A 113315-nucleotide genomic window follows, 5' to 3' on the forward strand; every position below is an offset into this window, starting at 1 on the left:
TGCCCGCCATGGCCGAGCGGCCCCAGGCGGCCACGGCTGGCTTGCGCCTGAGCGAAGCCCTGGGCATGGCGCGCTTCTGGTGGTATTTCGCGGCGATCCTGTGCGGTTCGGTGGGGTTGTTCGTGGCGTTGGTGCACATCAATCCCTATGCCCGGCAGGCAGGGCTGGGGGTATCCGCAGCCAACTTGCTGATTGGCCTGATCGGCGTTGGCAACGTCGGCGGTCGCCTGTTCCTCGGCAGCCTGGGCGACCGGATCGGCAGCCGGCGCCTGCTCATCGCCCTGACCTTGGTCCTGGTGCTGTTGAACCTGCTGTGGCTGGTGGCCGATGGCTTCATGGCCCTGGCGTTGTTCGCCCTGTGCTTTGGCGTGGCCAACGGCGGTTGCATTTCGCTCTACCCGGCGGTGGCGGCCGATTGGTTCGGCACCGCCAACCTGGGGGCAATACTCGGCGCCCTGTACATGTCGGTAGGTATCGCGGCATTGCTGGGCGGCAGTCTCGCCGGCTGGTTGTTCGACCTGTACCAGGGCTACGGTGCGGCGATTTGCCTGGGGGCTGGGTGCGCGTTGCTGTCCGTGCTGTTCATCCTGCTGGCTTGCCGTTCGCTGCCTGACCCGCTGTCGCAGGCAGCACCGACGGCAGCCTGAAAACACCAGGAATCGGGGACTGGCGTTTGCATTGGGCGAGGTGATCCCCTAGCCGGTCGACGCTCGATTGCTCGCGATGCGAGTCAAAGGTAGCGCGTGTTTACGGGGTAAACGCAGCGCTTTGAAGCCCATCGCGGGCAAGCCTCGCTCTTACCGTTGCCTTAGCTGATCGGCATTAGTCAGAGCGCCTGCTTCTGGCTCGGGCCGATATGGCTGGCACCCAGCACCGCCGGTAGCAGGCCGGCGCGCAGGTCGTTGCCGCTGGGTTGCTGGTACAGGCTCAGGCCGAACTCCGGCATCACCGCCAGCAGGTAGTCGAAGATATCCCCCTGGATCCGTTCGTAGTCGGCCCACACCGTGGTGCGGGTGAAGCAGTAGATCTCCAGGGGAATGCCCTGGGCCGTGGTCTGCATCTGGCGCACCATGCAGGTCATGTTCGGTTGGATCTCGGGGTGGCTTTTCAGGTAGGCCAGGGCATAGGCGCGGAAGGTGCCGAGGTTGGTCATGCGCCGGCGGTTGGCCGACAGTGCGGCAACGTTGCCCTGGGCCTCGTTCCAACTTTTTAGCTCGGCCTGCTTGCGCCCGATGTAGTCGGTGAGCAGGCGTACCCCGCTCAGCCGCGCCTCTTCGTCGTCATGCAGGAAACGCACGCCGCTGGCGTCGATGAACAGGCTGCGCTTGATCCGCCGACCGCCGGACTGCTGCATGCCGCGCCAGTTGCGGAACGATTCGGACATCAGTCGCCAGGTGGGGATGGAAACGATGGTCTTGTCGAAGTTCTGCACCTTGACCGTGTGCAGGGTGATGTCCACCACGTCGCCATCGGCGCCCACCTGGGGCATCTCGATCCAGTCGCCGACCCGCAGCATGTCGTTGCTGGTCAGTTGCACGCTGGCGACGAAGGACAAGAGGGTGTCCTTGTACACCAACAGGATCACCGCCGACATGGCGCCCAGGCCCGAGAGCAGCAACAGCGGCGAACGGTCGATGAGGGTGGCGACGATGATGATGGCGCCGAACACGTACAGCACCATCTTCGCCAGTTGCACATAACCCTTGATCGAGCGGGTGCGGGCGTGCTCGGTGCGGGCGTAGATGTCCAGCAGGGCATTGAGCAGGGCGCTCAGGGCCAGGAGCTGGAACAGGATGGTGAAGGCCATGGCCAGGTTGCCGAGGAACAGCTGGCTGGCCTGGCTCAACTCCGGCACCAGGTGCAGGCCGAACTGGATCACCACGGACGGAGTCATCTGTGCCAGGCGGTGGAACACCTTGTTCTGGCGCAGGTCGTTGAGCCAGTGCAGGGCCGGTTGCCGCCCCAGCAGCCGCACGCCATGCAGCACCAGGTAGCGGGCCACCCGTCCGAGTACCAGGGCGACTACCAGCAACAGGGCCAGGCCCAGGCCGGCGTGGAGGAGCGGGTGTTGGTCGAGGGCTCCCCAGAGGTCCTGGGTATCGAGCCAGAGCTGTTTGAAGTCCATGGGCTAAAACGATTCTTCTGTGTGGCACAAGGGGGGGATTAGAGCATCTAACCCCGGCAAAGTTACGGCTTGAGAAAAATCGGCTAACAAAAAACCAACTCTTTGCCACCGTTTGCACAAAGAAACTCGGCCTGGGCCTCCGAAACCGTTACCCTATGCAGCTGTTTTTTTGCACATCTTCGAGGTAGCACCCGTGTTTTCCCAATTCGCCCTGCACGAACGCCTGCTCAAAGCCGTGGCCGAGCTTAAATTTGTCGAGCCGACTCCGGTACAGGCCGCGGCTATTCCGCTCGCGCTGCAAGGGCGTGACCTGCGGGTGACGGCACAAACCGGTAGCGGCAAGACCGCGGCCTTCATCCTGCCGATCCTCAATCGCCTGATCGGCCCGGCGAAGATCCGCGTCAGCATCAAGACCCTGATCCTGCTGCCGACCCGGGAGCTGGCCCAGCAGACCCTGAAGGAAGCCGAGCGTTTCTCCCAGTTCACCTTCATCAAGTCCGGCCTGATCACCGGTGGCGAGGATTTCAAGGTCCAGGCCGCCATGCTGCGCAAAGTGCCGGATATCCTCATCGGTACCCCGGGTCGCCTGCTGGAACACCTCAACGCCGGCAACCTGGACCTCAAGGAAGTCGAAGTGCTGGTGCTCGACGAAGCCGACCGCATGCTCGACATGGGCTTTGCCGAAGACGTGCAACGCCTGGTGGATGAGTGCCCGAGCCGCCAGCAGACCATGCTGTTCTCCGCCACCACCGGTGGTTCCGGTCTGCGGGAAATGGTCGCCAAGGTCCTCGACAACCCTGAGCACCTGCAACTCAACAGCGTCAGCCAGCTCAACGAGACCACGCGCCAGCAGATCATCACGGCCGACCACAACCAGCACAAAGAGCAGATCGTCAACTGGCTGCTGGCCAACGAGACCTACCAGAAGGCCATTATCTTCACCAACACCCGGGCCATGGCCGACCGCATCTACGGTCGCCTGGTGGCCCAGGACTACAAGGCGTTCGTCCTCCACGGCGACAAGGACCAGAAGGATCGCAAGCTGGCCATCGACCGCCTGAAGCAGGGCGGGGTGAAGATCCTGGTGGCCACCGATGTCGCTGCCCGCGGCCTGGACGTCGAGGGCCTGGACCTGGTGATCAACTTCGACATGCCGCGCAGTGGCGACGAGTACGTGCACCGCATTGGCCGTACCGGCCGTGCCGGCAACGAAGGCCTGGCCATCTCGCTGATCTGCCATGGCGACTGGAACCTGATGTCGAGCATCGAGCGCTACCTCAAGCAGAGCTTCGAGCGTCGCACCATCAAGGAGGTCAAGGGCACCTACGGCGGTCCGAAGAAGGTCAAGGCCTCGGGCAAGGCCGCTGGTACCAAGAAGAAAAAGACCGATGCCAAGGGCGACAAGAAAAAGTCTCTGGCCAAGTCGCCGACCAAGCGCAAGAGCGCCAACCGGCCAAAGAGCGACGGCCCGGCCCTGGTCAGCCAGGATGGCCTGGCGCCTCTCAAGCGCCGCAAGCCCGCGCCGGCCGCTGAGTAAGGCGCCGGCCTGAGGCCACTGAAAAGCCCGGACCTGGTCCGGGCTTTTTGTTTTCCGGACTTTCAGTGGTCGGCTTTTTTCTCGGCGTCGGCCAGTTCCTTGAGGCGTTGGTCGATCAACTGGCAATCGTCGGGCAGATCCTTGCTGGCGCTGCCCAGGTTCATCTTCTGCAACTCATCGTTGATTTCCTTGGCCTTGGCCGGGTTCTGCTCGGTGATCTTGCTGACCTCCCGGGCCAGTTGCTCGCGCTTGGCGGTGGCTTCGTCCGGGGTACAGGCCCAGGCGGGCAGGGCCAGCAGCAGGCTGCCGGCGAGGATGAGCAGGTTCAGGGTTTTCATGGGCTGCGCCTCATGTGGTGGACAGGGGGACATCCGGTTGAGGCGCCTGCAGCGGGCAAAGTTCAGTTGGATCGGCCTCGGCACGCCAGTTCTGCAAGCTGGGTTCAATTGACGCCTGGGTAGTGGCGAACTAATATCGCGCGCCTTTCCTGGTATCGCTGCTGTCCCGAACGGGCGAATCTTCACGTTCCCCTCAAGCGTTCCGGGTCATGGGCGAGCGCCAAGCGCCTGGATACGTTTCCTTGATCCGAGCCAGTGCACCCAACGAAATCGCTTTCAAGGAAGATCCTTAATGCGCCTGCTGTCGCTGTTGTTCACCTGTGTCTTGCTCGTCGGGTGTGCCTCCCGGCCGGATTACTACATCTCGTCCAAACCCGTGCAGATTCCTGCCGACGCCACCTACTGGATCGACCATTTCGATCTGCAACTGATCGGGGAGAGCCCGCGCTTCTTGCCTGAGGACAAGCTGCGCCAGCAATTGGGCACGGAGTTGATCCAGCAACTGGGCAATGCCAATCGCTACGCGGCGACCAAGGACAGTGCCGATTACCTGCTGGATGTAGAGGCGGTGTACAAGCGCCGGCTCAGTGACTCCCAAGGTGGGCTGGTGTCCAAGATCGTCGACGATAATACGATCCTGGCCAGTGTCGACTTCGGCTACAAAGTCCAGGTCAAGCGTGCCGGTGTCGAAGTGTTGCACTTCGCCCAGCAACGCGATGGGCTCCAGCCTGCCGGCGCAATGGGCCAGTTACGCAATATGAAAACCATGCTTGGGGTGATTACCAACAGCGGTAACTCCGATGTGGAGACCTTCTATGTTCGGGTTCTGCCGCGCTTCATCGTGCGCGATATCAGGGCCATTCCGTCCCGCTGAGGCAAGCCCGCTGGTCATGGGCCTGGCAAAAAAATGACGGGGGAGCACAGGCTCCCCCGTTTGCATTCCGGCACTGGCGGCTGCAGGACCGTGAGCGCATGCCGGGCTGGTATTCCAGGTCATCGGCCCCCGAATCATGAGGCATCCGCCGGACGATGTTTGAACGCGAGCGACCGGCAACCTCCGGTGCGTACTCCGGAAAATGACGTTCTGAGTCGATAGGGAAGTTGGAGCTTTTAAAAAATGGGCAAGGGCGAGGAGGCTGATCTTGAGGTTTGCCATTGGCAGGCCTGGTCATTGGGGCTTGATGCGGTTTTGGTGAACTGCATCGGCTTGAAAGAAGTCGTCGCTATAAAAGATAGATTCCAGGATTCTGGAGAAATTTATAGAGCCTGGATTTTTGATTGAGCCTAGTCGGTAGCAATTTCGGGTTTTATATTTTGAGTTGGCTCATGAACTCTGGCCGATAATAGGGGGGTAATGGACGTGGCAACGAATGATCTGCTTTGTAGAGTGCCGGAGAGTGCTGATTATGCTGTTGATGCGACCGATCTAGATCCTGAGGATATTCCCCAGTCCAGAGTGGATGGTGTAAGGCACTTGTTGTTCTACGCAACTGACGATGCGCAGCGGTTCTTGGCTGCAAGGTTGCTCGCTAGCTGGGGATATCACGAAGGCCTGGTCGAGTTGGAAAGGCATATCGATGAATATGAGAAAGTTGCCGGCACCTTCACTCACCGAATGTATGGCTACGATGATACTGGCCGGCAGGTACTGATGGCGGTCATCAAGTATTTTGCTAACGTTGCGGACAGAGGTGATGCCCAAGGAGCGAGAGCGCAGATCTATGTTCTTATAGAAAAGTTGATCTTGCTGGCGAACCGAATGCCGTTCGAGATATCCAGGCTTTTTGATTTTGTCCGAAGTGAGAGGGCGTTTGAGTATCTACCTCTGCTGGAGCGGCATTTGCAGTCGATCATTGACTATCCAGAAGTGCATGGTTGGAAAATCAAGGAGGTGATTGAACTACTGTTGGATTTTGATGCTGAGTTTGCTCTCGCTCTTTTGCGAAGCAAGGGCAAGGCTCTTGAAGATTTTAATTTCTGACGTTTGATCTGTGTTCTGGGGTAGCTGCCCTGTGTCCACTAGAAGGTCTTGGCAATAGCTACCAAGCCATGTCGCAGTATTGAACCGGGGCAGCCTTGGCTGCCCCGTGTCGTTTCTGCTCTGTCGTGGCTTACAGCGCCTTGACTGGAAAACAGATATCGAACTCCAGATCACCGGTTCGATCGCTCCAGGCGTCCATCGAATACAGCTCGAAGGCTGGCCGCGCGTCGGGCTGCATACCGCTCTTGGGCAGCCAATCGCGGCACAACTCGCTCCAGGTATCGGCGATATCGGGGCCTTTGCCCTGGTAGTGCGTGATTGCATAGAGGCCACCGGGCAGGGTAGTGACGACTGCGGGAGCCCGGCCCTTGAAGTCGAGGGGGACTTCGACGCAGGCGTCGTAGCGGCATTTCTCGGGTGGGGTGACGTAAGGGTCGTCATGACCGATGCCGTAGCGTGCGCGGCCCATGAGCCCGTTCTCGGCCATCCAGGGGATGACGGCCTGCTGCCAGAACAGGCCGATCCCCGGCCCGTAGGCGCCGGTATAGCGCAGGTAGGCGACGCGTACGGGGGGCAGTTCCTTGATGGTGACCTTCATCGTGAGCTCCTTCAGGTGGATGAAGGCATCAGGGTCGTCGAAAGCCGGGATGTGGGTCTGATCAGGATTGCGCAATTGCCGCAGGCGGCGTTCGCGAATGTCGTCCAGGCGGCGGTGCCAACGCTTGGGCTCGGTATCGCGCCAAGTGCTGGGCGAGACCGAGAAGTGCTGCTTGAACGCCCGGGAAAAGGCCTCGCCGGAGCCGAAACCCACTTCCAGGGCAATCTCCAGGATGGAGGCTTCAGGCCGGCTGGCCAGCAGGTGTGCGCCACGGGCCAGGCGCCGGCGCCTCAGGTAAACGCCCAGGGGTTCACCGACCCAGGCGCTGAACAGGCGATGAAAATGATAAGGCGAGAAATGCGCCACCTGCGCCAAGTCACCCAGCTCCAGGGGTTGGTCCAGGTGTTGGTCGATATGCTCCAGCACCCGGTTCATGCGCAGGGTGTATTCGTGGAGACTGTGGTAGGTGGGGGTCATGCCTACAGCTTAGCTGGCGCTTTGGTGGGACCGCTAGCGCGGTCCCACCGTCGATCGTGCCGAGTGTTCAGTCGTCGCAGCAACATCCCGCCCCCTGTTTCGCACCGGGGGTTGGCGCATAGCGGTCATGGTGGCGAACCCAGTTCATGATCGGCCCCTCGTTGCGCCCCTTGGGCGTGAGGTCGAGGAAATTGTACGCCCCTAGCAGCAGGTCCAGGCCCCGGGCATAGGTGGAGTAGGTGTGGAATATCTGTCCCTGCTCGTTGCGATAGAACACGCTCAAGCCGGGCAGCTCCAGCTCGTTACCGCTCACTGGCGCATAGTTGTAGCTGGCTGTGGCGCTGGCCAGCTGTTCGCTGTCGAAGCTGACGCCGAAGTCCTGGTTGAAGTCGTCGCCGGCGCTGGAGAGCCAGTCGAAGCGCCAGCCCATGCGCTGGCCAAAGGCCTGGAACTGCTCGTAGGGCGCATGGGACACCGCCACCAGCGCCACGTCATGGTGGGCCAGGTGCAGGTTGGCCCCATCGAAATGATCGGCCAGGAATGAGCAACCCTTGCAGCCTTCTTCCCAGCCGTCTGCGAACATGAAGTGATAGACCACCAATTGGCTGCGACCGCCGAACAACTCGGCCAGCGTCAGTGCGCCATGGGGCCCGTGGAAGCGGTAGGGCTTGTCGATCCGCACCCAGGGCAGTGCCCGGCGCTCGGCGCTGAGCCGGTCACGTTGGCGGGTGAAGGCCTTTTCGTTGAGCAGGTGCTGCTTGCGTGCTTCCAGCCATTGTTCCCGGCTGACCACGGGATGGTCGCTGATATCCATGACATCGTTCCTCAGGGCGGGGGATGGGTTCTACACACGCTAGTCGTTTGGTGGGCAAGCAGATCGACAAGCTGCCAGGTGGTGCGAATTTCCTGAACGGCTGGCGTAGCCACCGGTCACAACCCAGGCAAGGCATTGCATTCTGGAGGTTGAATCGAAATGACGACTTACAACTGGGATCTGATCGAACGCTTGCTGCACGAAGTGCAGAACGGTGCTGGCCACAGCTTCACCCCACGGCCTTATGCCGAGCAGCATGCGGCGGCCATGGCCGCCGAAGGCGAGTCCACGGGCAACCTGGATGAACTGAAGACTACCGCCACCGAATACGAAAAACTGCTGCTGGACCGGGGGTTCATCCAGAGCAGGCCGGAGCAGGAGGGCGGTAACGGCGAGAACTTCATGCTCACGCCCCGGGGCTCGAGCCTGTTGTGCTTGCTCGACAGCAGCATTCCGGGCAACGAGCATCCACGCCAGGTACTGGACGAACAGGCCGATGCCCTGGACCCACTGACCTTCGACGAGCTGGCGTCCAAGGCCCAGATCGCCTGAGTCAGGGACGGCGGGCGTCCTGCAGGCATTTCAGGTTGGTGAAGTCCTGGCGCACGCCGTCGATCTTCTTCAGCAGGCGCTGGCGTTGCTCGGGACTGCTGCTGGCCATCAGGTCCACCACGAGGCTGCGTGCGGCCTGTTCGGTGTGCTCGTAGGCCTGGCGGTAGTCGGCGGTCCACAGGCTTTCGCGGTCCACCAGCAATTGTTCGATGCGCTGCGGGAAGTCGCTGGCCCGCCGCTGCTGTACTGCAGCGCTGAACAGCGCCTGCCAGTGGGCGCGGTTGGCGAGCCACTGGCGGTTCTGCTCGCCCAGAGAGACGGACCATCGCTCGACACGCAGGCGTTGTTGTGGGTTCAAGGTACCGAGCCAGGCCCTGAGGCGTTTTTCCATGCGCTGGCTACGCTGATCGATCTGCCGTGCCAGGGGCGGCTGGAGGTACTGCTCGCGGTGTTCCTGCAGGTCCTTGGCCAGGGAGCTGTTCATCTGCGCCACTTGCCGCTCATCCAGGCCTTGGAGCAACTCCACGGCCGATGGGGTGATCTGGCGGGCGATCTCGGCGATGGCTTGCTTGGCTTCACGGGTGCGTGCCTGCAGCGCCGCATCATTGACCTGGTTGTCGCGGACCATCGACTGCAGGCGGTCGAGCCAGTCCAGGTAGCCCGGTAGCTGGGTGCTGCAATGCCAGCTCAGGTGCTGCTGCAGGCGCTGGTTGAGCCAGCTCTTCTGCTCGCTGTTCATATCCAGGTAATCGTCAAGGGTCCAGGGAATGATCACGTCCAGGTTGCGGTAGGCCAGGCCCACCCGGCTACAGGCACCCAGCAGCAGGCTGGCGATCAGCAAGGCGATGAAGAGGTAACACCGGCGCGACATATCCAGGTCCTTGGGTGTGCGGGTTGCTGCATCTGAACTCCGATGGCCCCTGGCAGTTCAGCTCTTCTAGTAGAAGCTCCGCTCGGCCTTGAAGGTCAGCAGGCCGTCGCAGCGGCTGTTGTGTCCAGAATAGGCCGGGCAATCGCTACCGTTGAGGCTGGAGTCGCTGTAGATTAGGTTGAGATCGATCCCCAGCCATGGTCGGGAGAACTTGATCGACCAGTCGTTGAAGCTGGAGATGTAGCCGCCCTTGGCCACCGACACGGCATTGTTCAGGCGGTAGGTGCTGTACTTGACGCTGACCCCGATCCCGAACGGTGGGTTGCCGCCCAAGTCGGCGAACAGGGTGCTGTTGCGTCGGTCCGGGTCGTTGCTGAAAGCCGCGCCGAAACGGCTGCCCAGCAGGCTCAGGCCGCCGTAGAGCTGCTGGCTGTCCTGGGTGCGCAATTGCGGATAGTTGTAGTGGATCACTCCCAGTTCATAGCCCAGGTTCTGGTCGAGGGGCTGCTTGAAGCCCAGGTAGGAATCGACCTCCAGGCGGCTCGCGGGGCTCAGGCCCAGGCTTGGCGACCACTGGCCGAAGTACCAGCCGCTGTCGTGGTCCAGGTCGAGGCCGCCATGGAAGGAGCCGCTGGAAGATGGTTTGACCAGGCCCTGGGCCATGCTGCGGCTGGGGCTGGTGCCCAGCTTGAGGTCGAAGTCGCCCAGTTCGCGCTGGAAGATCTGCGCTTGGGCCAGCGGGCACGCCAGGGCCAGGCAGATGGCCAGGAAAGTGGGTTTGCGCATGCAGCACTCCTTGGACTGCGGGGAGTGACAGCCTGGGATGGCTGAAACGATTTATCCAGAGGCTGCAAGGATACCGGTCGTGGCCTGCAGGCTCGTGCCGTTCGTCGATTTTTGCGGGAGCGGGGGAGAAGGTAGCGCCGGCCCCGACGCTTGGAGCAAGCGCCAGGGGACCAGGAAAAGCGGGGGAGTATTACTTCTTGCCGAGGCTGATCTGCTTGGACGGGCTGAAGGTCTGGCCGCTGACGCCCTTGGCGATCTGCTGGATCTGGCCACCGGATTTCAGGAAGGCCGCGACCTGTTCATTGATCGATTCGCTGGTTTCCACCACGGGGACAGGTTTGACTTTGCTGCTGGAGTTTTTTACTCGCATGATTGCCATTTAACCTTTGGGAAAATTAATTTGGCCAGCCATCCTAACAGACTCGCCCGATAATTGTTTGTTTCCCCGGGTGTTAGTGCAGGTCGGAGTTTATTCTTGTTCCTGAAGCAGTATCTCGAATATGTCGCTAAGTCGCTGTTTTAAATAAGACCTGCCCGGCCAGTGGCGGCTGCGGCGCGAGGGAAAATGGCCAAGACGGCGACCCCTGGCCTGACGAATGGGCTGCAGTCTGTCGCCAAAGCCAGGAAAACCGCAGCCTGGCGCGGATTTTCCGCCGCGGTGCCACAGCGGCGCCAACCTGGCCATGGAAAACAGGTAGAATGCCGCCCACGCAATGAGGGTATTGGAAATGGCTTTAGTCGGGCGTTACAACAGTTTGCAAGTGGTTAAACATACCAACTTCGGTTTGTATCTGGATGGCGGTGCGGATGGCGAGATATTGCTGCCCAATCGTTATATCCCCAAGGATATTCCCAGTGAAGATGAAGACTGGCTGAACGTTTTTGTTTACCTGGATAGTGCAGACAAGTTGATTGCAACAACCGAGAAGCCGAAAGTCCAGGTCGGTGAGTTCGCCAGCCTCAAGGTCGTCGAAGTCAACAGCATCGGCGTCTTCCTGGACTGGGGACTGTCCAAGGACCTGCTGTTGCCGTATTCCGAGGAAAAGCGCCAGCTCAATGCCGGTGATTACTGCGTGGTGCATGTCTACCTGGACCGCCACACCCGTCGCATCACCGCTACGGCTCGCCTGGATCGTTACCTGGACAAGACCCCGGCCAACTACCAGGCCGGCCAGGAAGTCGATCTGCTGGTGGTGGAGTCCACCGACATGGGCTTCAAGGCGATCATCAACAACAAGCACTGGGGCCTGATCCACAAGAACGAGGTGTTCAAGTTCCTGCGTTCCGGCATGCAGGAAAAGGGCTTCATCAAGGAGCTGCGTGCCGATGGCAAGATCAGCCTCAGCCTGCAACCTGTGGGGGCCCAGGCCGCCAGCAGCCTGAACGCCAAGATCCTGGCCAAGCTGCGGGAAAACAACGGCACCCTGGAGGTCAGCGACAAGAGCGATCCGGCCCTGATCAGCCGCCTGTTCGGGGTCAGCAAGGGCAATTTCAAGAAGGCCATCGGCGCCCTCTACAAGCAGGGCGAGATCGTCATCCACGCCGATCGTATCGAGCTCAGCTAAGGCTCGTTCCCTTCCACTCCGGGGGCTTTGCGTCCCCGGGGCGGCTCTCAGGCCACTTCGGCGGACGCCGGTGGCGCAAAATCCAGCAAGTCGATGAAGTTCTCCAGCAGTGGCGAGGCATTGAGCCGGTTGTGGCTCATGTACAGGCCGATGCCGGGATTCGGCTTGCGCTCCAGCGCTGTCAACGGGCGGAACACCACCTTGTCCCGCAGGGTGGTATCGGCCACCGATTCCGGTACCAGCGCCACTCCGAAACCACAGGCTACCAAGCCGATCTGGGTATGGACCCGCGCCGCTTCCTGGACCACCCGGGGCTGGAAACCGGCGGCTGCACACAGGCCCATCAACTGGCTGTGGTATCCGCTGCCCAGGGGCTGGGGGGTGAACACGAAAGGCTCGTCGGCAAACTCCTGCAAGCGCACCTCCTGGCTGTTGGCCAGTGGATGCCCGGCAGGCAGGGCCATGAGGATTCGCTCGTCGAGGATCAAGCGTGATTCGATGGAGTCGGCAGGCAAGGGCAACAGGCGCATGAAGGCGATATCCGCCTCGCCCGCCAACAGGGCCTTGGCCTGGCTGGCGGAGGGCATCTCGCGGATGACCAGCCGGACCTTGGGATAGCTTTCGCGAAAACGCCGCAGGCCATGGAGCAGGCCATCGTAGTAGGTCAGGGACAGGGTGCAGATGGTGAGCTGGCCGGCGATACCTGCACCGACCTGGCGCGCTTGCTCGATACCCTGCTCCAGGTCCTTCAGGGTACGGTAGGCGACATCGAGGAATGTCGAGCCGGCCGGGGTCAGCCTGACCTCGCGTCGGTTGCGGATGAAGAGGCCGAAGCCGAGCTTCTGCTCGAGGCGATGGATAGCCTGGCTCAGGGCCGGTTGCGCCATGAACAGGCGGTTGGCGGCCTTGTGAAAGTTCAGTTCCTCGGCGACCGCGATGAACTGCCTGAGCAGGCGGGTCTCGACCATTTCTCGCATTCCCTCGTTGGCATTGAGCGACAGGCCGCCATCATAGAGGCGCCGCCGGCAGGCTCCAACCGGGCCCGGGCTGATAGCTGCGGGGTATCAGTGGCGCATCGATAAAGTATCAAGTCCTCCCGTTGTTTGTTGTTAAGGTGCGGGCGACACAACAGGAGAGGCCAACATGGATTTCAAGGGTAGGACTGCCATCGTCACCGGGGGCGGACGCGGCCTGGGCCTGGACTATGCCCGCGCGTTGGCCGGGCTGGGCGCCCGGGTGGTGATCAGCGACCTGGGCACCGATCGCCTGGGCGCGGGCGCCGATGAGCAGGTGGCCGTCACCGCGGCGCGTATGCTGCAGGCCGAAGGCGGGCAGGTGGTCGCCCATGCCGGCGACCTGGCCGATGAAGCCACGGCCCGGCAGTTGGTGGCCCTGGCCGTCGATACTTTCGCCGGGGTGGACATCATCATCCATAACGCCGGCTGGGTCGGTTACCAGGGCATCGAGGACACCGACCGCGAGTTTCTTTCGCGGGCGCTGGACGTCAACGTGCAGGCGCCGACCTGGTTGTGCAAGCACGCCTGGCCCTATCTCAAGCGTTCTGACGCGGCGCGGGTGGTCCTGACCACCTCGGACCGGGCCATGTATCAGCAGTATGCCCAACCCGGGCTGTTGGCCTATGCGGCCGGCAAGATGGCCCAGTTGGGCATCATGAATGCCCTGGGCATGGAGGGGCGGGAGCACGGGATCCTGGTGAACGCCGTCTCGCCGGTGGCCAAGACCCGGATGTGGGGCGTGACCGAGGCCCCGGTCGAGCTCAAGCCGGAATGGGTGACCCCGGGAGTGCTCTACCTGGCCAGCGCCGCTTGCCGTGATAGTGGCTACGTACTGCGGGCCAGCAATGGCCAGTTCACCGCGACCCGCTTCAGTGAGAACCCCGGGGTCGACTATCCCCGGAGCCTGGCTCGGGTCGCGGCGAGCAGTGTCGAGGATGTCGCCCGCCTGTGGGAGCAAATCAAGGAAGGCTGAGCGGCCTCAGGACAGCGCCGCGCACGAGGGCTGCAGCCGTTGTCGGCTCAACAGCAGGCCCCCGCCAAGCAGCAGGCCGCCACCTGCAACCAGCAGGGCCAGTTGCAGGCTGCCACTGAAGTGGCTGCTCAGCGCCGCCAGGAGTGGGCCGTTCAACTGGCCCACGGCGAAACAGGCGGTGAGCAAGCCGGTGTTGCGCTGGACGGCGTGGGGCGCCAGCTCCCGGGAACGTTGCATCACCAGTTGCATGCAGGCCAGGAACGGCGTGCCGCACAGCAGCACCCCCAGCAACAGCCCCCAGCCGCTGTCCAGCAGGCAGGCGAAGACGCCGATGGCCTGTAGCCACAAAGTCGCGACCAGCCAGTGGCGGGTGCTGTCCGGATAGTGCCGGCGCAGGCTGACCAGCAATACCCCCAGGGCCGCGACCATGCCGAACCCGGGCCAGAACAGATCGGCCTGCCATTGGCCATGGAATTGGGTGCTGGCCATTTGCGCGAGAAAGGTCGCGGGGATGATGTAGCCCATGCCGTACAAACCGTAGACCAGCCCCAGGCGGCCCACGCCAGGCTCGCTCACGGGGTTGGCCTGGCCGGTACCCTGCGGGCCGGTGCCGGCCTGGGGCAGGATCGGCAGGATGACCAGCAGCATCAACAAGGCCACTGCGGCGTACAGCAGCCACAGGTCGGCCGAGTCGTGCCCCAGCAGATTGGAGCCCAGGGCCAGCAGGCCGGTGAGCATGATGCCCAGCCCGGGGCCGGCGAACACCAGTGCTCCCAGCCGCGGGCGCCCGGCAGCCTGGGCCAGGGGCTGGCTCAAGGCGGTGATGATCACCAGAGCCCAGGCGCTGGCCACCCCGGTGCCGAAACGCAGGAGCAAATGCGGCCAGAAGCCCTGGGCCCAGAACGACGCCAGGGTCAGCAGCACGCACAGCCACAACCCTCCCAGCAGGCGCCCGCGCACCTGGGACGGGCCTCGTGCCAGCATCGCATCCAGGGCGCCGATGAGATAACCCAGGTAGTTGGCGGCGGCGATCAGTCCGCCGGCAGTCAGACCGACCTGGCCTTCGCTGATCAGGTGCGGCAACTGCGGGGTCAGGGCGAAGCGGCCAATGCCCATGGCCAGCATCAGGGCAACGAAACTGGCGAGCAGACGGATCAGGGGAGACATGGTCGTTGTTCCAGTGACAGGGAGGATGACCGTCAGGCTAGAGTCGATTGACTTTCGTTAAAAATGAATAATATTGAGCAACTTGTTCAGTTTTGGAGAAGGTCATGGAGTTCAGCCAACTGCGTATCTTCCAGGCCGTAGCCGAAGAAGGCTCCATCACCCGGGCCGCCGAGCGCTTGCACCGGGTGCCGTCGAACCTGTCGACCCGGCTCAAGCAATTGGAGGATCAACTGGGCGTCGAGCTGTTCCTGCGCGAGCGCCAGCGCCTGCAACTGTCGCCGGCGGGCAAGGTGTTGCTGGACTATGCCGCGCGCCTGTTCGCCCTGCACGACGAGGCCCAGGTAGCGGTGCTGGGGGGCCAGCCGGCCGGCGACTTTGTCCTGGGTACCATGTACAGCACGGCGGCCATTCACCTGCCGGGGCTCCTGGCGCGATACCACCGTACCTATCCGGCGGTGAACCTGCATGTGCAATCCGGCCCCACGGGCGAGCTGCTCGAAGGGCTGCTCGCCGGACGCCTGGATGCCGTGCTGGTGGACGGGCCGATGGAGCTGGCGGGGCTGGACGGCGTGCCCTTGTGCAGGGAGAACCTGGTGTTGATCAGCGAGATCGATCATCCGCCGGTGCACACGGCCCTGGATGTCGAGGGGCGGGCGGTATTCACCTTTCGCCAGGGCTGTTCCTATCGCACTCGCCTGGAGTCCTGGTTCGCCCATTACCATGCGGCAATGGGCCGGGCCATGGAGATCGAGTCCTACCAGAGCATGCTGGCCTGCGTGATCGCCGGTTCAGGGATTGCCCTGATGACTCGTTCGATGCTCGATAGCCTGCCCGGGCGCGAAAGCGTGGCGGTGCATCCCCTGGCCGAGCCGTTCGCCCACTGCACCACTTGGTTGATGTGGCGCAAGGGCATGGTGGGGGCCAACCTCAATGCCTGGATCGAACTGCAACAAGGCTCCGCTGGTCCGATAGAGCAGTCGGTGCGTGCCTTGGCATGAGCGGTCCTGGGCGATTGGCCATAATCCAGTAACAGTTCATTGCCATTACAGGGCAGCGCGCGGGAAAACTTAGGACTATTATCTGCTTGAGGCGGCGTATGACAGCCGCTTGGCATGACCCTTGAGGGGGGCACTATGAAAGACAAACTGCAAAGCTGGCTGCACGACCTTGGCGTTGCACTGGGCCTGATCGAGCCACCGCTGCAACCGGTGCCGATTCCTACCGAGGAAGAACTGCGGCGCCGTCGGCAACGTCGTCGCTGATCTCGCTGCGAGAGCGGGGACAGGCCCCGGCTCTCGCCCGCAGCTCCCTGACGCCGGGCCGCAAGCCGGCCCTGCGAATCAATCCTCTTGTCGCCGTGACATCTCCAGCAACCACTCGATCAGTTCCTGAACGCAGCGCAGTTCCTGGAGCGCGCGCTGTTCCTCGCCGGTGGGAACGCACAGGCCGAAGCGATCCTCCAGGCGCCAGAGCAACTCTTCCAGATCATCTCGCTCCAGCCCAAGGTCCCCGAGCTCGCTGTCGTCGTCCAGGCAGATGCGTTCGCCCAGCCAGCAGCGAATGAGCGCATGCACGGCCCGACGGGCTTCGCTGCGGTTCATCGGACCGCCTTGGGCGATGATCGCGGGTCACGGATGCATGGGGCGAAGGTCCCGGCGCCGGGTCTTTTCCAGGATGAACAGGCTCAGTTCGCTGATGGAGTGGATCCAGTACAGGTCATGTTCGGCGTCGAGTCGGATGTCGAACTCGTTTTCCAGGCTGTGCAACAGGGCCTTGAGGTCCAGTGAGTAGGTGTCGCTGGTTTGCGCCTGGCTGGGAGGGGTCCGCCATTTCTGCGCCATTTGGGCTTCGATGGCCTGGCGGATGCTTTGCTGGATGTCGAAACGGTCCATAAACACCTCGGGGCAGGGGGAGAGGTTTTTATTGTTATGACCCCGTCCAAGGGTGATGCGATAGCGCGCACAGATGCTGCCAGCGATCCTTGTACCGTTCTCCTGCAGGAACGATCGTCGCTGAGTCAGAGTACAGCACAGGATTTTTGCCGCAGGGGTGACCATTCGTCCCCTGGGAAATGCCACAAGCCTTGTGCTGCGTTGCCTGGGCGTAAAAAAAAACGGGTGCGGCCACCGACGCCGCACCCGTCGAAGAAAAACTTCAGCTACCGCTCTTCAGCTCAGATCGCGCTGGCCAGCGGGGCCGTGCGCCGCGAAGCCAGGCTGACCACCACGAAGCTCACCAGGCCCGCCATCAGGCTGTAGTAGATCGGAGTGTTGGCATCCAGGCCGTCCTTGAACATGAACACCAGGGCGGTGATGAACCCCAGGCTCATGCTGGCGATGGCTCCGGCGGTGGTGGCGCGCTTCCAGAAGATCGCCCCGATCAGCGGGATCAGCATGCCGCCTACCAGCAGGTTGTAGGCCAGGGTCAGGGCGCTGATCACGTCATTGACCACCAGCGCGATACCCAGCACCACGATGCCGGTGAGCAGGGTGAACAGGCGGTTGATCCCCAGGCTCGATTGCTTGCCGCCACGCAGCCGTGGCAGCAGGTCCTCGGTCAGGGTGGTGGAAGCGGCCAGCAGGCCGGCGCTGGCGGTGGACATCATGGCGGCCAGGGCGGCAGCGATCACCAGGCCACGGATGCCGTCCGGCAACGAAGCCTTGACGATGGCGGCGAAGGCGTTGTTCGCGTTGTCCAGGTCCGGCAGCAGCACGTGGGCGGCCATACCGATCAGGGCGCAGGCCAGGCCGTAGAGCACGCAGTAGAAGCCCGCCAGGGTGCCGGCGTACTGGGCGACTTTCTCGGTCTTGGCGGTGAATACCCGCTGCCAGATGTCCTGGCCGATCAGGATGCCGAAGAAGTAGATCATGAAGTAGGTGATGATGGTGTCCCAGCCGATGGCGGTGAAGCTGAAGCTCGCCGCCGGCAGCTTGGCCACCAGCTCATCCCAGCCACCGACGCGGTAGAGGCAGATGGGCAGCAGCAGGAACATCAGGCCGACGGTCTTGATCACGAACTGGACGATGTCGGTCAGGGTCAGCGACCACATGCCGCCGATCGCCGAGTAGATCACCACAACGCCGCCGCCCAGCAGCACCGAGAGCCAGAACGGCAGGTTGAACAGCACTTGCAGCACGGTCCCGATGGCGAGGATCGAGGTCACGCCGATCATCAGCGCGTAGGCCAGCATGATCACCGCGCTGGCCTGGCGGGCCATGGGGTTGTAGCGCTTTTCCAGGACCTGGGTCACGGTGAAGATCCGCAGCTTGAGCAGCGGCTTGGCCAGGAAGAGGTTCAGGGCGATGATCCCGGCGCCGAGGGCGGCGCACAGCCAGAAGCCGGAGATGCCGTGGACGTAGCCCAGGCGCACGGTGCCGACGGTGGACGCGCCGCCCAGCACGGTGGCGGCCATGGTGCCCATGTACAGGGTCGGTCCCAGGTTGCGTCCGGCCACCAGGTAGTCTTCGTGGGTCTTGGCCTTGCGCATGCCGTAGTAGCCGAGTACCAGCATGCCGGCGGCGTAGATGAGTACGACGAATAGATCTAGAGCCATGATGGCGTGTCTCCGATTATCTTTTTTATGTGAAACAAACAGGTCATGTACCGCGGTGGCTGGCGCGCCACCGCCCGCAGGTCAGGCGACTTGGCGCAGGGGGCTACGCCGGGAACGAGGGGCATGCTGGTGGTCGCACGAATCCTCGGGGCGGGAGGTCTGGGCAGGTTTCGGGCAGGGGCCCGACAGAACGTTGCCGCAGCTGCCGAGCGAAGAGGGGACGAGGGAGGACGACAGGCCGCGCAACGAGCCACTGAGGCGTTTGGGCACAGTAAGTCGGATGCCGGCGGGGATAGGGCGCAGGCGGTCGCGGGCTCCCGCGTTGCGTGCGTGGCCGGGGATCTGTTCGACCCTGTTGATTTCAGTACCGCTAAGGCGTGTTTCTTTGTTGTTGTTATTCATGATCTGCTCCGATCACATTGGCTAAGGGGGTGGCAGCCCTTCCGGCATCGCGGACAAAAACTCGTGGCAGGCCAGCCATAGGCCTTCTTGTTGTTGGCGCAACCCGAGGGTTGTGCGCTCCTGGCTAAAGTGTTGCTCCCCTTGCATGCGCGACATCGTGGCCACGTCATGAATTAACCCGCCGGCATCGGCTTGCAGGCCGGCGCCAACGTTGTTCGCGCTACGTGTCCGTACCACGAAACCATCCCTGGCCCGCCGCCGACCCTGCGATGCCGGTTCGGCATCACGGGACAGCGACGGTTGGGGACGGTGGTGACGCAAGCCGGCATCGGCCGTTGGCTCCGCGAGCCATCCGGCTGCGGCGTCGAGCACGTAATGCCAGTGGCTCATGCCTTGGTTCTCAGCGATGGGTCACGCCGGGCAACACGCAGAGCATTTCGTAGAGCAGGTTGGCCCCCAGCAGCGAAGTGTTGCCGGTGGTGTCGTAGGGCGGCGAGACCTCCACCAGGTCGCAGCCCACCAGGTCCAGACCCTGGCAGCCACGGACGATTTCCATGGCTTGGATGGTGGTCAGGCCGCCGATTTCGGGGGTGCCGGTGCCTGGTGCCCAGGCCGGGTCGATGCCGTCGATGTCGAAGCTCAGGTACACCGGACCGTTGCCGACCTTCTCGCGGACTTCGGCCATCAGCGGGGCCAGGGACTTGTGCCAGCACTCTTCGGCCTGCACCACACGGAAGCCCTGCTTGCGGCTCCAGTTGAAGTCCTCGGCGGTGTAGCCCTGGGCCCGCAGGCCGATCTGCACCACGCGGTCGCAATCCAGCAGGCCTTCTTCCACGGCGCGGCGGAAGGTGGTGCCATGGGCGATCTTCTCGCCGAACATGTGGTCGTTGACGTCCGCGTGGGCGTCGATGTGCACCAGGCCGACCTTGCCGTGTTTCTTGTGGATGGCCCGCAGGATCGGCAGGGTGATGGTGTGGTCGCCGCCCAGGGTCATGGGAGTGACGTTGTGCTCGAGGATGGCGTCGTAGGCTTCCTCGATGATGCGCACGGCGTCCAGCAGGTTGAAGGTGTTGATGGCCACGTCGCCGATATCGGCCACGTTCAGCGAGTCGAACGGCGCGGCGCCTGTGGCCATGTTGTAGGGACGGATCATCACCGATTCGGCGCGGATCTCCCGCGGGCCGAAGCGGGTACCGGAGCGCAGCGAGGTGCCGATGTCCAGGGGAACGCCGACGAATGCGGCATCCAGGCCGGCAGGGGTGGTGACATGGGGAAGACGCATCATGGTGGCGATGCCGCCGAAACGCGGCATTTCGTTGCCGCCCAGTGGTTGGTGGAGAGTCTTGTCCACGGGATAGGCCTCATCGTTGTTCTATTTATGGGGTCGAGGCGCAGCAGGTCCTGCCCATTCGACCGAGTGAGGCCGATTCTGCGAAATGTAGTGCGGGGAAAGAATCGCTACGAGCAAATACTTAGTTCAGATTTTTCTAAACTAATTGCAGCGGGCAGGCTAGACTCTGACGCGCTTTCCAAGGCCCTGCATGGCGCAGGCGCTCGCTCCCGGTTGGTGATGCAGTCGCCGTCATCCGGGTTGCCGGGGCTGATTTGAAGTGCACATGGACGTCATCGCAGTTGCTCGACCGCCCAGCGTCGCGAGCCTGTTCGCCACAGGGAAGGTGTCTTTTTCACCTGCTAGCGGAGCCTGTCATGGCCAACGCTTTACCTGATCTGAAACTATTGCGCATCTTCGTCAGCGTGGTGAGGCATCAGGGGTTCGCCAATGCCCAGCATGAGCTCAATCTGTCGACGTCGGCCATCAGCACCTACATGAGCCAGCTGGAAGCGTCCCTGGGGTTGGTGTTGTGCCACCGGGGGCGGGGCGGGTTCAGCCTGACCAGCAAGGGCGAGTTGTTCCACCAGGAAACCCTGCGCCTGCTGGGTGAGTTGGAGGGCTTCGAACAGTATGCCGCCGCGCTCAAGGGCGAGTTGCGCGGCACCCTGAACCTGGGGGTGATCGACTCCACCGTGAGCGACAAGGCCCTGCCGTTCGCCGAGGCGATTGGCGCCTATAGCCAGGAACACCCGGCGGTACACCTGCACTTGTCGGTGATGAGCCCCCACGAGCTGCAATTGGGGGTGCAGGATAATCGCCTGGACCTGGCCATCGGGGCTTTTTCCACGCGCATGAGCGGCTTGGTGTACATGCCGCTGTACCGCGAGCAGCACTGGCTGTATTGCAGCAACCGCCATCCGCTGTACAGCGAGCGGCGGATCCCCGAGCAGGTGATCACCCAGCAGCGCATGGTGGGGCGCGGTTACTGGAGCCAGGCCGAGTTGGCCCGGCATGGCTTCAAGCACAGCGCGGCGACGGTGGAGAGCATGGAGGCGCAGTTGATCCTGGTGCTCTCCGGCGCCTATATCGGCTACCTGCCGGAGCACTATGCCCAAGCCTGGGCCGACAGGGGCGATCTGCGGGTGCTGCTGCCCGCGACCTTCGGTTACCAGGCGCCGTTTTCCATGATCATGCGCCGTGGCCGTGGCCGGGAGCCCTTGATCCAGACTTTCCGGGACCTGCTCAAGGCCCAGTTGAACCAGGTCTAGCTAGCAGACCGTTAAAAAACTACCTGCGTTGCCATCGCTGCGTTGAAAACAGGCTGGTGCGCCAGCCCGGTCAAAATGCTCATTTACCACGCGTAAACTGCGCTTTTTCGCTTGTTTTCGCCTTGCGCTGGCTGCCTCGCCTACATTTTTCAACAGCCTGCAAGGAGTTTTCATGTCTCGAGCACGTTGCGAGCGATGCCTGCGTCCAGCTGGCCATTGCCTGTGTCCGCTGATTCCACGGTTATCCAGTCGTACCCGGGTATTGGTGTTGCAGCATCCGAGCGAGGTCAATCACGCCCTGAATACCGCGCGGTTGGCGGCACTGGGGCTGAGCAACGCCGAGCTGAGGGTCGGGGAAGTGTTCGAGGACCTGCCGGAGCTGCTCGGGCGTCCCGGATACCGGCCGCACCTGCTGTTTCCGGCGGACGCTGCCCAACCGCTGCGGGCCTACTCGCCAAGCCAGGAGCCAATGTTGCTGGTGGTCCCCGATGGTACCTGGCGCAAGGCGCGCAAGCTGCTGCATCTCAACCCGCTGTTGGCGCAATTGCCCCGGGTCACCCTGGAGGTTACGCCGGCTTCGCGCTATCGCCTGCGCAAGGCCCCCGGTCCCGGTGCCCTGTCGACCCTGGAGGCCATAGTCGAGGCATTGCAGGCCCTAGAGGCACCGGCTTCGTTCGAGCCGCTGCTGCGTCCCTTCGACGCCTTGATCGAAGGCCAGATCGCCGCCATGGGCGCCGAAACCTACCAGCGCAACCACGCCAAGCCCTGATCCCGCTCGGGTTTTTCAGGGCCGGCGCAGGGTCTTCTGGCGCAGGATGTAGATGCTCACCAGCACCGCGCTGGTGAGCATGAAACCGCGGGCCCAGGGCAATGGCACCAGGTAGCAGGACAAGCCGATGCTCAGCCACATCAGGCCGATCGCATAGATCTTGCCCTTGAGCGGAATGCCGTTGCCTTCCAGATAGTCGCGGATCCATGGACCCAGGCGCGGGTGGTCTACCAGCCATCGGTAGAAGCGCGGAGAACTGCGAGCGAAGCAGGCGGCCGCCAGCAGCAGGAAAGGAGTGGTGGGCAGTACCGGGAGGAAGATGCCGAGTACCCCTAGCGCTACGCTCGACCAGCCGATGGCCAGTAGAACGTAACGCAACAGCAGGGGACGCTGGCCTATGGGCTTGGCCATAGGCTCGGACTCAGTGGTGGCGAGGCTTGAGCAGTGCCGGTTTTTCGTCGGGTGCGTTGCACAGCAAGTACAACGCGGTCAGTGCTTCAGGAATCTGCACGATCATGTCGTCCATCAGGTTGGCATCGCTGGCAATGTCGGAGAACTCGGGCTGTTCGTCGAACAGGCCGGAACCCACCATGATCGGCAGGAGCATCTCGCTGACTTCTTCTTCGGCGGTTTCGAACCAGGCCGCTTCACGCAGGAATACGCCTTCCATGAAGCCGATGCACCAGCCGCGCAGGTCGGAGTCGTCCGGGTCGTCGCCCAGGTCGAGATCGCAAGGCAGTTCGAATTCTTCATCCGAGGCCAGTTGGCGCGCGATGTGCGCCTTCAGGGCCAGCAGGGTCGATTCGATGGCTTCGCGCTCGGCGGCATCGCGGTAGTGCGGCTCCTCGGCGAAGAGGGTGTCGATCCATTCACGCTCGGGGACGCTTTCCGAGCAGATCGACAGCGCGGTCAGGTAGCCGTGAGCGGCCACGTAGTCCAGCGCCTCGTCGTGCAGATCATCTGCATCGAGGAAGACTTGCAGGCGGGTTAGTTGCTCAGCGAAGGACATTGACGGCTACCTTGGGGAATAAACGATGCTGAATTCTAGGCTTTCTTGAGCGCCCAGGCCAGCCACGATGCAGCTGCGAGCGGTTCCAAAGGTTACCAGCGGTCCATTGTCGGCGCCCTTTGCGGGGGAGGGCTCGGGTATACTCGCGCGTTTCGTGTGACCCGCCAGGCCGATGGCCAGGCCGGGTCCGCCCGCCCAGGCAGGTGCCGCGGTTCCAAGCACCGGTGCAAGTGGGCGTTGCAACCTGGCGGCGACGCCTTGCCAAGCCCCATCGCACAGGCGGCCGGGCAACGGCGTCCCCCTGGTGATTTCCGTAATTTTTGGAGTTTTTCATGCTCGAACAGGCTCAGCGCGTCCTCAAGGACATCTTTGGCTACGACAGTTTCCGTGGTCGCCAGGGGGCGATCATCGAGCGCGTGGCTAGCGGTGGCGACGCGCTGGTGCTGATGCCCACCGGTGGCGGCAAGTCCCTGTGCTTCCAGGTCCCCGCATTGTTGCGCCCTGGCCTGGCGGTGGTGGTTTCGCCATTGATCGCGCTGATGGAGGACCAGGTCGCCACCCTGGAGGAGCTGGGGGTCGCAGCCGCGGCGCTGAACTCTACCCTGAGCCCCGAGCAGCAGCGTGACCTGGCGGTGCGTATCCGGCGTGGCGAAGTGAAGATGCTCTACCTCGCTCCCGAGCGGTTGGTCCAGCCGCGGATGCTGGCGTTCTTGCAGAGCCTGGATATTGCCCTGTTCGCCATCGACGAAGCCCACTGCGTATCCCAATGGGGGCATGACTTCCGTCCCGAGTACCTGCAACTGGGGCAACTGGCGGAAATGTTCCCCGAGGTGCCGCGAATCGCCCTGACGGCCACCGCCGACAAGCGAACCCGCGAAGAGATCGTCAATCGCCTGCACCTGGAGAACGCCGAGCGCTTCCTGTCCAGTTTCGACCGGCCGAACATCTTTTATCGGATCGTGCCCAAGGAGCAGCCGCGCAAGCAGTTGCAGGCATTTCTCAACGAGCGGCGCAGCGATGCCGGGATCGTCTACTGCCTGTCGCGCAAGAAAGTCGACGAGGTGGCGGCGTTCCTCTGCGAGCAGGGCTTCACCGCCTTGCCCTACCACGCGGGGCTGCCGGCCGAGTTGCGTGCCTATCACCAGAAGCGCTTCCTCAACGAGGAGGGGCTGATCATGGTGGCGACCATCGCCTTCGGCATGGGTATCGACAAACCCAACGTACGTTTCGTCGCCCACCTGGACTTGCCCAAGTCCCTGGAGGCCTACTACCAGGAAACCGGGCGTGCCGGTCGTGACGGCCTGCCGGCCGATGCCTGGATGGCCTATGGGCTGCAGGACGTGCTGATGCTCAAGCAGATGCTGCAGAATTCCGAGGGCGACGAGCGCCACAAACGTCTCGAGCAGCACAAGCTCGACGCGATGCTGGCGCTGTGCGAGGAAACCCGTTGCCGGCGCCAGGCGCTGCTGGCCTATTTCGATGAAGACATGCCGCAGCCCTGCGGTCATTGCGACAACTGTGTCGATGGAGTGCAGACCTGGGATGCCACCGAGCCGGCGCGCCAGGCGTTGTCGGCGATCTACCGCACCGGCCAGCGCTATGGCGTCGGGCACCTGGTGGACGTGCTGTTGGGCAAGGACACGGAAAAGGTCCGCAGCTTCGGTCATCAGCACTTGTCGGTGTTCGGTGTCGGCAAGGCCCGTAGCGAAGGCGAGTGGCGCTCGCTGTTCCGCCAACTGGTGGCTCGCGGGTTGGCTGACATCGACCTGGAAGGCTACGGCGGCTTGCGCTTGAGTGACAGTTGCCGGCCGTTGCTCAAGGGCGAAGTCTCCCTGGAGCTGCGCCGCGATCTCAAGCCGCAAACCGCGGCCAAGAGCACCAGTCAGGCCAGCCAGCTGGTTCGAGGCGAAGAGCGCGAGCAGTGGGAAGCGCTGCGGGCGTTGCGCCGCAAGCTGGCGGAAGAGCACGGCGTACCGCCCTATGTCATCTTCCCTGATTCGACCTTGCTGGAAATGCTCCGCAGCCAGCCTGGGTCCATGGCCGAGATGGCTCGGGTCAGCGGTGTCGGTGCCCGCAAGCTGGAGCGCTATGGTGCGGCGTTCCTTGAGGTGCTGGGCGGAACTGCCGAGGCGCCGAAGGTGGTTGCCGATATTCGTCATGAACTGATCACCCTGGCCCGTGCCGGCATGACTCCGGTGCAGATCGCCGGCCAGTTGCAATGCACCGAAAAGAACGTCTACACCCTGCTCGCCGAAGCGATCGGCAAGCAGCAATTGTCCCTGGAGCAGGCGCTGGATTTGCCCGAGGACTTGCTGGGGGAAATCCAGGACGCGTTCCTCGATGGCGAAGGCGAGCTGCCGCCGGTGGCCGAGGTGATCGAGTTGTTCGCCGGCCGGGTGCCCGAGGGCGTGCTGTACTGCGTGCGTGCGGCGCTGCAATCGGAGTTCGAGATTTAACTTGGGTGCGTCAATGTTGTAACGATTCAGTGCCTTACAGAACTTGCCTACTGGCAAGGGGCATGCTTAGCTGACTAATAATTAGTTTTTCTTTATTTTCAGCCTGATCATGAGTGTTTTATGCCGTTGACCGATGAACACCGTTTTGGCATGCAGCTGGCGCAAATGTCCCGCGGCTGGCGTGCTGAACTGGACCGCCGCCTGGCTGGCCTGGGCCTCTCGCAAGCCCGCTGGCTTGTGCTGCTGCACCTGGCCCGTTTCGAAGAAGCGCCGACCCAGCGCGAGTTGGCGCAAAGCGTCGGTGTGGAAGGGCCGACCCTGGCCCGTTTGCTCGATAGCCTGGAAACCCAGGGCCTGGTCCAGCGGCAATCGGTGATGGAAGATCGCCGGGCGAAGAAGATCGTCCTCTGCCCTTCGGCGCGCCCCCTGATCGATCAGATCGAGACTATCGCCACTGCCTTGCGCCATGAATTGTTCATTGGCGTCGATGAAGAGGACATGCGGGTTTGCATGCGTGTCCACGGACGTATCCTGGCCAACCTGGAAAAGTCCTGAAGCCTGCGACCGGGGTCGCCTGACTCCGGTCTTCATCATCTCCCATCATTGCTGATCCTGCTGGTCGCCACTGCGCCAGCGGGCCGCTGGCGCACGCTTGTCAGAAGGTCTGGCCCAGGTTCAGCGACAGGGCCTTCTGGTTTTCGTCGTTGAAGCCATAGCTGAAATTCAGCGGTCCCAGTGGCGTATCGAAGCCCAGGAAGATACTGGCTGCGTTGATGTAGCCGCTGTCGAAGGCGTTGTCGTTGTTCCAGGCCCGGCCCCGTTCCAGGGAGCCGCCCAGGTACAGCGGGAAATCCAGGGGCAGGTAGGAGCGTGGTGTGAGCCGGCGGAAATACACCGCGCGGGCCAGGCTGATGTTCTGTCCCGACAGGGCGTCTTGGCGAAACCCCGACAACTGTCGCGCACCGCCCAGCAGGAAGCTGGACGTCACCACGTCGGCGGTGTCCAGGGTCCGTCCATAGCGCCCGCCGAGGATGAAGGTGTTGGGGCCGCTGCTCAGGGCCTTGTCCAGCTTGAACTCCCATTGGCGGTAGTGCTTGTCCGAGCCCAGGCCCGGTTCGAACTGGCGCAGAGTCAGGTGAATGTCCTCACCCGAGTGGGGGAAGTAGACGTTGTCCAGGGAGTCGAAGGAGTACTGCAGCTGGTAGTAGCCTTCGTTGAAGTGCAGCTTCGGCAGGTCCTGGTCGCCGATGCGTACATCGGCGTTGCCCCAGGCTTCGCCCACACCGAAGCGCACCTCGCCGCTGTTGCCGATCTGCCGGCCCAGGTTGAGGCCGAAGCCGTAGCGCTCGACGCGATATTCGGCGATGGGGTCGTTGTCCAGGGTGGCCTCGACGTTTTGCGACTGCGCAGTGATGAATGGGGCGACGAAGTAGCGCGAGCCGGCATCCAGGGGTTGGTAGAACTCGCTGTACAGCTCCTGGCGGTCGCCGATCTGCAGTCGCGTCAGCCACTCCGCGCCGAGGCTGTTGATGCCGTTCATGCGGTAGCTGGCGCCGATGTTGAAGGCGCTGTCGCCGCGCAAGTCATCGGACAGGCTCAGGCCCAGGCGCAGGTAATCGGTGCCGCTGCGCTTGCCCCGGGCGCTGATCACCAGGGTATTGTCCTGGCCCTTGTGGATCACCCGGTATTGCACCTGCTCGAAGAAGTCCAGGCCGTAGAGGGTGCCCATGTCGGTTTCCAGGCGGCCCAGGTCCAGGGGCTCGCCGATGTGCTGGCGGATGTAGTAGCGGATGACGTCGTCACTGACCTTGGAATCGTTTTCCACCTTGATCTGGCTGATGATCGGCGTGCGCTGGCTGGGCTGGCGGGCGGCGGTGAGCTGCGCGGGCTGCGGATTTTCCCGGCGCAAGTGGGCCAGGCGGGTGTCGAGGATCCGGGTGGCGCGGTAGCCAGCGTCAATAATCTCCTGGGCGCGGCCGAAATCGGTGACGCCGAATGCCGAGAGTGCCGGCTGGACCAGCACGTCGTCCTTGTGCAGCGCGGCCAGCTGTTCCTCGGAGTTGCGCCGGGTCATCAGGGTGATGGACTGGGTCAGCACGTCGACCACAGTGTTGAGCTGCTTGCGCGAGCGCAGCGGCGTGCCGATATCCACCACGATGGCGATATCCACGCCCATTTCCCGGGCCACGTCCAGCGGGATGTTGTCGGTCATGCCGCCGTCCACCAGCAACCGGCCGTCGAGTTCCACCGGGGCGAATACCGCCGGGATCGACATGCTGGCGCGAATCACCTGGGGCAGGTGGCCCTTGCGGAACACGACTTTTTCACCACTGGCGATATCGGTGGCTACCGCCCGGAACGGGATCGGCAGCTTGTCGAAATCGCGGGTGTCGCTGGCGTGGGCCAGCTTGCTTTCCAGCAACAGGGCGAGGTTCTGGCCCTGGATCACGCCCAGCGGCAGGCCCAGGCTGCCGTCGTCGCGGAAACTGAGCTTCTGCTTGACCAGGAAATCGCGGTCATCCTGCTTGCGCCGAAAGGGCACGTCTTCCCGGGGCGGCGCATCGGACAGGGCCTGCTTCCAGTCGATCTCCAGGGCCAGCTTCTCCAGCTCGTCGATCTGGTAGCCCGAGGCGTAAAGCCCGCCGATCACCGCTCCCATGCTGGTACCGGCGATGGCGTCGATGCGGATGCCTTGTTCTTCCAGGGCCTTGAGCACCCCGACATGGGCCAGGCCGCGGGCGGCGCCACCGGACAGCACCAGGCCGATTTTCGGATGCGCAGGCTCGGCGCATTGGGCGATCACGGGTAGCAGGCAGAGCAACAGGCAAGACAGCAAGCGGCGCATCAGGCTTCTCGGGGCTGGCGATAAAGCCGGCTATTATAGCGACGCCCTCGAACTCAGGACCCGGCCGTACCATGACTGAACGTAAACCCGAAGTGATCATCACCTATTGCACCCAGTGCCAGTGGCTGCTGCGAGCGGCCTGGTTGGCCCAGGAGCTGTTGAGCACCTTCAGCGACGACCTGGCCAAGGTCTCCCTGGAGCCCGCCACCGGCGGTACTTTCCGCATCCAGTGCGATGGCGTGCAGATCTGGGAGCGCAAGGCCGATGGTGGTTTTCCCGAAGCCAAGGTGCTCAAGCAACGGGTCCGCGACTGCATCGATCCCGAGCGTGACCTGGGCCACAACGACCGGTCTCAGTGAGAGCCTGCCTGGGCGGTTTTGCCCTGGCTGCCTGAACCCGCGGACAGGCGGCTGGAGACCACGATCGCGGTGATGATCAAGGCTCCGCCCAGCAGCATGCGCAGGGTCGGGTTCTCGCCGAACAGCACCCAGGCCACGGTGATCCCGTAGACCGGCTCCAGGGCGAAGACCACCGCCGCGGTGCGTGCCTTGATCACCGCCAGGCTGGCGACGAACAGGCTGTGGGCCAGGCCGGTGCAGAAGATACCCAGCAGGCTGATCCACAGCCAGTCCATGGCGCGTACCTCGGGCAGTTCCGGCGCCGCCACCGGCAGCAGGCAAAGGCCCACCACCAGGTTCTGGCACAGCGCCGCCTGTACCGCTGGAATCCGTCCCGAGCCGGCGCGGTTGTTCAGCGACAGCAGGGAGAACAGCAAGCCCGAGGCCACGGACCAGAGCAGGCCGGTGGTGGCCTGGCTGGCGAGGTCGAAGTCCGGAGTAACCAGCACCAGGCCGATGCTCACCAGGGCTACCAGCACGATCTCGTTGATGCGGATCCGCTCGCGGAAGATCAAGCCTTCGAGAATCACCGTGAAGGCCGGGAAGCTGGCAAAACCCAGGGTGGCGATGGCCACGCCGGCGATCTTGACCGAGACGAAGAAACTCACCCAGTGGCCCGCCAGCAACAGGCCGCTGAGCAGCAAGCGCAACCAGTCGCCGGTGGCCAGCCGCTGCCAGGGCGTATTGCTGGCCAGGCGAGCGAAGAACCCCAGGGCGAGCACGGCGAAGGCCGCGCGGCCGAACACGATGACCGCCGGTGAAGCGGCGGCCAGTTTGCCGAACACACCGGTCAGGCCGAACATCAGTGCGCCGATATGCAGGGCGCCAAGGGCGGTACGCGGGGTCATGTCATTCCTTAACGCAAGACGGGCCGTGATGGCCGGGACGATGGGCTCAGTCTACGGGGCCGGCACCGATGTCGTCTGTCGCGAGGCTGCCGGCTTTTGTCGAGCAACTCGCGCGCGCTTCTTGGCGCAACTGGCGGGGCGAGCGGCCGAATTCGCGCAATATCGCCGCCGAGAAAGCGCTCTGGGAGCCATAGCCTACGCGGTCGGCCACCTCGCCGATGGGCATCGACGAGCCACGCAACAGTTCCACGGCCATGTGCAGGCGCCGGCTGCGCACGTAGTCCATGGGCGTGCGCCCGCATTCGGCGATGAAGCGCGCGTGCAGGCGTGTGCCGGACAAACCGGCGATTCGCGCCAGATCGGCCACCTGCAAGGGATGGGCGGCGTGGCGATCGATATGGGCGTTCAGCGCGGCAAAGGGCAGGCGTCGTTCACCAGGGTGGCCAGCGGCCGGATGGTTGAGGCTGGCCAATAGCAGCACCGCCCCTTGCTGGGCGATCAACGGGTCGTCCACCGGGCTGTCCGCCAGCCAGTTGACCAGGCGGCTCTGGTTCGGCGCCAGGACCTGGCGCCGCGGGCTGTCGAGCAAGCGTCGGCTGGCCTCGGCATGTTCTCCCAGGGACTGGCCGAGCCAATGTTCGCCGGGTATGTCCAGCACCAGGCACTGGCTGCCGCCGGGGCTGCCGCAGATATGCCGGGCGCCGGCCGGCACCACCACGAAGCTCTGCTGCCGCACTTGGCTGCCCTGGCCCTCGACCTCGAAGTCGAGTTGGCCCGAAAGGCCGAATACCAGTTGCGCATGCTCGTGGCTGTGGGCGATCAGGTCGTGGCTGTAGTGGCGCAGGGTGAGGATAGATCCCATCGCGGTCTCCTTGGCAGGCCCGCAGTCTACACCGGCCGTCGGGCCTTTCGCGCTGTCATCGCTCTGCCGCATATCTGTCATGGGCCATTAACCGCTTGGGAGCAAGCTCGCAAAAAATCCCGGAGAGCGTCCATGACCCATGCCGAACTCGCCAAACCCAGCCGCAAGCAGCGGGTACGCACCCTGTGGATCTCGGATGTGCACCTGGGCACCCGGGATTGCCAGGCCGAGCACCTGGCGCAGTTTCTCAAGAGCTATCACGCCGACCGCATCTACCTGGTGGGCGACATCATCGATGGCTGGAAGCTGCGGGGCGGGATGTACTGGCCCCAAGCCCACACCAACGTCATCCGTCGCTTGCTGACCATGAGCAAGCGCGGCACCGAGGTGATCTACGTCACCGGCAATCACGACGAATTCCTGCGGCGCTATTCCAAGCTGATCCTGGGCAACATCCAGTTGGTGGACGAGGCGGTGCACGTCACCGCGGATGGCCGCCACCTGCTGGTGATCCACGGCGACCAGTTCGACGTCATTACCCGCTATCACCGCTGGCTGGCGTTCCTGGGCGATTCGGCCTACGAGTTCACCCTGACCCTCAACCGCTGGCTCAACCACTGGCGGGCGCGCTACGGCTATGGCTACTGGTCGTTGTCGGCCTACCTCAAGCACAAGGTCAAGACCGCCGTGAGCTTCATCAGTGATTTCGAGGAAGCCATCGCCCATGAATGCGTCAAGCGCGAGCTGCACGGTGTGGTCTGCGGCCATATCCACCATGCCGAGATCCGCAAGGTGGGCGAGGTGGAATACCTCAACTGCGGGGATTGGGTGGAATCCTGCACGGCGCTGATCGAGCACTGGGATGGCACCATCGAGCTTTATCGCCTGGCCGAAGCCCAGGCCCGCGAGGCCCAGCTCAAGGCCGAGCGCATGAAGCTGGCCGAACCCGCCTGAATCCCGTGGTTCGCGTTTGCCTGAGCCGGGCTGACCGGCTCGGGCAGGCCGTCCTGAAGCTATTCAGCGCATTTACCTGTCGGCGATGAGCCTGGCGCTACCTTTGCAGCAACATCTCCCCTCCGGCAGCGGCCCGGCCTAGAAGGGCACCTTGCCCAGCAGCATGTCGCGGTACATGACGAAGTCGCCCAGCAGGCTGTACAGCGGATGCTGGAAGGTCGCGGGGCGGTTCTTCTCGAAGAAGAAATGCCCGACCCAGGCGAAGCCGTAGCCCGCCACCGGCAAGGCCAGCAGCAACAGCCAGGCACCTTTGCCGATGGCCAGGGCCAGGAGGAAGATCACCAGGGTGGTGCCGATGAAGTGCAGGCGGCGGCAGGTGCTGTTGCTGTGCTCGCTCAGGTAATAGGGGTAGAACTCGGCGAAGCTGTGGAACTGGCGGACGTTTTCCATGGCTGCGGTCTCGGTGCTTGTTGTTATGTGAGCGGGTGTTCTGCAAGGAGCCTACCTGAGTCTAGAGTCCCGGGCCGCAGCGGCCAGTGACAATAGGCGCCACTTTAGTATCCTTGGGAAATTGGCCGTTACCTGCGGCTCATCATATAAGAAGCCCCCATGAGCGAACGAACCACGTCGGCGAGCTGGACCCTGGGAATCGTCAAGGCCCTGGAAATGGATGGCCTGGATTGTCGTGTCCTGTTCGAGCAGCTGGGGCTCGACTATGCCGCCCTGGAAGATCCGGACGCGCGTTTCACCCAGGACTCCATGACCCGGCTGTGGCAGCGGGCGGTGGAGCTGTCCGGCAACCCGGCGATCGGCTTGAACATGGGCAAGGTGGTGCGCCCGGCGTCCTTCAATGTGGCCGGTTATGCCCTGATGTCGAGCCGGACCCTGGCCGAGGGCTTCCAGCGCCTGGTGCGCTACCAGCGGATCATCGCCGAAAGCGCCGACCTGAGCTTTCGCCTGTTGCCTGAAGGTTATGCGTTGATCCTCACGGTGCATGGCGACCACCTGCCGCCGACCCGGCAGAGCGCCGAGGCGTCCCTGGCCTGCGCCCTGGCCCTGTGCGGCTGGCTCACCGGCCGTGACCTGCGGCCACGCAAGGTGATGCTGCAGGGACCGCAACCCGAGGACACCCAGCCCTATAAGGACATGTTCCATGCGCCGCTGATGTTCGCCGCGCCCTTCGATGCGCTGATCTTCGAGCGGGCCGACATGGAGAGCACGTTGCCCACTGCCAACGAGGCCATGGCCCAGCTGCACGACCGGTTTGCCGGCGAGTACCTGGCGCGTTTCTCCGAAAGCCGGGTGACCCACAAGGCGCGCCAGGTGCTATGCCGCCTGTTGCCCCAGGGCGAGCCCAAGCGCGAGCGGGTGGCGCAGATCCTGCACCTGTCCCAGCGCACCTTGCAGCGTCGCCTGCAGGAAGAGGGCACCAGCTTCCAGGCGCTGCTCGACGACACGCGCCGGGAACTGGCCGAGCAGTACCTGGCGCAGCCGAACATGACGTTGCTGGAGATCGCCTATCTGTTGGGGTTCGCCGATCCGAGCAACTTCTTCCGGGCCTTCCGCCGCTGGTTCGACGCCACGCCCGGCGAGTACCGGGCGCGGCTGGCGGAGTTGCCGGCCTCGGTCAATGACGCCAGAACGCCGGAATACACAACACGAACACCGTGATGATCTCCAGGCGCCCCAGGAGCATGCCCAGGGACAGGATCCACTTGGCGGCATCCGGCAGGGTGGAGAAGTTGCCCGCCGGGCCGATGGTTTCCCCAAGGCCCGGGCCCACGCCGGAAACGGTGCTGGCGGCGCCGGTCAGGGCGGTCATCCAGTCCAGGCCCAGTAGCGACAAGGCCAGGGCGATCACGCAGATGGTGATGGCGAAGAAGAACGAAAAAGTCAGGATCGAGCGGACGATTTCCTCGTCCAGGCGATGACCGTTGTACTTCTGCTTGATCACCGCCCGAGGGTGGATCAGCTGGTTGAGGTTGGCCTTGAGCAGGATGTAGGCTACCTGGAAGCGGAAGATCTTGATCCCGCCGGCGGTAGAACCCGAGCAGCCACCGACGAAACCCAGGTAGAAGAACAGCATCAGCGAGAAATTGCCCCACAGGCTGTAGTCGCCCAGGGCGAATCCGGTGGTAGTGACTACCGAGGTCACGTTCAGCGCCACGTGGCGCAGGGCATCGAGCCAATGCAGGTTGGTGGTCCACCAGTACCAGGTGCCCAGTACCAGCCAGGTCACCAGCAGCATGGCCAGCAGCCCTTGGACTTGCTGGTCCTTGAGCAGCGCCCGGCGGTTGCCACGCAGGGTGGCCACGTACAGGGTGAACGGCAGGCTGCCGAGGATCATCACCAGCACGGCCACCCAGTGCACCGCTGGTTGCTTCCAGTGGGCCAGGGATTCGTCCGAGGTGGAGAAGCCGCCGGTGGAGATCGCCGACATGGCGTGGTTGATGGCATCGAACACATTCATCCCGGCCCACCAGAACGCCAGGCTGCCGATGATGGTGATGCCCACGTAGGTGGCGACGATCAGCCGGGCCACCATGTGCGAGCGCGGCATGACCTTCTCCGAGCGGTCCGAGGATTCGGTCTGGAACAGGCGCATGCCACCGATGCGCAGCAGCGGCAGGATCGCCACCGCCATGCCGATGAAGCCGATGCCTCCCAGCCAGTGCAGCAACGAACGCCAGATCAGGATCCCCGGGGACATGTCGTCCAGCCCGCTGAGCACCGTGGAGCCGGTGGCCGTGATGCCGGACATGCTCTCGAAGAACGAGTCGGTGTAGCTGATGTGCTGGGTCAGCAGGAACGGCAAGGCGGCGAAGATGCACACCACCACCCAGCTGGAGACGGTCAGCAGGTACATGTCCCTGGGGCGCAGGTGCACATGCTCGGGCCGCCCCGGGAGCACCAGGGCCAGGCCGGCGATGAAGGTGATCAGGCTGGCCCAGAGGAACGACGGCAAGTCGCCGGTGCGCTCGAAGATCACCAGCGTCGCCATGGGCACGACCATGGCGATGGCCAGGGTGATCAGGAAGATGCCGATGATGAAACCAATGATCCTGAGGGTCGGCAACGCCATGTGTTCAGCTCGGGCTGGAATAGAAAGGCGCTCATTCTACCTGCGAGGCAGGGCATGTAAACCAGGCATCCGGTTAGCGGATACCGCTAGAATAGCCGGACATTTTTTCCAAGGAGGTGGCCGATGGAGGCTCTCGACGCTTTGCTCAACCGTGTTTCCGTGCCACGCCTGGTGGAGCCTGCTCCCAACGCGCAGCAGCGTGAGGCGCTGTTCGCCGCGGCCCTGCGTGCTCCCGATCATGGTCAATTGCGGCCCTGGCGGTTCCTGACGGTGGAGGGCGAGGCGCGCGACAGCCTGGGCGAGCTGCTGGTCGAGGCGGTGCAACTGCAGGGCGGCGAAGTGACCCAGGCGGCGGTGGACAAGGCCCGCGCCATGCCGCTGCGCGCGCCACTGGTGGTCGTGGTGGTCGCCCGCTTGCAAGAGCACTTCAAGGTACCCCGCAGCGAGCAACTGCTGGCTGCGGGCTGTGCGGCCCATGGCATCCTGCTGGCGGCCTACGCCCAGGGCATCGGCGCCGTGTGGCGTACCGGCGAGCTGTCCTACTCGCCCCATGTGGCCAAGGGCCTGGGCTTGGCTGAAGAGGAAGAAGTCATCGCCTTCCTGTATCTGGGGACACCGCTGAACGAGCCGCGGATCGCGCCCAAAGTCGATACCAGCGAGTTCGTCAGCGCCTGGACCGCCAAGGCCTGAGCGGCTCCAGCGATCTCGCGTTACCAGCGGGCAAGTACGTCGTCACCGGCTCTGGTGGCAACGACTTGCCCGTTGTGCATTCAGGCCTGGACCACGGCGCCGGGGACCAGCGGCAGTTCCAGGGTGGCGATGAAACCACCCTGGGCATGGTTGTCCAGGATCAGGCTGCCGCCGTGGCGTTCTGCCGCGCGGCGCGCGATGGCCAGGCCCAGGCCGTGCCCGGCGGCGCTTTGCCCGGGGGCACGGAAGAACGGCTCCCCCAGCTGGGCCAGGTACTCCTCGGGCGCCCCGGGGCCATGGTCGCGCACGCTGATCAGGATTCGTTCGCCCTGGCGCCGGGCCTGGACCTCGATCGGTTGCCCGGCCGGGTTGAAGCGCTGGGCATTGCGCAGCAGGTTGTCCAGGGCCCGTTCGAGCAGGGTGGGCCAGCCACGTATTTGCAGCTGGGGCTGGGCCTCGATCTGTACCAGTTGCTCGGAGCAAGCCAGTTGTGCGTCTTTCTGCAAGGCCAGGAGCAGGGCATTGAGGTCCACCTGCTCGGCACTGGCGTTGTCGGCATCGACCCGGGCCAGGACCAGGATCTCGCTGATCAAGGCTTCCAGGCGATCGCATTCACGGGTCAGTCGTGGCCAGAGCTGTTCGCGCTCCAGGGGCGCGGCCCGTTCCGCCAGCGCCAGGGCGATGCGCAGGCGTGCCAGGGGCGAGCGCAGTTCATGGGATACGTCGTGCAGCAGTTGGCGCTGGCTGCCGATCAGCCCCTGCAGGCGCGAACCCATGCGGTTGAAGTCCCGGGCCAGCACGCCGAATTCGTCACGGCGGTTGGCCAGGCGGGCCAGGCTGTTCTGCTGGTAGGTAGTCTGGCCCAGGTCGTGCACCGCGCCTCGCAGGCGGCTCAGGGGGCGGGTGATCGATAGCGTCACCAGCAGGCTGAACAGGGTCAGCACCACCAGGGCGATGGCCAGGGCGCTGAGGGGCCAGGTGAGGCTGTCGCGATGCCAGGCGTTCAACTCCGGGTGCGGAATGCGGTAGATGAACAGGTAGGTGTCGTCGGTTCGCGGGCTGGTGTATTCGGCTGTCAGGCGGCGCCAGGGCAGGCGTCGGTCATCGTTGTTCTGTCGTGCCTCGAAGGCGGCCGCGCGGCGTGGGAAGGTGCCGCGTACCACCGGGTCGCCGCTTTCGTTGAGCACCTGGACGTCGATGTGATATTGGCGCTTGCGCTGCTGGAGGACTTCCTGGGCAGCGTCTTCGCCTTGTTCCTCGTAGGTCTGCGTCCATTGCTCGGCAAGGTTGTTCAGGCCCGGGTGGCGGCTGAGGATCCAGGCGTCCTGGTTGAGCATGTGGCCCAGCAGGATCGACAGCCCGGCAACCAGGGCAATGGCCAGCCAGAAGCTGGCCAGGACACGCCAGAACAATGAACGCACAAAGACTCCTTGAATGCACGAAGCCCAGTGGCGGGGCCACTGGGCTGGTGGGGACGCTAGCGCATTATTGCGCTTTTTGCGGCTGTTGCGCTTTCCAGGCCTTGAACTGGGCCCATTCGGCGCGGCGTTCTTCCTGTTTCTTGAGGTTGGCGTCGAACTGCTTCTGTTGTTCAGGCTTGAGCAGGGCGCGGATATCGGCCTGGGTCTTCTGGTGCTTGGCGGCCAGTTCGTCCTTCATGGCCTTCTGGTCGGCCGGGGAGAGTTTCTCCAGGTATTTCTCCACGAGCGCCTTGCGTTCGTGCATTTGCTCGCCCATCAGCTTGCCGATCTGCTGGCGCTGTTCGCGGCTCAGGTCCAGCTGGCTCCAGGGGCCTTTGCCACGCATGTGCTCGCTATGCCGTGGGCCATCCATCGGGCCCATGGGGCCGTTGCCTTCGGGCATGGCCATGGCCACGGTCGGCAGGGCGGCGGCGAACATCAGGGCGATCAGGGTCTTGCGCATGGTGTGTCTCCTTGTCTCATTCCCGGTCGGTTCCGGATGAGTTCAGGTTACGCACATCAAGGTCAGCGGCGGTCAGCTGAGGGTAAAGCTTGGGTAAAGACGCGAGGCCGGCCTCCTGACAAAACCGCCTAGGTGACGTTGTTGCTTGTTCCGGGAAGGCGACCCCGTAGCCAGGCGTACGGGCCAGTGGCTAGAGGCTGTAGTAGTAGCCGCGGCTGCGCAGGGCGACGATCCGGGGGCGTCCGTCAGGATGGGGGCCGATCTTCTTGCGCAGGTTGCTCACGTGCATGTCCAGGCTGCGGTCGTACAGGGTCAGCTTGCGACCCAGGGCGATCTGCGCCAGTTCCTGCTTGTCCAGGGGTTCGCCCGGTTGCTTGAGCAATGCTTCGAGCAGGCGGCTTTCGGAAACCGTCAGGCTGATGTCCTGGCCATCGAGGGTGACCACTCCGCGTACCGGGCTGAAGCACAGGTCGCCCAGTTCCAGCTGGCTGGAGGCCGCTACCGGGTGGCTACGGCGCAGCACGGCACGCAGGCGGGCGGTGAGTTCGCGAGGATCGCAGGGCTTGGCCAGGTAGTCGTCGGCGCCCAGCTCCAGGCCGAGGATACGGTCCAGGGGTTCGCCACGGGCCGAGAGCATCAGCACCGGTAGTTCGGGGTGGTCGTTGCGCAGTTGCTTGAGCAGTTCCAGGCCGCTGCCATCGGGCAGCATCACATCCAGCACCACGGCCGCCGGTGTGTGGTCGGCCAGGGCCCGGCGGGCGCTGAGGCCGTCATGGCAGGCGCGAACCTGGAAGCCTTCCTGGCTCAGCCAGCTGCTCAGGAGCTCGCACAGCTCCTGGTCATCATCAATCAGTAACAGGTCGCTCATGAATCACTCAATTTAGCCATTGTCGACGTCTGCGATGCCCGCCACTGGCAAAGATACCGCAGAGCAGGGCGATGAGGGCCACGCCGCCGCCGGTGATGAACCATTGCTGCTGCTCGGTCAAGAGGCGCGGCGTCGGGTTGGCCTGGGCCTCCTTGAGTTGCAGCTTGAGGCGCTGGTTCTCCTGGCGCAAGCGGGCCAGTTGTGGGCTTTCCCGTTCGGCATCGGCACTTTGCAGCTGTTTGCTCAATTCCTCGCGCTGGCGCTCGCTTTCCTTCAAGCGTTGCTGCAGTTCGGTGATCTGGCTACCAGCGCTCAGGGACAGCGGCGTCGAGTACCCGCCTTCCTGGGTTTCCTCGGCGAGGGCCGGGGCCCCGATCGACAACATGACCAACAACAGGCACAACGGACCTTGGCGCATCGAAACTCCTGATTCCAATCGGATGTTGGGCAGGTTGTCGGCCGTCAAACGAGAATAATGAGCGATTGAGAACGCGATGAACCGGGAAGGTTCACCGCGTGGGAGGGGGTTACGGCATGGATTGCTTGAAGGGCTTGACCAGAACGTTGCCATAGACGCCAGCGGTCACGAACGGATCTGCCTCGGCCCAGGCCTGGGCGGCGGCCAGGGAATCGAACTGGGCGACGATCAGGCTGCCGGTGAAGCCCGCAGCGCCCGGATCTTCGCTGTCCACCGCTGGATGCGGGCCGGCCAGCACCACCCGACCCTCGGCCTGGAGCTGCTTCAGGCGCTCCAGGTGCGCCGGGCGCGCGGCCTGGCGTTTTTCCAGGGAGTTGGCGACGTCTGTGGCAATAATTGCGTAAAGCATGTCAGTCCTCGGTTTTCGGAGTGGTGGAGTCGGTGTCATGCAGATGGCGCGACAGGTAGATACCCTGGCCCACCAGGAACAGTACGGTCATGCCCAGGCTGCCGAATACCTTGAAGTCGACCCAGATGCTCTGGAAGGTGAAGGCGACGAACAGGTTGGCCGCGCCACAGAACAGGAAGAACGCGATCCAGGCGATGTTCAAGCGGGTCCAGACTGCGTCCGGCAGGCTCAGGGCATGGCCCATGATGCGCTTGATCAGCAGTTTGTCGCCGATGAAGTGGCTGCCGATGAAGGCCAGGGCGAACAGCCAGTTGACCACCGGGGCTTTCCACTTGAGGAAGGTTTCGCTGTGGAAGGCCAGGGTCAGGCTGCCGAATACCAGGCAGGCGATCAGGGTCAGCCACTGGCTTTTCTCCAGCTTGCGCTGGGAGATGAACAGCGCTCCGTAGACCACCAGGGAACTGATGATCAGCACCGCCGTGGCGCTGTAGATGCCGCCCAGGGTGACTTCGTGACCGGCGAGGTCGACGACGCGAGGGTCGATTTTGTAGACGATGAAGAACAGGAACAGCGGGATGAAGTCGATGAATTGTTTCACAGTGGCAGCCAGAAGCAGGATGTGTCGGCATAATAACAAACATCCCAGGTAGCGAAAGCGCCAGCTGATTCGAGGTTTTACCGTCCCGTGAACATTGATTTGCACTGCCATAGCACGGCCTCCGACGGCGCCCTGGCGCCCGCGGCGGTGGTGGCCCGGGCGTACGAGAAAGGTGTGCGAATCCTGTCCCTGACCGACCACGATACCGTCGAGGGCCTGGCCGAGGCGCGCGCCGCCGCCCGGGAGCTGGGCATGCAGTTGGTCAACGGTGTCGAGCTGTCCTGCACTTGGGGCGGTGCAACCATTCACGTATTGGGGTATGGCTTCGACGTCGAGGCCCCGGCGCTGGTGGAGGCCATTGGCAAGCTGCATGAAGGGCGTTGGCTGCGTGCCGAGGAAATCAGCCGCAAGCTGGCCCTCAAGGGCATGTCGGGGGCCCTGGAGGGCGCCCGGGCGATCCAGCAGGAGCTGGGCGACAGCGGTAATGCCCCGGCTCGCCCGCATTTCGCCGACTATCTAGTGCGTGCGGGTTTCGTCAAGGATCGTGCCGAGGCGTTTCGCAAATGGCTCGGTGCCGGCAAGCTGGGGGACGTCAAGCAGCACTGGCCGACCCTTGAGGAAACCGTCGCCACCCTGCGCGAGGCCGGCGCCTGGGTCAGCCTGGCCCATCCCTGGCACTACGATTTCACCCGCAGCAAGCGTCGCCGGCTGATTGCCGACTATATTCAAGCCGGTGGCCACGCCATCGAGGTGGTCAATGGTCACCAACCAGCGGAGCAAGTGGGCAGCCTGTCCATCCTTGCCCGTGAATTCGGACTGCTGGTCAGCGCCGGCAGTGACTTCCATGGCCCGGGGGCTGGTCCGAGATCGGTGAGTACCGCCCGGTCCCTGAGGACCTGCCGCCACTTTGGTGTCGGTTCAAGCATGAGCCAATTATTGCCGCCTGAGCAGGTAGAGACAGTGAGTCAATTTTTCCAGATCCACCCGGAAAACCCCCAGCCACGCCTGATCAAGCAGGCCGTGGAGATCATTCGTGGCGGCGGTGTGGTGATCTATCCCACGGATTCGTCCTACGCCGTTGCCTGCCAGATGGGCGACAAGGGCGCGATCGAGCGGGTACGGCGCCTGCGCCAGCTGGACGACAAGCACAACTTTGCATTGATCTGTAGCGATCTCTCGCAACTGGGGCTGTTCGCCAAGATCGATACCGGCACTTTCCGCCTGCTCAAGGCCCATGTGCCCGGGCCCTATACCTTCATTCTCAATGCCACCCGTGAAGTGCCGCGCTTGCTGTTGCATCCCAAGCGCCGCACCATCGGCCTGCGGGTGCCGAGCAATCCCATCGCCCTGGCGTTGCTGGCCGAACTGGGCGAGCCGCTGATGAGCGTCAGCCTGATCATGCCCGGCGATACCGAGGCCTTGAGCGACCCGCACGAGATGCGCCAGTTGCTGGAGCACCAGGTGGACTTGATCATCGACGGTGGTTTCGGCAGCACCGAATCCTCCACGGTGATCAGCCTCGCCGACGGCGAGCCGCAAGTGATCCGCGTCGGTTGCGGCGATCCAGCGCCCTTCATGGCCGAGGCCTAGATGTCCGCAGTGGAAACCGTCGACGAGCAGGCCGGCGCCCAGCAGGAGCTGCCATTCGCCATGGTCTACGGCCAGGCGGTCATGGAGATGCCCCTGGACCTGTACATCCCGCCCAATGCCCTGGAGGTCTTCCTCGAAGCCTTCGAGGGCCCGCTGGACTTGCTGCTGTACCTGATTCGCAAGCAGAACATCGACATCCTCGACATCCCGGTGGCGGAGATCACTCGCCAGTACATGGGCTACGTGGAGCTGATGCAGTCGGTGCGTCTGGAGCTGGCGGCCGAGTACCTGGTGATGGCGGCCATGCTGGCCGAGATCAAGTCGCGCATGCTCTTGCCGCGTTCGGCCGAGATCGAGGAAGAAGAACAGGATCCCCGGGCCGAGCTGATCCGCCGCCTGCAGGAATACGAGCGCTTCAAGGCCGCCGCCGAAGGCATCGACGAGTTGAGCCGGGTCGGCCGCGAGGTGCTGGTGCCCAAGCTCGATGCGCCCCAGGCCCAGGTGCGCAAGCTGTTGCCGGACGTGGCGCTGGAAGAGGTGCTGATGTCCATGGCCGAGGTCTTGCGCCGGGGCGACATGTTCGAGAGCCACCAGGTCAGCCGCGAGGCCCTGTCCACCCGGGAGCGCATGAGCGATGTGCTGGAACGCCTCAAGGGCGGCGGTTTCGTACCCTTCGTCGAGCTGTTCCGCGCCGAGGAAGGGCGCCTGGGGGTGGTGGTGACCTTCATGGCGATCCTCGAACTGGTGAAGGAGTCCCTGGTCGAGCTGGTGCAGAACGAGCCCTTTGCGGCCATCCACGTACGGGCGCGAGCCGAATAACGAGCTTAAATCATGAATCTGAACGAACCCCGCGAGCTGGCCTCCCTGCTCGAAGCCTTCCTGTTGGCCTCGGGAAAGCCCCAGTCTCTGGAGCGGCTCTACGAGCTGTTCGAGGAGGCCGAGCGGCCTGACCCGGCGGTCTTCAAGAAGGCCCTGGCGCTATTGGGCAAGTCCTGCGAAGGGCGGGCCTTCGAGCTCAAGGAGGTGGCCTCCGGCTATCGCCTGCAGATCCGCGAGAAGTTCGCTCCCTGGGTCGGTCGTCTCTGGGAAGAGCGGCCCCAGCGCTATTCCCGGGCGTTGCTGGAAACCATGGCGCTGATCGCCTACCGCCAGCCCATCACCCGCGGCGAGATCGAGGATGTGCGTGGCGTGGCGGTCAACAGCAACATCGTCAAGACCCTGATCGAGCGCGAGTGGATTCGAGTGGTGGGGTATCGCGACGTGCCTGGCAAGCCGGCGATGTTCGCCACCACCAAGGCCTTTCTCGATCACTTCAACCTCAAGAGCCTCGACGAGCTGCCGCCGCTGGCCGAGCTGCGCGAGATGGAAGCCGAGCCGGTGCTGGAGTTCGACGATGCGCCGGTGCCCGAGCATCTGCAGCAACTGGCCGACGCCAGCGCCGAGCCCGAGCCGCCCCAGGAGGAAACCAGCTTCCATACCTTGTTGCTGGAGCTTGACTCCATGGAAGAAGGGCTCAAGACCGATTTCGACGATCTGCACCGTGACGATCCCGAGCAGGACGAGCTTCACGAGACGCGGGAGCCGAGTACAACCGCTGCTGGCGAGCCGCCTGAACCTGCCAGCGGTGAGCCGCTGGAGCCTCTGGCGGACTTCCCGGTGGACGAGTCGCCCGAGGCGCCAGGGGACGATGTGCTGGGTGTCGCCGAGGCCCGGGCCAAGCTGCTGGCCGCCGTGGCGGCCCTGGAACCCCAGCTGAGCGAAGAAGAAGCCGAAGCCCGGGCCCTGGCCGAGGCGATCGAACAAGAGCGGCGCCTGCTGGAGGATTGACGCGCGGCCGCCGGCCAGCGGAAAAGCGCCACGATGGCCGATGATCGACTAGTCTGTGATGCGCAACGGCCGCCATCAGCGTATGATTCGCCACCTTTTGGCGAGCCCATCGCCATAGAACCTGTTTCCATGCCTTCAGGCTGCTCGGCCTGAAGCGACACACCGGGAGGTGCCCAGATGAGCGACAAAGACCAGAACGACCAGGAAATCCGTCCAGCCGGCGAGAAGCTGCAGAAAGTCCTCGCCCGCATCGGCGTCGGCTCGCGCCGCGACGTCGAGGCCTGGATCAGCCAGGGCCGGATCAAGGTCAACGGCGTGGAGGCCACCCTGGGCCTGCGCGTCGACCTGCACGATGCCATTTCCATCGATGGCAAGGTGGTCAAGCGCGAAGAGGCCGCCGAGTCGGTGCGCCGCGTGATCATGTACAACAAGCCCGACGGCGAGATCTGCACCCGCGACGACCCGGAAGGCCGCCCGACCGTATTCGACAAGTTGCCGCGCCCGCGCGAAGGCCGCTGGATCAATATCGGCCGCCTGGACATCAACACCACCGGCCTGCTGATGTTCACCACCGACGGCGAACTGGCCAACCGCCTGATGCACCCCTCTTTCGAGATGGACCGTGAATATGCGGTACGGGTGCGTGGCGAGGTGGATGACGAGATGATCGAGCGCCTCAAGGCGGGCGTCATGCTCGAAGACGGTCCGGCCAAGTTCACCGATATCCAGCAAGCTCCCGGCGGCGAAGGCTTCAACCACTGGTACCACTGCGTGGTGATGGAAGGTCGCAACCGTGAAGTGCGCCGCCTGTGGGAATCCCAGGGCCTGGTGGTCAGCCGCCTGAAGCGCGTGCGTTTCGGCCCGGTGTTCCTCAACTCCGACCTGCCCATGGGCCGCTGGCGCGAAATGAGCCAGTACGAAGTCGATGTGCTCAGCGCCGAAGTCGGCCTGACGCCGGTAGCCATGCCGCAGCTCAATGCCAAGTCCAAGGACCGGCTGGAGCGCATGCAGCGCAAATCCTCGCGGCCGATGGCCAAGGGCGAGCGTGTGCGTACCCTGCGCCCGGCCAATGGTGCCCCGGTCGCCCCGCGTGCCCCGCGCGAACCGCAACTGGAAGCCGAACGCCCTGGCCGCAAGCCGGCTGGCCGCCAGGATGGCGAGCGCGCTCCACGGGCCCCGCGCCCGGCAGCCGGCCGTGGAACTCCGGTGGCCGAACGTCCGGCGGATACCAAGCGTCCTGCGCCGAAGTCCAAGCGCCCAAGCCCGGGCCTGGACCAGGATGCACCGTCGGGCAAGCGCCGTGGCGCTCCGGCCGGTGGCGGCCAGCGTCCGGGTTTCGGTCGACGCAAGCCGGAATAAGCCCATCCCGGGATGAAACAACGCCAACCTTAGGGTTGGCGTTTTTTTTGCCTGCAATCCTGGCCGGTTTTGCCGAGCTAGAAGGCGAACTGACCGTTGAATACCGGCTTGCGGTCCGCTGCCAGTACCCCGGAGCTGAAGATCAGGTCCAGGTGGTGGCTACCCTTGGCGCCACCGCCCAGGCCCAGGTGCAGCCCGCAATGGCGTTCTTCGAAGCCGGAGTTGCGCCCATACAGCGACTTGATGCCTTCGTTGGTGCCGATACCCAGTTCCTCGATGCGCCGGTTCGACGGGTTGGCATCCAGGTACTTGTTGAAGTCGTTGACCAGGCCGGGCACCTGGCTCGCCACCTGGCGGATGCTCGAGTTCTCGATCCACAGCTCCAGCGGCACCTGCAGGACCCCGTATTTACGGGCGAAGGGGATGGTGCTGAGGAAAGTGCCGAGGAACTTCACATGGCCATTGATCTCGTCGCTGTGGGTGGCGATCTCGCCCGGCGCCAGGTCGTAGTTGCCCACACCATTGATATCCGTCCACTTCTTCACCGTGTGAAGTGGCGCCTCGAAGTACGACCCCAGGGGGTCGCTGAAGCTCAGGATGCTGGCCTGGGACAGGCGGCGGATCAGGGTTGCGTTGAGGTCGGCGATTCGCTGGGGTTCGACGCTGAAGGTGTCGTAGAAGTACTCGCCGTAGTCCTTGAACAGCAAGGATTTCTTCCAGTGCTCGGCCATCAGTCCATGGAGCGGACGGAGGAACTCCGGACCGTCGGGACGCGGCTGGGGCAGGGTCGAGGAATCGTAGAAAAAAATGTACAGGTCACATTCGGTGATGGCCCGGACGAGGTTCTCGGCCGGCTCCAGGTCCAGGCGCAGGGCACTGATGGTCAGCGGCGTGGCCTGGCGGGCTTGTTCGATGATGGCCAGGGTCATGGCCTGGTACTCGGCGGTATGGCCGATCAGTACCTTGGCGGTTGCCAGGCCGTTGAGGGCCGGGTGCCGTTCCAGGTAGTACAGGAAATGACGGATGGCGCGAGTCTGGTCCATAAAACCTCCCTGTAGGACAAAGATGACCGGAGCAGGCAGGGCCTGCTCCGGTCCGCGGACGTCTTACATCGGCCACATGGCGGTGCCGAACGGCACCACGGCATCGGCTTGCATCATTTCCACGGCCGCATCGTGGGTTGCAGCTTCGAACCAGTCGTCCAGTTGCAGTTCGGTTTCCAGCTCTTGTTCCAGTGCTTGCATGGTGCTTCTCCTGAATGACATTGCGCTTGGCAGTCCATTGGTGGAACGGATCGACAGCAGTGAACGGGATGGTTGCCGAAGCCGCCCATTCGTTCCTCGAGCTTGCCGGGTGACTGAGCCGGCAAGTGGCTGGAAACCTAGACCAGGGTGTTTTGAAGTGCAAAAAAATAATTAGATTATTTTCTGATGAACTTTATTTTCTATTTCTCCTGGAAAAATTCACCCCGGAAAACAGAATCCTAGGCAACTTCTCTCGGCTCGGGCGCACTAGCGTCAATTTGCAGTCGGTCCAGGCCTGGTAGCGGAATGGCAAATCTACGTTACGGCTTGTAAAGGATTGTTTACGAAATGCGGCGCTTTGCCCCGTGGATAGGAGATCGCTCTGCGCCTGTAAGGAAAATCTTCCGCAGGGCCGCCCGTCATGGTCCGCCAAGGGCTCTGGCCCGCTTGTTCCAGGCCCCTCGGGCAGGTGAGATGTACACCTGCCTGCGTACAGGTGCATAACAAGAAGGAGGCGCAATGAACGCCGTAACCGACTTCCATCGATCCCCTTCGAAGAGCGTCGACCGTCGCTTTTCCATCGACGACCCCACTCGGTCCGTCTCATTTTTCGCCGCCGATGCCGAGCATCGAGCAGGCCACGCAAGATCCCGGTTACCGGCACGCTGATACAGCGATGTCTGGCGGCAGGGGGTCAGGGGTGTACAATGCCCGGCGTTTTAACTGTGACCCCACTGCGTACCCGCGCATTTTGCGTCTGGACAGCGGTTTCCAGCCTGCCTGCATAGCCCTGGAAACACCTGCACAGAACCAATAACTCAAGGTTATCCACCTTGTTCATTCCGTCGCGTCACGAGCGTGATGGGTTCGATTTCGTCACAGATAAAAACAAACAGGTGACGCATGACCGTTAAAAAAACGCTGAACTTCTGGTGCCTGCGCTGGGGTTTGATCCGCGCCGCTTAAGCCTTCACCGGGCGGCAACGTCTGCAAATATCATCAAACCTTGCGTGAGAAAGTTTTCATGAGTGGACAAAACTCGCAGTCAGGCGAGCTGAAACGCGGCCTGAAAAATCGCCATATCCAATTGATCGCCCTGGGTGGCGCAATCGGTACCGGCTTGTTCCTGGGGTCGGCCGGGGTGCTCAAGTCCGCCGGGCCGGCGATGATCCTCGGCTACGCCATTTGCGGCTTCATCGCCTTCATGATCATGCGCCAACTGGGCGAGATGATCGTCGAGGAGCCGGTAGCCGGTTCCTTCAGCCACTTCGCCCACAAGTACTGGGGCGGCTTCGCCGGTTTTCTCTCCGGCTGGAACTGCTGGATCCTCTATATCCTGGTGGGCATGTCGGAGCTGACCGCGGTCGGCAAGTACATCCACTACTGGTGGCCGGACGTCCCGACCTGGGCCTCGGCAGCCGCGTTCTTCGTCCTGATCAACGCCATCAACCTGGCCAACGTCAAGGTCTTCGGCGAGGCCGAGTTCTGGTTCGCCATCATCAAGGTAGCGGCGATCGTCGGCATGATCGCCCTGGGCAGCTACCTGCTGGTCAGCGGCCATGGCGGCCCGCAGGCGTCGGTGAGCAACCTGTGGTCCCATGGCGGCTTCTTCCCCAATGGTGTCAGCGGCCTGGTGATGGCCATGGCGATCATCATGTTTTCCTTCGGTGGCCTGGAGATGCTCGGTTTCACTGCGGCCGAGGCCGACAAGCCGAAGACCGTGATCCCCAAGGCGATCAACCAGGTGATCTACCGCATCCTGATCTTCTACATCGGTGCCCTGGTGGTGCTGCTGTCGCTGACTCCCTGGGATTCCCTGCTGACTACCCTCAACGCTTCCGGCGATGCCTATAGCGGCAGCCCGTTCGTCCAGGTGTTCTCGATGCTGGGCAGCAACACCGCGGCGCACATCCTCAACTTCGTGGTCCTGACCGCGGCGCTGTCGGTGTACAACAGCGGCACCTATTGCAACAGCCGCATGCTGCTGGGCATGGCCGAGCAGGGCGATGCCCCGCGGAGCCTGGCCAAGATCGACAAGCGCGGCGTGCCGGTGCGTTCGATCCTCGCCTCGGCGGTGGTGACCTTCGTCGCGGTGGTGCTCAACTACCTGATCCCGCAGCATGCCCTGGAGCTGCTGATGTCCCTGGTGGTGGCGACCCTGGTGATCAACTGGGCGATGATCAGCTACTCGCACTTCAAGTTCCGCCAGCACATGGACCGCACAGGCCAGACCTCGCTGTTCAAGGCCCTGTGGTATCCCTATGGCAACTACATCTGCCTGGCGTTCGTGGTGTTCATCCTGGGCATCATGCTGATGATCCCCGGCATCCAGGTTTCGGTGTACGCGATTCCGGTGTGGCTGGTCTTCATGTGGGTCTGCTACAGCATCAAGAACAAGCGTGCTGCCCAGCAGCCGCTGCAGGCCGCCGGTTCCGCGCTGAAATAAGTGCCCTCGCTGCCTCGACAGACCCGGCCTCGGCCGGGTTTGTCATTTCTGGCTCCGGCGCAATGGCGGGGGAATGGGCGTATCCTGTGGGCCGCTAAAAAGGATTCCTGTTCCATGCTGGTGATTTCCAACAACGTGCATCTGCCCGATGCCGAGATCGAGCTGACTGCCATTCGCGCCCAGGGCGCCGGTGGGCAGAACGTCAACAAGGTGTCCAGCGCCGTGCACCTGCGCTTCGACATTCCCGCCTCATCCCTGCCGCCCTTCTACAAGGAGCGCCTGCTGGCGCTGAGTGACAGCCGGATCACCAGCGACGGGGTGGTGATTCTCAAGGCCCAGCAATACCGCACCCAGGAGCAGAACCGCGCCGATGCGCTGTTGCGCCTGGTGGAGTTGATCCAGGGCGCCATCAAGGTGCAGAAGAAGCGCCGCCCGACCAAGCCGACCCTGGGGTCGCAGAAGCGTCGCCTGGAAGGCAAGGCCAAGCGGGGCAACATCAAGGCTGGGCGCGGCAAGGTGGATTTCTAGGTCGCGCTACGGTCCTGGCGCTGTCGTGATGCCTGGCGATACAGGTACAGGCTCAGCAACAGCCCGCTGCAAGAGGCCAGGGCGGCGAACAGGAAGATCGAGGCAAAGCCTGTGCTGGCGGCGATCGCCCCGGCCAGCGGCCCGGTGATGCCCAGCGACAGGTCGACGAACAGCGAATAGGCACCGACCGCCGCGCCTCGGCTGGAGGCGGGCACCAGGTTCACCGCCTCGACGCCCAGGGCCGGGAATACCAGGGAGAACCCGAAGCCGCTCAGCGCCGCGCCGGCCAGGGCCCAGTGGGCATCGCTGGCCAGCCACAGCAGCAACAGTCCCAGGGTCTCCACCGACAGGCAGGCGATCGCCACGCGAAAGCCGCCGAGACGGTTGATCAGGTTGCCGAACAGCAGCCGCGCACCGATGAAGCTGGCGCCGAACAGGCTCAGGGCCAGCACTGCGTTGGACCAGTCCCGGGTGGCGTAGTAGAGGGTGATGAAGGTGGCGATGGTGCCAAAGCCGATGGAGCCCAGGGCCAGCCCGCAGCCGTGGGGGAAGACCTTGCCCAGCACGTGGATGAACGGCAGGCGTTCGCCGGCGACGATGGGCGCGGCGACCTTGGGCCAGGCCAGCAGCAAGCCCAGCACGGCCAGCAGGATAATGCTCACGCCCATGCTCCACAGCCCCAGGCGGTCGACCAGCATCACGCCCAGGGGCGCGCCGATGGCCAGTGCGCCGTAGCTGGCGATGCCATTCCAGGAAATCACCTTGGCGGTATTCTGCGCGCCGACCCGGCCGATGCCCCAGCCGATGGAGCCCGAACCCACCAGGCTTTCCGCGCTGCCCAGTACCAGGCGCCCCAGCAGCAGGCTCGCCAGGCTCAGGACCGGCCATGCTTGCAGCCAGGCCGAAGCCAGCATGAACACGCCGCTCAGGCCGCAGCCCGCGAGGCCGTACATCACCGCGCGCTTGCTGCCCTGGTTGTCGATGATGCGCCCGGCGTAGGGGCGGCTGAGGAGGGTGGCCAGGTATTGCACGCTGATCACCAGGCCGGCGATCACCGCGCCGAAGCCCAGGTCGCTATGGACGTAGCCGGGAAGCACCGCCAGGGGGATGCCGATATTCAGGTAGCCGATGAAGGTGAACAGGACGATGGAAACGACTTGCAGCGTGACCGCCAAGGGGCGCTGGGTATCTGGCATGGGAAGGGGTCCGCTACTGCAGCTAGATAGATAGGCTGCTCATGATACCGGTGCAAGGGCGGGTGCAGGGGAAGAAATCGATGTGCCCCATGGGCTGGGGTACAAGCTCAGGTGTCCTGGCTGCCCAGCAGGCGGGTGGTGACCAGCGCGGCGAGGGCGTTTTCCCGGGTACCGAAACGAGCCAGCAGGGCGGCTTGTTTTTCCGGGGTGAGGCGGTTCCATACCTCGATCATCTGCTGCGTGGTGCCAATCAGTGCGTTGGCCTGGGTTTCGTCGAAGGTATCGGTCATCGAGGGCTCGGGAGAGGGTTCAGGCGGTGTGGAAAGCGCTTGAGTAGCGCTTTCCACACTGTCTGGCTACAGCTTCTTCAGTCTTCGCTGTCGGCCTTGCGGCTGTCGGCGGCTTCTTTCGCAGCAGGCTGTTCGGCGCTGGTTTGCGGCGGGGTTGTCTGCTCAGTTTCGTGCAGGCTCGGGAAGGGGAGATTCGGGATCTCGTGCATATCGTTGCTCCTCGCAAAGTCTGTTTTTTAAATCGCTGGGTAGGTCCGCGCTTTTAAAAAGCCTGGGCAGGATACAGCACTGGAAATGACAAAAAGATTTTTATCGCACTTTTCAGGATGAAAGGGTGTTCATCGAGGGCCGATCGCCGGCGAGGAGGCGCCAGGGCCATCCTCGCCGGCAAGCCCTTGGCTAGACGACCCGGGCGATGGCTTCGGCCAGCTGATCCAGGCGGCTGGCGTCGATCCCGGCCACGTTGGCGCGGCCCGAACTGACCATGTACACGCTGTGGTGTTCGCGCAGTTCCTGGACCTGGGCGGGGCTCAGGCCGGTATAGGAGAACATCCCGCGTTGCACGCCGATATGGGCGAAGCGCTCGGCCAGGCCATAGGGTTGCAGGGCTTGCACCAGGCCGGCACGCAGTTGCGCGATACGCAGGCGCATGGCTTCCACTTCGTCGCTCCAGAGGCTCTTGAGCTGCGCATCGCCGAGGATGGTCGCTACCACGGCGGCACCGTGATCCGGTGGCGTGGACCACAGGTTGCGGGCGATGTGCGCCAGTTGGCTGCGCACATCCAGCAGCTTCTCGGCATCCTGGGTGCAGACGATCAGGGCGCCGGTGCGGTCGCGATACAGGCCGAAGTTCTTCGAGCAGGAACTGGTGATCAGCACTTCCGGCAGCTCGGCGGCGAACAGCCGGACGGCCCAGGCATCCTGCTCCAGGCCATCGCCGAAGCCCTGGTAGGCGAAGTCGATCAGCGGCAGCAGCTTGCGGCTGCGCACCACCTCCAGCACCCGTTGCCAGTCGGCCTGGCTCAGGTCGAAGCCGGTGGGGTTGTGGCAGCAGGCGTGCAACAGCACCACGTCGCCTTCCGGCACCTGGTTCAGGGCCGCCAGCATGGCCTCCACATCCAGGCGGTTGTCACTGCCCACGTAGGGGTAGTGGCTGACCTTGACCCCGGCCGCGGCGAAGATGGTCTCGTGGATCGGCCAAGTCGGATCGCTCAGCCACACGCCACGGCCCGGCAGGCAGTGGGCGATGAAGTCAGCGCTCAGGCGCAGGGCGCCAGTACCGCCTGGGGTCTGGGTAGCCCCGGCGCGTTGCTGGGCGATGAGCGGCGAAGCGCTGCCCAGCACCAGTTCATTGATCACCTTGCCGAAGGCCGCGTCGCCGTGGCCGCCGATGTAGATCTTGGTGTCCTGGCTCTCCACCAGGCGCTGTTCGGCCAGTTTCACCGAGCGCGGGATCGGCGTCAGGCCCTGGGAATCCTTGTAGACCCCCACGCCCAGGTCGAACTTGCGCGGGTTGGGGTCGCTGGCGTAGGCCCCCATCAGGCCGAGAATCGGGTCGCCAGGCACACGACCGATTGCGTCGAAATGCATTACTTGCGTCCTTCTGCGGTCTTGGCCACTTCGTCGGTGCGGGCGGCCATGATGAAGTCGTTGCGGTGCAGGCCCTTGATGGAGTGGCTCCACCAGGTCACGGTCACCTTGCCCCATTCGGTCAGCAGGCCCGGGTGGTGGCCTTCGGCCTCGGAGATCTCGCCCATGGCGTTGGTGAAGGCCAGGGCGAACTTGAAGTTCTTGAACAGGAAGACTTTTTCCAGCTGCATCACGCCGTCGCGAACTTCGATGTTCCAGTCAGGGATCTGCTTGATCAGCACCGGCAGTTCTTCGTCGCTGACCTGAGGGGCATCGGCGCGGCAGGCTTCGCAATGGGCTTGGTTCAGAGCGGTCATGGTGTATTCCCGAAATCGATTCTTGTTGGGGCGGGCTGGGGAAAACTGCTGCGCTGGGCAATCTCTTCCGGGTGTCGGCGAAAAGTGTCGGTCCGAACTGGCCGGACCGCCATTTGCCACCTGTCCCAGGCGGGATTGCCTGCGCTCTTGAGATTTCGCGCAGCCCGTGGACGTTACTATCTTTCGCAGCGGCTCGCGAGTGCGGGCCGCTCAGGCCGCCTTGGGTTTTGGCGGAAACTTGGGTGCGTGCAGGCCCAGCTGCATGCCCTGGTGGACCAGGGCCATGATGTCTTCATGGGCCAGGTCGAACAGGCGCTTGAGCTCCGGCAGGACGAAGTAGATCGGCTGCAGGATGTCGATGCGATACGGCGTGCGCATGGCCTCCAGCGGGTCGAAGGCCTGGTGCTCCGGTTCCCCGGACAGGCTGTAGACGGTCTCTTTGGGCGAAGACAGGATGCCGCCGCCATAGATGCGCCGGCCGGCTGGGGTCTCCACCAGGCCGAACTCGATGGTCATCCAGTACAGGCGGGCCAGGTATACCCGCTCTTCCTTGGTGGCTTGCAGGCCGAGCTTGCCGTAGGTGTGGGTGAACTCGGCGAACCAGGGGTTGGTCAGCAGCGGGCAGTGGCCGAAGATCTCGTGGAAGATGTCCGGTTCCTGCAGGTAGTCCAGTTCTTCGCGGGTGCGGATGAAGGTCGCGACTGGGAAGCGCTTGCTGGCCAGCAGTTCGAAAAAGGTCTGGAAAGGAATCAGCGCCGGGACCCGGGCCACTTGCCAGCCGGTGGTTTCGCCCAGGACCTTGTTGATTTCGCCGAGCTGCGGAATGCGATCGTGGGGCAGTCCCAGCTTCTCGATGCCGTCCAGGTATTCCTGGCACGCACGGCCCTCGATCACTTTCAACTGGCGAGTGATCAGGGTGTTCCACACCGCGTGTTCTTCGGGTGGATAGTCGATAAAACCTTGCGCGTCGGGCTCGCGGGCCACGTACTGCGTCTGCTTCATGCTGCTCTCCTGCCAGGGGATGCGTTCTTGTTATGAATGACCCCAGTGATACGCCAGGGTGCGACGCTTTGCAGCAGGTGGCGGTGGTTGAAGGGGCGACCTTGAAGGGGCTCGTTGTAAAATTATCGTTACGAATATGGCCAAAGCCCTGCCCCGTTGGGGATGAACCATTTGAAAATAGCGGAAGCTGTCACATAATCTTGACGATTATCTGCGGCATCCAGCAGAAATTTTGCTGGCCATGGCGCCAAAAGCGTCGCTCGTCGGCGTTTATGCCCTCCATATTTCCTTTCGGGCCTTTAATCCATGCGCATCAAAGTTCACTGCCAGAACCGCATCGGCATCCTGCGGGACATCCTCAATCTGCTGGTGGAATACGGCATCAACGTTGCTCGGGGCGAAGTAGGCGGGGAGCATGGCAACGCCATCTACCTGCACTGCCCGAACCTGATCAACCTGCAGTTCCAGGCGCTGCGGCCCAAGTTCGAATCCATCGCCGGGGTGTTCGGGGTCAAGCGTGTCGGGCTGATGCCCAGCGAGCGCCGGCACATGGAGCTCAATGCGCTGCTGGGGGCCCTGGATTTTCCCGTGCTGTCCATCGACATGGGCGGTTCCATCGTCGCTGCCAACCGCGCCGCCGCCCAGTTGCTGGGGGTGCGGGTGGACGAGGTGCCGGGCATCCCGTTGTCGCGCTATGCCGAGGATTTTGACCTGCCGGAGCTGGTGCGGGCCAACAAGTCGCGGATCAACGGTTTGCGGGTCAAGGTCAAGGGCGACGTATTCCTGGCGGATATCGCGCCCTTGCAGTCCGAGCATGACGACAGCGAGGCCATGGCCGGCGCGGTGCTGACCCTGCACCGCGCGGACCGGGTCGGCGAGCGCATCTACAACGTGCGCAAGCAGGAGCTGCGCGGTTTCGACAGTATCTTCCAGAGTTCCAAGGTAATGGCCGCGGTGGTGCGTGAGGCGCGGCGCATGGCGCCCCTGGACGCGCCCCTGTTGATCGAAGGGGAAACCGGTACCGGCAAGGAGCTGCTGGCCCGCGCCTGCCACCTGGCCAGCCCGCGCGGCCAGTCGCCGTTGATGGCGCTGAACTGCGCCGGGTTGCCTGAATCCATGGCCGAAACCGAACTGTTCGGTTACGGCCCCGGGGCGTTCGAAGGTGCGCGGGCGGAAGGCAAGCTGGGCCTGCTGGAGTTGACGGCGGGCGGTACCCTGTTCCTCGATGGCGTGGGGGAAATGAGCCCGCGGCTGCAGGTCAAGCTGCTGCGCTTTTTGCAGGACGGCTGTTTCCGCCGGGTCGGCAGCGACGAAGAGGTGTACCTGGATGTGCGGGTGATCTGCGCCACCCAGCTGGATCTTTCCGAGCTTTGTGCCCGTGGTGAGTTCCGCCAGGATCTCTACCACCGGCTCAATGTGCTGTCCCTGCACATTCCGCCGCTGCGCGAGTGCCTGGATGGCCTCGGGCCCCTGGTGGAGCACTTTCTCGACCAGGCCAGCCGGCAGATCGGCTGTCCCTTGCCGCAGCTGGCGCCGGCGGCCATGGAGCGGCTCAGTCACTACCATTGGCCGGGCAACGTCCGGCAGTTGGAAAACGTATTGTTCCAGGCGGTGTCGTTGTGCGACGGCGGCATGGTCAAGGCCGAGCACATCCGCTTGCCGGACTATGGCGCGCGCCAGCCTCTTGGCGAGTTTTCCCTGGACGGCGGGCTGGAGCAGATCGTCGGGCGCTTCGAGAAAGCCGTGCTCGAAAACCTCTACGCCGAATTTCCCAGCAGCCGGCAGTTGGGCAAGCGCCTGGGGGTGTCCCATACCACCATCGCCAACAAGCTGCGCGAATATGAAGTGGGCAAGGCTTCCGGTGATCCGCTCTAGCTGTCGTTGGCGGCAGCGCCGGTGGTGCATCGGGGCGGTAGCTTGCCGGTAGCGGCATAAGAGCGCCGTTTTTCCGTCTCCTGACAAGCCGCCATTTTCCTTCCATTACCAGGCAAAGCCCTGTCCTGCCTGAGGTTAAACCTCTTTCTGAAAAGTTGGTGCGCTTATTGCTTAGGGGTTCGCAGTACAGTGGCGGACGGCAAGCGTCCGGCAGATGAGGAACGACAGTGGACAAGTACCTTTATGTGGCGATGACCGGCGCCAGCCAGAACGCGCTGGCGCAAAAGGCCCATGCCAACAACCTGGCGAACATCTCCACCAACGGTTTTCAGCGTGACCTGGAGCAGGCTCGCGCGATGCCGGTATTCGGTGACAGCTTTCCGGCACGAGCTTTCGCCATGAGCGAGCGTCCTGCTACGGACTTCACGCCGGGCTCGATGGTCGAGACCGGGCGTGACCTGGACGTGGCCGTCAGCGGCAAGGGATGGATCGCCGTGCAAAGTCCCGATGGCAGCGAAAGCTATGTGCGCACCGGCAGCTTGAACGTCGATGCCCTGGGCGTGCTGCGGGCCGGCAACGGTATGCCGGTAATGGGCAATGGAGGTCCCATTGCCGTGCCGCCCGAGCAGAAGATCGAGGTTGGCCAGGACGGCACCATCACCATTCGTGCCATGGGCGAAGGTCCGCGGGTGCTGGCCGAGGTCGACCGCATCAAGCTGGTCAACCCCGATACCCGCAACATGGTCAAGGGCCTGGATGGTTCGATCAAGACCAAGGACGGCCAGCCTGCTCCGGTCGATGCCAATGTGCAGCTGGTCTCGGGATTCCTCGAGTCGAGCAACGTCAATGCGGTGGAAGAAATGACCGCGGTGCTGGCCCTGTCCCGGCAGTTCGAGCTGCACGTCAAGATGATGAACAGCGCCAAAGAAGACGACCAGGCCATGGCTCGGGTCTTGCAGATCAGCTAATTACCAGTACCTAGCGCCGTAAAACAGGCGCGCGAGGAGAATCGAATGCTTCCGGCTCTATGGGTTGCCAAAACCGGTCTGTCCGCCCAGGACACCAACCTGAGTGTTATTTCCAACAACCTGGCGAACGTCTCGACCACGGGTTTCAAGCGTGACCGTGCCGAGTTCCAGGACCTGCTGTACCAGATCAAGCGCCAGCCGGGTGCCCAGTCGACCCAGGACAGCGAACTGCCTTCCGGCCTGCAGGTCGGTACCGGCGTGCGCATCGTCGGCACCCAGAAGAACTTCAGTGCCGGCAGCTTGCAGACCACCCAGCAACCGCTGGACCTGGCGATCAACGGTCGTGGCTTCTTCCAGATCCTGCAGCCCGATGGCACCACCTCCTATACCCGCGACGGCACCTTCCACCTCGACTCCAATGGCCAGGTCGTCACCGCCAATGGTTTCGCCCTGGAGCCGGCAATCGTCGTACCCGACAACGCGCAGACCTTCACCGTGGGCAACGACGGCACCGTCTCCATCACCGTGGCCGGCAACCCGGCGTCCCAGGTGATCGGCAACCTGCAGACCGCCGACTTCATCAACCCGGCCGGCCTGCAAGCGCTGGGCAACAACCTGTTCCTGGAGACCGCCGCCAGTGGTGCGCCGCAGGTCGGTACCCCGGGCCTGAACGGTTTTGGCACCACGCTGCAGAACACCCTGGAAGCGTCCAACGTCAGTACCGTGGAAGAGATGGTCAACATGATCACCACCCAGCGGGCCTACGAGATGAACTCCAAGGTGATCTCCACCGCCGACCAGATGCTGTCGTTCGTAACGCAGAAGCTGTAATCAAGTCTTGAGGCCGTCATGAGTCGATGACGTGCCGGTAACATCGTGAGGAAGGGTCATGAATCGGTTTATCTGTGTGTTAGCGCTGAGTGGGAGTGCCGTGTTCGCGGGCTGTGTCGCCCCGCCACCCAAGCCCAATGACCCTTACTACGCGCCAGTGTTGCCGCGCACGCCGCTGCCTTCGGCTTCCAACAACGGTTCGATCTACCAGGCCGGGTTCGAGCAGAGCCTGTACACCGATCGCAAGGCGTTCCGGGTCGGCGACATCATCACCATCACCCTGAACGAGCGGACCGCGGCCAGCAAAGGCGCCAACTCGGCGTCGAGCAAGAACAGCAGCAACAGCATCGGCCTGACGTCGTTGTTCGGTGCTGTGCCCAACACCAACAACCCGTTCGGCGATGGCGACCTGAGCTTGAATGCCGGCTACAAGGGTGATCGCTCCACCAAGGGCGATAGCAAGGCGGCGCAAAGCAACAGCCTGACCGGTTCGATCACCGTCACCGTGGCCGACGTATTGCCCAACGGTATCCTCGCCGTGCGTGGCGAGAAGTGGATGACCCTCAATACCGGTGACGAGCTGGTGCGTATCGCCGGCCTGATCCGCGCGGACGATATCGCCACGGACAACACCGTGTCCTCGACCCGGGTGGCAGATGCGCGCATCACCTATTCGGGTACCGGGTCGTTCGCCGACGCCAACCAGCCTGGCTGGTTCGATCGTTTCTTCCTCAGCCCGCTGTTCCCTTTCTAGGCGCACTATGTTGAATTTCAAGCACCTGATGGCGGCCGCCTTGTTGCTGTCCGTGTCCCTCGGCGTCCAGGCCGAGCGGCTCAAGGACATCGCCAGTATTTCCGGCGTGCGTTCCAACCAGCTGATCGGCTATGGCCTGGTGGTGGGGCTCAACGGCACGGGTGACCAGACCACTCAGACGCCGTTCACCCTGCAGACCTTCAACAACATGCTGTCGCAGTTCGGCATCAAGGTTCCGCCTGGGTCGGGCAACGTGCAGCTCAAGAACGTCGCCGCGGTATCGATCAGCGCCGACCTGCCGGCGTTCGCCAAGCCGGGCCAGCAGGTGGATGTCACGGTTTCGTCCATCGGCAACTCCAAGAGCCTGCGTGGCGGCACCTTGCTGTTGACTCCCCTCAAGGGTATCGACGGCAACGTCTACGCCATCGCCCAGGGCAACCTGGTGGTAGGTGGTTTCGATGCCGAGGGTCGGGATGGTTCGAAGATCACCGTCAACGTTCCGTCGGCGGGGCGAATCCCGGGCGGGGCCTCGGTGGAGCGCGCGGTGCCCAGTGGCTTCAACCAGGGCAACAGCCTGACCCTGAACCTCAACCGTTCGGACTTCACCACGGCCAAGCGCATCGTCGACAAGATCAACGACATGCTCGGCCCGGGCGTGGCCCAGGCCATCGATGGCGGCTCGATTCGCGTTACTGCCCCGCTGGACCCGAGCCAGCGGGTGGACTACCTGTCGATCCTGGAGAACCTGGAGATCGATCCGGGCCAGGCGGTGGCCAAGGTCATCATCAACTCCCGCACCGGCACCATCGTGATCGGCCAGAACGTCAAGGTCTCGCCGGCGGCGGTGACCCACGGCAGCCTGACGGTGACCATCACCGAGGATCCGATCGTCAGCCAGCCCGGCCCCTTGTCCAATGGGCAGACCGCCGTGGTGCCTCGCTCGCGGGTCAATGCCCAGCAGGAAGCCAAGCCGATGTTCAAGTTCGGCCCGGGCACCACCCTCGACGAGATCGTGCGGGCGGTGAACCAGGTGGGAGCGGCGCCAGGCGACCTGATGGCGATTCTCGAAGCCCTGAAACAGGCCGGCGCCTTGCAGGCCGACCTGATCGTGATTTGAGGGGTGGCCATGGATATACATAAGAGCGGTCTGGTCGCCAGCGGGGATTCCGGGGCCTATTCGGACCTCAATCGCCTGCAGCAGCTGAAGGTCGGCGACACCAACAGCGAAGCCAACGTGCGCAAGGTGGCGCAGGAGTTCGAGTCGCTGTTCCTCAACGAGATGCTCAAGTCCATGCGCAAGGCCACCGACGTGCTGGCCCAGGACAACCCGCTCAATACCCCGACCACCAAGCAGTACCAGGACATGTACGACCAGCAACTGGCGGTGTCCCTGTCCCGCGAGGGTGGCGGTATCGGCCTGGCCAACGTGCTGGTGCGCCAGATGATGCAGAACAAGCCAAGGGCGGCGCCTACCGGGCTGACCTCGGCGCCGCCGGTAGCTCCGCCAGTCGCGACGCCGACGCCGATCGCGGCCGGTACCGCGGCCCAGGATGGTCCTCTGAGCCGGCTCAATGGCCAGCGGCCGTTGTGGGCCTCCCGTACTGCCGATCCGGTGCGTACCAGTCTGGCCCACAACGACATGGCCTTGCTCAATCAGCGGCGCTTGTCGCTGCCGAGCAAGCTCACCGATCGCTTGCTGGCCGGCATCGTGCCTTCGGCGGGAAGTGTGGAAGTCACCGCGCAGAACGCCGCGCCTACCCGCAATAGCGCGGCCGCCGATGCAGTGCTGCGTGGTGAGTGGCGGGTCAACCAGGGGTACGCCGCGGCCCAGGGCAAGATGCGTGTCTATGGCCGGGCCATGGCCCAGCCACCATTGGCGCCGGCCAAGCGCGCCTTCGGTTCGTCCGATGAATTCGTCGCCACCATGCTGCCCATGGCGGAGCAGGCGGCCAAGCGTATTGGTGTGGACCCACGCTACCTGGTGGCCCAGGCGGCCCTGGAAACCGGCTGGGGCAAGTCGGTCATGCGCCAGCAGGATGGCCGCAGCAGCCATAACCTGTTCGGCATCAAGGCCGGCAGCAGCTGGCAGGGCGGCCAGGCCCGGGCGATCACCAGCGAGTTCCGCAACGGCCAGATGGTCAAGGAAACGGCGGCGTTCCGTTCCTACGATTCCTACCAGGACAGCTTCCACGATCTGGTGACTTTGCTGCAGAGCAATAATCGCTATCAAGAAGTGCTGAAGGTTGCCGATAAACCAGAACAGTTTGTTCGCGAGTTGCAAAAAGCCGGGTATGCAACCGACCCGGATTACGCAAGCAAGATTTCGCAGATAGCCAAGCAGATGAAGAGTTACCAGAACTACGCTGCGGCAGGCGCTCCCACGAATTTATAAGGTCTGAATCATGAGTTTGCTCAATATCGGGATGTCCGGGCTGGCTGCCAGCCAATCGTCTTTGATGACCACGGGTAACAACATCGCCAACGCCGATACCGCCGGGTATTCGCGGCAGCAGACCGTACAGGGCACCAAGGCCTCCAGCCAATTCGGCAATGTCTTCATCGGCACCGGCACCACCCTGGCCGATGTGCGCCGGGTGTACAACAGCTTCCTGGATGCCCAGCTGCGTACCGCGACTTCGCTCAACAGCGACGTGGCGGCCTACCAGCAGCAGATCACGCCGATCGACAAGCTGCTCTCCGAGGCCGGTACCGGCATGACTGGCGCCCTGACCAAGTTCTTCGCCTCGGTGCAGAACCTCAACGCCAAGCCTACCGACGAAGCCTCCCGGCAGTTGCTGCTCAGCGATGCCCAGGCCCTGAGCAATCGCTTCAACTCGGTTTCCAACCAGCTCAACGAGCAGAACAAGACCATCAACGGCAACCTGTCGACCATGGCCGACCAGGTGAACAAGCTGGCCACCACCGTGGCCCAGCTCAACCAGAAGATCTCCGAGCTGTCGAACGACGGCAAGGGCATGCCCAACGAGCTGCTCGACGCCCGTAACGAAACCGTGCGCCAGCTTTCGCAGTTCATCAAGGTCGACGTATCCGAGCGTGGCTCCAGCGTCGACCTGTACCTGGGCAGCGGCCAGCCGTTGGTGATGGGCAACAGCGCCAACTCCCTGGAAGTGGTGCAGGGCAAGGACGACCCGACCCGCTCCATGTTGCAGATCAATCGCGGTAGCAGCACCGTGGACATCACCAATCTCACCACCGGTGGCGAGATCGGCGGCCTGCTGCGTTATCGCAGCGAGGTGCTGGACCCGGCGATGAATGAACTGGGGCGTGTGGCCCTGGTGGTCGCCGACCAGATGAACAGCCAGATGGCCCAGGGCATCGACAAGAACGGTGATTTCGGCGGCAATCTGTTCAATGACATCAACAGTGCTCGCCTGATCAGTCAGCGCAGCATCGCCAGCGGCGGTAACAACACGGCTTCGGGCAACTTCGATGTCACCATCAAGGACTCCGGCAAGCTGACCACCAGCGACTACACGGTGACCTTCAGCAGCCCGACGGACTACAGCGTCAAGCGTTCCGACGGCACCGACCTGGGCTCCTTCAGCACCACCACCAACCCGCCGCCGGTCATCGATGGCTTCGCGTTGAAGCTCAATGGCAGCGCTGCCGTGGGCGATAGTTTCAAGATCACTCCGACCCGCAATGGTGCGAGCGCGATCCAGACCGAGATGACCGACGCCAAGCGTCTGGCGATCGCCGCGCCACTCAAGGCCGAGATCGCTGCCGGGGTCAAGAGTTCGCTGAGCATCGGCTCGCAACCATCGCTGGTAACGCCGATCGACAATTACAATGCGGCCGCCAAGCTGGAGATGCAGACCGCGTTGAAGAACTCCGGTCCGGTGAAGGTGGTGTTCAACGCACCTGCCGGCGGCAGCCAGACTTATGACTACTTCGATGCCAAGGGCACGAAGATGGGCAGCGGCACCATCGTTCCCGGGCAGACCAACACCCTCAACCTGAACATCAAGATGGTCGATGCCAGCGGCGCACCGATCCTCGATGGTGCCGGTGTGCAGAAAACCTTCGCGGTGAAGATGGATGTGGCAGGTGCGCCGAACTCCGGCGACAGCATGAACATCTCGGTCAACGGCGCCGGCTCTTCGGACAACCGCAACGGCCTGGCGCTGGCTGGTCTGCAGAGCAAGCAGACCGTCGATACCGGTTCGGCGAGCAAGGGCATCACCTTGGTGGACGCCTACGGCAAGCTGATCGAGAACGTCGGCGCCAAGGCCAGCCAGGCCAAGCTCGACTCGGCCGCCAACGGGGTGATCCTGAGCAACGCCAAGGGGGCGCGTGATTCGCTGTCGGGAGTCAACCTGGACGACGAGACCGGCAACCTGGTCAAGTACCAGCAGTACTACACCGCGTCTTCGCAGATCATCAAGGCCGCACAAACCATCTTCAGCACGCTGATCAGCAGCCTTTAAGGAGCCGTAGCCCATGCGTATTTCCACTTCTCAGTTCTTCGAGACTTCGGCTGCCAACTACCAGCGCAACTTCTCCAATGCGATCAAGAGCAGCGAAGAGGCCAGCAGCCTGGTGCGGATCAATACCGCGGCCGACGATCCGGTAGGCGCTGCGCGCTTGTTGCAGCTCGGCCAGCAGGCCTCGCTGCTCGACCAGTACAAGACCAATACCACTTCGATCAAGGCCTCCCTGGGCCAGACCGAATCGGTGATGACCAGCATCAACAACGTCCTGACCCGTGCCAAGGAACTGGCCGCCGGTGCCGGCAACGCCGGTTACACCGACAAGGACCGCCAGGCCAATGCTTCGGAGCTGGGACAGATCGAAGAACAATTGCTCAGTCTGATGAATACCCAGGACGAAAACGGCAAGTACATCTTCGGTGGTTCCAAGGATGACGTGCCGCCGTTCAGCCGCAACTCCGACGGTACCTACAGCTACAACGGCGACCAGAGCAGCCTGATGCTGCCAGTGGGCGACACCATGCTGATGGCCGCCAACAGCACCGGTTGGGACGTGTTCCAGAAGGCGCCTAATACCAGCCGCACCCAGGTCACCACCCAGACCGCGCCGGCTCCAGACAACGGCAAGGTGTTCATGTCCAACGGGCAGATGTCCAACGCCGGCAAGTACAACACCGATTTCCGCAAGGGCGAGCCCTACAGCGTGTCGTTCGTCAGTGGCACCCAGCTGAAGATCACCGACGCCGCTGGCAACGACGTGACTTCCGAGGCCAGTCAAGGTGGTGTGATCGGTAATACGCCAAACCAGACCGTGAGCTTCCGTGGTGTCGACTTGAGCCTGAACGTCAATCTCAAGGCCGGTGACAACGCCGCTACGGTGTTGCCGCAATACTCCTTCAGCCTGGGCTCCAAGCCGGATACCTTCAACGTCGCGCGCAGCCCGGGCAACCCCAGCACCGCCCAGGTATCCAGCGCCAGCGTAACCAACCAGGCGGACTACAACTCGACCTTCCCCAGTGGCTCGGCAGTGCTGAAGTTCACCAGCGCCACCAATTTCGATCTGTATGCCGCTCCGTTGACCGCCGACAGCAAGCCGGTATCCTCCGGCACCCTGGTGGGCAACGTGGCCACTGCTGCAGGTGTGAGCTTCAACCTGAGCGGTACCCCGGCGGCCAACGACCAGTTCAGCGTCGCGGTCAATACCCACGAGACCCAGAACATCCTGGATACCGTGAGCCAGTTGAAAAGCGCCCTGAGCACTCCGACCGACGGCAATACCGTAGCGACCCAGAAACAACTGGCCGACCTGGCTTCGGGCATGGCCAACCTGGCCAGTGGTACCGATCAGCTGACGATCGGCATCAGTTCGGTAGGTGGTCGTGGCTCGGCCCTGGATACCCAGATCGAGATCAACACCAACCTGGCGGCGGCCAACGTCACCACTCGCTCGGCGATCGCCGACTCCGATCCGGCCGAGGTGATGACCCGCCTGACCCTGCAGCAGACCATGTTGCAGGCCTCGCAACTGGCCTTCAGCAAGATCAGCCAGCTCGGCCTGTTCAACCAGGGCTGAGCCTGGCCCGTGGCGTCCTGAGTGGGGCGCCACGGCCGTCGAGCCGCCAACCGTCTTTCTACAAGCGGTTTTGCAGCCCCGGCCTCGTTGCCGGGGTTCGCCGCTCGAGAGTTTCCCGCCGTGAACCAAGCCCCCCTCGTCAGCATCGTCATCCCTGCCTTCAACTCGCGCTTTTTCGCCCAGGCCCTGGAAAGTGCTCTGGCGCAGACCTATCAACCGCTGGAAATCGTCGTGTGCGACGACAGTGCCGATGATGAAATCCAGCGTATCGTCCAGGACCTGGTCGGGCCTGCGCACCCGGTGCGCTACATGCGTAACCCGGAGCATTTGGGGTTGCAGAAAAATCTGCTGCGCTGTGTGAGGGAGGCCCGTGGCGAGCTGATCAAGGTGCTTTGCGACGATGACCGGCTGTTTCCCCCTTGTGTTGCCCAGCAGGCCGCAGTTCTGGTTGCGCAGCCAGGAGTCAGCCTGGTTCTTGCCTTGCGACTGTTCAATGACGAGAGCAATTTCATCCTGCCGCCGCGGATAGAGAACTGTCGTTTCGCTCCTGGAGATGTGTTGCTCAAGGCCAGTGACATGGCGGCTATCTTCGAAACCACGCGCAAGAACTTCCTGGGTAATTTCAGTGCGGCGATGATGCGCCGCTCCGATGTCCTGGAGTTGTTGCCGGCCCTGACCCAGGCGGGGGAAGGTTTCACGGCCCTGATCGATCTGGCTCTGTTCGTCTGCTTGATGCGTTGCGGCAACCTGGTGGCACTTTCCACAGTGCTCAGTTGCGAGCGCTTGTATCCCGAACGCTTGAGCCGCACGCCGGAAATGCTCGAGGCTGCGGCCGCGCAATGGGGCTGGTTGGCGCGGATGCTGGAGCAGCGCCGCGGTGAGCCGGCGCCGGCGCCTGGCTGGGTACGTTATGTGGATCTGTCGCTGGCCAGCGAACAGCCTCGTCATTGGAAGGAGCTGGGGGTGCTGCATGTACTCGGCAACCGTAGCGCGGTAGTCAATGGCAGGGTTGGTGGCGAAAGCCAGAGTTATGAAGAGTTCTATCGCCTGTGGCTGGCGGCACGCAGGTTTTCGGAGGCGGAGCAGCGTCTGATGCCACAGCGCATCGCCAGTTGGCCGCGTCAGGTCAACCTGGTGCCGGTGGTCATCGATTCGACGGGTGATGCTGAAGCCTTGCGGTTAACCCTGGGCAGCCTGGAAGAGCAGTTGTATCCGCCACAGGCAGTGCTGGTTCTGTCCCCTGGTGACCACCAGAGTGCCGGGCGGACTCTGTATCAACCGCTGCAATCCAGTTGGGTAGAGCAACTCAACCTGTTGTTGCCGCAGTTGGACGGTTGCGACTGGTTCTATCTGCTAGAGGCCGGAGACCGGTTGCAGGAGTCGGCATTGCTGGTGCTGGCCGAGCGGATCGCCAATACGCCGGCGATGCTCTGTGCCTACAGCGATGAAGGTGCGCTGCGAGAGGGGGAATCGACCGAGCCGGTGTTCAAGCCCGATTTCAACCTGGACCTGATGCGTTGCTACCCGTATGTCGGGCGCGCCCTGGCGTTCTCGCGGGAGCGCTTCCTGGCCGAGGATGGATTCGATCCGCGGCGCGGCGAGCTGGCGCCCCAGGACTTGCTGTGGCGCCTGGTGGAAAATGCCGGGCCGCAGACTATCGAGCATATCGCCGAGATCCAGCTGGAGGCCGAGCTGTCCTTCGCCCAGTGGCTATCCAGTCCGCGGGTGATCGAGTCCAGCGAAGGGCTGGTGGCCGCTCACTTGCAGCGTATCGGGGTGGAATATCGGATCCGCCACGATGACCTGCCATTGCTCAATCGTATCGACTACCTGCATGGGGCTCGGCCGCTGGTATCGATCATCATCACTTGTGGTGATTGTCTTCCGGTACTTCAACAATGCGTCGAAAGCCTGATCGAGCAGACAGCCTATAACCACTATGAAATTCTCCTGGTGGACGCGGGCAGCCAGGATCCGGCCATGGCGGACTGGTTGGCGGCCATGGCGCAATTGGGCGGGGCGCTACTACGGGTGCTGGACGGTGCCGAGGCTTCCAGCCAGACCGCGCTGATCAACAGCGTGGCGGCCCAGGCGCGGGGTGATTACCTGCTCTTGCTCAGTAACAGCGCGCGAATCTGCAGCGGCGACTGGCTGGACGAACTGCTCAATCAAGCCCAGCGTCCGGAAGTAGGCGTAGTTGGCGCACGGCTTCTGGCCTTCGACGGCTCCATCCTGCATGCCGGGCAAATCCTCGGATTGGCCGGGCCGCTGGGCTCGCCTTTCGTCGGTGAAGCCTTGGGCGTGCGAGGCTACATGCAGCGCTTGCAGGTGGTGCAGAACTGGAGTGCGGTGAGTGCCGATTGTCTGATGGTGCGCAAGGAGGTCTTTGAAGACCTTGGTGGCCTGGATGAACAGGATTTCACGGGCAGCCTGGGGGCTGCCGATCTATGCCTGCGAGTCGATCGCAATGGTTACCTGGTGGTTTGGACGCCTCATGCCACCTTGATGCTGGGGGCTGCCCAGGTCCCGGGCCAGCAAGCATCGGAAGCCGACCAGGAGGCTTTCTATCGCCGTTGGCTGCCGAAGATTGCCCGCGACCCTGCCTACAATCCGGCCTTGAGCCTGGGGTTTTCCAGCTTCAGCCTGGAACCGCCCTTGCGCAATAACTGGAATCCATTCTGCAGTCGATCCTTGCCCCTGGTCCTGGGGTTGCCGGTCAACAGTTCGGCGGTCGGGCATTACCGGGTGCTCAGTCCCTTGAAAGCGCTTGAGGAGGCCGGCCGGATCGTCGCCAGGGTGGCCTACGAGTCGCCGACTTCGGTGGAAATCGAACGCTTGTCGCCCAGCAGCATCGTGCTCCAGGGACGCTATAGCGACGGGGCGGCCAGTGACATCCTGCGGATGAAGAAATATTCCGATGCACTGCGGATCTTCGAGCTCGACGACTATGTCGTCAATGCTCCGAAGAAGAACAGCCATGCCCGGAACAAGCCGGCGAATATCGAGCAGATGCTGCGTGATGGCATCGCCTTGTGCGATCGAGTGGTCGTCACTACCCAGCCCCTGGCCGATTTGCTGTCGAACATGCATAGCGATATCCGCATTGTGCCCAACATGCTTTCACCCGAGCCCTGGGCGCGCCTGACCAGCCAGCGTGGTACTTCCAGCAAGCCGCGGGTGGGCTGGGGTGGCGGCACCAGCCATACGGGAGACCTGGAGGTCATCGCGCAGGTGGTGCGCGAACTGGCCAATGAGGTGGAGTGGGTGTTCTTCGGTATGTGCCCTGAGGGGCTGCGTCCTTATGTGCATGAATTCCATCCGGCGATCGGCTTGCAGGAGTATCCCTTCAAGCTGGCCAGCCTGAACCTGGACTTGGCGTTGGCGCCACTGGAGTTCCATATCTTCAACGACTGCAAGAGCAATCTGCGGCTTTTGGAATACGGGGCTTGCGGTTACCCGGTCATCTGCACCGATACCGAGGCGTATCGCGGCTTCCTGCCATGCACCAAGGTTCGCAGTAACAGTACGCAAGAGTGGTTGCAGGCTATTCGCATGCATCTGGCGGATCCGCTGGCCAGTTACCGCATGGGCGATGAGCTGCGTGAGGCTGTGCATCGGGACTTCATGCTGGGTAGCGACAATCTCCAGCATTGGATGTGGGGGTGGCTGGCGGACTGAGTCGGCTACCACGGAAAGCCACGCCTGCGCCGCGTGGCTTTTTTTTGCCTGGAGTTCTCGAGGATCGGGAGGACGAACAGGGAGCAGCACGACAATACCGTGAACTGGCGCGTTTCCTGCAGTTCCTCCTGGTAATTGTCATAAAACAAACGTTGTTGGTGGTGAGGGGTGCCACCGCCGCTCGTTCTTTCGGCGATCCCATGGGCAGCGTTGGCAGTGTTTTTTTTCAAGCCAATTCTTTGGCGCAACGTGGCGCGTAATAGGTGCCCTTGGTATTGGCCGTGGCGGGCAGGTCGAACAGCTGCGTGACTCGATTCGATGATGCCGGCATGAGCAGTGTTGCGGCCAGGTTCATCGAGTATTAACGGTTTGAGATTCCAGGCGATCGGCCGGATGAGGAAAAGACAGATGCGGGTTCAAGTTAAGGCAGGCGATGATGCATTCCCACTCAGTGAGCGCTTCACGCTGGTGGTGTTGACCCACAACTCCAAGGCGCTTGTGCGGCGGGCTTTGCAGTACCACAACGCCTATTCGTGCTCAATCCTGGTCCTGGACTCGTCCGAGGAACCCGACACGGCTCTGTCCCGGGAGTTTCCCGGGATCGGCTATCGGCATCTGCCGCAACTTGATCTGCAGGCCAAGCTGGCCCAAGGCGCGGAGCTGGTTGCAACGCCCTACATGGCCTTCGTCAATGATGATGATTTCCTCATTCGTGATGGGGTTGGGCAAGCCCTGGAGTTCCTGGAAGCTCACGCCGATTATGGTTTCTGCCATGGTTATGGGCTGATGTATTCGGCGCAGGGCCTGGAGACCCGTTACTACCTGCGCGATCGCAAGGGTATCGAGGACTTCTCCAGCGACGATCCTCGCGCGCGGGTCCTGAGTTTCATGGGCAATTTCCTGGCGCCGTTCAATGCAGTCGTCCGGACTCAACTGCTGCGCCAGTGGTACGCCCACCTGCCATCGGGCACAGGGCTTGAACTGCAGGAAATCGGCCGCGCTTTTTACTTGTTGGCGAGTGCCAAGGCCCGTGTGTTGCCGGTGCCTTTCGTCGTCCGTGCCCTTGGAAACGGTGTTTCCGATTGCAATGCCCAGTTGCAAGCCATGCTGGCGCGCAAGGATGCGGGCGCCCAGGCCCAGCGGGAGCAGTTCGCCGAGTTGCTCGGTGCTTTGCCTTGCGAGTTTCCTGGTTTGCAAGCACTGCCGGTCAAGCAGGCGGTCCTGGATAGTTTCGAGGCTTTGGCCGAATGTTTCGCCAGTGGCCGTGCGCTCAAGAGCCCGATGGTCTTCCGTTCGACCTGGAGCGAGATGGGCAAGCCGCCCGTGCGGGCCTTCGAGCCTGAGCAATTTGTCGAGCTGCCGTTCTATAACCAGCCAGTGTTCGAATTGCTGGCGGATATCGAGTTCCTGATGCATGCCATGCCGGCGAGCCCGCGGCAACTCGATGCCCTGGAAGGTGTGCTGCTGCGTCAGGAGGAGCTGTTGCGGGTCCATCCCAACGACAACGCCAAGACCATTCGCAGCCGCTTGTGGGAGGCCCTGGAGCTGAATCTGTTCCACGCCACCGTCGTCAAGCGCTTGGCCGAGTCCATGCGTAATACCGATGAGGCCGAGGTATACCGTCAGTTACAGGCATGGTCGGCGCGTCTCGAAGCTTTGCCAGCGACCAATAATCGCGAATTGTTTACCAGCACCCGCTCTGGCCAGTTGCTCAGTTGGCTGGAGGGACGCAACCCCAAGCCGGGTCAGCTCAAGTTCATTGCCAACCGCCTGGGCAAGCGCGCTGGTGGCCCGCAATTCCAGATCCTGCTGCTTGATCTCGATGCCGATATGGTCAAGTTGCAGGCGACTTTCGACTCCTTGATGGCCAATCATTGCAAGGCCTTCAAGCTGACGGTCCTGACCACTGGTGCGCTGCCGGCTGCTACCACTGCGCGAGACACCGTGCATTTCATCAAGGTCGATATCGGCAGCCATATCGAGTGCCTCAATCAGGTTGTGGCGCAGTCCGCCGCCGACTGGGTCGTATTGATGGAAGCAGGAGACCAGCTGGCGAACAGTGGGCTATTGCGTGCCAGTCTCGAGTTGATGGGGGCTGAAGGCATCAGGGCAGTGGCGATGGATGAGTTGCAGCGGCAGGCCGATGGTTCCCTGAGTTCGGTGTTCCGTCCAGGAGTGAACCTGGACCTGCTGCAGAGCGCCCCGGGATTGATGGCTCGTCACTGGCTGTTCCAGCGTGAGGCCATGGTGCAGGCAGGAGGATTCAGTCGGGAGTTCCCCAAGGCCATCGAGCTGGACCTGATCTTGCGCCTGATCGAGGACGGTGGCCTTGCGGGCCTGGCTCACCTGGCCGAGCCGTTGTTGATCTGCCAGGCCGAGCAGGCCAGGGATAATGCCGAGGAGCGCCAGGTACTGACTCGCCATCTGGCCAATCGTGGCTACCGCGCCCAAGTCAGTTCGGCGCAGCCGGGCACCTACCAGATCGATTACCAGCATGCCGAGCGTCCACTGGTGTCCATCATCCTGGCCAGCCAGGACAACTTCGCCCAGTTGCAGCGTTGCCTGGTCAGCGTACTGCAACGCACTCGCTACCAACGCTACGAAGTGCTGATAGCCGAAAACCACAGCCAGGACGCCGAGCTCGACAGCTGGCTGGCCAGCCTCGAGAGCCGCGGCGAGCGTATCCGTGTATTGCGCAACGCGCGCCGCGTGAGCCGCTCGGCGCTGTACAACGCCGCTTCCCGCGAGGCCAAGGGCGAGTACCTGGTACTGCTGTCGTCCGATGCCGAGGTGGTCAATGCCAACTGGATGGAAAGCTTGCTCAACCAGGCCCAGCGTCCGGAAGTCGGGGTGGTGGGTGCACGGTTGGTCAACGAGCGGGGCATGACGACCCAGGCTGGTCTGGTGCTAGGGCTCAATGGCCATCTGGGGGCGGCTTTCGCCGGTGCGGCCAAGGATGCATCGGGCTACATGAATAGCCTGTGGGCAGAGAAGAACTACTCGGCGGTGTCCGGCATCTGCCTGATGATCGCCAAGGCGCTTTACGAGTCCGTGGGCGGGTTGGACGAAGAGCACTTCGAGCAGGCTTTCGCCGATGTCGACCTGTGCTTGAAAACCGCTGCCGCCGGTTACCTCACCGTGCTGACACCGCAGGCGCAAATCCTGCACCCGGGAACCCTGGCCGATGATTCGCAGGCTGGCGCAGCGCTGCGTGACAAGTGGGCGGAGCGCTTTGCCCTGGATACCAGCTACAACGAAAACCTGGCGCTGACCGGCGCTGGCTTCACCCTGAAGACCGAGGGTCGGGTGGACTGGCCGCAACTGCTTGCCAATTGATTGCCCTGAGGGATTTTCATATGTCCGATCACCTGTGGATGTTGCGTCTTGTGCTTCCAGGCTTGAGTGCGGCAGTTCGCGATGGGTTGCCATCATGAGCCCGTACCGGATCCCCTATGGGCGTCAGAGCATCGACCAGGCTGATATCGATGCGGTGGTGGAGGTGCTCAAGTCTCCATGGCTGACTCAAGGACCGACCATCGAGCGCTTCGAGCGGGCCCTGGCCGAATACTGCCAGGCCGAGCATGCCGTGGCGGTGTGCAACGCCACGGCGGCGTTGCACATCGCTTGCCTGGCTGCGGACCTGGGGCCGGGAGACTGGTTGTGGACGAGCCCCAATACCTTCGTCGCGTCGGCCAACTGCGCGCGTTACTGCGGGGCCCAAGTGGGCTTCGTGGACATCGACCCACGGACCTTGAACATGGATGCGCAGTTGCTGGCGCGCAAGTTGGAGGCAGCGGAGCGCGCAGGGACCTTGCCCAAGGTGGTAGTGGCGGTGGCATTCGCTGGTCAAAGCGCTGACCTGCAAGCTATCGCCAGGCTTGCCGAACGTTACCGGTTCCTCCTGATCGAGGATGCGGCCCATGCCGTGGGAGCTTCCTACATGGGGCGGCCAGTGGGTTGTGGCGCTTATGCGGCGATGACCATCTTCAGTTTTCATCCGGTGAAGATCATCACCAGTGCCGAAGGCGGGATGGTGCTGACCAATCGCCAGGATCTGGCCGAGCGTCTGCGTCGCCTGCGCAGCCACGGGATCACCAGTGATCCGGCAGCGATGCAGGTCGTGGAAAAGGGGCTGTGGTACTACCAGCAACTGGAGCTGGGATTCAATTATCGGATGACCGACCTGCATGCCGCCCTTGGGCTCTCACAGGTGGCCAGGCTCGATGAGTTCGTTACCCGGCGTCGCAAGCTGGCGGCACGCTACCAGGAGCTGCTGGCTGGCCTGCCGTTGATCCTGCCGGTCGCCCAGGACGGAGCAGAGTCGGCATGGCATCTGTATGTGGTGCGCCTGGATCTGGCGCGTATCAGGCTGAGCCAGGCCCAGGTCTTCGAGGCGCTGAGGGCGGCAGGCTTGGGAGTCAACTTGCATTACATCCCGGTCCACCTGCAGCCCTATTACCAGGAGCTGGGGTTTGCCGCGGGAGATTTTCCCGAGGCCGAGCGCTACTTCCTGGAGGCCTTGAGCTTGCCGCTGTTCCCGGAACTGAGCGAAGAGTTGCAGGATGAAGTGGTGGGACACTTGCGGCGGATACTGGATTGAGCGGGTTTGGTGCGGTGGGGCGAAATGACGAAGCATGGGGCGCCGGTTGCTGGTGGCAGTGATGAATGGCGGAGGACCAGGCTTGTGAGTTGTGTGGCACTGATTCCTGCGCGCGGTGGCAGCAAACGTATCGCGCGCAAGAACCTCAAGCCATTCGATGGCGTGCCGATGCTCGCCCGGTCCATCGACAAGGCATTGCAGTCAGGTTTGTTCGAGCAGGTGGTGGTCAGTACCGAGGATCAGGAGATCGCCGAACTGGCCATTGCTTGTGGGGCCCAGGTGCCCTTTTTCCGCCCCGAGAGCCTGGCGGATGACTTCGCTGGCACTGGCGCCGTGATCGCCCATGCCCTGCAAGCCTTGCAGGAGCAGGGGCGCAGCTACGACTACGCCTGCTGCATCTACGCCACCGCGCCGTTGCTGCAGCAGCGCTACCTGCGTCAGGGCCTTGAAGTGCTCATGGCTCATCCAGACAAGGCCTTCGCCTTCTCGGTCTGTGGCTTCGGCTTTCCGGTCCAGCGGGCCCTGACGCTAAACCAGGACGGTGCCTTGCAGGCGCTGTATCCCGAGTTTCGGCAAGTGCGCTCCCAGGATCTGCCGGAAGCCTACCAGGATGCCGGGCAATTCTATTGGGGGCGCTCCAGGGCCTGGTTGCAGGGCGAGATGCTGTTCTCGTCCTGCAGTCTGCCGGTGGTGTTGCCACGCCACCTGGTACAAGACATCGATACCGAGGAAGACTGGCAGCGCGCCGAGTACCTGTATGCCGCGCTCAAGGCCGGGGGAGAGCTGGAGTGAGAGTGTTGATCCGCGCGGACGCTTCACCGGCCATCGGCAGCGGGCATGTGGCTCGTTGCCTGACCCTGGCCCGGGTGTTGCGCCGGCAGGGGGCTGAAGTGGCCTTCGCTTGCCGCGATCTGCCTGGCCACCGCCTGACAGTCTTGCAGGCCGAGGGGTTTGCCACTTTTCAACTGCCTGGCCTTTATCCAGGGGAGCAGCCTGAGGCGGGTATCGAGGCGTTGTTGCCTTGGCAGGCGGATATCGCGGCCCTGGCAGAAGCATTGGGCTGCTCTCCAGGCTTCGACTGGGTGCTGGTGGATCACTATGCTCTCGATCATCGCTGGCAGGCCGCCGCGCGCCGCTGGGCGCCGCGCATAGCGGCGATCGACGACCTGGCCAATCGGCGGCATGCCGTGGACCTGTTGCTGGACCAGAACTTCAGTGGAACTGCCCAAGCCTATGAAGGTTTGCATGATCCGGCTTGCCGGACCTTGTTCGGTCCGCGTTTTGCGATGTTGCGCGAGGAGTTTCGCCGGCCGGCCATCGCCATTCGTCCCCGGGCACTACGGGTGCTGGTGAACTTCGGTGGTTTCGATGCCGCCGGCCAGACCTACAAGGCCATGCAAGCCTTGGTCGACATGCAGGAGCTGCAGGTGGATTTTGTCGCTGGCAGCGGCAACCCCGATTGGCAAGCCATGCAGGCGCTGAGCGCCGGCAAGGATAACTGGCGTCTGCACAGCTACGTGGAGAATTTCGCCGAACTGATGGCCGGTGCCGATTTGTGCCTGGGGGCGGGTGGCGGCACCAGTTGGGAGCGAGCCGTGCTTGGCCTGCCGACGCTGTGCATCACGGTGGCTGGCAACCAGGAGCTCAATGCCCGATTGCTGGCCGAGGCGGGGGCCCACCTCTACCTGGGGCCGTGCGAGGGGGTGAGTGTCCAGCAGATCCGCCAGGCCCTGGTGCTGTTGTTGGGCAATCCGGGGTTGCGCCATAGCTTGGCACTCCATGGGCGCCAGTTGGTGGATGGGCAAGGTGTCGAGCGGGTGGCCGCCGCGCTGTTCGCCGCCACGCTGCGCTTGCGGCCAGCGACCCTCGAGGATGCTCGCTTGTTGTTCGATGGCCGCCAGGATGAGTCGGTCAGGCGTTGGTCCAGGCAGCCCGAGGCGCTGGATTGGCCACCGCATTTGCGGTGGTTGCAAGCGTGCCTGGCCGACCCCGAGCGCCGGTTGTTGATCGGCGAACTGGCCGATGGGCCTGTGGGTGTGTTGCGTTATGACCGTGAAGGTCTTGAGGCCGAAGTCTCGGTCTATCTGTTCGCCGGACGCTTTGGCCTGGGGTGGGGGCGGGCCTTGCTGGAGCGAGGCGAGGCCTGGTTGGCGCAGCATTGGCCTGAGGTGGAGCGCTTGCGGGCCCATGTCATGGCGGAGAATCAGGTTTCGCTTGCGCTGTTTCGCCGGGCTGGCTATCAGCAGGGCGCTTGCGATTTCACCCGTGTACTGAAGGAACATCTGGATGACTAGTTTCAAGATCGGTTCACGCCCAGTGGGTGCTGGCGCCGCGCCGTTGATCATCGCCGAGATGAGCGGCAACCATAACCAGTCGCTGGATGTGGCGTTGCGGATTGTCGAGGCGGCCGCCAGGGCTGGAGCCCACGCATTGAAATTGCAGACCTATACCGCCGACACCATGACCCTGGACCTGGATCAGGGCGAGTTCTTCATCAAGGACCCTGGCAGCCTGTGGGCGGGTTCTTCGTTGTACGAGCTGTATCGCAAGGCCCACACCCCGTGGGAGTGGCACGAACCGATCTTCGCCCGGGCCCGGGAGTTGGGCATGTTGGCGTTTTCCACGCCCTTCGATGAAAGCGCGGTGGACTTCCTGGAGGGGCTCGGTGTCCCGGCCTACAAGATCGCCAGTTTCGAAAACACCGACCTGCCGTTGATCCGCCGGGTGGCGGCCACGGGCAAGCCGCTGATCATTTCCACCGGCATGGCCAGCATTGCCGAGCTGGATGAGAGCGTAAGGGCTGCTCGCGAGGCTGGTTGCCGGGACCTGGTATTGCTCAAGTGCACCAGCACCTATCCGGCCTCTCCGATCAACAGCAACTTGCTGACCATTCCTCATCTGCGGGAGCTGTTCGGCTGCGAAGTAGGGCTGTCCGACCACAGCATGGGGGTTGGGGTTTCAGTGGCGGCGGTGGCCCTGGGCGCGACCGTCATCGAGAAACACTTCACCCTGGATCGGGCGGCTGGTGGAGTCGACGCCAGTTTCTCCCTGGAGCCAGCGGAGTTGGCCAGCCTGGTGGTGGAAACCGAGCGAGCCTGGCAGGCCATGGGGCAGGTGCGTTATGGCGCCACCGAGGCCGAGGGCAAGTCCCTGGTCTATCGGCGCTCGTTGTATGTCACCCGGGACATGCAGGCGGGGGAGGTGTTCAGTGCCGATAACCTGAGGGCCATTCGTCCCGGGCTCGGGCTGGCTCCCAAGCACTATGACGCGCTGCTCGGTCGTCGGGCGCGCCAGGCGATCAAGCGTGGGACCGCGCTGGATTGGGCATTGGTCGAATAGGCCTTTGTGGCGCTGATTCGCAAAATGGCGTGACCTGCGGGTCAGAACGTGCATCTTCACTGTAATGTATGGCCCGGGAAGATGGCGCCAGCCCTGCGTGCCAGGTCCGTGATAGCCCTTGGTTCTTCCCGATAACGCCGTGCTCGACGGAATTATCCGTGTTTTTTCGGCAGCCCCTGCCAGGCGACTGAGCGGGGGTATTGAGCTGTTTATTATTGGGAAGCCGTGATGATTGGCATAAAAAGCATTGCGAGCTACGTGCCTGTAGCCGGCCTGGACAATTACGCACAAGGTGCAAAATTCGGCAAGGATGAGGAGTTCATCCTGGGCAAGATCGGCTCGGCCTTCCTGCCGCGCAAGGAGGCCACGCAAGAGACCTCCGATCTGTGTGTCGAAGCTGTCAATGCATTGTTCGCCGCCAACCCCGAGCTGAAGCGCGAAGCCATCGATGCGCTGATCGTCGTCACCCAGAACGGCGATGAAGAGGGCTTGCCCCATACCGCAGCGATCGTCCAGGACAAGCTGGGCCTGCCGACCAATGTGGCGGCGTTCGATATTTCCCTGGGCTGCTCCGGTTACGTCTATGGCATCTACGCCATCAAGGGTTTCATGGAGGCCGCGGGGCTGAAGAACGGCCTGCTGGTGACCGCCGACCCCTATTCGAAGATCGTCGATCCCGAGGATCGCAATACCACCATGCTGTTCGGTGATGCCGCCACCGCCACCTGGCTGGGCGAGGATGCGACCTGGCAGTTGGGCAAGGCCAAGTTCGGTACCGACGGTTCCGGTGCGCCGCACTTGAAGGTCACTGACGGTGTGTTCTTCATGAACGGTCGCCAGGTATTCAACTTCGCCCTGCTCAAGGTTCCAGCCCATCTGCATGAGTTGCTGGAAGAGTCCGGCCTTGTAGCTGGGGACATCGACGCGTTCTGCATTCACCAGGGCAGTGCAGCCATCGTCGATGCCGTGGCCCGGCGTTTCGAGGGTGATCCGGACAAGTTCGTCAAGGACATGGTCGAGACAGGCAACACTGTCTCGTCGAGCATTCCCCTGCTCCTGGAAAAGCACATGTTCGATTCGAGCTGGAAGCGCGTAGCCCTGAGTGGCTTCGGCGTTGGCTTGTCTTGGGGGTCGGCGATCATCTATCGCGCCTGAGACCTGGTTCGTAGCGGCACACATAGCGCTCAAGGTGTAATCTTGGGCGCTATTTTTTTGTACCTGCGGCAAGCGAGGAAGCATGAGCGACAGCTTTGAACACAACGCGGCGGTACTGCAAAGGCGCTGGCCAGCACTGCTGGCGCGACTGGTGGCAGAGGATAGCGCTTCGTTGCAGGCAAGCCTGGTGGAGGGGCTGGGCTCGACCCTGAGTATCGCCGGCATCCAGCTCACCAGTCGCCACGACCGTACCCACGAGGCCCGGTTGCAGGCCGCCAGCCTGCCCGATGAGCCTGTCCTGCATGTGTATGGCTGTGGATTGGGCGATCTGCAGCAGGCGCTGCTGGCGCGCCCTGGGTTGCAGCGCCTGTATGTGCATATTCTCAACGGTGCGGTGTTCAAGTTGGTGCTGCAATTGCTGGAGCAGGATGCGTGGTTGGTCGATCCGCGGGTGGAGCTGCTGTATGCCGGTGATTTGCACGAGATCCAGCTGCCATTTTTCGCGCTGCCTGCCGAGTTGGTGCTGGCGGACGACTACAACGCGAAGATTCGCGATCGGTTGATCAGCGAGACTCACCTGGAGTTCAACAACCGATTGTTCAATGCAGATGCAGCCTCTATCAATGAGCGCTTGGCAGCTGTGGAACCCTGGGTAGCGGGTGATCGCGATGTGGCCCAGCTGTTCGACACTTGCGCCGGTCGGGAAGTCTTCGTGATTGCCACCGGGCCGAGCCTGGAGCGCCATTTCGCTGCACTGCGTGCGCTGAGTGAACAGGCACGGCGGCCGCTGTTGATCTGTGTCGACACGGCCTATCAGCCGCTGCTCAGGCAGGGTATCCGGCCAGACCTGGTGCTGAGCATCGATCAGCGTATTTCCAGTCGGCACCTGCCGTCCCAGGGCAGTGAAGGCACCACCCTGGTCTACTTGCCGTTGGCCGATCCCCTGGTGCTCGAAGGGTGGCGCGGGCCGCGTTATGTGGCTTATTCCGCCAGCCCGATTTTTCAACAGCTGCGCCAGCGCTTGCCGCGGGCACTGCTGCACGCTGGAGGCAGTGTGATTCATCCGGCGGTGGATCTGGCGGTGAAGATGGGTGGCAAGCGCATCACCTTGTTCGGGGCGGACTTCGCCTTTCCAATGAACCGTACCCATGCCGGCTGGCAGGATGGTGATTTGGGGCCGCAGCTCAGTGCTGCCAAGCATTGGGTGCTGGATGGCCATGGCCGGCGGGTGAGGACCCAGCTCAACTTCCGCAGTTATCTATGTGAGCTGGAGCGTTACATCGCCAGTCAGCCTGAGGTGGCTTTCTTCAATACCAGTCGTGATGGCGCGATGATCGCCGGGACTACCTTCCATGTGGATTTTGCCCAATGAATCGACTTGAGCCTTTGCTGGGCCGTGCCAGGAGCGTTGCCGAGCTGTTTCGGCTGGGACGTGATGTCGAGGCAGTGGGGGAGATGGTGGAGCTGTTCGAGCCTGTCCAGATGCTCGTGGATACCGCCGCCGCGTCAGTGCAACAGGATTGGGTCCACCTACTGGGCTTGCTGTTGGCCTGTCAGGAAGCGCAGGACTGGCTGGGCCTGGCAGATTATCTGGAGTACGAACTGGTGGAGTGGTTGCAAGCCGGGTTCGCCGGTTGAGTTTTCCTGCGTTGCAGTGCGAGTCGATCAGGGTGGTTTTTTCTGGCGTCAGATTTTCGTTCGCGTGGGCTTAAGCCTTTGTATTTAAAGGGGTGGCAGGGTGATGGCAAATTTTTTTGAAAAAGCCCTAAAGCAACTTGCATCCGCGACGATAACTATTACGAAGGTTCTCTAGGCCATTACCCGGCGGTTGCCAGGGCCGGAAGCCGCAGTACCCAACCAACGAGGAATTCGTCATGGCTTTAACAGTAAACACCAACGTTACGTCGCTGAACGTTCAGAAAAACCTGAACCGTGCTTCCGACGCTCTGTCGACTTCGATGACTCGCCTGTCTTCCGGCCTGAAGATCAACAGCGCTAAAGACGACGCCGCCGGCCTGCAGATCGCTACCCGTATGACTTCGCAGATCCGTGGCCAGACCATGGCAATCAAGAACGCCAACGACGGTATCTCCATCGCCCAGACCGCTGAAGGCGCGATGCAAGAATCCACCAACATCCTGCAGCGTATGCGTGAACTGGCCGTTCAGTCCCGTAACGATTCCAACGGCACTGCAGACCGTACCGCTCTGAACAAAGAATTTGCTCAGATGTCGGACGAACTGACCCGTATCGCCAAGTCGACCAACCTGAACGGCAAGAACCTGATCGACGGTTCCGCTGGCACCATGACCTTCCAGGTCGGTTCCAACACCGGTGCTACCAACCAGATCACCATCACCCTGGACAGCGGCTTCGACGCGACTACCCTGGGCGTTGACTCCGGTACCATCAACATCACCGGTAACAACAGCACCACCGCTGAGACCAACACCAAGGCCGCGATGATCGCCATCGACAAAGCTCTGGCTACCATCAACTCCAGCCGTGCTGACCTCGGTGCCGCTCAGAACCGTCTGACCAGCACCATCTCCAACCTGCAGAACATCAACGAAAACGCCAGTGCTGCACTGGGTCGCGTACAAGATACCGACTTCGCTGCTGAAACTGCCCAGCTGACCAAGCAGCAGACTCTGCAACAAGCTTCGACCGCAGTTCTGGCTCAGGCCAACCAGCTGCCATCCGCTGTACTGAAGCTGCTTCAGTAATAGCCGGCTAAGCTTTGGCGGGGGAGTGCGCTGGTCGTGCTCTCTCGCCTTTTTACTTTGAGAGGTGGTGGACATGGATATGAGCGTGAAGCTGAACTTGTCTTATCCCGTGGCCAAGTCCGCGACTCCGGTTGTCGACAAGCCCGTGGAGAAGCCTCGAGAGGATCTTTCTGTCGTTCATGCCGCTCCTGAAGTGGCTGTGTCCACGCAGGGCAGCAAGAAAGAGGCGCAGGCCGAACAGGAAAAACTGAAGATGGCCGTGCAGGAAATCGAGAAGTTCGTTCAATCGGTCAAGCGTAACCTGGAGTTCTCCATCGACGAGCCCTCCGGGAAGGTTGTAGTCAAGGTCATTGCCAGCGATTCGGGGGAGGTGGTTCGCCAGATCCCCAATGAAGAAGTCCTGAAGCTGGCCAATAGCTTGAACGATGCCAGCAGCCTGCTGTTTAGCGCCAAGGTTTGATGGCTGGCACGAATATTGTTTTCTGATTTTTTGATCGCAATGGTGGTCAAAAGACTGGCGGCACACTGAAGGGAGATACACATGGCAAGTCCAATTCTACCGGGTACCGGCCTGGGTTCCGGTCTCGATACCGGTGCCATCGTCAAGGCGTTGGTGAGTGCCGACAAGGCAGCCAAACAGGGCCAGATCGACCGTGCGACTGAGAATAACAGCGCGAGTATCTCCGGTATCGGCACCTTGCAGTCGTTGTTGTCGACCCTCCAGAGCACTCTCTCTGTCACTGGCTTGGGCAGTGCGGTTACTCCCGCATTTGCCGGTTTTGCCGCCACTTCCAGTGATGCCAAATTTGTGGACGCCACTGCGACCAACGCTGCGGTATCTGGTAAGTACAGTGTCAGTGTTTCGCAACTTGCAACTTCGTCAAAAGTAGCTACCAAGGCTTTTGCCGGGGGGGCTTCCAGTGTTGTTACGAGTGCGAGTGGTACCTTGAATATCACTCAAAATGGCACTAACTACTCGTTGGCCGTCGGTGCCAATGCGACCCTGCAGTCGGTGCGGGATGCGATCAACGCCGACTCCACGCTGTCTGGGGCTGGGTTCAATGCCAACATCGTCACCGACTCCTTCGGTTCGCGCCTGGTAATCGGTTCGGACAAGACCGGCGCCGGTTCGGATATCTCCGTGGGCGGGATTGCCGGCCTGGAGATCGATGGTACCAAGCCGATGCCGGCAGGTAGCGATGCCGATCCCATGAAGGCCGATTCTTCGGGCGCCATTGGTGGCCTGGCCCAGGATGCCAAGTTCACCGTCGACGGCATGCCGTTGACCAGCAAGAGCAACACCGTTACCCAGGCTGTTTCGGGCTTGAAGCTGAACCTGGTGGCCAAGACTACCGCTCCGATCACTGTGGAAGTGAAGACCAACACCGATGGCCTAAAGGCTTCGGTCCAGAAGTTCGTCGAAGCCTACAACGCTGTGGTCAACGGTATCAGTACCCTGACCAAGCCGTCCCTGGACGATAACGGCAAGCTGACCGTTCCGGCGCAGCTGACCGGTGATCCGCTGCCGCGCTCGATCCTGTCGGCCATTCGTGGGCCACTGTCGGAAGTCGGTGCCGGTGACAAGCTCACTGTGTTGTCGCAGTTGGGGATCACTACCAACCAGAAGACTGGCGCCCTGGATTTTGACGACAAGAAGTTCACTGCGGCGGTGAATGACAAGAAGCTTGGTGGTGAAGTGCAAAAGCTGTTTACCGGCGACGGCACCAATCCGGGCCTGCTGGACCGCATGACCAGCGCCATCAAGCCGTTCACCCAGGGTGTCGGCACGATGAGCGAGGGGATCCTGACCACTCGGAGCAAGACCCTGGATCTGACCAAGAAAAAGCTAGCCGACCAGCAGGCAGCCTTGGATCGGCGGATTGAAACCCTGACGGCCGTTTTGACCAAGAAGTACAACGACATGGATACCCTGGTGGGCAAGCTGAAGGCCACCGCCAGCAACATCACCTCCATGTTCGAGGCCATGAACGCCCAGAAGAAAGGCTGATATATAATCTGCGCCAAAAGCCCGGCAGCGTTTCCCAGCGCTCCGGGCTTTTGCATTTGACCTAAAGTTTTTTGACGTTGCGTCGATACGCTGTTTATACGAACCCTTGAGTTTTGAAGAGGTACCACATGAATCCGATGTTAGCCCTTCGGCAATATCAAAAGGTGGGTGGGCAGGCGCAGACTTCCGAGGCCAGTCCGCATCGTCTGGTGCAAATGCTGATGGAAGGTGGCCTGGACCGTATCGCTCAGGCCAAGGGCGCCATGGAGCGCGGTGATATCGCCAACAAGGGCATATTCATCACTAAGGCCATTGGCATTGTGGGTGGCTTGCGCGAAGGCCTGGATCTGGAAAACTCCATGGACAGCCTGGCGGACCTGGATGGTCTGTATACCTACATGATGAAGCGCCTCACCGAGGCCAACCTCAAGACCGACCCCAAGATCCTCGACGAGGTGGCTGGGCTGCTACGCACGGTCAAAGAGGGCTGGGATGCCATTGCGGCTCCAGGCCCGCAGTTTTAAAGGAGAAACACCATGAGTGCTGTCCTGCAACGCATTGAAGAAACGCGCGTGGCCCTGGTCGACGCCCTGGCTGAGCGCAATTGGCAAGCCATCGGTGAATTGGACCTGGCTTGTCGTTCATGCATGGAGGACGTGCTCGGAGAGGCCGAGGTCGACGAGGTTGCCCTCAGGAGCAATCTTGAAGAGTTGCTGGGGGTCTACCGGCAATTGCTGGAAGTGGCGACAGGTGAGCGCCAGGCGATATTCGACGAGATGTCGCAGATCCACCAAGCGCAGAACGCGGCAAAGGTTTACCATTTGTTCGGTTAATGTCGAGTTGATCCGAACGCTGCGCGCCATAAATTTGACTGTGCACGCTTTTTTGACTTAACTAGTGGCTGTTTTCAGATTTCAGGCGTCTATGAAGGCAGGCAAATGCCTTCAAGCGCGTCTAGCTTGCCCCTTAATTTCCGGGCATTGAGTTGACTAGGGAAGTTGCTATTGCATGTGGCGTGAAACCAAAATTCTGCTGATCGATGACGATAGCGTTCGCCGCCGCGACCTGGCGGTGATTTTAAATTTTCTCGGTGAAGAAAATTTACCCTGCGCTAGCCATGACTGGCAGCAGGCTGTCGGCTCTCTGTCGTCTAGTCGAGAAGTGATCTGCGTCCTCATCGGGACTGTAAATGCTCCTGGTGCGCTTCTGGGCTTGTTAAAGACACTCTCGACCTGGGATGAGTTCCTTCCAGTTTTGCTGATGGGCGAAAATTCTTCCGTCGAGCTGCCCGAAGACCAGCGGCGCCGGGTGTTGTCTAGCCTGGAGATGCCTCCCAGCTACAGCAAGTTGCTCGATTCCCTGCACCGGGCCCAGGTCTACCGCGAGATGTACGACCAGGCGCGTGAGCGCGGGCGTCATCGCGAACCCAATCTGTTTCGTAGCCTGGTCGGCACCAGCCGGGCGATCCAGCATGTCCGGCAGATGATGCAGCAGGTGGCGGATACCGATGCCAGCGTGCTGATCCTGGGTGAGTCGGGTACTGGCAAGGAAGTGGTTGCACGCAACTTGCACTATCACTCCAAGCGCCGCGACGCGCCCTTCGTGCCGGTCAATTGTGGGGCGATTCCTGCCGAGTTGCTGGAAAGCGAGCTGTTTGGCCATGAGAAGGGCGCCTTCACCGGTGCCATCACCAGCCGTGCCGGGCGTTTCGAGTTGGCCAACGGCGGGACCCTGTTCCTCGACGAGATCGGCGACATGCCGCTGCCGATGCAGGTCAAGCTGCTGCGCGTGCTGCAGGAACGCACCTTCGAGCGCGTGGGTAGCAACAAGACCCAGGGCGTCGACGTGCGCATCATCGCGGCGACCCACAAGAACCTGGAAAGCATGATCGAGGTGGGCAGTTTCCGTGAGGACCTGTACTACCGTCTCAATGTGTTCCCCATCGAAATGGCGCCGTTGCGTGAGCGGGTGGAAGATATTCCGCTGCTGATGAACGAATTGATTTCGCGCATGGAGCACGAAAAGCGCGGTTCGATCCGTTTCAATTCCGCCGCCATCATGTCCCTGTGCCGCCATGGCTGGCCGGGCAACGTCCGCGAGCTGGCCAATCTGGTGGAGCGCATGGCGATCATGCATCCCTATGGGGTGATCGGCGTGGTCGAGTTGCCGAAGAAGTTTCGCTACGTCGATGACGAAGACGAGCAACTGGTGGACAGCCTGCGTAGCGACCTGGAAGAGCGGGTGGCGATCAACGGCCATGCGCCGGACTTCTCCGCCACCGCCATGCTGCCGCCCGAGGGCCTGGACCTCAAGGATTACCTCGGTAGCCTGGAGCAGGGCCTGATCCAGCAGGCGCTGGACGATGCCAACGGCATCGTGGCGCGGGCCGCCGAGCGCTTGCGTATTCGTCGTACCACCCTGGTGGAGAAGATGCGCAAGTACGGTATGAGCCGTCGTGAAGGGGATGAGCAGGCGGATGATTGACGCCTGTTTTCCAGGTCGCTGAAATCCGGGCGGTTTTTTTTAGGCACGGGTATTGCTAAGTCTCTCGCAACGTTCCGTTTAACTGACGGTCAGCCACGCGAGAGAGCCCCATGCCCCAAGCCGCCCAGATGTCTCCTGCCCCCGATACCCAGGGGCAATCGTCGTCCGTAGAGCAGGTGAGCCGGCTTGGCCTCGAGCAGGCCTTCGCCTTGTTCAACCAGATGTCGAGCCAACTTACTGACTCCTACAGCATGCTCGAAGCCCGGGTCACCGAGCTCAAGGGCGAGCTGGCGGTGGTCAGTGCCCAGCGCATGCAGGAGCTGGCGGAAAAAGAGCGCTTGGCCAACCGCTTGCAGAACCTGCTGGACCTGTTGCCGGGCGGGGTCATCGTCATCGACGGCCATGGCATCGTCAGCGAGGCCAACCCGGCGGCCTGCGAGTTGCTGGGCTTGCCGTTGGAGGGGCAGTTGTGGCGCAACATCATCGCCCGCAGCTTCGCCCCTCGCGAGGATGACGGCCACGAGATCTCCCTGCGCGACGGCCGGCGCCTGTCCATCTCCACCCGTTCGCTGGATGCCGAGCCTGGACAGTTGGTGCTGCTCAATGACCTGACCGAGACCCGCCACCTGCAAGACCAACTGGCGCGCCACGAGCGTCTGTCCTCCCTGGGCAAGATGGTCGCCTCCCTGGCCCACCAGATCCGTACGCCGCTGTCCGCGGCGTTGCTGTACGCCAGTCACTTGACCGAACAAGAGCTGCCGGTGGCCACTCACCAGCGCTTTGCCGGGCGGCTCAAGGAGCGCCTGCATGAGCTCGAGCACCAGGTGCGCGACATGCTGGTATTCGCCCGTGGCGAGCTGCCGCTCACCGATCGCCTGACGCCCAAGTCGTTGTTGCAATCCCTGCAGGCCGCCGCCCTGACCCATGTCCAGGATGTTGCCGTGCGCTGGCAGTGCGACAGCCATGAGGGTGAGCTGCTGTGCAATCGCGACACCCTGGTGGGGGCGTTGCTCAACCTGATCGAAAACGCGGTCCAGGCCAGTGCCGGTACTGCGCGGCTGAAGGTGCACCTGTATCGCCGGGACGACACCTTGCGCCTGTGCGTCAGCGACAGTGGCAGCGGTATCGAGACCGAGGTGTTGGAGCGCCTGGGCGAACCGTTTTTCACCACCAAGGCCAACGGCACCGGGCTCGGCCTGACGGTGGTCAAGGCAGTGGCGCGTGCCCATCAGGGAGAATTGTCCCTGCGCTCGCGTCCCGGGCGCGGTACTTGTGCACTGGTGACCCTGCCTCTGTTTTCCAGTGCCCCTGGAGTGGAGTGAAGGTAATGGCAATCAAGGTTCTACTGGTTGAAGACGATCGCGCCCTGCGCGAGGCCCTGGCGGATACCCTCTTGCTGGCTGGCCATGACTACAAGGCCGTGGGCAGTGCGGAGGCGGCTCTGGAGGCTGCGTCGGCCGAGTCCTTCAGCCTTGTGGTCAGTGATGTCAACATGCCGGGCATGGATGGCCATCAGCTGCTTGGCCTGTTGCGCGCGCGCCAGCCACAACTGCCGGTGTTGCTGATGACCGCCCATGGCGCGGTGGAGCGTGCGGTGGATGCCATGCGCCAAGGGGCCGCCGACTACCTGGTCAAGCCTTTCGAGCCCAGGGCGCTGCTCGACCTTGTGGCGCGCCATGCCTTGGGTTGCCTGGGGGCGGTCGAGGAGGAGGGGCCGGTAGCCTTCGAGCCTGCCAGTGTGCAGTTGCTGGAGTTGGCGACGCGGGTGGCACGCAGCGACTCCACCGTACTGATTTCCGGCGAGTCCGGCACAGGCAAGGAGGTGTTGGCGCGTTATATCCATCAGCATTCCCATCGTGCCGGGCAACCGTTCATCGCCATCAACTGCGCGGCGATCCCCGACAACATGCTCGAGGCCACGTTGTTCGGCCATGAAAAGGGCTCGTTCACCGGCGCCATCGCTGCCCAGCCTGGCAAGTTCGAGCAGGCCGACGGCGGCACCATCCTGCTGGACGAGATCTCCGAGATGCCCCTGGGCCTGCAGGCCAAGTTGCTGCGAGTCCTGCAGGAGCGCGAAGTGGAGCGGGTCGGGGCGCGCAAGCCGATCAGCCTGGATATCAGGGTGGTGGCTACCACCAACCGTGACTTGGCGGGAGAAGTGGCCGCCGGCCGCTTCCGTGAAGACCTCTATTACCGCCTGTCGGTTTTCCCCCTGGCTTGGCGTCCATTACGCGAGCGGCCTGCCGATATCTTGCCGCTGGCCGAGCGCTTGCTGGTCAAGCATGTCAATAAAATGAAGCATGCCAGCGCCAAGCTGTCCGCCGAGGCCCGGGCCTGCCTGTTGGGTTATCCCTGGCCGGGCAATGTGCGGGAGCTGGACAACGCGTTGCAGCGAGCCTTGATCCTGCAGCAGGGAGGAGTGATCCGCCCGCAGGACTTCTGCCTGGCCGGTCCAGTGGCGTGCGCGCCATTGCCGGCGCTGGCCTCCGCAGGCCAGGTCTCGACGCCTGGCGTGGCGGGTGAAGCAGAGGTTGCATTCCAGGAGCCGGGCGGCCTGGGCGACGATCTGCGACGTCGGGAATTCCAGATGATCATCGATACCCTGCGCTCCGAGCGCGGGCGACGCAAGGAGGCGGCGGAGCGCCTGGGCATCAGCCCGCGCACGCTGCGTTACAAGTTGGCGCAGATGCGTGACGCCGGGATGGACGTCGAGGCTTATCTGTTCGCTACTTGATGAGTGACCTGCAAGGCCAGGATGGCTTTTGTGGGGTTGGGCCATGGAGCTGGCACCCTTGTTGCTAACACCTCACTAACCGCGGAGTGAGCGTCAAAAAAATGCGGGTCGTCAGAGAGAGTAAACCATGAGCCAAGGTATTGAATTTAATCGGTTGATGCTGGATATGCGGGCCATGCAAATGGACGCCATGTCGCAGCCAAAATCTGCCGCAGTAGCACAGGTCAGCGGTAGCAGCTTCGCTGATCTGCTTGGCCAGGCCGTGAACAAGGTCAACGACACCCAGCAGGCGTCCAATCAGCTGGCCAGTGCCTTCGAGATCGGCAAGAGCGGCGTCGATCTGACGGACGTGATGATTTCCTCGCAAAAGGCCAGTGTGTCTTTTCAAGCCTTGACCCAGGTGCGTAACAAGCTGGTTCAAGCGTATCAAGACATCATGCAGATGCCGGTTTAAGGACGAGATTGAGTCATGGCAGAAGCAGTCGCCGATAACGTACCGGCCAAGACCACGCCGCCGGTAGACGGGAAACCGCCGCTGTTCGGTTTGTCGTTCCTGGAAAACCTGTCCCAGATGACCATGTTGCGTCAGGTTGGCCTGTTGGTGGGCCTGGCCGCCAGCGTGGCGATCGGCTTCGCCGTGGTGTTGTGGTCCCAGCAGCCCGATTACCGGCCGCTTTACGGCAGCCTGGCGGGGATGGACGCCAAGCAGGTCATGGATACCCTGGCCTCTGCCGACATTCCCTATACCGTCGAGCCCAACTCCGGCGCTCTTCTGGTCAAGGCCGACGACCTGCCCCGGGCGCGCCTGAAGCTGGCCGCCGCTGGCGTTGCACCGGGCGACGGCAATGTCGGTTTCGAGATCCTCGATAAAGAGCAAGGCCTGGGCACCAGCCAGTTCATGGAGGCCACCCGTTATCGTCGTGGCCTGGAGGGCGAGCTGGCTCGGACCATCTCCAGTCTGAACAACGTCAAGGGCGCCCGGGTGCACCTGGCCATTCCGAAAAGCTCGGTATTCGTCCGTGATGAACGCAAGCCCAGCGCTTCGGTCTTGGTCGAGCTGTATTCCGGCCGCTCCCTGGAGCCTGGCCAGGTCATGGCCATCGTCAACCTGGTGGCTACCAGCGTCCCCGAATTGAGCAAGTCCCAGGTCACCGTGGTCGACCAGAAGGGCAACCTGCTGTCCGACCAGGCGGAAAACTCCGCGCTGACCATGGCCGGCAAGCAGTTCGACTACAGCCGTCGCATGGAAAGCATGCTGACCCAGCGGGTGCACAACATCCTGCAACCGGTGCTGGGTAACGATCGCTACAAGGCCGAAGTCTCGGCCGATGTCGATTTCAGCGCGGTGGAGTCCACCTCCGAGCAGTTCAACCCCGACCAGCCGGCCCTGCGCAGCGAGCAGTCGGTCAACGAGCAGCGCTCCAGCAGCAATGGCCCGCAAGGCGTGCCTGGTGCCCTGAGCAACCAGCCGCCGTCGCCTGCTTCGGCTCCGCAAACCACCGGTGGCGCCACCGCCTCGGCCGGCATGGTGCAGCCAGGCCAGCCTTTGCTGGATGCCAACGGCCAGCAGGTAATGGATCCGGCCACCGGCCAGCCGATGCTGGCACCGTATCCGTCGGATAAGCGTCAACAATCCACCAAGAACTTCGAGCTCGACCGTTCCATCAGCCATACCAAGCAGCAGCAGGGTCGCCTGAACCGCCTGTCGGTGGCCGTGGTGGTGGACGATCAGGTCAAGGTCAACCCGGCCAATGGCGAAACCACCCGTGCGCCGTGGAGCGCCGACGAATTGGCGCGTTTCACTCGCCTGGTCCAGGACGCCGTGGGCTTCGACGCCAGTCGCGGTGACAGCGTCAGCGTGATCAACGTGCCGTTCTCCGCCGACCGTGGGGAAGTGGTCGCCGATATTCCGTTCTACTCGCAGCCCTGGTTCTGGGACATCGTCAAGCAAGTGCTGGGCGTGCTGTTCATCCTGGTGCTGGTGTTCGGGGTCTTGCGTCCGGTGCTCAATAACATCACCGGCGGCGGCAAGGGCAAACAGCTGGCAGGCCTGGGCAGCGACGTCGAGCTGGGCGGCATGGGCGGCCTGGATGGCGAGCTGGCCAACGATCGGGTCAGCCTCGGCGGTCCGCAAAGCATCCTGCTGCCTAGCCCGAGCGAGGGTTATGACGCTCAGTTGAATGCAATCAAGAGTCTGGTGGCAGAAGACCCGGGTCGTGTGGCCCAGGTCGTGAAAGAGTGGATTAACGCAGATGAGTGATAACCGAGCCGCTACCGCCAAACTGACCCGGGTCGACAAGGCCGCGATCCTGCTGCTGTCCCTGGGTTCCACCGATGCCGCGCAAGTGCTGCGCCACATGGGGCCCAAGGAGGTCCAGCGGGTGGGCGTGGCCATGGCCCAGATGGGTAACGTGCACCGTGAGCAGGTCGAGCAGGTGATGAGCGAGTTCGTCGACATCGTCGGCGACCAGACCAGCCTCGGTGTAGGCTCCGACGACTATGTGCGCAAGATGCTCACCCAGGCCCTGGGCGAGGACAAGGCCAACGGCCTGATCGACCGTATCCTCCTGGGCGGCAACACCAGCGGCCTGGACAGCTTGAAGTGGATGGAGCCGCGGGCCGTGGCCGATGTGATCCGCTACGAACACCCGCAGATCCAGGCCATCGTGGTGGCCTACCTGGATCCGGACCAGGCGGGCGAGGTGCTGGGCAATTTCGACCACAAGGCGCGCCTGGACATCATCCTGCGCGTTTCCTCGCTCAATACCGTGCAACCTGCGGCCCTGAAAGAGCTGAACCAGATCCTCGAGAAACAGTTCTCCGGCAATTCCAATGCTTCGCGTACCACCCTGGGCGGTATCAAGCGTGCGGCCGACATCATGAACTTCCTCGACAGCTCGATCGAAGGTCAGCTGATGGATTCGATCCGCGAAGTGGACGAAGACCTGTCCGGCCAGATCGAGGATCTGATGTTCGTCTTCAACAACCTGGCCGACGTCGACGACCGTGGTATCCAGGCGCTGTTGCGCGAGGTGTCTTCCGACGTACTGGTGCTGGCCCTCAAGGGGTCGGACGAAGGGGTCAAGGAGAAGATCTTCAAGAACATGTCCAAGCGTGCCGCCGAGCTGCTGCGCGACGACCTGGAAGCCAAGGGTCCGGTACGCGTCAGCGACGTGGAGACCGCGCAGAAGGAAATCCTCACCATTGCCCGCCGTATGGCCGAAGCCGGAGAGATCGTTCTCGGTGGGAAGGGCGGCGAAGAAATGATCTAAGGTCGCTTTATGTCGTCCAGCAGTGATGAAACCCAGAGCGGCCTGATCCGTGCTCGGGACGTGGAGGGTTTCGACGTCTGGGCATTGCCCAGCTTCGACCCGGAACCCGAGCCCGAGCCGGAACCGGAGCCAGAGGAAGTCGAGGAAGAAATCGAGGAGGTGCCGCTGGAGGAAGTCCAGCCACTGACCCTCGAGGAGCTCGAGAGCATTCGCCAGGAAGCCTATAACGAAGGTTTCGCCACCGGCGAGCGCGAGGGCTTCCACAGCACCACGCTCAAGGTCCGCCAGGAAGCCGAAGTCGCGCTGAACGCCAAATTGCAGGCGCTCGAGCTGCTGATGGGCAACCTGTTCGAGCCGATCGCCGAACAAGATACCCAGATCGAGAAAACCCTGGTGGACCTGGTCAGGCATATCGCCCGCCAGGTGATCCAGCGCGAACTGGCGATGGACTCCAGCCAGATCGAGCACGTGATGCGCGAGGCCCTCAAGCTGCTGCCCCTGGGCGTTGGCAACGTGCGGCTCTACATCAATCCGCAGGACTTCGAACAGGTCAAGAGCCTGCGCGACCGGCATGAGGAAAGCTGGCGCATCGTCGAAGACGAGTCCCTGCTGCCGGGCGGTTGCCGGGTCGAGACCGAGCACAGTCGCATCGATGCCAGCGTCGAGACCCGGATTACCCAGGCCATGGACCAGCTCTTCGATCAACTGCACGAGCAATCGCTGCACCCGGCGTCGGCGGACCTGAACCTGGAGCTCGGCCCGCGCACTCCGGACCTGCCGCAGGCGGCGGTCGATCCTGGCGCCGACCCGGATGCCGGGCAGCCCGATCCCGCAGGCCCCGACCATGCGTCTTGAGCGCACCAGCTTCGGCAAGCGCCTGGGCGGCTACGCCGAGGCGATCGCGCTGCCGGGCCAGCCGATCCTCGAAGGGCGCCTGCTGCGCATGGTCGGCCTGACCCTGGAGGCCGAAGGCCTGCGGGCCGCCATGGGTACTCGCTGCCTGGTGATCAACGATGACAGCTACCATCCGGTCCAGGTCGAAGCCGAGGTCATGGGCTTCTCCGGGAGCAAGGTCTTCCTGATGCCGGTGGGCAGCGTCGCAGGGATCGCCCCGGGCGCGCGGGTAGTGCCCTTGGCCGACACCGGGCGCCTGCCCATGGGCATGAGCATGCTTGGCCGGGTGCTGGACGGCGCCGGCCGGGCGCTGGATGGCAAGGGCGGTATGCGCGCCGAGGACTGGGTGCCCATGGATGGTCCGACAATCAACCCGCTCAACCGCGATCCCATCAGCCAGCCGCTGGATGTGGGCATTCGCAGCATCAACGGTTTATTGACGGTGGGTCGCGGCCAGCGCCTGGGTCTCTTCGCCGGTACCGGCGTGGGCAAGAGTGTGCTGCTGGGGATGATGACCCGCTTCACCGAGGCCGACATCATCGTGGTCGGGCTGATCGGCGAGCGGGGCCGCGAGGTCAAGGAGTTCATCGAGCATATCCTCGGCGAGGAAGGGCTCAAGCGCTCGGTGGTGGTGGCCTCGCCAGCCGACGACGCGCCGTTGATGCGCCTGCGTGCGGCGATGTACTGCACGCGGATCGCCGAATACTTTCGCGACAAGGGCAAGAATGTCCTGTTGCTGATGGATTCTTTGACCCGTTTCGCCCAGGCCCAGCGGGAAATCGCCCTGGCGATCGGCGAGCCACCGGCGACCAAGGGTTATCCGCCATCGGTGTTCGCCAAGCTGCCCAAGCTGGTGGAGCGTGCGGGCAACGCCGAGGCCGGCGGCGGTTCGATCACCGCGTTCTATACCGTGCTGTCCGAAGGCGACGACCAGCAGGATCCGATCGCCGACTCCGCGCGAGGCGTGCTCGACGGGCATATCGTGCTGTCCCGGCGCCTGGCCGAGGAGGGGCATTACCCGGCGATCGACATCGAGGCTTCCATCAGCCGGGTCATGCCGGCGGTGATCAGTCCCGAAAACATGGGACGGGCCCAGTATTTCAAGCAGCTGTGGTCGCGTTACCAGCAGGCTCGCGACCTGATCAGCGTCGGTGCCTACGTTGCCGGTGGCGACCGCGACACCGATACTGCGATTTCCCTGCATCCGGCGATGGTGGCCTACTTGCGCCAGGGGCTGAACGACAACGTCAGTCTGGGCCATAGCCAGACCCATCTGGAGATGCTGTTCTCCCAGATCGCGGGCGGGTAACCGATCATGGCCGATAGCCGTGCGGCGCGCCTGGCGCCGGTGGTGGACATGGCGGAAAGCGCCGAGCGCACCGCCGCCCAGCGCCTGGAGTACTTCCATGGCCAGGTGCGGGTCGCCGAGAGCAAGCTGGGCGACCTGGAGCGTTTTCGCAACGATTACCAGGAGCAGTGGGTCGAGCGCGGCAAGCTTGGGGTTTCCGGTCACTGGTTGCTGAACTACCAGTTCTTCCTCAGTCAGCTGGATACCGCCGTGGGCCAGCAGCGCCAGAGCCTGGCCTGGCACCAGAACAATCTCGATCGTGCCCGCGAGGCCTGGCAGCAGGCCTATGCCCGGGTCGAAGGCCTGCGCAAGCTGGTGCAGCGCTACATCGACGAGGCCCGGATCCTTGAAGACAAGCGCGAGCAGAAGTTGCTGGACGAACTGTCCCAGCGTTTGCCCCGGCAATCCCCCTACTGATACGACGGATTTTTTCCCTGCAGGTTGTTCGGCTGTCCAGTGGGTGCTAAACCTTCTACACGTCGCCAATGACAAGGAAGCAGTCTCATGTCGGTCGTTACAGAAATATCCCCGGACGGGCAGAAACTCACGATTTCGATCAAGGGTCGTTTCGATTTCGGGCGGCACCAGGAATTTCGTGAATCCTACGAACGGCTCAACAAGACGCCGGAGTCCATCGTGGTGGATCTCAAGGAAGCCACCTATCTCGATAGTTCGGCCCTGGGCATGCTATTGCTGCTGCGCGACCACGCCGGTGGCGACAATGCCGACGTCCGGGTGATCAACAGCAATTCGGACGTGCGCAAGATCCTTGCCATCTCCAATTTCGACAAGCTGTTCGATATCAGTTGAGCGGTATGCGGTCGATGACCGAGTCCTTGTGCGTGCTGATCGCCGAAGATGGCGCAGCCGATCGCATGCTGCTGTCCAGTATCGTCCGGCGCCAGGGGCACCAGGTGCTGGCGGCGAGCAATGGCGCCGAGGCGCTGGAACTGTTCCAGCGTGAGCGTCCGCATATCGTGCTGATGGACGCGATGATGCCGGTGATGGATGGGTTCGAGGCCGCGCGGCGGATTCGCGACCTGGCCGGCGAGGCTTTGGTGCCGATCATCTTCCTGACTTCCCTGAGTGAAGGGGAGGCGCTGGCCCGTTGCCTGGAGGCTGGGGGCGACGATTTTCTGGCGAAGCCCTACAACCCGGTGATCCTGGCCGCCAAGATCAACGCCATGGACCGCCTGCGGCGCTTGCAGGATACGGTGTTGCGCCAGCGCGACCAGATCACCCGTCACCATGACTACCTGCTCAATGAGCAGCGGGTGGCCAAGGCGGTGTTCGACAAGGTCGCCCACTCCGGTTGCCTGGACGCTCCGAACATCCGTTACCTGCAATCGCCCTATGCCCTGTTCAATGGCGACCTGTTGCTGGCCGCCTATACCCCGGCCGGGGACATGCATGTGCTGCTCGGCGACTTCACCGGCCACGGCCTGCCGGCAGCGGTGGGCGCCATGCCCCTGGCCGAGGTGTTCTATGGCATGACCGCCAAGGGTTATGGCCTGCCGGAAACCCTGCGGGAGATGAACGCCAAGCTCAAGCGCATCCTGCCGGTGGACATGTTCTGCTGCGCCACCATGGTCTGTCTGAGTGTCCAGCGGCGCTCCCTGGAGGTCTGGAACGGCGGCATGCCCGAGGGATACCTGTATGCATGCGCCAGTGGCGGGCGTACGCCCCTGGTATCCCGGCACCTGCCGCTGGGGGTGCTGAGCGCCGAGGTCTTCGAGGATCGCACCGAGGTGTTTCCCATGGCGCCGGGCGATCGGGTGTTCTTGCTCTCCGACGGGGTGATCGATACCTGCAATGCTGCCGAGGAGCTGTTCGGTGTGCAGCGTTTGCAGCAGGTCTTCGCTGCCAATCGGCACGCGCAGCATCTGCTCGACGAGGTGCGCCAGGCCCTGGAGGATTTCGGCGGCCAGGCCCGGGACGACCTGAGCATGGTCGAGGTCAGCCTGCCGGAGTTGGCCGAGCTGGCGCCGCCGGCACTGGTGTATTCCGACAGCGGCCAGTCGTGCCCCCTGGACTGGTCGGTGAGCTTCGAATTCCGGGCCCAGACCCTCAAGCGCTTCAACCCCTTGCCTTACCTGTTGCAGTTATTGCTGGAGGTCCACGGCCTGCGCTCCCAGAGTGGAGCCTTGTACAGCGTGCTAGCCGAGCTCTATTCCAATGCCCTGGAGCATGGCGTGCTCAAGCTCGACTCACGGCTCAAGCGCGATGCCGAAGGTTTCACCCGCTACTATCGGGAGCGTACTTGCCGCCTGGATGAGCTGCGCGACGGCTTCGTCCGCGTCCACCTGCGGGTCGAACCGCTGGAGACGGGAGGGCGCCTGACCGTGCGGGTCGAGGACAGCGGCGAAGGTTTCGACGTGGCGGCGGTGATGGCCCGGCCCAGCGATATCGGGCGCCTGTCCGGACGTGGGGTCAGCCTGATTCGCCAGATGAGCCGCCAGGCACAGTGGGCGGACGACGGACGTAGCGTCTGCGTGGAGTTTTCCTGGGAGGCTCTGGCATAATTTCCAGGTTCTTGATCAAGGAGTGAACAAGTGGCTGAGATCCATCTGGACCACACTGTGCTCAACGCATTGCAGGAAGTCATGGAGGACGAGTATCCCGTCCTGCTGGATACCTTCGTCTGCGATTCCGAGGAGCGGGTGCGCTTGCTGCACAAATCCGAGGACAGCATCCAACTGGTGGCCGCCGCCCATAGCCTCAAGGGCAGCAGCAGCAACATGGGCGCCATTCGCCTGGCCGAGCTGTGCCATCAACTGGAGTTGCGTGCCGCCCGTTCGGGTGATGATGTGCGCGAGCTGGTGGGCGCCATCGATGGTGAGTTCGCCATTGTCCGGCGGCTGTGTGAGCAGGAGCTGCAGCGTTTCCATTGCTGAGGGCAGTGTTTTTACCCACGCTTTATAAAGCTGGCCCAAGTCTTGCTATGAAGTCTCCCACTGTACCTATGATTCCAGTGCAGCGGAGACTGTTCCATGGCTGTTACCCCCAATTCGCTTCTTCAGGCCACCGCCCAGGCCAGCCCTCAGGCCAAAACACCAGCGGCACCTGTCAGCCCTTTGGCAAACGTTGCCCAGCCTGGGGACAAGGCGCCCAGCTTCGCCCAGCTCTATGCCAAGGAATCCCAAGGCAAGCCCCAGGGCAAGTTCCAGCCCGTCGTCGATAACGCTCCGCAGCCGTTGCGCGACAAGAGTGCCGGCATCCCGCAGAAGCAGCAGGTCGGTAGCGATCAATCTGCCGCGCCGCAACCAGCGGTTGCCGATAGCGGCAAATCCTTGCCTGCCGACAAGTCCGCCGACAAACCTGCTGGCGGCGACGACAAGCCCGCGGCCAGCGATGATGGCAAGCCGGCCGAGAGCGCCCAGGTTGAAACGCCGCCCAGCGCCCAGTCGCCGTTGGACCCGAGCCTGGTGCAGAGTCCGCCTGTGGCCGCGGTCGAGCCGGCTCCTGTGGTGCCGCCAGCCCAGCCCCAGGTCGAGGCCACCGCTGCGGTGGTGGTGCCGGCCCAAGTGGCGGCGGCAGTAATGCCGACACCGCCGCCGGCGGCGGAACCACCCAAGGAGGCATTCGATCCTGAGGCCGATCCCCTGGATGCGTTGCCAGCGGTACGCCTGGCCATGGAGCAGGGTGGCCATGTGTCCGAATCCAGTCGCTCGCAACCCAAGGCGGCCTCGGCCAGTAACAACCCCGATGCCCAGTTGGCGTCTACGCAGAACATCGCCAGCGGCATGGCTGGCATGCTCGAGCAGGTTGGCAAGGGCGGCACCGAGCAGGGTGGCGAGAAGGCCTTCAGTGGCTTGATCACCGAGGGCCTGAAGGACCTCAAGGGCGCGTCCAGCGATACCCGGGTGGACGATTTCGCCAACCGCCTGGCAGCCCTCACGCAGGCGGCAACACCCAAGACCGCCAACGCGGTCCCGGTCAACCAGCCGCTGGCCATGAACCAGGGGGGCTGGACCGACGAGGTGGTCAACCGGGTGATGTACCTGTCCAGTGTCAATCTCAAGTCGGCGGACATCCAGCTCCAGCCGGCCGAGCTCGGGCGCCTGGACATCCGTGTGCACATGATTCCCGACCAGCAGACCCAGGTCAGCTTCATGAGCGCCCACGCCGGTGTTCGCGAAGCCCTGGAAGGGCAGGTGCATCGCATGCGGGAAATGTTCCAGCAGCAGGGGTTGGGCCAGGTGGACGTCAACGTCTCCGACCAGTCCCGTGGCTGGCAGGGCCAGGAGCAGGCGCAGCAGGGGCAGAACCGTGCCAATGGCTCCTCGGGCAACGGCACGCGCCTGGATGGCGAGGCCGGCGATGACGGACAGCCCCACGCCGTGGCCGAGGTCACAGCGCCGGTACAGACCGTGATCGGCAGCAGTGTCGTGGACTACTACGCCTGACCTGCTGGCGAGCGGGCGGCCAGGTAAGCTGGCCCCCGCTTCGATCCTCATGATCGCGAGCCGGCTGCCCGGCTGGTCAACTTCGCAGGACACTCCCGTGCCTGCCTTCTCCTGTCATTCCTGACAAATCTGGCATAACACTTGCTCTTGCCTTGCCGTGCGACTGTGAACCCCCGAATAGTGACGGATTATTGGCATGGCGAAGAGCGAAGCAGCAGAAAAACCCACCGCAGGGAAAAGCAAACTCAAGCTTATCCTGTTGATTGTCCTGGCGTTGTTGCTGGCCATCGGCCTGTCGGTCGGTGCGACCTGGTACTTCATGCACAGTGCCCAGAGCAAGCCCGACCCGGCTGCGCAAACCGCTACCAACGTCAAGCCCGCGGCGATCTTCGAGCCCATGGCCCCGGCCTTCGTCGCCAACTACACACAGAATGGCCGGCAGCGCTACATGCAGGTGAGCATCACCATGCTGGCGCGCAACCAGGCGGACCTGGACGCACTGAAAGTGCATATGCCGGTGATCCGCAACAACCTGGTGATGCTGTTCTCCGCGCAGAATTTCGACACCCTGGCGACCCCGGTCGGCCAGGAAATGCTCCGTCAGAAAGCCACCGCCAGCGTCCAGGAAGTGGCCCAGAAAGAAGTGGGCAAGGTAGTGGTCGAGCAGTTGCTCTTTACTAACTTCGTATTGCAGTAGGAACACGACATGGCCGTGCAGGACCTGCTGTCCCAGGATGAGATCGACGCGCTGTTGCATGGCGTCGACGACGGTCTGGTACAGACCGAACACGCTGCCGAACCCGGTAGTGTCAAAAGCTACGACCTGACCAGCCAGGATCGCATCGTCCGTGGACGCATGCCGACCCTGGAGATGATCAACGAGCGTTTCGCCCGCTACACCCGGATCAGCATGTTCAACATGCTGCGTCGCTCCGCCGATGTGGCGGTGGGTGGTGTGCAAGTGATGAAGTTCGGCGAGTACGTGCACTCGCTGTATGTCCCCACCAGCTTGAACCTGGTGAAGATCAAGCCGCTGCGCGGCACGGCGCTGTTCATTCTCGACGCCAAGCTGGTGTTCAAGTTGGTGGACAACTTCTTCGGCGGCGATGGCCGCCACGCGAAGATCGAAGGGCGTGAGTTCACCCCCACCGAGCTGCGAGTGGTGCGCATGGTGCTGGAGCAGGCCTTCGTCGACCTCAAGGAAGCCTGGCAGGCGATCATGCCGGTCAACTTCGAGTACATAAACTCCGAAGTGAACCCGGCCATGGCCAACATCGTCGGCCCCAGCGAGGCGGTGGTGGTCTCGACCTTCCATATCGAGCTCGATGGCGGTGGCGGCGACCTGCACGTGACCATGCCGTACTCGATGATCGAGCCGATCCGGGAAATGCTCGATGCCGGTTTCCAGTCCGACCTGGACGACCAGGACGAGCGCTGGAGCAAGGCGCTGCGCGAGGACGTGCTGGATGTGGCGGTGCCGCTCAGTGCCACGGTCGCCCGTCGCCAGTTGCGCCTGCGGGACATCCTGCACATGCAGCCTGGCGATGTGATCCCGGTGGAGCTGCCGGAAGACATGATCATGCGCGCCAATGGCGTACCGTCGTTCAAGGTCAAGCTGGGCTCCCACAAGGGCAACCTGGCGTTGCAAGTGATCGAAGCGATCGAGCGCCGTTGAGGCGCTCCAACCTGTTTGCTGTTCAATGAATTTTTGCCCGTCGAGGACCCAAGATGGCTGACGAAATTAACCCCCAGGACGACCAGGCGCTGGCCGACGAATGGGCTGCTGCGCTGGAAGAAACCGGTGATGCCGGCCAGGCCGATATCGACGCCTTGCTGGCTGCCGATGCCGGTGCCGCCTCGGCCAGTGGCCGCTTGCAGATGGAAGAGTTCGCCAGTGTGCCCAAGAGCCATGAGCCGGTGAGCCTCGAAGGGCCGAACCTGGACGTGATCCTCGACATCCCGGTGTCGATCTCCATGGAAGTGGGCAGTACCGATATCAACATCCGCAACCTGCTGCAGCTCAACCAGGGTTCGGTGATCGAGCTCGATCGCCTGGCCGGCGAGCCGCTGGATGTGCTGGTCAATGGCACCCTGATCGCCCACGGCGAGGTGGTAGTGGTCAACGAGAAGTTCGGCATTCGCCTGACTGACGTGATCAGCCCCAGCGAACGCATCAAGAAGCTGCGCTAAGTGAACAAGCTGCTTGGCGTACTGCTTGGCTTGCCGCTGAGTGCCCTGGCCGCGGAGCCGGTGGCCAGGGCCGGGGCCGCCGCGACGGCCGCGGCCCCGGCGGTGGGTAGTCTTGGCGGGCAGTTGGCCCAGCTGTTGCTGGGCCTGCTGCTGGTGATCGGGCTGATCTTTTTCCTCGCCTGGTTGTTGCGCCGCGTGCAGCAGGCCGGTCCTGCCGGCAAGGGCCAGGTGATCGAGCTGATCGGTTCCCGGGTCCTCGGGCCGCGCGATCGCCTGGTGCTGGTGCAGGTGGGCAAGGAGCAGATCCTCCTGGGCCTGAGCCCGGGCACCATCACCCCGTTGCATGTGCTCAAGGAGCCGGTGCAGGTGCCCAATGCCGAGCAGGCGACGCCCGAGTTCGCCCAGCGCCTGATGGAGCTGTTGGGCAAGGACCAGAAGGATAGGAAGTAATGCCGTTGCGCATCATCTTGATGTTGGCCCTGATGCTGGCTGCGCCGTTGGCGCTGGCGGCCGATCCGTTGTCGATCCCGGCGATCACCCTCGGCACCAATGCCGATGGCCAGCAGGAGTACTCGGTCAGCCTGCAGATCCTGCTGATCATGACCGCGCTGAGCTTCATCCCGGCGTTCGTCATGCTGATGACCAGCTTCACCCGGATCATCATCGTCTTCTCGATCCTGCGCCAGGCCCTGGGTCTGCAGCAGACGCCGTCGAACCAGATCCTCACCGGCATGGCGCTGTTCCTCACCATGTTCATCATGGCCCCGGTGTTCGACCGGGTGAATCAGGACGCGCTGCAGCCTTACCTCGCGGAGAAGATCACCGCCCAGGATGCGGTGGCCAAGGCCGAGGTGCCGATCAAGGACTTCATGCTGGCGCAGACGCGCAGCAGCGACCTGGAATTGTTCGTGCGCCTGTCCAAGCGGACCGACATCGCCAGCCCCGACCAGGCGCCGCTGACCATCCTGGTCCCGGCCTTCGTCACCTCGGAGCTCAAGACGGCGTTCCAGATCGGCTTCATGATCTTCATCCCGTTCCTGATCATCGACCTGGTGGTAGCCAGTGTGCTGATGGCCATGGGCATGATGATGCTGTCGCCGCTGATCATTTCCCTGCCGTTCAAGATCATGCTGTTCGTCCTGGTGGATGGCTGGGCCTTGATCATCGGCACCCTGGCCGGCAGTTTCGGTGGTGTCTAGAACCTTGTTTGCGGGTGATCGACTATGACTCCTGAAGTCGCGGTAGACCTGTTTCGCGAAGCCCTGTGGTTGACCACCATGATGGTCGCCGTACTGGTGGTGCCCAGCCTGCTGGTGGGCTTGATCGTGGCCATGTTCCAGGCGGCCACGCAGATCAACGAGCAGACCCTGAGCTTCCTGCCGCGCTTGCTGGTGATGCTGGTGACGCTGATCGTCGCCGGCCCCTGGCTGGTGCAAACCTTCATGGAATACATCCGCCAGTTGTACGGCAGTATTCCGCAGTTGATTGGCTGACCCCGTGTCATTGCTGGCGCTGACCGATACCCAGATCGGCAGTTGGGTGGCGAGCTTCATGCTGCCGCTGTTTCGCGTCACCTCGTTGCTGATGGTGATGCCGATCTTCGGTACCACCCTGGTGCCGCGGCGGGTGCGCCTGTATTTCGCCCTGGCGATCACCGTGGTGATCGCCCCGGCGCTGCCGCCCATGCCCGAAGTACATGCCCTGGACCTCAGTGCCTTGCTGCTGGTGGCCGAGCAGATCCTGGTCGGCGCGGTGCTGGGGTTCTCGTTGCAGTTGTTTTTCCAGGCCTTCGTGGTTGCCGGGCAGATCGTGGCGATCCAGATGGGCATGGGCTTCGCTTCCATGGTCGATCCCACCAACGGGGTCTCGGTGGCGGTGATCGGGCAGTTCTTCACCATGCTGGTCACCCTGTTGTTCCTGGCCATGAACGGCCATCTGGTGGTGTTCGAGGTGCTGACCGAGAGCTTCACCACCTTGCCGGTCGGTGGCGGCCTGATGGTCAACCACTACTGGGACCTGGCGGGCAAGCTGGGCTGGGTCCTGGGGGCGGCGCTCTTGCTGGTGCTGCCGGCGATCACCGCGCTGTTGGTGGTCAACATTGCCTTCGGCGTCATGACCCGGGCGGCCCCGCAGCTGAACATCTTCTCCATCGGCTTCCCGCTGACCCTGGTGCTGGGCATGGGCATCGTCTGGATCAGCCTGGCCGACATCCTCAACCAGTATCAGCCGCTGGCCTCCGAGGCCCTGCAGTTCTTGCGCGAATTGGCGAGGGCCCGTTGAGCCATGGCTGAGAGCGAGAGCGGTCAGGACAAGACAGAAGACCCCACGGAGAAACGCAAGAAGGACTCCCGGGAAAAGGGCGAGATCGCTCGTTCCAAGGAGCTCAACACCCTGGCCATCATGCTGGCCGGAGCCGGTGGGTTGCTGGTGTTCGGCGCGAACCTGGCGCAGAACCTCCTGGAGATCATGCGCCTGAACTTCTCCCTGCCGCGCGAGGTGCTGCTCAGCCCGCAAGCCATGGGCCTGTATCTGCTGCATTCGGGCAAGATCGCCATCCTGGCGGTGCAACCCGTGCTGCTGACCCTGCTGCTGGCGGCCATCATCGGGCCGATCTCCCTCGGGGGCTGGCTGTTCGCCGGCAAGAGCCTGGCGCCCAAGTTCAGCCGCATGAACCCGGCCAACGGCCTGAAACGGATGTTTTCCTCGACGGCCGTGATCGAATTGCTCAAGGCCCTGGCCAAGTTCAGCCTGGTGCTGTTCGTGGCGCTGTCGGTGCTATCCGCGGATATCGACGATCTGCTGCGCATCGCCCATGAGCCCATGGAGCTGGCGATCATCCACAGTGTCCAGGTGGTGGGCTGGAGTACCTTGTGGATGGCTTGCGGGCTGATCCTGATCGCCGCAGTGGATGTGCCGGTGCAGTTGTACCAGGCCCATAAGAAGCTGTTGATGACCAAGCAGGAAGTGCGCGACGAGCACAAGGACCAGGAAGGGCGTCCGGAGGTCAAGCAGCGGATTCGCCAGGTGCAGCGTGAGATGTCCCAGCGGCGGATGATGGCGGCGATCCCGGAGGCCGACGTGGTCATCACCAACCCGACCCACTACGCCGTGGCGCTCAAGTACGACGCCGAAAAGGGCGGGGCGCCGGTGCTGCTGGCCAAGGGTACCGACTTCCTGGCGCAGCAGATCCGCGAGATCGCCACCGCCCACGAGATCATGCTGCTGCAGTCGCCGGCCCTGGCGCGGTCGATCTACTACTCCACTGAGCTTGAGGAAGAGATTCCGGCCGGCTTGTACCTGGCGGTGGCCCAGGTACTGGCCTACGTCTACCAGATCCGCCAATACCGCGCGGGCAAGGGCAAGCGCCCGGAACCGCTCAAGGACCCGCAGATTCCTGCGGACTTGCGGCGCGACAACTAATCATCATCCAGCCAGGCTGTTGGCTGGATTATTGCTTGGACCAGCCCAGGGTTTGCAAAGGGTTAATTTTTTGACTGGGCAGATTCAATCTGAAAGCCAGTAGCTGGATTGACTTTGTTCTTTGGGATGTTCGAGCTGCTCAGAGCTGATAGGCCATGGAAAAAATAATTACTGTCACCAGTCCATTGCTGCCGCCTTTGGAGGAATTTGTTCCTTATCTGGAGCAAATCTGGAAAAACAAGCGACTGACCAACTGTGGCCCTTTCCATCAGGAGTTGGAGCAGGCATTGGCCCGTTACTTGGGTGTTGGACATCTGTCGTTGTTTGCCAACGGTACCCTGGCGCTAATTACAGCCTTGCAAGCACTGCATGTGAAAGGTGAAGTAATTACCACGCCTTATTCATTTGTCGCTACCGCCCATGCCTTGGTCTGGAATCGCCTGACTCCAGTGTTCGTCGATATCGATCCACGGACCTACAACATCGATGTCAGCAAGATCGAGCAGGCAATTACGCCCCAGACCACGGCTATCATGCCGGTGCATTGTTATGGCAACCCATGCGATGTGGAGGCCATTCAGGCCATTGCCGATAAACATGGGCTGAAGGTGATTTTTGATGGGGCGCATGCCTTTGGCGTCGAAGACGCCGGCGGCAGCATATTGCGCCATGGCGACCTGAGTGTCCTGAGCCTGCATGCCACCAAGGTATTCAATACCTTCGAGGGAGGTGCAATCATCAGTCCGGATGCCCAGACCAAGTTGCATATCGATCAATTGCGCAATTTTGGTTTTGTCGATGAGGTCACCGTGGTGACCTGTGGCATCAACGGCAAGATGAGCGAGGTCAATGCAGCATTCGGGCTTCTGCAATTGCAGCATATCGACAAAGCGTTGCAGCAGCGCAAGGCTATCGACATCTTCTATCGTTCTCAGTTGCAAGGTATCCGCGGTATTAGCCTGGAGCCGATTCCGGCAGCCCTGGTGCCGAACTATGCCTACTTTCCAATCGCCATCGAGCCGGAATACGGACTGAGTCGCGATGAACTCTACGGATTGCTGCAAGAGCACAACATATTCGCCCGACGTTATTTTTATCCGTTGATCACGCAAATGGCGGTCTACGAGGGAATGGAAGGACTGCATCGCCATCCAGTAGCCAATGCCGAGGCCGTCGCTGAAAGAGTCATTTGCCTGCCAATGTATCCAGGATTGGAAATGGAGGACCTTCAACGAATCATCGCGGTGATTCGTTCGGGCAACTGATTGAGCATTATTGGAGCAGTATTTTCGCCAAGAAGGCGATGTTTTATGAGGCTTGCGTTGCAAGTTTAATTAGATCAAGAGGTTGCTATGAGCCAAGAAGCATTTATCGAAAATTTTCTTTCTGCCACCGATTTCCAAGAGCCGGTTGAAGTCACCATGGCGACCGAGCTGCGGAACTTGCCAGAGTGGGACTCGCTAGCGGCCCTGGGCGTGATTGTCATGTTCGATATGGAATACAAGAAAGTGATTACGGGCGATGACCTGGAAAAGGCCGTTACCATTGGTGATCTTTACAACTTGGTAGGGTAAGCCTCATGCCACTCGTTACGTTGAACTCTGTGCGCTTTGCCGGTATGGCAACTTGCGTTCCCAAACGAGTTGTTTCCAATCTGACCGATTGCAAGCCGCAGATCCGTCCAGAACGCGAAAGGCTGGTACGCAATATCGGCATCGAATTGCGCAGGCTCACGCCGGAGTGGCAGTGCTTTTCCGACCTGGCCTTCGATGCCGCCGTCGGGTTGATCGAAAGCCTGGAATGGAAACGCGAGGAAATCGATGCCCTGATCGTGGTGACCCAGTCCCCCGATTACCTGGCTCCGGCCACGGCCATCATTCTTCAGGATCGTTTGGGGCTACCCCAGACGACCCTGGCTTTTGACGTCAACCTGGGTTGTTCCGGGTATCCGTTCGGCTTGCACCTGCTGGGCTCGCTCATCAATGCCGGCGGAATCAAGAAGGGCCTGGTGCTGGTGGGGGATAGCGGCGCGCGGTTGGATGACCCGATCTTTTCCGATGCGGGGACGGCGACGGCAATGGAGTATTGCGCCGATGCTCCGCCCATGTACTTCGACTTGAACAGTGACGGCAGCGGCCACAAGGCGATCATCCTGCCGGTCGGAGGCCATCGCGAGCCGGTCGATATCCAGCATCTGGTGCCATTCCGCGAGAATGAGAACGATCATTGGCATCGAGCGATCGATCTGCAGTTGGACGGCACTGCGGTGTTGAGCTTCTCGACCCAGCGGGTTCCACCTGCCGTAGAGAAGTTGCTGGAGTACGCCAGTGCTTCGAAAGACGAAGTCGACTACTTCATCTTTCACCAGGCCAACCGCATGATCAATGAAACCATTCGTAAGAAGTTGGGGCTTCCAGTCGAGAAAGTACCTTCGAGTCTGCGTGACTTTGGTAATACCAGTGGTGCTTCGTTGCCGGTCACCATGACGGTGCGAATCAACAAGCAGCTTGAGGAAGGAACCAAGCGTCTGCTGCTGTCCGGATTTGGCATAGGCCTGTCCTGGGGAACTTGCCTGGTGGATATCCAGGGTGCGAAGTTCCCAGACCTGATCGAGTCCTGATGGGGTGGGAGGGTTGCCTCCCAACACCCGTATATTTTCTTCGGAGGACAGCACTGTGAATGCTGACAACGGTTTTAATCCCTTTAGTCTAAAGGGGAAGCGAATTCTGGTTACAGGTGCTAGTTCAGGCTTGGGGTTGGAAATTGCAGTAAGTTGCGCGCGAATGGGAGCTGAGATTGTCGCCACTGGTCGTGATCAGGAGCGGTTGTCTAGAACCCTGGAGGAGTTAAAGGCGATCTCGGATTTACGACATCAAATTGTTCAGGCCGACCTGACGGTTACTGAAGATCGTGATGCCTTAATAGCAGCAATTGATATTGAAATTCATGGCCTTGTGCATTGTGCGGGAATTTCCCGCTTGAGTCCGATCAGGATGATTAGTGAAGCACATCTTCGCTTGGTTAATTTGACTAACCTCGAAGCACCTATGCTGCTCACTCAGGGGATATTGAAGCGCAATCTCGTTGCGGTTGACGGCTCTATCCTTTTTCTTGCATCTATTGCTGCGCACATTGGTGTGGCGGGTGTCGGTGCTTACTCGGGAACGAAGGCGGCTTTGATCGCAATGTCTCGATGTCTGGCGATGGAGTTAGTAAAACGAAGAATTAGGGTGAATTGTCTTTCACCAGCAATGGTGGAAACACCGATCATGGATGCGACAGCAAAAGTTACTTCTCTTGAGGGCTTGCTGAAGGATTATCCATTGGGTTTCGGAAGGCCGGATGATATTGCAAATGCTGCGATCTTTATGCTTTCAGGAGCCAGCCGCTGGATCACAGGTACTACTCTGGTTATGGATGGCGGATTAACTATTAGCTAAGGGCAAAGAGGCTCGCTATGGATAGATTGATTATTCTCGGAGCTGGAGGTCTTGGGCGCCAGGTTTTGGCTCAATTGGAGGTGCATGTCTCCCGGGGAGTTGATTGGACTATCAGTGGATTTCTCGATGAGCGCGGACCTAATGTTGTCGCTGAGTCACTTGAGTGTCCTTGGCTGGGTTATCCTGAAAGCTTTGAGCCTGATGCAGATCATTGTTTTGTTGTTGCAGTGGGTGATCCAATTAGTCGAAAGAAACAAGTGGAGTCATTGCTTCAGAAAGGAGCAAGGTTTATAGGTGTCGGGACAAATTGCCTTTGGGGTGCAAGGTGTTCGGGAGGAGCGACATTCTATGGCTATGATGTGAGCTTTGGTGTCGATAGCAAAGTTGGTGATTATGGTTTTATTGATCAAGGTTGCATGATTGGTCACGATGTAGTGATTGGCAATTATGTTCACATGGCTCCTCGTTGTCTGTTGGCCGGATATGTAAAGATAGGCGACTGTGTAGTGATTAACTCTGGGGCAATGTTGGCTCGTGGGGTAAGTGTGGGGGATGGTGCTGTCATCGGCATGGGGGCGGTAGTTTTCGGTGATGTGCCTGCTGGGGCGACAGTGGTAGGTAATCCGGCGCGCGTTATTTTCAACAAGAAAAGTTGAGTCTTATAAAAAGTCTCACCTCTGGGTAATTTGAGATTGGCTTATGTCGCGACATGCTTTGGATGTAGCTAACTATACTTCCTTGGAAACCCTTTCGCTTGAAAAAGCCAAGCTGTTCGGTAGGTTGTGGAATTTTGTCGGGTTCACTTCAATGGTGCGAGAGCGTAATCAGTTTTTTACGCGAAAAATCGCAGGTACTCCGATTCTTATCCAGCGGACCGATGCTGGAATTCGTGCTTTTATCAATGAGTGTCCACATCGGCTCTCGCCTATTCAGCTTGAGCAAAGTGGCAAGCGTCCTATGGTTTGTCCATACCATGCTTGGTCTTTCGGGGCCGAAGGGGAGTTGCGCGGTATTCCTAATCAAGGCCTATACCAGTTTACTGCCGAAGAGCGAGAAAGAATTTGTTTGAAAAAACTTCATGTGGAAGAGGTCGGAAAACTGCTATTTGTTAACTTTTCTGAAAATCCTATTTCTCTGAGTGAACAGTTTTCTGATGGCTTTTTGAAGAGTTTGCTTGAGGTTTCGTTATGTCTGGATTCGCAGGTTATTTATAGTTGTCATCGTGTTAGGTATAACTGGAAATTAAATATGGAGAATGTCAAGGACTATAATCATGTTCCTTTTATTCATTCCCAGACGTTTATGCCGGTTATGGATCAGATGGTTAGAGAGGTGCCGTTGAATTTGGAAGGTGAGGACTCTGAAGTTATCAGAATTATTTCAGAGCGTGAGTCTCCTCGCCTGAATGCGTTAAGTTATACTACTAAGGCAATGGTCAAGCCTTATGAGAACTGGTTTTCAAAATTGTGTAATAAGTATGGAGATGAGCATGCTTATTACAATTGGTTTATTTATCCAAATGTTAATTTCTGCAGCCTCAAGGGTGATCACTTTCTTCTTCAGCAGTATGATCCTGTATCGCCAGGGGTCACTGATTACCATTTATGGATGATGACTGCCGCACGCAAGGATGAACGCACTGATTTCACTGCGCTGCTTTCAACCTTGATTAGAGGTGAGCGCAAAGTGATTGCTGAAGATACCCTTGTACTTGAGCGCTTACAGGATGGGATGGGCGAGCACTCTGGGCGCTTCATGCATGGCGAGTATGAAGCTCATATCGTGCAACAGCATCTGTGGTATCGCACGCATGTCCTGGGAGAGCAGCCATGACTCGCCATATAGTGATGGGGGAGGGCTGGGCCTTCGAACATGCTTGCCAGATAGCGACCGAGTTGGAGTTGCCCCATGTGCAGCACTGCCTGACCTCGGCTGATCGCTACAACTTTCAACTGGATGACTTCATCGGCCAGTATCCGGCCGAGGATTTCGAAGTGTTCGTGGCGCTCGATGAACGAGCGGTCAATTATTCTCGGCACAAGCTTATTGCCCAGGTTCGCCTGGCAGGTTATCGCCTGTTCAATCTTGTTTCCCCTCAGGCCATCATCGATGACAGCGCGGTACTGCAGGGCAGTGTCTATATCGGGGCAGGCTGCAACTTGGCTGCTGGTTCTGTGCTTGGGCTTGGCTGCTGGCTCGATCGTCAAGTGATCCTCGATTGCTCCGTGAAGTTGGGGGCCTGCGTGACTTTATTGGCGGGAGTAACCCTGGGGCGCGGGGCGGAAGTTGGCACAGGGACTACGTTGGGGGTTGGAAGCTTAGCGCTGGCGGGCACCAAGATCGGTCGCCACTGTGAATGGTTGTTGGGTGGAAAGTTACCGGAAGTTCTTCCTGACAAGTCCTTTTATGATGCTCTGATGCCCGATGGCGCCAGAATTCTGAAGAACTGAGTTTTTACTATTTAGCTGACCTGATCCCAGCCATGGGACAGGCAGTTTTGGAGTTTATATGCCAAGTAATTATGCTGGTATTAAAAGACTGGAAGTTGCTGGTAACCATGAAAATCTGATCGCCATTTTTCAACAGGCGGTCGTTGCATACCAGCAGGATCCACGCTTCTGCATCGCGCCAGAGGCCTGTCATGTCTACGATGCAAGTGGGGCTGATACAAAAGTCGTGCTACTGGGTACGACTCAGTTTTCCCAGCTTTTCATCAACGAGGCTGCCGGCAAGGTGCGGATCGTTGCAGTGGTCGATGATTTCAAGGCCGGCAAGATGGAGAGTTTCCATGGTGTACCGGTGATCAGCTCGGATGCCTTTCTCAAGTTGGCTCGCGACACCGCGCTGATCAGCATCAACGGTTGTCGATACGATTATTCCCGGCGCTATTTCAAGAGCCTGGCTCTGCGCAACGCTATTCCAATGCTCAATTTCGAGCAGGCTCTGCGGTTGTTCTTCAAGGGGCCTGCAAGCGATCACCGTATTGATGATTGGGGTGCTTATATCGTTGCTCATGCTCAAGAGTTCTTCGCTCTCGGCAAGCGTCTTGATGATGACTATTCACGTTTCACCCTGTTCAGCGTCTTGCTTGCGCATCTGACTTGCGATCCCGAGTGGATACTCAATGCTGCCAAACCCTACCTGACCCTGTATTTCCGTTCTGGTTTATGGCAGCCGGGTCAAAACGAGCGATTCGCCGACTGCGGAGCTTCGATTGCCGAGTCGGCCAAGGCCTTTCTCGATGCGACTGACGGACGCTTCCAGAAGATCTGGATGATTGAACCGGATGAGGTCAATCAAGCCACCATCCGGTCATTTATCCAGGGTTATAACGATACTCTCGCGCTGCCCGAGTCAGGTGTGATCGAGCTGTTGGGTTGTGCCGTGAGTAATGAAGATGGGCAGATGCCGTTCTTGCATGAAGGGGGGCATGGTGGCCATCTCCTGGCCTCGGCGACCGACCAGGCAATCTGCCGGGATGTGCAGGTCCGTCGGTTGGATGCATTGCTGGATGACAGCCCGACGCTGATCAAGATGGATATCGAGGGGGCAGAGTTGCAGGCGCTCCAAGGGGCGTGTGGACATATCAGTCATGCGCGTCCCAAATTGGCTATTTCCGCTTATCACCGTGCTTGCGACTTGCTTGAAATCACTCGTTATGTGCAAAGCCTGCGCGCAGATTACAAGATCGGGCTTCGGCATCATACCGAGGAGCGTTGGGATACTTGCCTCTATTTCTATTGAATCTGAACTCGCACGAACCGGGTCAAGGTGGGTGTGAGCGAGGTGGCGAGAAAAGTTGTCGAGATAAACAGGAAAAGAGATTCACATGAGCGAAAAACCACTGGTCAGTGTGGTCATCCCGGCTTACAAGGCGGAATACTTCGAAGTGGCACTGGCTAGTGCTTGTGCGCAAAGTTACGAATGCCTGGAGGTGGTGATCTGTGATGATTCGCGCACCGATATCATTCGTGAATGCACGGCTCGTTATCAGCAATTGTCTTCCGTGGCCATTCGTTATGAGTTCAACGACCAGCAGCGTGGTGAACTATTCAATGCCATCGAATGTATAAAGATTGCCCGTGGCAAATACATCAAGTTCCTGCATGACGATGATGTGCTGCACCCTGAGTGTGTCGCGGAACTGGTTGCAGCCATGGAAGCCGATCCCTCTATTTCCATCGCTTCTTCGCGCCGGCGCCTGATCGACTCCGCAGGCCAGGTGCTGCCGGATGCCCTGGCCACGTCGCTGCCCTTTGCCACCGATGTGGTCATCGATGGTCGGGAGCTAACCAGCCTGTTGGCGGATCACAGCCTCAATTTCATTGGCGAGCCCAGCTGCGTGCTGTGTCGCCGTGAAGACCTGCTGGCGCTCGGTGACGACTTGATGTCGCTCAATGGCTGCCTCATCTATTGGGTTGGCGACCTGGCCATGTATGTGAAGCTCCTGCAGAAAGGCGACCTGGCCATGCTCAAGGCGCCGCTGGCCGATTTCCGCGTCTCCCTGGACCAGGGTAGCCAGCAGGGGCGTGACAAACCGGGCATCGGCAATCAGGGGCACGCGGATTTCAAGCGCACCTTGCGCGAGCTGGGGTGGCACCTGGGGCGGCCTGACAATCAGCTGGTCGGTGTTCGTGCCTTGCATGGCGCTGCGGGGTTCGAAAAGCTGGATATCCTCGCGGCGTTGCGCCAGAGCCATGCCAAGGGGATCTCTGATCGGCAGATAGCCAACTGGATTGGCCAGCGTGTGCCCAGTTCCGCGCAGTTGCACTTGATTGACCAATACCTGCGCTCCGGTGCCGGCAGCCCGTCGATCGGTATCGTCGTCCTGGATCGTCTGGGTGATCCTGAGGCCCTGGGACGCACTCTGCGCAGCTTGTCCGTGCAAGATCGGGCTGTTCGGCTGCAGGTGCTGGTGATCGCACCGTCGCTGCTCGATCTCGCTGCGCATGACATGGTGCTGCAGTTTTCTGTGCTTGAGAGTGACTACGCCGGCCAGATCAACCGGTTGCTGGAAGAGGTGAATTGCGAGTGGTGCCTGCTGGTTGAGGCGGGTGATGAGTTCACTCCGGGCGGCTTGATGATCGCCAGCCTGGAGCTCTTGCCCAATCCCGATTGCCGAGCGGTTTTTTGTGACGGTGTACAGAGCGATGGCAAGGGTGAGGCAGGGGTGATGTTGCGCCCCGACTTCAATCTGGACTATTTGCTGAGTTGCCCTGGGATCATGGCTCGTCATTGGATCTTCAGGCGCCAGGCGCTGATCCGGGCCGGGGGTTTTGATGGGCGCTATGGGCAAGCCCTGGAGTTCGAACTGATCCTGCGGATGATCAATCAGGAAGGCGCAGACGGTTTCGGTCATATTCCCGAACTGCTGCTGAGCTGTGCCCCCGTGCGACTGCATGACAATGCCGATGAGCGCCGTGCCTTGGTCGAGCATCTGGCGCAGCGCGGATATGCCGGAGCGCATATCGAAGCATCCCTGCCGGGCCATTACCTGATCGACTATGGGCATCAGCCGCGCCCGCTGGTATCGATCCTGGTGCTGGCCGACGATGATCTGGCTGCGCTGCAGCGCTGCATTTTCAGCATCCTAGAACACTCGCGATATCCCTCATATGAACTGCTGATCGTGGATAACGCCTGTCAGTCGCCGGAGGCTCGGCAGTGGTTGCAGGCAATCGGAGAGATGGCGGCCGAGCGAGTCCGCGTATTCCATCTGCCTTATCGGGTGGATCGTTCCACGGCCAACAATCTTGTGGCGCAGCAGGCTTGCGGGGACTACCTGTTATTCCTGGATGCGCAGGCGGCCATTTTCGAGGGCGGCTGGATCGATGCCTTGCTGAACCATGCGCTGCGCCAGGAGGTAGCGGTGGTTGGGGCCAAGATGCTATCCGGCGAAGGAGAGGTGACCCACGCAGGTTTGATCCTCGGGTTGCCCGGGGCGGGGGTATCGGCATTTGCCCAGCAGGGTGCCGATGCGCCTGGCTACATGGGCAGCCTGGTGGTGGATCGTGACTGCAGTGCTGTTTCCAGTGCTTGCATGATGGTGCGCAAAGCCTTGTTCGACGGCGTCGGTGGTCTTGATGCGGGGCAGTTTCCCGGCGCCGGTGCGGATATCGACCTATGCCTGCGCTTGGCCGGACACGGTTATCTGACGGTATGGACTCCGCGAGCGATGGTCATGCGCGAGGGCGCTGCCGAGGTCCTGACGGCTCGTGACGAAGATGCCCTGGCTCAGCGCTGGCTCTCGGTATTGGCGCGGGACCCGGCCTACAACCTGAACTTCTCGCTGGGGCAGCCAAAGGGCTTTCAGTTGGCCGAACCGTCGTTATGTTGGCGGCCATTGGTCTGGCGTCCGCTGCCTGTGGTGCTGGTCCATCCGTCCGATCGTTATGCCAGTGGGCACTATCGGGCCATTCAGCCAATGGAGGGGCAGAATGCCGCGGGGCTGATTGATGGGGTCGTTTCCATGGCGTTGCTGTCTGCACCGGAGTTGGAGCGGATCACGCCCGACTCGATCATCTTCCAGCGCCATGTTGGTGAAGAGTCGCTGAATGCAATGCGCCGGGCGCGAGATTTTTCCCGGAGCTTCAAGGTTTTCGAGTTGAACGATCACCTGCCCAGCCTGGTGCTTGGAGAGGCAGGGCGTGGAATGACGCCCGAGGACGTTGCCCGCTATCTGCGCCAGGCCCTGGGATGTGTCGATCGCTTGGTGGTGTCCACTGACCGGCTGGCAGAAACCATGCATGGGATGCATCCGGACATCCGGGTCATCCAGAGTCGCCTGGATCCGCTGGCCTGGGGGGACGCGTTGCCGGCCAGCCGTCGTCGTAGCGGCGAGAAGCCTCGTGTCGGTTGGGCGGGAGGCGAATGGCAGTCGGCCAACCTGGAGGTGATCGGCGAGGTGGTGCAGGCCCTGGCGGCGGAGGTCGATTGGGTATTCATGGGGGCTTGTCCGCAGACGCTGCGGCCCTACGTCAAGGAGGTGCATCGCGGTGTCGAGATCAGTCTCTATCCGGCTGCTCTAGCCCGGTTGAATCTCGACCTGGCAGTGGCGCCGCTGCAGCAGACTCTGCTCAACGAGTGCAAGAGCAGTTTGCGTTTGCTGGAGTACGGGGCTTGTGGATTCCCGGTGGTTTGCAGTGACCTGCCGGGGTTTCGTAATGAGTTGCCGGTGACTCGGGTGCCTAATCGTTTCGACAGTTGGATCGAAGCCATCCGTATGCATCTGGCCGACCCGCAAGCCAATGCCCGGGCAGGGGATGTGTTGCGCGAGGCGGTGCGGCGCGATTGGCTGCTCGATCGGGATGGGTTGGTGGCCTGGCGCAACATCTGGCTTCCGGATTGACTCCGGCGGCCCAGCCATTTTGTATTTCTTGCCTGAAAACCAGTAGTGCATGTTGATTCACTAAAAGTTGGAGAGCTTTTTGCAGTAGCCGCCCTGTGCCGCTTCAGGCGTCAAAAGTTTGCTTTACGGAACGGGGTAAATCGGTGGATCGCACTCAGTTAATCAACACGGCTCGCAGTAACCTGGCCGACCTTGGTCGGGGTAATCTGGGTGTGCCGGTGCTGTTGTTGGTCATGCTGGCCATGATGATGCTGCCAGTACCGGCGTTCCTGCTGGATGTGTTCTTCACGTTCAACATCGCCCTGTCGATCGTGGTCCTGCTGGTTTGCGTCTACGCCCTGCGACCGCTGGATTTCGCGGTATTCCCCACCATCCTGCTGGTGGCCACCTTGTTGCGCCTGGCACTCAACGTGGCCTCGACCCGGGTGGTGATGCTCCATGGGCAGGAAGGGCACGCCGCCGCGGGCAAGGTGATCCAGGCCTTCGGCGAGGTGGTGATCGGCGGCAACTACGTCGTGGGTATCGTGGTCTTCGCGATCCTCATGATCATCAACTTCGTGGTAGTGACCAAGGGTGCCGGGCGGATCTCCGAGGTGAGCGCGCGCTTCACCCTGGACGCCATGCCCGGCAAGCAGATGGCCATCGACGCCGACCTCAACGCCGGCCTGATCGACCAGAACCAGGCCAAGGCGCGCCGCGCCGAAGTGGCTCAGGAAGCCGAGTTCTACGGCTCCATGGACGGTGCCAGCAAGTTCGTTCGCGGTGATGCCATCGCCGGCTTGCTGATCTTGTTCATCAACCTGATCGGCGGTATGGCGGTCGGTATCTTCCAACACGACATGACCTTTGCCGACGCTGGCCGGGTCTATGCCTTGCTGACCATCGGTGACGGTTTGGTGGCGCAGCTG

112 protein-coding genes and 1 pseudogene (2 of these 113 cut by a window edge) are annotated in these 113315 nt (G+C 62.0%); 78 read left to right on the forward strand and 35 right to left on the reverse strand.

The genetic code is table 11. The features are described 5' to 3' along the window. Positions 1–647, forward strand: partial view of an MFS transporter gene (locus tag C4K40_RS07870; RefSeq protein ID WP_053135207.1) — the 3' portion only. 598 nt of this gene lie to the left of the window's left edge; only the last 647 of its 1245 coding nucleotides appear in the window; its start codon lies off the left edge, out of view; it ends in the stop codon at positions 645–647. Between the two features lie 179 nt (positions 648–826). Here the strand turns inward: C4K40_RS07870 and C4K40_RS07875 are convergent, their stop codons facing one another. Continuing rightward, positions 827–2125 (reverse strand): mechanosensitive ion channel family protein, encoded by a 1299-nt coding sequence (locus C4K40_RS07875; RefSeq protein ID WP_022642952.1) that lies wholly within the window; start codon positions 2123–2125, stop codon positions 827–829. Between the two features lie 193 nt (positions 2126–2318). On the opposite strand from C4K40_RS07875, the gene C4K40_RS07880 reads away from it, so the two are divergent. Then, a complete protein-coding gene (locus C4K40_RS07880) occupies positions 2319–3662 on the forward strand; it encodes a DEAD/DEAH box helicase (protein WP_031321130.1) in 1344 nt (447 codons plus the stop codon). A gap of 62 nt (positions 3663–3724) precedes the next feature. On the opposite strand, the gene C4K40_RS07885 is transcribed toward C4K40_RS07880, so the two are convergent. Further along, on the reverse strand, positions 3725–4000 hold the full coding sequence (locus C4K40_RS07885) for a hypothetical protein (protein ID WP_022642954.1): 276 nt from the start codon (positions 3998–4000) through the stop codon (positions 3725–3727). A 292-nt stretch (positions 4001–4292) separates the two neighbouring features. Here C4K40_RS07885 and C4K40_RS07890 point away from each other — a divergent pair, with 292 nt between their 5' ends. The 3 genes from C4K40_RS07890 to C4K40_RS07895 all read left to right on the forward strand — a co-directional run bounded on the left by C4K40_RS07890 (position 4293) and on the right by C4K40_RS07895 (position 5981). Next, positions 4293–4874 (forward strand): hypothetical protein, encoded by a 582-nt coding sequence (locus C4K40_RS07890; RefSeq protein WP_022642955.1) that lies wholly within the window; start codon positions 4293–4295, stop codon positions 4872–4874. A 243-nt stretch (positions 4875–5117) separates the two neighbouring features. After that, complete coding sequence (locus C4K40_RS31510; protein WP_157064367.1) at positions 5118–5282, forward strand: hypothetical protein; 165 nt, start codon at positions 5118–5120, stop codon at positions 5280–5282. Positions 5283–5354: 72 nt separating this feature from the next. Continuing rightward, on the forward strand, positions 5355–5981 hold the full coding sequence (locus C4K40_RS07895; protein ID WP_053135204.1) for a hypothetical protein: 627 nt from the start codon (positions 5355–5357) through the stop codon (positions 5979–5981). Between the two features lie 130 nt (positions 5982–6111). Here the strand turns inward: C4K40_RS07895 and C4K40_RS07900 are convergent, their stop codons facing one another. Both C4K40_RS07900 and C4K40_RS07905 read right to left on the reverse strand, forming a co-directional pair. Next, positions 6112–7056 (reverse strand): GyrI-like domain-containing protein, encoded by a 945-nt coding sequence (locus C4K40_RS07900; protein WP_053135200.1) that lies wholly within the window; start codon positions 7054–7056, stop codon positions 6112–6114. 67 nt (positions 7057–7123) lie between these two features. Continuing rightward, positions 7124–7870 carry a thioredoxin family protein gene (locus tag C4K40_RS07905; RefSeq protein ID WP_022642959.1) on the reverse strand — a complete coding sequence of 249 codons (747 nt, stop codon included), beginning with the start codon at positions 7868–7870 and terminating at the stop codon, positions 7124–7126. 159 nt (positions 7871–8029) lie between these two features. Between C4K40_RS07905 and C4K40_RS07910 the strand changes: the two genes are divergently transcribed. Beyond that, positions 8030–8422 (forward strand): hypothetical protein, encoded by a 393-nt coding sequence (locus C4K40_RS07910; RefSeq protein ID WP_022642960.1) that lies wholly within the window; start codon positions 8030–8032, stop codon positions 8420–8422. A 1-nt stretch (position 8423) separates the two neighbouring features. Here C4K40_RS07910 and C4K40_RS07915 read toward each other — a convergent pair whose 3' ends face one another. The 3 genes from C4K40_RS07915 to C4K40_RS07925 form a co-directional block, all read right to left on the reverse strand. After that, the gene (locus C4K40_RS07915; RefSeq protein ID WP_053135197.1) at positions 8424–9293 is read right to left on the reverse strand and encodes a DUF6279 family lipoprotein; all 870 of its coding nucleotides are present in this window, start codon (positions 9291–9293) and stop codon (positions 8424–8426) included. A gap of 66 nt (positions 9294–9359) precedes the next feature. Further along, positions 9360–10079 (reverse strand): TorF family putative porin, encoded by a 720-nt coding sequence (locus C4K40_RS07920; protein ID WP_053135194.1) that lies wholly within the window; start codon positions 10077–10079, stop codon positions 9360–9362. 190 nt (positions 10080–10269) lie between these two features. Beyond that, positions 10270–10458, reverse strand: a complete 189-nt coding sequence (locus C4K40_RS07925; protein WP_022642963.1) for a hypothetical protein — start codon at positions 10456–10458, stop codon at positions 10270–10272. A 349-nt stretch (positions 10459–10807) separates the two neighbouring features. Here C4K40_RS07925 and C4K40_RS07930 point away from each other — a divergent pair, with 349 nt between their 5' ends. Next, positions 10808–11644 (forward strand): S1 RNA-binding domain-containing protein, encoded by an 837-nt coding sequence (locus C4K40_RS07930; RefSeq protein ID WP_022642964.1) that lies wholly within the window; start codon positions 10808–10810, stop codon positions 11642–11644. Between the two features lie 47 nt (positions 11645–11691). Here C4K40_RS07930 and C4K40_RS07935 read toward each other — a convergent pair whose 3' ends face one another. After that, complete coding sequence (locus tag C4K40_RS07935; RefSeq protein WP_022642965.1) at positions 11692–12612, reverse strand: LysR family transcriptional regulator; 921 nt, start codon at positions 12610–12612, stop codon at positions 11692–11694. 175 nt (positions 12613–12787) lie between these two features. On the opposite strand from C4K40_RS07935, the gene C4K40_RS07940 reads away from it, so the two are divergent. Beyond that, positions 12788–13633, forward strand: coding sequence for an SDR family NAD(P)-dependent oxidoreductase (locus tag C4K40_RS07940; protein WP_053135190.1), 846 nt, complete (start codon positions 12788–12790; stop codon positions 13631–13633). 6 nt (positions 13634–13639) lie between these two features. Here the strand turns inward: C4K40_RS07940 and C4K40_RS07945 are convergent, their stop codons facing one another. After that, positions 13640–14800, reverse strand: a complete 1161-nt coding sequence (locus C4K40_RS07945) for an MFS transporter (RefSeq protein ID WP_053135188.1) — start codon at positions 14798–14800, stop codon at positions 13640–13642. 104 nt (positions 14801–14904) lie between these two features. Between C4K40_RS07945 and C4K40_RS07950 the strand changes: the two genes are divergently transcribed. Together C4K40_RS07950 and C4K40_RS31865 are read left to right on the forward strand one after the other, a co-directional pair. Continuing rightward, positions 14905–15798, forward strand: a complete 894-nt coding sequence (locus tag C4K40_RS07950; protein ID WP_053135185.1) for a LysR family transcriptional regulator — start codon at positions 14905–14907, stop codon at positions 15796–15798. A gap of 135 nt (positions 15799–15933) precedes the next feature. Then, a complete protein-coding gene (locus tag C4K40_RS31865; protein ID WP_022642969.1) occupies positions 15934–16062 on the forward strand; it encodes a PA1414 family protein in 129 nt (42 codons plus the stop codon). A gap of 78 nt (positions 16063–16140) precedes the next feature. On the opposite strand, the gene C4K40_RS07955 is transcribed toward C4K40_RS31865, so the two are convergent. From C4K40_RS07955 to speB, 5 genes are all read right to left on the reverse strand, one after another. After that, positions 16141–16401: a hypothetical protein gene (locus C4K40_RS07955; protein WP_053135182.1), complete on the reverse strand. Its 261-nt coding sequence runs from the start codon at positions 16399–16401 to the stop codon at positions 16141–16143. 27 nt (positions 16402–16428) lie between these two features. Next, a complete protein-coding gene (locus tag C4K40_RS07960; RefSeq protein WP_022642971.1) occupies positions 16429–16692 on the reverse strand; it encodes a hypothetical protein in 264 nt (87 codons plus the stop codon). A 281-nt stretch (positions 16693–16973) separates the two neighbouring features. Continuing rightward, positions 16974–18353 (reverse strand): sodium:solute symporter, encoded by a 1380-nt coding sequence (locus tag C4K40_RS07965; protein WP_053135179.1) that lies wholly within the window; start codon positions 18351–18353, stop codon positions 16974–16976. 423 nt (positions 18354–18776) lie between these two features. Continuing rightward, positions 18777–19145 carry a hypothetical protein gene (locus C4K40_RS07970; protein ID WP_053135176.1) on the reverse strand — a complete coding sequence of 123 codons (369 nt, stop codon included), beginning with the start codon at positions 19143–19145 and terminating at the stop codon, positions 18777–18779. Between the two features lie 10 nt (positions 19146–19155). Then, on the reverse strand, positions 19156–20106 hold the full coding sequence (gene speB, locus C4K40_RS07975) for an agmatinase (RefSeq protein WP_053135174.1): 951 nt from the start codon (positions 20104–20106) through the stop codon (positions 19156–19158). Positions 20107–20462: 356 nt separating this feature from the next. Here speB and C4K40_RS07980 point away from each other — a divergent pair, with 356 nt between their 5' ends. Both C4K40_RS07980 and C4K40_RS07985 read left to right on the forward strand, forming a co-directional pair. Then, entirely contained in the window at positions 20463–21356 is an 894-nt protein-coding gene (locus C4K40_RS07980; protein WP_031321135.1) for a LysR family transcriptional regulator, read from the forward strand. Between the two features lie 172 nt (positions 21357–21528). After that, positions 21529–22125, forward strand: coding sequence for a tRNA-uridine aminocarboxypropyltransferase (locus C4K40_RS07985; RefSeq protein ID WP_053135171.1), 597 nt, complete (start codon positions 21529–21531; stop codon positions 22123–22125). Positions 22126–22140: 15 nt separating this feature from the next. Here C4K40_RS07985 and C4K40_RS07990 read toward each other — a convergent pair whose 3' ends face one another. Both C4K40_RS07990 and C4K40_RS07995 read right to left on the reverse strand, forming a co-directional pair. Then, positions 22141–22536 (reverse strand): YbaN family protein, encoded by a 396-nt coding sequence (locus C4K40_RS07990; protein ID WP_022642976.1) that lies wholly within the window; start codon positions 22534–22536, stop codon positions 22141–22143. A 10-nt stretch (positions 22537–22546) separates the two neighbouring features. Beyond that, positions 22547–23134 carry a YecA family protein gene (locus C4K40_RS07995; protein ID WP_053135167.1) on the reverse strand — a complete coding sequence of 196 codons (588 nt, stop codon included), beginning with the start codon at positions 23132–23134 and terminating at the stop codon, positions 22547–22549. Positions 23135–23466: 332 nt separating this feature from the next. Between C4K40_RS07995 and recQ the strand changes: the two genes are divergently transcribed. Together recQ and C4K40_RS08005 are read left to right on the forward strand one after the other, a co-directional pair. Then, the gene (recQ, locus tag C4K40_RS08000; protein WP_053135164.1) at positions 23467–25590 is read left to right on the forward strand and encodes a DNA helicase RecQ; all 2124 of its coding nucleotides are present in this window, start codon (positions 23467–23469) and stop codon (positions 25588–25590) included. Between the two features lie 120 nt (positions 25591–25710). Further along, on the forward strand, positions 25711–26145 hold the full coding sequence (locus C4K40_RS08005; protein WP_022642978.1) for a MarR family transcriptional regulator: 435 nt from the start codon (positions 25711–25713) through the stop codon (positions 26143–26145). A gap of 100 nt (positions 26146–26245) precedes the next feature. On the opposite strand, the gene C4K40_RS08010 is transcribed toward C4K40_RS08005, so the two are convergent. Next, a complete protein-coding gene (locus C4K40_RS08010) occupies positions 26246–28435 on the reverse strand; it encodes a patatin-like phospholipase family protein (RefSeq protein WP_022642979.1) in 2190 nt (729 codons plus the stop codon). A 71-nt stretch (positions 28436–28506) separates the two neighbouring features. Between C4K40_RS08010 and C4K40_RS08015 the strand changes: the two genes are divergently transcribed. After that, positions 28507–28794, forward strand: coding sequence for a SelT/SelW/SelH family protein (locus tag C4K40_RS08015; RefSeq protein ID WP_022642980.1), 288 nt, complete (start codon positions 28507–28509; stop codon positions 28792–28794). Here C4K40_RS08015 and C4K40_RS08020 read toward each other — a convergent pair. Together C4K40_RS08020 and C4K40_RS08025 are read right to left on the reverse strand one after the other, a co-directional pair. Beyond that, positions 28788–29681, reverse strand: a complete 894-nt coding sequence (locus C4K40_RS08020; protein WP_053135161.1) for a DMT family transporter — start codon at positions 29679–29681, stop codon at positions 28788–28790. The genes C4K40_RS08015 and C4K40_RS08020 overlap by 7 nt on opposite strands. Positions 29682–29727: 46 nt before the next feature. Further along, the gene (locus C4K40_RS08025; RefSeq protein ID WP_053135158.1) at positions 29728–30543 is read right to left on the reverse strand and encodes an AraC family transcriptional regulator; all 816 of its coding nucleotides are present in this window, start codon (positions 30541–30543) and stop codon (positions 29728–29730) included. 132 nt (positions 30544–30675) lie between these two features. Between C4K40_RS08025 and C4K40_RS08030 the strand changes: the two genes are divergently transcribed. Further along, the gene (locus C4K40_RS08030; RefSeq protein ID WP_022642984.1) at positions 30676–31497 is read left to right on the forward strand and encodes a UDP-2,3-diacylglucosamine diphosphatase; all 822 of its coding nucleotides are present in this window, start codon (positions 30676–30678) and stop codon (positions 31495–31497) included. A 138-nt stretch (positions 31498–31635) separates the two neighbouring features. On the opposite strand, the gene C4K40_RS08035 is transcribed toward C4K40_RS08030, so the two are convergent. Then, positions 31636–31947 carry a DUF962 domain-containing protein gene (locus C4K40_RS08035; RefSeq protein ID WP_053135155.1) on the reverse strand — a complete coding sequence of 104 codons (312 nt, stop codon included), beginning with the start codon at positions 31945–31947 and terminating at the stop codon, positions 31636–31638. A 159-nt stretch (positions 31948–32106) separates the two neighbouring features. On the opposite strand from C4K40_RS08035, the gene C4K40_RS08040 reads away from it, so the two are divergent. Further along, positions 32107–33168, forward strand: a complete 1062-nt coding sequence (locus C4K40_RS08040) for an AraC family transcriptional regulator (protein ID WP_053135152.1) — start codon at positions 32107–32109, stop codon at positions 33166–33168. Here C4K40_RS08040 and C4K40_RS08045 read toward each other — a convergent pair. Then, entirely contained in the window at positions 33125–34579 is a 1455-nt protein-coding gene (locus C4K40_RS08045; RefSeq protein WP_053135149.1) for a TrkH family potassium uptake protein, read from the reverse strand. The two genes, C4K40_RS08040 and C4K40_RS08045, sit on opposite strands and share 44 nt — an antisense overlap. Positions 34580–34702: 123 nt before the next feature. Here C4K40_RS08045 and C4K40_RS08050 point away from each other — a divergent pair, with 123 nt between their 5' ends. After that, positions 34703–35269, forward strand: a complete 567-nt coding sequence (locus tag C4K40_RS08050) for an NAD(P)H nitroreductase (RefSeq protein WP_022642987.1) — start codon at positions 34703–34705, stop codon at positions 35267–35269. Positions 35270–35349: 80 nt separating this feature from the next. Here the strand turns inward: C4K40_RS08050 and C4K40_RS08055 are convergent, their stop codons facing one another. The 6 genes from C4K40_RS08055 to C4K40_RS08080 all read right to left on the reverse strand — a co-directional run bounded on the left by C4K40_RS08055 (position 35350) and on the right by C4K40_RS08080 (position 39485). Next, positions 35350–36690 carry a HAMP domain-containing sensor histidine kinase gene (locus C4K40_RS08055; protein ID WP_053135147.1) on the reverse strand — a complete coding sequence of 447 codons (1341 nt, stop codon included), beginning with the start codon at positions 36688–36690 and terminating at the stop codon, positions 35350–35352. A gap of 64 nt (positions 36691–36754) precedes the next feature. Beyond that, entirely contained in the window at positions 36755–37192 is a 438-nt protein-coding gene (locus tag C4K40_RS08060; RefSeq protein ID WP_053135142.1) for a Spy/CpxP family protein refolding chaperone, read from the reverse strand. Positions 37193–37382: 190 nt separating this feature from the next. Then, entirely contained in the window at positions 37383–38060 is a 678-nt protein-coding gene (locus C4K40_RS08065) for a response regulator transcription factor (protein WP_022642990.1), read from the reverse strand. Positions 38061–38067: 7 nt separating this feature from the next. After that, entirely contained in the window at positions 38068–38478 is a 411-nt protein-coding gene (locus tag C4K40_RS08070; RefSeq protein WP_022642991.1) for a translation initiation factor 2, read from the reverse strand. Positions 38479–38587: 109 nt separating this feature from the next. Beyond that, entirely contained in the window at positions 38588–38887 is a 300-nt protein-coding gene (locus tag C4K40_RS08075) for a YciI family protein (RefSeq protein WP_022642992.1), read from the reverse strand. Between the two features lies 1 nt (position 38888). Continuing rightward, on the reverse strand, positions 38889–39485 hold the full coding sequence (locus C4K40_RS08080; RefSeq protein ID WP_022642993.1) for a septation protein A: 597 nt from the start codon (positions 39483–39485) through the stop codon (positions 38889–38891). Between the two features lie 87 nt (positions 39486–39572). On the opposite strand from C4K40_RS08080, the pseudogene C4K40_RS08085 reads away from it, so the two are divergent. The 5 genes and pseudogenes from C4K40_RS08085 to rluB all read left to right on the forward strand — a co-directional run bounded on the left by C4K40_RS08085 (position 39573) and on the right by rluB (position 44261). Continuing rightward, positions 39573–40432, forward strand: a pseudogene (locus C4K40_RS08085) (PHP domain-containing protein). A gap of 13 nt (positions 40433–40445) precedes the next feature. Then, entirely contained in the window at positions 40446–41075 is a 630-nt protein-coding gene (locus tag C4K40_RS08090; RefSeq protein WP_031321142.1) for an L-threonylcarbamoyladenylate synthase, read from the forward strand. Between the two features lie 120 nt (positions 41076–41195). Then, positions 41196–41894, forward strand: coding sequence for a ScpA family protein (locus tag C4K40_RS08095; RefSeq protein WP_172681671.1), 699 nt, complete (start codon positions 41196–41198; stop codon positions 41892–41894). 12 nt (positions 41895–41906) lie between these two features. Beyond that, entirely contained in the window at positions 41907–42902 is a 996-nt protein-coding gene (gene scpB, locus C4K40_RS08100) for an SMC-Scp complex subunit ScpB (RefSeq protein ID WP_053135136.1), read from the forward strand. Between the two features lie 177 nt (positions 42903–43079). After that, entirely contained in the window at positions 43080–44261 is a 1182-nt protein-coding gene (rluB, locus tag C4K40_RS08105) for a 23S rRNA pseudouridine(2605) synthase RluB (protein WP_022642998.1), read from the forward strand. 77 nt (positions 44262–44338) lie between these two features. Here the strand turns inward: rluB and C4K40_RS08110 are convergent, their stop codons facing one another. Continuing rightward, entirely contained in the window at positions 44339–45304 is a 966-nt protein-coding gene (locus C4K40_RS08110; protein ID WP_053135133.1) for a leucyl aminopeptidase, read from the reverse strand. 63 nt (positions 45305–45367) lie between these two features. Continuing rightward, positions 45368–45505, reverse strand: a complete 138-nt coding sequence (locus C4K40_RS31515) for a hypothetical protein (RefSeq protein WP_022643000.1) — start codon at positions 45503–45505, stop codon at positions 45368–45370. A gap of 1024 nt (positions 45506–46529) precedes the next feature. Here C4K40_RS31515 and C4K40_RS08115 point away from each other — a divergent pair. Beyond that, on the forward strand, positions 46530–47951 hold the full coding sequence (locus C4K40_RS08115) for an amino acid permease (RefSeq protein ID WP_022643001.1): 1422 nt from the start codon (positions 46530–46532) through the stop codon (positions 47949–47951). A 114-nt stretch (positions 47952–48065) separates the two neighbouring features. Then, positions 48066–48479, forward strand: coding sequence for an alternative ribosome rescue aminoacyl-tRNA hydrolase ArfB (arfB, locus tag C4K40_RS08120; RefSeq protein WP_022643002.1), 414 nt, complete (start codon positions 48066–48068; stop codon positions 48477–48479). Here the strand turns inward: arfB and C4K40_RS08125 are convergent. From C4K40_RS08125 to phhA, 6 genes are all read right to left on the reverse strand, one after another. Then, the gene (locus C4K40_RS08125; protein WP_053135130.1) at positions 48476–49675 is read right to left on the reverse strand and encodes an MFS transporter; all 1200 of its coding nucleotides are present in this window, start codon (positions 49673–49675) and stop codon (positions 48476–48478) included. The genes arfB and C4K40_RS08125 overlap by 4 nt on opposite strands. A gap of 107 nt (positions 49676–49782) precedes the next feature. Continuing rightward, positions 49783–49965, reverse strand: coding sequence for a hypothetical protein (locus tag C4K40_RS08130; protein WP_022643004.1), 183 nt, complete (start codon positions 49963–49965; stop codon positions 49783–49785). 77 nt (positions 49966–50042) lie between these two features. Further along, complete coding sequence (locus C4K40_RS31870) at positions 50043–50174, reverse strand: hypothetical protein (RefSeq protein ID WP_022643005.1); 132 nt, start codon at positions 50172–50174, stop codon at positions 50043–50045. Between the two features lie 190 nt (positions 50175–50364). Further along, positions 50365–51555 carry an amino acid aminotransferase gene (locus C4K40_RS08135; RefSeq protein WP_022643006.1) on the reverse strand — a complete coding sequence of 397 codons (1191 nt, stop codon included), beginning with the start codon at positions 51553–51555 and terminating at the stop codon, positions 50365–50367. Next, a complete protein-coding gene (locus tag C4K40_RS08140; protein WP_007930096.1) occupies positions 51555–51911 on the reverse strand; it encodes a 4a-hydroxytetrahydrobiopterin dehydratase in 357 nt (118 codons plus the stop codon). Before C4K40_RS08140 ends, C4K40_RS08135 begins: the two co-directional genes overlap by 1 nt. 210 nt (positions 51912–52121) lie before the next feature. Then, positions 52122–52913: a phenylalanine 4-monooxygenase gene (gene phhA / locus C4K40_RS08145; protein WP_022643007.1), complete on the reverse strand. Its 792-nt coding sequence runs from the start codon at positions 52911–52913 to the stop codon at positions 52122–52124. Between the two features lie 306 nt (positions 52914–53219). Between phhA and C4K40_RS08150 the strand changes: the two genes are divergently transcribed. From C4K40_RS08150 to flhA, 53 genes are all read left to right on the forward strand, one after another. Continuing rightward, positions 53220–54788, forward strand: a complete 1569-nt coding sequence (locus C4K40_RS08150) for a sigma-54-dependent transcriptional regulator (RefSeq protein WP_022643009.1) — start codon at positions 53220–53222, stop codon at positions 54786–54788. Between the two features lie 227 nt (positions 54789–55015). Beyond that, positions 55016–55756 carry a flagellar basal body rod protein FlgF gene (locus C4K40_RS08155; RefSeq protein WP_053135127.1) on the forward strand — a complete coding sequence of 247 codons (741 nt, stop codon included), beginning with the start codon at positions 55016–55018 and terminating at the stop codon, positions 55754–55756. Between the two features lie 45 nt (positions 55757–55801). Then, on the forward strand, positions 55802–56587 hold the full coding sequence (gene flgG / locus C4K40_RS08160) for a flagellar basal-body rod protein FlgG (protein ID WP_022643011.1): 786 nt from the start codon (positions 55802–55804) through the stop codon (positions 56585–56587). 58 nt (positions 56588–56645) lie between these two features. After that, complete coding sequence (flgH, locus tag C4K40_RS08165; RefSeq protein WP_031321146.1) at positions 56646–57341, forward strand: flagellar basal body L-ring protein FlgH; 696 nt, start codon at positions 56646–56648, stop codon at positions 57339–57341. Between the two features lie 7 nt (positions 57342–57348). After that, complete coding sequence (locus tag C4K40_RS08170) at positions 57349–58458, forward strand: flagellar basal body P-ring protein FlgI (RefSeq protein WP_022643013.1); 1110 nt, start codon at positions 57349–57351, stop codon at positions 58456–58458. Between the two features lie 9 nt (positions 58459–58467). After that, positions 58468–59733: a flagellar assembly peptidoglycan hydrolase FlgJ gene (gene flgJ / locus C4K40_RS08175; protein WP_053135124.1), complete on the forward strand. Its 1266-nt coding sequence runs from the start codon at positions 58468–58470 to the stop codon at positions 59731–59733. Positions 59734–59743: 10 nt separating this feature from the next. Next, a complete protein-coding gene (flgK, locus tag C4K40_RS08180; protein ID WP_022641283.1) occupies positions 59744–61789 on the forward strand; it encodes a flagellar hook-associated protein FlgK in 2046 nt (681 codons plus the stop codon). Positions 61790–61802: 13 nt separating this feature from the next. Further along, on the forward strand, positions 61803–63365 hold the full coding sequence (locus C4K40_RS08185; protein ID WP_022641284.1) for a flagellar hook-associated protein 3: 1563 nt from the start codon (positions 61803–61805) through the stop codon (positions 63363–63365). A 120-nt stretch (positions 63366–63485) separates the two neighbouring features. Then, a complete protein-coding gene (locus C4K40_RS08190) occupies positions 63486–67043 on the forward strand; it encodes a glycosyltransferase (protein WP_022641285.1) in 3558 nt (1185 codons plus the stop codon). 408 nt (positions 67044–67451) lie between these two features. Beyond that, a complete protein-coding gene (locus C4K40_RS08195; RefSeq protein ID WP_053135118.1) occupies positions 67452–70379 on the forward strand; it encodes a TIGR00180 family glycosyltransferase in 2928 nt (975 codons plus the stop codon). Between the two features lie 94 nt (positions 70380–70473). After that, positions 70474–71643 (forward strand): UDP-4-amino-4,6-dideoxy-N-acetyl-beta-L-altrosamine transaminase, encoded by a 1170-nt coding sequence (pseC, locus tag C4K40_RS08200; protein WP_053135115.1) that lies wholly within the window; start codon positions 70474–70476, stop codon positions 71641–71643. An 84-nt stretch (positions 71644–71727) separates the two neighbouring features. Then, positions 71728–72435, forward strand: coding sequence for a pseudaminic acid cytidylyltransferase (gene pseF, locus C4K40_RS08205; protein WP_031320607.1), 708 nt, complete (start codon positions 71728–71730; stop codon positions 72433–72435). Continuing rightward, entirely contained in the window at positions 72432–73937 is a 1506-nt protein-coding gene (gene pseG, locus C4K40_RS08210; protein ID WP_053135112.1) for a UDP-2,4-diacetamido-2,4,6-trideoxy-beta-L-altropyranose hydrolase, read from the forward strand. The genes pseF and pseG overlap by 4 nt, the downstream gene beginning before the upstream one ends. Next, positions 73930–74982 carry a pseudaminic acid synthase gene (gene pseI / locus C4K40_RS08215; protein WP_053135110.1) on the forward strand — a complete coding sequence of 351 codons (1053 nt, stop codon included), beginning with the start codon at positions 73930–73932 and terminating at the stop codon, positions 74980–74982. Before pseG ends, pseI begins: the two co-directional genes overlap by 8 nt. Positions 74983–75210: 228 nt before the next feature. Beyond that, positions 75211–76137, forward strand: coding sequence for a ketoacyl-ACP synthase III (locus tag C4K40_RS08220; protein ID WP_022641293.1), 927 nt, complete (start codon positions 75211–75213; stop codon positions 76135–76137). A gap of 82 nt (positions 76138–76219) precedes the next feature. After that, positions 76220–77509: a motility associated factor glycosyltransferase family protein gene (locus C4K40_RS08225; RefSeq protein ID WP_053135107.1), complete on the forward strand. Its 1290-nt coding sequence runs from the start codon at positions 76220–76222 to the stop codon at positions 77507–77509. Then, on the forward strand, positions 77506–77775 hold the full coding sequence (locus C4K40_RS08230; RefSeq protein ID WP_031320609.1) for a hypothetical protein: 270 nt from the start codon (positions 77506–77508) through the stop codon (positions 77773–77775). Before C4K40_RS08225 ends, C4K40_RS08230 begins: the two co-directional genes overlap by 4 nt. Before the next feature lie 236 nt (positions 77776–78011). Further along, on the forward strand, positions 78012–78863 hold the full coding sequence (locus C4K40_RS08235; protein WP_053135104.1) for a flagellin domain-containing protein: 852 nt from the start codon (positions 78012–78014) through the stop codon (positions 78861–78863). Between the two features lie 73 nt (positions 78864–78936). After that, positions 78937–79323 (forward strand): flagellar protein FlaG, encoded by a 387-nt coding sequence (locus tag C4K40_RS08240; protein WP_053135102.1) that lies wholly within the window; start codon positions 78937–78939, stop codon positions 79321–79323. Between the two features lie 81 nt (positions 79324–79404). Next, positions 79405–80871, forward strand: coding sequence for a flagellar filament capping protein FliD (gene fliD / locus C4K40_RS08245; RefSeq protein WP_031321149.1), 1467 nt, complete (start codon positions 79405–79407; stop codon positions 80869–80871). 128 nt (positions 80872–80999) lie between these two features. Continuing rightward, positions 81000–81395: a flagellar export chaperone FliS gene (gene fliS / locus C4K40_RS08250; RefSeq protein ID WP_022643019.1), complete on the forward strand. Its 396-nt coding sequence runs from the start codon at positions 81000–81002 to the stop codon at positions 81393–81395. A gap of 12 nt (positions 81396–81407) precedes the next feature. After that, positions 81408–81704, forward strand: coding sequence for a hypothetical protein (locus C4K40_RS08255; protein ID WP_022643020.1), 297 nt, complete (start codon positions 81408–81410; stop codon positions 81702–81704). Between the two features lie 175 nt (positions 81705–81879). Further along, positions 81880–83355: a sigma-54 dependent transcriptional regulator gene (locus tag C4K40_RS08260; RefSeq protein WP_031321151.1), complete on the forward strand. Its 1476-nt coding sequence runs from the start codon at positions 81880–81882 to the stop codon at positions 83353–83355. 110 nt (positions 83356–83465) lie between these two features. Continuing rightward, a complete protein-coding gene (locus C4K40_RS08265) occupies positions 83466–84677 on the forward strand; it encodes a PAS domain-containing sensor histidine kinase (RefSeq protein WP_022643022.1) in 1212 nt (403 codons plus the stop codon). Between the two features lie 5 nt (positions 84678–84682). Continuing rightward, positions 84683–86089, forward strand: a complete 1407-nt coding sequence (gene fleR, locus C4K40_RS08270; protein ID WP_022643023.1) for a sigma-54-dependent response regulator transcription factor FleR — start codon at positions 84683–84685, stop codon at positions 86087–86089. A 127-nt stretch (positions 86090–86216) separates the two neighbouring features. Then, positions 86217–86543, forward strand: coding sequence for a flagellar hook-basal body complex protein FliE (gene fliE / locus C4K40_RS08275; RefSeq protein WP_031321153.1), 327 nt, complete (start codon positions 86217–86219; stop codon positions 86541–86543). A 15-nt stretch (positions 86544–86558) separates the two neighbouring features. Then, entirely contained in the window at positions 86559–88349 is a 1791-nt protein-coding gene (gene fliF, locus C4K40_RS08280; RefSeq protein WP_022643025.1) for a flagellar basal-body MS-ring/collar protein FliF, read from the forward strand. After that, positions 88342–89361, forward strand: coding sequence for a flagellar motor switch protein FliG (gene fliG / locus C4K40_RS08285; RefSeq protein ID WP_011059975.1), 1020 nt, complete (start codon positions 88342–88344; stop codon positions 89359–89361). The genes fliF and fliG overlap by 8 nt, the downstream gene beginning before the upstream one ends. A 9-nt stretch (positions 89362–89370) precedes the next feature. Next, on the forward strand, positions 89371–90216 hold the full coding sequence (fliH, locus tag C4K40_RS08290) for a flagellar assembly protein FliH (RefSeq protein WP_053135098.1): 846 nt from the start codon (positions 89371–89373) through the stop codon (positions 90214–90216). Next, positions 90206–91564, forward strand: coding sequence for a flagellar protein export ATPase FliI (fliI, locus tag C4K40_RS08295; protein WP_031321159.1), 1359 nt, complete (start codon positions 90206–90208; stop codon positions 91562–91564). Before fliH ends, fliI begins: the two co-directional genes overlap by 11 nt. A gap of 6 nt (positions 91565–91570) precedes the next feature. After that, positions 91571–92020: a flagellar export protein FliJ gene (gene fliJ / locus C4K40_RS08300; RefSeq protein WP_022643028.1), complete on the forward strand. Its 450-nt coding sequence runs from the start codon at positions 91571–91573 to the stop codon at positions 92018–92020. 87 nt (positions 92021–92107) lie between these two features. Next, a complete protein-coding gene (locus tag C4K40_RS08305; RefSeq protein WP_022643029.1) occupies positions 92108–92413 on the forward strand; it encodes an STAS domain-containing protein in 306 nt (101 codons plus the stop codon). A gap of 5 nt (positions 92414–92418) precedes the next feature. Beyond that, positions 92419–94125, forward strand: coding sequence for a fused response regulator/phosphatase (locus C4K40_RS08310; RefSeq protein ID WP_022643030.1), 1707 nt, complete (start codon positions 92419–92421; stop codon positions 94123–94125). A 30-nt stretch (positions 94126–94155) separates the two neighbouring features. Further along, a complete protein-coding gene (locus C4K40_RS08315) occupies positions 94156–94497 on the forward strand; it encodes an Hpt domain-containing protein (protein WP_022643031.1) in 342 nt (113 codons plus the stop codon). A 96-nt stretch (positions 94498–94593) separates the two neighbouring features. Continuing rightward, positions 94594–96009 (forward strand): flagellar hook-length control protein FliK, encoded by a 1416-nt coding sequence (locus C4K40_RS08320; protein WP_031321161.1) that lies wholly within the window; start codon positions 94594–94596, stop codon positions 96007–96009. A gap of 196 nt (positions 96010–96205) precedes the next feature. Continuing rightward, a complete protein-coding gene (gene fliL, locus C4K40_RS08325) occupies positions 96206–96706 on the forward strand; it encodes a flagellar basal body-associated protein FliL (RefSeq protein ID WP_022643033.1) in 501 nt (166 codons plus the stop codon). Between the two features lie 9 nt (positions 96707–96715). After that, positions 96716–97684: a flagellar motor switch protein FliM gene (gene fliM / locus C4K40_RS08330; RefSeq protein ID WP_022643034.1), complete on the forward strand. Its 969-nt coding sequence runs from the start codon at positions 96716–96718 to the stop codon at positions 97682–97684. Between the two features lie 53 nt (positions 97685–97737). Continuing rightward, positions 97738–98199, forward strand: a complete 462-nt coding sequence (fliN, locus tag C4K40_RS08335; RefSeq protein ID WP_022643035.1) for a flagellar motor switch protein FliN — start codon at positions 97738–97740, stop codon at positions 98197–98199. Then, complete coding sequence (fliO, locus tag C4K40_RS08340) at positions 98200–98649, forward strand: flagellar biosynthetic protein FliO (protein WP_053135095.1); 450 nt, start codon at positions 98200–98202, stop codon at positions 98647–98649. Further along, a complete protein-coding gene (gene fliP / locus C4K40_RS08345) occupies positions 98649–99398 on the forward strand; it encodes a flagellar type III secretion system pore protein FliP (protein WP_022643037.1) in 750 nt (249 codons plus the stop codon). The genes fliO and fliP overlap by 1 nt, the downstream gene beginning before the upstream one ends. Before the next feature lie 24 nt (positions 99399–99422). Next, positions 99423–99692 carry a flagellar biosynthesis protein FliQ gene (gene fliQ / locus C4K40_RS08350; protein WP_022643038.1) on the forward strand — a complete coding sequence of 90 codons (270 nt, stop codon included), beginning with the start codon at positions 99423–99425 and terminating at the stop codon, positions 99690–99692. 10 nt (positions 99693–99702) lie between these two features. Beyond that, positions 99703–100479 carry a flagellar biosynthetic protein FliR gene (gene fliR / locus C4K40_RS08355; RefSeq protein WP_022643039.1) on the forward strand — a complete coding sequence of 259 codons (777 nt, stop codon included), beginning with the start codon at positions 99703–99705 and terminating at the stop codon, positions 100477–100479. Between the two features lie 3 nt (positions 100480–100482). After that, a complete protein-coding gene (flhB, locus tag C4K40_RS08360; RefSeq protein ID WP_053135092.1) occupies positions 100483–101619 on the forward strand; it encodes a flagellar biosynthesis protein FlhB in 1137 nt (378 codons plus the stop codon). Between the two features lie 155 nt (positions 101620–101774). After that, the gene (locus C4K40_RS08365) at positions 101775–102884 is read left to right on the forward strand and encodes a DegT/DnrJ/EryC1/StrS aminotransferase family protein (protein WP_031321165.1); all 1110 of its coding nucleotides are present in this window, start codon (positions 101775–101777) and stop codon (positions 102882–102884) included. An 87-nt stretch (positions 102885–102971) separates the two neighbouring features. After that, positions 102972–103193 carry an acyl carrier protein gene (locus C4K40_RS08370; RefSeq protein ID WP_022643042.1) on the forward strand — a complete coding sequence of 74 codons (222 nt, stop codon included), beginning with the start codon at positions 102972–102974 and terminating at the stop codon, positions 103191–103193. A 5-nt stretch (positions 103194–103198) separates the two neighbouring features. After that, the gene (locus C4K40_RS08375; protein WP_053135089.1) at positions 103199–104239 is read left to right on the forward strand and encodes a ketoacyl-ACP synthase III; all 1041 of its coding nucleotides are present in this window, start codon (positions 103199–103201) and stop codon (positions 104237–104239) included. 55 nt (positions 104240–104294) lie between these two features. Continuing rightward, positions 104295–105059 (forward strand): SDR family NAD(P)-dependent oxidoreductase, encoded by a 765-nt coding sequence (locus C4K40_RS08380; protein ID WP_083456952.1) that lies wholly within the window; start codon positions 104295–104297, stop codon positions 105057–105059. Between the two features lie 17 nt (positions 105060–105076). Further along, complete coding sequence (locus C4K40_RS08385) at positions 105077–105715, forward strand: acetyltransferase (protein WP_083456951.1); 639 nt, start codon at positions 105077–105079, stop codon at positions 105713–105715. Positions 105716–105758: 43 nt separating this feature from the next. Then, complete coding sequence (locus C4K40_RS08390) at positions 105759–106892, forward strand: aromatic ring-hydroxylating dioxygenase subunit alpha (protein ID WP_053135086.1); 1134 nt, start codon at positions 105759–105761, stop codon at positions 106890–106892. Beyond that, a complete protein-coding gene (locus C4K40_RS08395) occupies positions 106889–107509 on the forward strand; it encodes an acetyltransferase (RefSeq protein ID WP_022643047.1) in 621 nt (206 codons plus the stop codon). The genes C4K40_RS08390 and C4K40_RS08395 overlap by 4 nt, the downstream gene beginning before the upstream one ends. A 58-nt stretch (positions 107510–107567) precedes the next feature. Further along, positions 107568–108803: an FkbM family methyltransferase gene (locus tag C4K40_RS08400; RefSeq protein WP_053135083.1), complete on the forward strand. Its 1236-nt coding sequence runs from the start codon at positions 107568–107570 to the stop codon at positions 108801–108803. An 85-nt stretch (positions 108804–108888) separates the two neighbouring features. Further along, on the forward strand, positions 108889–112407 hold the full coding sequence (locus tag C4K40_RS08405) for a glycosyltransferase (RefSeq protein WP_053135080.1): 3519 nt from the start codon (positions 108889–108891) through the stop codon (positions 112405–112407). Between the two features lie 143 nt (positions 112408–112550). Continuing rightward, a protein-coding gene (gene flhA / locus C4K40_RS08410) for a flagellar biosynthesis protein FlhA (protein ID WP_031321186.1) crosses the window boundary here: on the forward strand, positions 112551–113315 show its 5' portion. 1365 nt of this gene lie beyond the right edge of the window; the window shows 765 of its 2130 coding nt (coding positions 1–765); its start codon is at positions 112551–112553; the stop codon falls past the right edge of the window.

This window comes from Pseudomonas sp. CMR5c, assembly GCF_003850545.1.
In the GTDB taxonomy this organism is placed as follows: Bacteria; Pseudomonadota; Gammaproteobacteria; order Pseudomonadales; family Pseudomonadaceae; genus Aquipseudomonas; species Aquipseudomonas piscis.

Bases quoted from the DNA above. Each gene is read 5' to 3' on its own strand.
- C4K40_RS07875 (WP_022642952.1), bottom strand. From the start codon at position 2,125: ATGGACTTCAAACAGCTCTGGCTCGATACCCAGGACCTCTGGGGAGCC.
- C4K40_RS07885 (WP_022642954.1), bottom strand. From the start codon at position 4,000: ATGAAAACCCTGAACCTGCTCATCCTCGCCGGCAGCCTGCTGCTGGCC.
- C4K40_RS07890 (WP_022642955.1), top strand. From the start codon at position 4,293: ATGCGCCTGCTGTCGCTGTTGTTCACCTGTGTCTTGCTCGTCGGGTGT.
- C4K40_RS31510 (WP_157064367.1), top strand. From the start codon at position 5,118: ATGGGCAAGGGCGAGGAGGCTGATCTTGAGGTTTGCCATTGGCAGGCC.
- C4K40_RS07895 (WP_053135204.1), top strand. From the start codon at position 5,355: ATGGACGTGGCAACGAATGATCTGCTTTGTAGAGTGCCGGAGAGTGCT.
- C4K40_RS07900 (WP_053135200.1), bottom strand. From the start codon at position 7,056: ATGACCCCCACCTACCACAGTCTCCACGAATACACCCTGCGCATGAAC.
- C4K40_RS07905 (WP_022642959.1), bottom strand. From the start codon at position 7,870: ATGGATATCAGCGACCATCCCGTGGTCAGCCGGGAACAATGGCTGGAA.
- C4K40_RS07910 (WP_022642960.1), top strand. From the start codon at position 8,030: ATGACGACTTACAACTGGGATCTGATCGAACGCTTGCTGCACGAAGTG.
- C4K40_RS07915 (WP_053135197.1), bottom strand. From the start codon at position 9,293: ATGTCGCGCCGGTGTTACCTCTTCATCGCCTTGCTGATCGCCAGCCTG.
- C4K40_RS07920 (WP_053135194.1), bottom strand. From the start codon at position 10,079: ATGCGCAAACCCACTTTCCTGGCCATCTGCCTGGCCCTGGCGTGCCCG.
- C4K40_RS07925 (WP_022642963.1), bottom strand. From the start codon at position 10,458: ATGGCAATCATGCGAGTAAAAAACTCCAGCAGCAAAGTCAAACCTGTC.
- C4K40_RS07930 (WP_022642964.1), top strand. From the start codon at position 10,808: ATGGCTTTAGTCGGGCGTTACAACAGTTTGCAAGTGGTTAAACATACC.
- C4K40_RS07935 (WP_022642965.1), bottom strand. From the start codon at position 12,612: ATGGTCGAGACCCGCCTGCTCAGGCAGTTCATCGCGGTCGCCGAGGAA.
- C4K40_RS07940 (WP_053135190.1), top strand. From the start codon at position 12,788: ATGGATTTCAAGGGTAGGACTGCCATCGTCACCGGGGGCGGACGCGGC.
- C4K40_RS07945 (WP_053135188.1), bottom strand. From the start codon at position 14,800: ATGTCTCCCCTGATCCGTCTGCTCGCCAGTTTCGTTGCCCTGATGCTG.
- C4K40_RS07950 (WP_053135185.1), top strand. From the start codon at position 14,905: ATGGAGTTCAGCCAACTGCGTATCTTCCAGGCCGTAGCCGAAGAAGGC.
- C4K40_RS31865 (WP_022642969.1), top strand. From the start codon at position 15,934: ATGAAAGACAAACTGCAAAGCTGGCTGCACGACCTTGGCGTTGCACTG.
- C4K40_RS07955 (WP_053135182.1), bottom strand. From the start codon at position 16,401: ATGAACCGCAGCGAAGCCCGTCGGGCCGTGCATGCGCTCATTCGCTGC.
- C4K40_RS07960 (WP_022642971.1), bottom strand. From the start codon at position 16,692: ATGGACCGTTTCGACATCCAGCAAAGCATCCGCCAGGCCATCGAAGCC.
- C4K40_RS07965 (WP_053135179.1), bottom strand. From the start codon at position 18,353: ATGGCTCTAGATCTATTCGTCGTACTCATCTACGCCGCCGGCATGCTG.
- C4K40_RS07970 (WP_053135176.1), bottom strand. From the start codon at position 19,145: ATGAGCCACTGGCATTACGTGCTCGACGCCGCAGCCGGATGGCTCGCG.
- C4K40_RS07980 (WP_031321135.1), top strand. From the start codon at position 20,463: ATGGCCAACGCTTTACCTGATCTGAAACTATTGCGCATCTTCGTCAGC.
- C4K40_RS07985 (WP_053135171.1), top strand. From the start codon at position 21,529: ATGTCTCGAGCACGTTGCGAGCGATGCCTGCGTCCAGCTGGCCATTGC.
- C4K40_RS07990 (WP_022642976.1), bottom strand. From the start codon at position 22,536: ATGGCCAAGCCCATAGGCCAGCGTCCCCTGCTGTTGCGTTACGTTCTA.
- C4K40_RS07995 (WP_053135167.1), bottom strand. From the start codon at position 23,134: ATGTCCTTCGCTGAGCAACTAACCCGCCTGCAAGTCTTCCTCGATGCA.
- recQ (WP_053135164.1), top strand. From the start codon at position 23,467: ATGCTCGAACAGGCTCAGCGCGTCCTCAAGGACATCTTTGGCTACGAC.
- C4K40_RS08005 (WP_022642978.1), top strand. From the start codon at position 25,711: ATGCCGTTGACCGATGAACACCGTTTTGGCATGCAGCTGGCGCAAATG.
- C4K40_RS08010 (WP_022642979.1), bottom strand. From the start codon at position 28,435: ATGCGCCGCTTGCTGTCTTGCCTGTTGCTCTGCCTGCTACCCGTGATC.
- C4K40_RS08015 (WP_022642980.1), top strand. From the start codon at position 28,507: ATGACTGAACGTAAACCCGAAGTGATCATCACCTATTGCACCCAGTGC.
- C4K40_RS08020 (WP_053135161.1), bottom strand. From the start codon at position 29,681: ATGACCCCGCGTACCGCCCTTGGCGCCCTGCATATCGGCGCACTGATG.
- C4K40_RS08025 (WP_053135158.1), bottom strand. From the start codon at position 30,543: ATGGGATCTATCCTCACCCTGCGCCACTACAGCCACGACCTGATCGCC.
- C4K40_RS08030 (WP_022642984.1), top strand. From the start codon at position 30,676: ATGACCCATGCCGAACTCGCCAAACCCAGCCGCAAGCAGCGGGTACGC.
- C4K40_RS08035 (WP_053135155.1), bottom strand. From the start codon at position 31,947: ATGGAAAACGTCCGCCAGTTCCACAGCTTCGCCGAGTTCTACCCCTAT.
- C4K40_RS08040 (WP_053135152.1), top strand. From the start codon at position 32,107: ATGAGCGAACGAACCACGTCGGCGAGCTGGACCCTGGGAATCGTCAAG.
- C4K40_RS08045 (WP_053135149.1), bottom strand. From the start codon at position 34,579: ATGGCGTTGCCGACCCTCAGGATCATTGGTTTCATCATCGGCATCTTC.
- C4K40_RS08050 (WP_022642987.1), top strand. From the start codon at position 34,703: ATGGAGGCTCTCGACGCTTTGCTCAACCGTGTTTCCGTGCCACGCCTG.
- C4K40_RS08060 (WP_053135142.1), bottom strand. From the start codon at position 37,192: ATGCGCAAGACCCTGATCGCCCTGATGTTCGCCGCCGCCCTGCCGACC.
- C4K40_RS08065 (WP_022642990.1), bottom strand. From the start codon at position 38,060: ATGAGCGACCTGTTACTGATTGATGATGACCAGGAGCTGTGCGAGCTC.
- C4K40_RS08070 (WP_022642991.1), bottom strand. From the start codon at position 38,478: ATGCGCCAAGGTCCGTTGTGCCTGTTGTTGGTCATGTTGTCGATCGGG.
- C4K40_RS08075 (WP_022642992.1), bottom strand. From the start codon at position 38,887: ATGCTTTACGCAATTATTGCCACAGACGTCGCCAACTCCCTGGAAAAA.
- scpB (WP_053135136.1), top strand. From the start codon at position 41,907: ATGAATCTGAACGAACCCCGCGAGCTGGCCTCCCTGCTCGAAGCCTTC.
- rluB (WP_022642998.1), top strand. From the start codon at position 43,080: ATGAGCGACAAAGACCAGAACGACCAGGAAATCCGTCCAGCCGGCGAG.
- C4K40_RS08110 (WP_053135133.1), bottom strand. From the start codon at position 45,304: ATGGACCAGACTCGCGCCATCCGTCATTTCCTGTACTACCTGGAACGG.
- C4K40_RS31515 (WP_022643000.1), bottom strand. From the start codon at position 45,505: ATGCAAGCACTGGAACAAGAGCTGGAAACCGAACTGCAACTGGACGAC.
- C4K40_RS08115 (WP_022643001.1), top strand. From the start codon at position 46,530: ATGAGTGGACAAAACTCGCAGTCAGGCGAGCTGAAACGCGGCCTGAAA.
- arfB (WP_022643002.1), top strand. From the start codon at position 48,066: ATGCTGGTGATTTCCAACAACGTGCATCTGCCCGATGCCGAGATCGAG.
- C4K40_RS08125 (WP_053135130.1), bottom strand. From the start codon at position 49,675: ATGCCAGATACCCAGCGCCCCTTGGCGGTCACGCTGCAAGTCGTTTCC.
- C4K40_RS08130 (WP_022643004.1), bottom strand. From the start codon at position 49,965: ATGACCGATACCTTCGACGAAACCCAGGCCAACGCACTGATTGGCACC.
- C4K40_RS31870 (WP_022643005.1), bottom strand. From the start codon at position 50,174: ATGCACGAGATCCCGAATCTCCCCTTCCCGAGCCTGCACGAAACTGAG.
- C4K40_RS08135 (WP_022643006.1), bottom strand. From the start codon at position 51,555: ATGCATTTCGACGCAATCGGTCGTGTGCCTGGCGACCCGATTCTCGGC.
- C4K40_RS08140 (WP_007930096.1), bottom strand. From the start codon at position 51,911: ATGACCGCTCTGAACCAAGCCCATTGCGAAGCCTGCCGCGCCGATGCC.
- phhA (WP_022643007.1), bottom strand. From the start codon at position 52,913: ATGAAGCAGACGCAGTACGTGGCCCGCGAGCCCGACGCGCAAGGTTTT.
- C4K40_RS08150 (WP_022643009.1), top strand. From the start codon at position 53,220: ATGCGCATCAAAGTTCACTGCCAGAACCGCATCGGCATCCTGCGGGAC.
- flgG (WP_022643011.1), top strand. From the start codon at position 55,802: ATGCTTCCGGCTCTATGGGTTGCCAAAACCGGTCTGTCCGCCCAGGAC.
- flgH (WP_031321146.1), top strand. From the start codon at position 56,646: ATGAATCGGTTTATCTGTGTGTTAGCGCTGAGTGGGAGTGCCGTGTTC.
- C4K40_RS08170 (WP_022643013.1), top strand. From the start codon at position 57,349: ATGTTGAATTTCAAGCACCTGATGGCGGCCGCCTTGTTGCTGTCCGTG.
- flgJ (WP_053135124.1), top strand. From the start codon at position 58,468: ATGGATATACATAAGAGCGGTCTGGTCGCCAGCGGGGATTCCGGGGCC.
- flgK (WP_022641283.1), top strand. From the start codon at position 59,744: ATGAGTTTGCTCAATATCGGGATGTCCGGGCTGGCTGCCAGCCAATCG.
- C4K40_RS08185 (WP_022641284.1), top strand. From the start codon at position 61,803: ATGCGTATTTCCACTTCTCAGTTCTTCGAGACTTCGGCTGCCAACTAC.
- C4K40_RS08195 (WP_053135118.1), top strand. From the start codon at position 67,452: ATGCGGGTTCAAGTTAAGGCAGGCGATGATGCATTCCCACTCAGTGAG.
- pseC (WP_053135115.1), top strand. From the start codon at position 70,474: ATGAGCCCGTACCGGATCCCCTATGGGCGTCAGAGCATCGACCAGGCT.
- pseI (WP_053135110.1), top strand. From the start codon at position 73,930: ATGACTAGTTTCAAGATCGGTTCACGCCCAGTGGGTGCTGGCGCCGCG.
- C4K40_RS08220 (WP_022641293.1), top strand. From the start codon at position 75,211: ATGATTGGCATAAAAAGCATTGCGAGCTACGTGCCTGTAGCCGGCCTG.
- C4K40_RS08225 (WP_053135107.1), top strand. From the start codon at position 76,220: ATGAGCGACAGCTTTGAACACAACGCGGCGGTACTGCAAAGGCGCTGG.
- C4K40_RS08230 (WP_031320609.1), top strand. From the start codon at position 77,506: ATGAATCGACTTGAGCCTTTGCTGGGCCGTGCCAGGAGCGTTGCCGAG.
- C4K40_RS08235 (WP_053135104.1), top strand. From the start codon at position 78,012: ATGGCTTTAACAGTAAACACCAACGTTACGTCGCTGAACGTTCAGAAA.
- C4K40_RS08240 (WP_053135102.1), top strand. From the start codon at position 78,937: ATGGATATGAGCGTGAAGCTGAACTTGTCTTATCCCGTGGCCAAGTCC.
- fliD (WP_031321149.1), top strand. From the start codon at position 79,405: ATGGCAAGTCCAATTCTACCGGGTACCGGCCTGGGTTCCGGTCTCGAT.
- fliS (WP_022643019.1), top strand. From the start codon at position 81,000: ATGAATCCGATGTTAGCCCTTCGGCAATATCAAAAGGTGGGTGGGCAG.
- C4K40_RS08255 (WP_022643020.1), top strand. From the start codon at position 81,408: ATGAGTGCTGTCCTGCAACGCATTGAAGAAACGCGCGTGGCCCTGGTC.
- C4K40_RS08260 (WP_031321151.1), top strand. From the start codon at position 81,880: ATGTGGCGTGAAACCAAAATTCTGCTGATCGATGACGATAGCGTTCGC.
- C4K40_RS08265 (WP_022643022.1), top strand. From the start codon at position 83,466: ATGCCCCAAGCCGCCCAGATGTCTCCTGCCCCCGATACCCAGGGGCAA.
- fleR (WP_022643023.1), top strand. From the start codon at position 84,683: ATGGCAATCAAGGTTCTACTGGTTGAAGACGATCGCGCCCTGCGCGAG.
- fliE (WP_031321153.1), top strand. From the start codon at position 86,217: ATGAGCCAAGGTATTGAATTTAATCGGTTGATGCTGGATATGCGGGCC.
- fliF (WP_022643025.1), top strand. From the start codon at position 86,559: ATGGCAGAAGCAGTCGCCGATAACGTACCGGCCAAGACCACGCCGCCG.
- fliG (WP_011059975.1), top strand. From the start codon at position 88,342: ATGAGTGATAACCGAGCCGCTACCGCCAAACTGACCCGGGTCGACAAG.
- fliH (WP_053135098.1), top strand. From the start codon at position 89,371: ATGTCGTCCAGCAGTGATGAAACCCAGAGCGGCCTGATCCGTGCTCGG.
- fliI (WP_031321159.1), top strand. From the start codon at position 90,206: ATGCGTCTTGAGCGCACCAGCTTCGGCAAGCGCCTGGGCGGCTACGCC.
- fliJ (WP_022643028.1), top strand. From the start codon at position 91,571: ATGGCCGATAGCCGTGCGGCGCGCCTGGCGCCGGTGGTGGACATGGCG.
- C4K40_RS08305 (WP_022643029.1), top strand. From the start codon at position 92,108: ATGTCGGTCGTTACAGAAATATCCCCGGACGGGCAGAAACTCACGATT.
- C4K40_RS08310 (WP_022643030.1), top strand. From the start codon at position 92,419: ATGCGGTCGATGACCGAGTCCTTGTGCGTGCTGATCGCCGAAGATGGC.
- C4K40_RS08320 (WP_031321161.1), top strand. From the start codon at position 94,594: ATGGCTGTTACCCCCAATTCGCTTCTTCAGGCCACCGCCCAGGCCAGC.
- fliL (WP_022643033.1), top strand. From the start codon at position 96,206: ATGGCGAAGAGCGAAGCAGCAGAAAAACCCACCGCAGGGAAAAGCAAA.
- fliM (WP_022643034.1), top strand. From the start codon at position 96,716: ATGGCCGTGCAGGACCTGCTGTCCCAGGATGAGATCGACGCGCTGTTG.
- fliN (WP_022643035.1), top strand. From the start codon at position 97,738: ATGGCTGACGAAATTAACCCCCAGGACGACCAGGCGCTGGCCGACGAA.
- fliP (WP_022643037.1), top strand. From the start codon at position 98,649: ATGCCGTTGCGCATCATCTTGATGTTGGCCCTGATGCTGGCTGCGCCG.
- fliQ (WP_022643038.1), top strand. From the start codon at position 99,423: ATGACTCCTGAAGTCGCGGTAGACCTGTTTCGCGAAGCCCTGTGGTTG.
- flhB (WP_053135092.1), top strand. From the start codon at position 100,483: ATGGCTGAGAGCGAGAGCGGTCAGGACAAGACAGAAGACCCCACGGAG.
- C4K40_RS08365 (WP_031321165.1), top strand. From the start codon at position 101,775: ATGGAAAAAATAATTACTGTCACCAGTCCATTGCTGCCGCCTTTGGAG.
- C4K40_RS08370 (WP_022643042.1), top strand. From the start codon at position 102,972: ATGAGCCAAGAAGCATTTATCGAAAATTTTCTTTCTGCCACCGATTTC.
- C4K40_RS08375 (WP_053135089.1), top strand. From the start codon at position 103,199: ATGCCACTCGTTACGTTGAACTCTGTGCGCTTTGCCGGTATGGCAACT.
- C4K40_RS08385 (WP_083456951.1), top strand. From the start codon at position 105,077: ATGGATAGATTGATTATTCTCGGAGCTGGAGGTCTTGGGCGCCAGGTT.
- C4K40_RS08390 (WP_053135086.1), top strand. From the start codon at position 105,759: ATGTCGCGACATGCTTTGGATGTAGCTAACTATACTTCCTTGGAAACC.
- C4K40_RS08395 (WP_022643047.1), top strand. From the start codon at position 106,889: ATGACTCGCCATATAGTGATGGGGGAGGGCTGGGCCTTCGAACATGCT.
- C4K40_RS08400 (WP_053135083.1), top strand. From the start codon at position 107,568: ATGCCAAGTAATTATGCTGGTATTAAAAGACTGGAAGTTGCTGGTAAC.
- C4K40_RS08405 (WP_053135080.1), top strand. From the start codon at position 108,889: ATGAGCGAAAAACCACTGGTCAGTGTGGTCATCCCGGCTTACAAGGCG.